Source organism: Rhizobium sp. RCC_161_2 (assembly GCF_041355235.1).
Taxonomy (GTDB): domain Bacteria; phylum Pseudomonadota; class Alphaproteobacteria; order Rhizobiales; family Rhizobiaceae; genus Rhizobium.
Genome location: NZ_JBFUPL010000005.1, coordinates 278,276 through 389,273, shown reverse-complemented (window position 1 = coordinate 389,273; position 110,998 = coordinate 278,276). Strand labels below are relative to the sequence as shown.

Annotated in this window: 110 protein-coding genes, 1 tRNA gene and 1 pseudogene (2 of these 112 cut by a window edge); 56 read left to right on the top strand and 56 right to left on the bottom strand. The window is 61.7% G+C overall.

Annotated features, from left to right (window positions below; translation table 11 throughout):
* The 6 genes in view from AB6803_RS16395 to deoA are tightly spaced (at most 10 nt apart) and all read left to right on the top strand, a layout consistent with a single transcriptional unit that may run on beyond the window.
* A protein-coding gene (locus AB6803_RS16395; RefSeq protein ID WP_371109867.1) for an ABC transporter permease crosses the window boundary here: on the top strand, window positions 1–139 show its 3' portion. Its footprint begins 965 nt before the window's first position; the window shows 139 of its 1,104 coding nt (coding positions 966–1,104); its start codon lies beyond the left edge, outside the window; the stop codon is at window positions 137–139.
* Window positions 140–149: 10 nt separating this feature from the next.
* Window positions 150–1,121, top strand: coding sequence for an ABC transporter permease (locus tag AB6803_RS16390; protein ID WP_371109866.1), 972 nt, complete (start codon window positions 150–152; stop codon window positions 1,119–1,121).
* A 3-nt stretch (window positions 1,122–1,124) separates the two neighbouring features.
* Window positions 1,125–1,517, top strand: a complete 393-nt coding sequence (locus tag AB6803_RS16385; RefSeq protein WP_371109865.1) for a cytidine deaminase — start codon at window positions 1,125–1,127, stop codon at window positions 1,515–1,517.
* Window positions 1,514–2,314: a purine-nucleoside phosphorylase gene (locus AB6803_RS16380; protein ID WP_371109864.1), complete on the top strand. Its 801-nt coding sequence runs from the start codon at window positions 1,514–1,516 to the stop codon at window positions 2,312–2,314. The genes AB6803_RS16385 and AB6803_RS16380 overlap by 4 nt, the downstream gene beginning before the upstream one ends.
* A 2-nt stretch (window positions 2,315–2,316) precedes the next feature.
* On the top strand, window positions 2,317–3,090 hold the full coding sequence (gene deoC / locus AB6803_RS16375; RefSeq protein WP_371109863.1) for a deoxyribose-phosphate aldolase: 774 nt from the start codon (window positions 2,317–2,319) through the stop codon (window positions 3,088–3,090).
* 4 nt (window positions 3,091–3,094) lie between these two features.
* Entirely contained in the window at window positions 3,095–4,402 is a 1,308-nt protein-coding gene (gene deoA / locus AB6803_RS16370) for a thymidine phosphorylase (RefSeq protein ID WP_371109862.1), read from the top strand.
* A gap of 5 nt (window positions 4,403–4,407) precedes the next feature.
* On the opposite strand, the gene AB6803_RS16365 is transcribed toward deoA, so the two are convergent.
* The 9 genes from AB6803_RS16365 to AB6803_RS16325 all read right to left on the bottom strand — a co-directional run bounded on the left by AB6803_RS16365 (window position 4,408) and on the right by AB6803_RS16325 (window position 10,602).
* Window positions 4,408–4,935: a TIGR02281 family clan AA aspartic protease gene (locus AB6803_RS16365; RefSeq protein ID WP_371109861.1), complete on the bottom strand. Its 528-nt coding sequence runs from the start codon at window positions 4,933–4,935 to the stop codon at window positions 4,408–4,410.
* A 146-nt stretch (window positions 4,936–5,081) separates the two neighbouring features.
* Entirely contained in the window at window positions 5,082–5,711 is a 630-nt protein-coding gene (gene upp / locus AB6803_RS16360) for a uracil phosphoribosyltransferase (protein WP_371109860.1), read from the bottom strand.
* A 102-nt stretch (window positions 5,712–5,813) separates the two neighbouring features.
* The gene (locus AB6803_RS16355; protein WP_371109859.1) at window positions 5,814–6,119 is read right to left on the bottom strand and encodes a HigA family addiction module antitoxin; all 306 of its coding nucleotides are present in this window, start codon (window positions 6,117–6,119) and stop codon (window positions 5,814–5,816) included.
* Between the two features lie 8 nt (window positions 6,120–6,127).
* Window positions 6,128–6,424 (bottom strand): type II toxin-antitoxin system RelE/ParE family toxin, encoded by a 297-nt coding sequence (locus AB6803_RS16350; protein ID WP_371109858.1) that lies wholly within the window; start codon window positions 6,422–6,424, stop codon window positions 6,128–6,130.
* Between the two features lie 64 nt (window positions 6,425–6,488).
* The gene (locus AB6803_RS16345; RefSeq protein WP_371109857.1) at window positions 6,489–7,460 is read right to left on the bottom strand and encodes an adenosine deaminase; all 972 of its coding nucleotides are present in this window, start codon (window positions 7,458–7,460) and stop codon (window positions 6,489–6,491) included.
* Complete coding sequence (locus AB6803_RS16340) at window positions 7,457–8,677, bottom strand: phosphopentomutase (protein WP_371109856.1); 1,221 nt, start codon at window positions 8,675–8,677, stop codon at window positions 7,457–7,459. Before AB6803_RS16340 ends, AB6803_RS16345 begins: the two co-directional genes overlap by 4 nt.
* Window positions 8,678–8,812: 135 nt before the next feature.
* Window positions 8,813–9,406: a TadE/TadG family type IV pilus assembly protein gene (locus AB6803_RS16335; protein WP_371109855.1), complete on the bottom strand. Its 594-nt coding sequence runs from the start codon at window positions 9,404–9,406 to the stop codon at window positions 8,813–8,815.
* Window positions 9,406–10,023: a TadE/TadG family type IV pilus assembly protein gene (locus AB6803_RS16330; RefSeq protein WP_371109854.1), complete on the bottom strand. Its 618-nt coding sequence runs from the start codon at window positions 10,021–10,023 to the stop codon at window positions 9,406–9,408. Before AB6803_RS16330 ends, AB6803_RS16335 begins: the two co-directional genes overlap by 1 nt.
* A 159-nt stretch (window positions 10,024–10,182) precedes the next feature.
* Window positions 10,183–10,602, bottom strand: a complete 420-nt coding sequence (locus tag AB6803_RS16325; protein ID WP_371109853.1) for a pilus assembly protein N-terminal domain-containing protein — start codon at window positions 10,600–10,602, stop codon at window positions 10,183–10,185.
* A 404-nt stretch (window positions 10,603–11,006) separates the two neighbouring features.
* On the opposite strand from AB6803_RS16325, the gene AB6803_RS16320 reads away from it, so the two are divergent.
* The 10 genes from AB6803_RS16320 to AB6803_RS16275 all read left to right on the top strand — a co-directional run bounded on the left by AB6803_RS16320 (window position 11,007) and on the right by AB6803_RS16275 (window position 20,735).
* Window positions 11,007–11,189 (top strand): Flp family type IVb pilin, encoded by a 183-nt coding sequence (locus AB6803_RS16320; RefSeq protein WP_174156363.1) that lies wholly within the window; start codon window positions 11,007–11,009, stop codon window positions 11,187–11,189.
* Between the two features lie 91 nt (window positions 11,190–11,280).
* Window positions 11,281–11,793 (top strand): prepilin peptidase, encoded by a 513-nt coding sequence (locus tag AB6803_RS16315; RefSeq protein WP_371109852.1) that lies wholly within the window; start codon window positions 11,281–11,283, stop codon window positions 11,791–11,793.
* 165 nt (window positions 11,794–11,958) lie between these two features.
* Complete coding sequence (cpaB, locus tag AB6803_RS16310; RefSeq protein ID WP_371109851.1) at window positions 11,959–12,771, top strand: Flp pilus assembly protein CpaB; 813 nt, start codon at window positions 11,959–11,961, stop codon at window positions 12,769–12,771.
* 14 nt (window positions 12,772–12,785) lie between these two features.
* On the top strand, window positions 12,786–14,285 hold the full coding sequence (locus AB6803_RS16305; RefSeq protein ID WP_371109850.1) for a type II and III secretion system protein family protein: 1,500 nt from the start codon (window positions 12,786–12,788) through the stop codon (window positions 14,283–14,285).
* A gap of 53 nt (window positions 14,286–14,338) precedes the next feature.
* Window positions 14,339–15,058: a CpaD family pilus assembly protein gene (locus AB6803_RS16300; protein ID WP_371109849.1), complete on the top strand. Its 720-nt coding sequence runs from the start codon at window positions 14,339–14,341 to the stop codon at window positions 15,056–15,058.
* Between the two features lie 34 nt (window positions 15,059–15,092).
* Window positions 15,093–16,364 carry a CpaE family protein gene (locus tag AB6803_RS16295; protein ID WP_371109848.1) on the top strand — a complete coding sequence of 424 codons (1,272 nt, stop codon included), beginning with the start codon at window positions 15,093–15,095 and terminating at the stop codon, window positions 16,362–16,364.
* A gap of 82 nt (window positions 16,365–16,446) precedes the next feature.
* Window positions 16,447–17,928 (top strand): CpaF family protein, encoded by a 1,482-nt coding sequence (locus AB6803_RS16290; protein WP_371109847.1) that lies wholly within the window; start codon window positions 16,447–16,449, stop codon window positions 17,926–17,928.
* Window positions 17,929–17,938: 10 nt separating this feature from the next.
* On the top strand, window positions 17,939–18,946 hold the full coding sequence (locus AB6803_RS16285) for a type II secretion system F family protein (RefSeq protein ID WP_371109846.1): 1,008 nt from the start codon (window positions 17,939–17,941) through the stop codon (window positions 18,944–18,946).
* 20 nt (window positions 18,947–18,966) lie between these two features.
* Window positions 18,967–19,947: a type II secretion system F family protein gene (locus AB6803_RS16280; protein WP_371109845.1), complete on the top strand. Its 981-nt coding sequence runs from the start codon at window positions 18,967–18,969 to the stop codon at window positions 19,945–19,947.
* 143 nt (window positions 19,948–20,090) lie between these two features.
* A complete protein-coding gene (locus AB6803_RS16275) occupies window positions 20,091–20,735 on the top strand; it encodes a LysE family translocator (protein ID WP_007701806.1) in 645 nt (214 codons plus the stop codon).
* 4 nt (window positions 20,736–20,739) lie between these two features.
* On the opposite strand, the gene AB6803_RS16270 is transcribed toward AB6803_RS16275, so the two are convergent.
* Window positions 20,740–21,567 carry a tetratricopeptide repeat protein gene (locus AB6803_RS16270; protein WP_371109844.1) on the bottom strand — a complete coding sequence of 276 codons (828 nt, stop codon included), beginning with the start codon at window positions 21,565–21,567 and terminating at the stop codon, window positions 20,740–20,742.
* Window positions 21,568–21,714: 147 nt separating this feature from the next.
* On the opposite strand from AB6803_RS16270, the gene AB6803_RS16265 reads away from it, so the two are divergent.
* The 4 genes from AB6803_RS16265 to AB6803_RS16250 all read left to right on the top strand — a co-directional run bounded on the left by AB6803_RS16265 (window position 21,715) and on the right by AB6803_RS16250 (window position 24,954).
* A complete protein-coding gene (locus tag AB6803_RS16265) occupies window positions 21,715–23,106 on the top strand; it encodes a M17 family metallopeptidase (protein WP_371109843.1) in 1,392 nt (463 codons plus the stop codon).
* 314 nt (window positions 23,107–23,420) lie between these two features.
* Window positions 23,421–23,771 carry a helix-turn-helix domain-containing protein gene (locus tag AB6803_RS16260; RefSeq protein WP_007701799.1) on the top strand — a complete coding sequence of 117 codons (351 nt, stop codon included), beginning with the start codon at window positions 23,421–23,423 and terminating at the stop codon, window positions 23,769–23,771.
* An 11-nt stretch (window positions 23,772–23,782) separates the two neighbouring features.
* Window positions 23,783–24,637, top strand: a complete 855-nt coding sequence (locus tag AB6803_RS16255; protein ID WP_371109842.1) for a C40 family peptidase — start codon at window positions 23,783–23,785, stop codon at window positions 24,635–24,637.
* Between the two features lie 77 nt (window positions 24,638–24,714).
* Window positions 24,715–24,954 (top strand): hypothetical protein, encoded by a 240-nt coding sequence (locus tag AB6803_RS16250; RefSeq protein WP_371109841.1) that lies wholly within the window; start codon window positions 24,715–24,717, stop codon window positions 24,952–24,954.
* 174 nt (window positions 24,955–25,128) lie between these two features.
* Here the strand turns inward: AB6803_RS16250 and AB6803_RS16245 are convergent, their stop codons facing one another.
* From AB6803_RS16245 to AB6803_RS16210, 8 genes are all read right to left on the bottom strand, one after another.
* On the bottom strand, window positions 25,129–26,523 hold the full coding sequence (locus tag AB6803_RS16245) for an amidase (protein WP_371109840.1): 1,395 nt from the start codon (window positions 26,521–26,523) through the stop codon (window positions 25,129–25,131).
* Between the two features lie 25 nt (window positions 26,524–26,548).
* The gene (locus tag AB6803_RS16240; RefSeq protein ID WP_371109839.1) at window positions 26,549–27,406 is read right to left on the bottom strand and encodes an ABC transporter permease; all 858 of its coding nucleotides are present in this window, start codon (window positions 27,404–27,406) and stop codon (window positions 26,549–26,551) included.
* Window positions 27,403–28,356, bottom strand: coding sequence for an ABC transporter permease (locus tag AB6803_RS16235; RefSeq protein ID WP_371109838.1), 954 nt, complete (start codon window positions 28,354–28,356; stop codon window positions 27,403–27,405). Before AB6803_RS16235 ends, AB6803_RS16240 begins: the two co-directional genes overlap by 4 nt.
* A gap of 89 nt (window positions 28,357–28,445) precedes the next feature.
* Window positions 28,446–29,975, bottom strand: coding sequence for an ABC transporter substrate-binding protein (locus AB6803_RS16230; protein ID WP_371109837.1), 1,530 nt, complete (start codon window positions 29,973–29,975; stop codon window positions 28,446–28,448).
* 167 nt (window positions 29,976–30,142) lie between these two features.
* Window positions 30,143–31,060 (bottom strand): LysR family transcriptional regulator, encoded by a 918-nt coding sequence (locus tag AB6803_RS16225; RefSeq protein WP_371109836.1) that lies wholly within the window; start codon window positions 31,058–31,060, stop codon window positions 30,143–30,145.
* A gap of 14 nt (window positions 31,061–31,074) precedes the next feature.
* Complete coding sequence (locus AB6803_RS16220; RefSeq protein ID WP_371109835.1) at window positions 31,075–32,073, bottom strand: P1 family peptidase; 999 nt, start codon at window positions 32,071–32,073, stop codon at window positions 31,075–31,077.
* 323 nt (window positions 32,074–32,396) lie between these two features.
* Window positions 32,397–32,591: a hypothetical protein gene (locus tag AB6803_RS16215; protein ID WP_371109834.1), complete on the bottom strand. Its 195-nt coding sequence runs from the start codon at window positions 32,589–32,591 to the stop codon at window positions 32,397–32,399.
* 513 nt (window positions 32,592–33,104) lie between these two features.
* A complete protein-coding gene (locus AB6803_RS16210) occupies window positions 33,105–36,029 on the bottom strand; it encodes an aminotransferase (RefSeq protein ID WP_371109833.1) in 2,925 nt (974 codons plus the stop codon).
* A gap of 361 nt (window positions 36,030–36,390) precedes the next feature.
* Between AB6803_RS16210 and AB6803_RS16205 the strand changes: the two genes are divergently transcribed.
* Complete coding sequence (locus AB6803_RS16205; protein WP_371109832.1) at window positions 36,391–36,948, top strand: cytochrome b; 558 nt, start codon at window positions 36,391–36,393, stop codon at window positions 36,946–36,948.
* Between the two features lie 31 nt (window positions 36,949–36,979).
* On the opposite strand, the gene purU is transcribed toward AB6803_RS16205, so the two are convergent.
* The 3 genes from purU to AB6803_RS16190 all read right to left on the bottom strand — a co-directional run bounded on the left by purU (window position 36,980) and on the right by AB6803_RS16190 (window position 40,432).
* Complete coding sequence (gene purU / locus AB6803_RS16200) at window positions 36,980–37,864, bottom strand: formyltetrahydrofolate deformylase (protein WP_371109831.1); 885 nt, start codon at window positions 37,862–37,864, stop codon at window positions 36,980–36,982.
* Between the two features lie 166 nt (window positions 37,865–38,030).
* Window positions 38,031–39,266, bottom strand: a complete 1,236-nt coding sequence (locus AB6803_RS16195; RefSeq protein ID WP_371109830.1) for a hypothetical protein — start codon at window positions 39,264–39,266, stop codon at window positions 38,031–38,033.
* 86 nt (window positions 39,267–39,352) lie between these two features.
* On the bottom strand, window positions 39,353–40,432 hold the full coding sequence (locus AB6803_RS16190; RefSeq protein ID WP_371109829.1) for a glycoside hydrolase family 5 protein: 1,080 nt from the start codon (window positions 40,430–40,432) through the stop codon (window positions 39,353–39,355).
* A 209-nt stretch (window positions 40,433–40,641) separates the two neighbouring features.
* Between AB6803_RS16190 and AB6803_RS16185 the strand changes: the two genes are divergently transcribed.
* Window positions 40,642–42,312 carry a GNVR domain-containing protein gene (locus tag AB6803_RS16185; RefSeq protein WP_371109828.1) on the top strand — a complete coding sequence of 557 codons (1,671 nt, stop codon included), beginning with the start codon at window positions 40,642–40,644 and terminating at the stop codon, window positions 42,310–42,312.
* A gap of 217 nt (window positions 42,313–42,529) precedes the next feature.
* On the top strand, window positions 42,530–44,518 hold the full coding sequence (locus tag AB6803_RS16180; RefSeq protein WP_371109827.1) for a polysaccharide biosynthesis protein: 1,989 nt from the start codon (window positions 42,530–42,532) through the stop codon (window positions 44,516–44,518).
* 16 nt (window positions 44,519–44,534) lie between these two features.
* On the opposite strand, the pseudogene AB6803_RS16175 reads toward AB6803_RS16180, so the two are convergent.
* The 3 genes and pseudogenes from AB6803_RS16175 to AB6803_RS16165 all read right to left on the bottom strand — a co-directional run.
* Window positions 44,535–44,720, bottom strand: a pseudogene (locus AB6803_RS16175) (transposase); the annotation flags it as partial.
* The gene (locus AB6803_RS16170) at window positions 44,717–45,154 is read right to left on the bottom strand and encodes a VOC family protein (RefSeq protein WP_371109826.1); all 438 of its coding nucleotides are present in this window, start codon (window positions 45,152–45,154) and stop codon (window positions 44,717–44,719) included. The gene AB6803_RS16170 and the pseudogene AB6803_RS16175, both read right to left, overlap by 4 nt.
* A gap of 219 nt (window positions 45,155–45,373) precedes the next feature.
* Window positions 45,374–46,204 carry a glycosyltransferase family 25 protein gene (locus tag AB6803_RS16165; RefSeq protein WP_371109825.1) on the bottom strand — a complete coding sequence of 277 codons (831 nt, stop codon included), beginning with the start codon at window positions 46,202–46,204 and terminating at the stop codon, window positions 45,374–45,376.
* 291 nt (window positions 46,205–46,495) lie between these two features.
* On the opposite strand from AB6803_RS16165, the gene AB6803_RS16160 reads away from it, so the two are divergent.
* From AB6803_RS16160 to AB6803_RS16135, 6 genes are all read left to right on the top strand, one after another.
* Window positions 46,496–46,828: a hypothetical protein gene (locus AB6803_RS16160; RefSeq protein ID WP_371109824.1), complete on the top strand. Its 333-nt coding sequence runs from the start codon at window positions 46,496–46,498 to the stop codon at window positions 46,826–46,828.
* 193 nt (window positions 46,829–47,021) lie between these two features.
* Window positions 47,022–48,182, top strand: a complete 1,161-nt coding sequence (locus tag AB6803_RS16155) for a Gfo/Idh/MocA family protein (RefSeq protein ID WP_371109823.1) — start codon at window positions 47,022–47,024, stop codon at window positions 48,180–48,182.
* A 13-nt stretch (window positions 48,183–48,195) separates the two neighbouring features.
* Window positions 48,196–49,080 carry a carbohydrate ABC transporter permease gene (locus AB6803_RS16150; RefSeq protein WP_371109822.1) on the top strand — a complete coding sequence of 295 codons (885 nt, stop codon included), beginning with the start codon at window positions 48,196–48,198 and terminating at the stop codon, window positions 49,078–49,080.
* Window positions 49,077–49,934 (top strand): carbohydrate ABC transporter permease, encoded by an 858-nt coding sequence (locus tag AB6803_RS16145; protein WP_371109821.1) that lies wholly within the window; start codon window positions 49,077–49,079, stop codon window positions 49,932–49,934. Before AB6803_RS16150 ends, AB6803_RS16145 begins: the two co-directional genes overlap by 4 nt.
* Window positions 49,935–49,971: 37 nt before the next feature.
* Window positions 49,972–51,201, top strand: coding sequence for an ABC transporter substrate-binding protein (locus tag AB6803_RS16140; protein ID WP_012650801.1), 1,230 nt, complete (start codon window positions 49,972–49,974; stop codon window positions 51,199–51,201).
* Between the two features lie 85 nt (window positions 51,202–51,286).
* Window positions 51,287–52,423 (top strand): ABC transporter ATP-binding protein, encoded by a 1,137-nt coding sequence (locus AB6803_RS16135; protein WP_371109820.1) that lies wholly within the window; start codon window positions 51,287–51,289, stop codon window positions 52,421–52,423.
* A 197-nt stretch (window positions 52,424–52,620) separates the two neighbouring features.
* Here AB6803_RS16135 and AB6803_RS16130 read toward each other — a convergent pair whose 3' ends face one another.
* From AB6803_RS16130 to AB6803_RS16120, 3 genes are read right to left on the bottom strand one after another with little or no spacing between them, the layout of a single operon-like run.
* Window positions 52,621–53,724, bottom strand: coding sequence for a D-TA family PLP-dependent enzyme (locus AB6803_RS16130; RefSeq protein ID WP_371109819.1), 1,104 nt, complete (start codon window positions 53,722–53,724; stop codon window positions 52,621–52,623).
* Between the two features lies 1 nt (window position 53,725).
* Window positions 53,726–55,201: a M81 family metallopeptidase gene (locus AB6803_RS16125; RefSeq protein ID WP_371109818.1), complete on the bottom strand. Its 1,476-nt coding sequence runs from the start codon at window positions 55,199–55,201 to the stop codon at window positions 53,726–53,728.
* 11 nt (window positions 55,202–55,212) lie between these two features.
* Window positions 55,213–55,698: a hypothetical protein gene (locus AB6803_RS16120; RefSeq protein WP_371109817.1), complete on the bottom strand. Its 486-nt coding sequence runs from the start codon at window positions 55,696–55,698 to the stop codon at window positions 55,213–55,215.
* A gap of 111 nt (window positions 55,699–55,809) precedes the next feature.
* Between AB6803_RS16120 and AB6803_RS16115 the strand changes: the two genes are divergently transcribed.
* The 5 genes from AB6803_RS16115 (at window position 55,810) to AB6803_RS16095 (ending at window position 60,285) form a co-directional block, all read left to right on the top strand.
* The gene (locus AB6803_RS16115; RefSeq protein ID WP_371109816.1) at window positions 55,810–56,199 is read left to right on the top strand and encodes a RidA family protein; all 390 of its coding nucleotides are present in this window, start codon (window positions 55,810–55,812) and stop codon (window positions 56,197–56,199) included.
* Between the two features lie 26 nt (window positions 56,200–56,225).
* Window positions 56,226–57,089 (top strand): MurR/RpiR family transcriptional regulator, encoded by an 864-nt coding sequence (locus tag AB6803_RS16110; RefSeq protein WP_007692643.1) that lies wholly within the window; start codon window positions 56,226–56,228, stop codon window positions 57,087–57,089.
* Between the two features lie 24 nt (window positions 57,090–57,113).
* Window positions 57,114–57,890 carry an SDR family oxidoreductase gene (locus AB6803_RS16105; protein ID WP_371109815.1) on the top strand — a complete coding sequence of 259 codons (777 nt, stop codon included), beginning with the start codon at window positions 57,114–57,116 and terminating at the stop codon, window positions 57,888–57,890.
* Between the two features lie 27 nt (window positions 57,891–57,917).
* A complete protein-coding gene (locus AB6803_RS16100; RefSeq protein WP_371109814.1) occupies window positions 57,918–59,837 on the top strand; it encodes a beta-N-acetylhexosaminidase in 1,920 nt (639 codons plus the stop codon).
* A 133-nt stretch (window positions 59,838–59,970) separates the two neighbouring features.
* Entirely contained in the window at window positions 59,971–60,285 is a 315-nt protein-coding gene (locus AB6803_RS16095) for a hypothetical protein (protein WP_371109813.1), read from the top strand.
* 68 nt (window positions 60,286–60,353) lie between these two features.
* Here the strand turns inward: AB6803_RS16095 and AB6803_RS16090 are convergent, their stop codons facing one another.
* The 3 genes from AB6803_RS16090 to AB6803_RS16080 form a co-directional block, all read right to left on the bottom strand.
* Window positions 60,354–61,214, bottom strand: coding sequence for a WcbI family polysaccharide biosynthesis putative acetyltransferase (locus AB6803_RS16090; RefSeq protein WP_371109812.1), 861 nt, complete (start codon window positions 61,212–61,214; stop codon window positions 60,354–60,356).
* Window positions 61,215–61,668: 454 nt separating this feature from the next.
* Window positions 61,669–61,755, bottom strand: a tRNA-Leu gene (locus AB6803_RS16085).
* 92 nt (window positions 61,756–61,847) lie between these two features.
* Window positions 61,848–63,269, bottom strand: coding sequence for a phosphomannomutase (locus AB6803_RS16080; protein ID WP_371109958.1), 1,422 nt, complete (start codon window positions 63,267–63,269; stop codon window positions 61,848–61,850).
* A gap of 194 nt (window positions 63,270–63,463) precedes the next feature.
* On the opposite strand from AB6803_RS16080, the gene AB6803_RS16075 reads away from it, so the two are divergent.
* Both AB6803_RS16075 and AB6803_RS16070 read left to right on the top strand, forming a co-directional pair.
* Window positions 63,464–63,892, top strand: coding sequence for a hypothetical protein (locus AB6803_RS16075; RefSeq protein ID WP_371109811.1), 429 nt, complete (start codon window positions 63,464–63,466; stop codon window positions 63,890–63,892).
* Window positions 63,893–64,048: 156 nt separating this feature from the next.
* Window positions 64,049–64,189 (top strand): hypothetical protein, encoded by a 141-nt coding sequence (locus AB6803_RS16070; RefSeq protein ID WP_007692629.1) that lies wholly within the window; start codon window positions 64,049–64,051, stop codon window positions 64,187–64,189.
* Window positions 64,190–64,238: 49 nt separating this feature from the next.
* On the opposite strand, the gene AB6803_RS16065 is transcribed toward AB6803_RS16070, so the two are convergent.
* Complete coding sequence (locus AB6803_RS16065) at window positions 64,239–64,532, bottom strand: SelT/SelW/SelH family protein (RefSeq protein WP_371109810.1); 294 nt, start codon at window positions 64,530–64,532, stop codon at window positions 64,239–64,241.
* Window positions 64,533–64,656: 124 nt separating this feature from the next.
* Here AB6803_RS16065 and AB6803_RS16060 point away from each other — a divergent pair, with 124 nt between their 5' ends.
* Entirely contained in the window at window positions 64,657–65,385 is a 729-nt protein-coding gene (locus AB6803_RS16060; protein ID WP_371109809.1) for a type 1 glutamine amidotransferase, read from the top strand.
* A 51-nt stretch (window positions 65,386–65,436) separates the two neighbouring features.
* On the opposite strand, the gene AB6803_RS16055 is transcribed toward AB6803_RS16060, so the two are convergent.
* Window positions 65,437–65,736 carry a CcdB family protein gene (locus AB6803_RS16055; RefSeq protein WP_371109808.1) on the bottom strand — a complete coding sequence of 100 codons (300 nt, stop codon included), beginning with the start codon at window positions 65,734–65,736 and terminating at the stop codon, window positions 65,437–65,439.
* Entirely contained in the window at window positions 65,736–65,969 is a 234-nt protein-coding gene (locus AB6803_RS16050) for a type II toxin-antitoxin system CcdA family antitoxin (RefSeq protein WP_371109807.1), read from the bottom strand. Before AB6803_RS16050 ends, AB6803_RS16055 begins: the two co-directional genes overlap by 1 nt.
* 139 nt (window positions 65,970–66,108) lie before the next feature.
* On the opposite strand from AB6803_RS16050, the gene AB6803_RS16045 reads away from it, so the two are divergent.
* Window positions 66,109–66,564 (top strand): GFA family protein, encoded by a 456-nt coding sequence (locus AB6803_RS16045; RefSeq protein WP_371109806.1) that lies wholly within the window; start codon window positions 66,109–66,111, stop codon window positions 66,562–66,564.
* A gap of 8 nt (window positions 66,565–66,572) precedes the next feature.
* Here AB6803_RS16045 and lepA read toward each other — a convergent pair whose 3' ends face one another.
* Window positions 66,573–68,405: a translation elongation factor 4 gene (gene lepA / locus AB6803_RS16040; RefSeq protein ID WP_174049965.1), complete on the bottom strand. Its 1,833-nt coding sequence runs from the start codon at window positions 68,403–68,405 to the stop codon at window positions 66,573–66,575.
* A gap of 174 nt (window positions 68,406–68,579) precedes the next feature.
* On the opposite strand from lepA, the gene AB6803_RS16035 reads away from it, so the two are divergent.
* Window positions 68,580–69,149, top strand: coding sequence for a helix-turn-helix domain-containing protein (locus tag AB6803_RS16035; protein ID WP_371109805.1), 570 nt, complete (start codon window positions 68,580–68,582; stop codon window positions 69,147–69,149).
* Between the two features lie 15 nt (window positions 69,150–69,164).
* Entirely contained in the window at window positions 69,165–69,686 is a 522-nt protein-coding gene (locus AB6803_RS16030; RefSeq protein ID WP_371109804.1) for a GNAT family N-acetyltransferase, read from the top strand.
* A gap of 3 nt (window positions 69,687–69,689) precedes the next feature.
* Here AB6803_RS16030 and AB6803_RS16025 read toward each other — a convergent pair whose 3' ends face one another.
* Complete coding sequence (locus tag AB6803_RS16025) at window positions 69,690–70,295, bottom strand: HAD family hydrolase (protein WP_371109803.1); 606 nt, start codon at window positions 70,293–70,295, stop codon at window positions 69,690–69,692.
* A 151-nt stretch (window positions 70,296–70,446) separates the two neighbouring features.
* On the opposite strand from AB6803_RS16025, the gene AB6803_RS16020 reads away from it, so the two are divergent.
* Window positions 70,447–71,472 (top strand): histone deacetylase family protein, encoded by a 1,026-nt coding sequence (locus tag AB6803_RS16020; RefSeq protein ID WP_371109802.1) that lies wholly within the window; start codon window positions 70,447–70,449, stop codon window positions 71,470–71,472.
* A gap of 112 nt (window positions 71,473–71,584) precedes the next feature.
* A complete protein-coding gene (locus AB6803_RS16015; protein ID WP_371109801.1) occupies window positions 71,585–72,499 on the top strand; it encodes a DMT family transporter in 915 nt (304 codons plus the stop codon).
* Window positions 72,500–72,502: 3 nt separating this feature from the next.
* Here the strand turns inward: AB6803_RS16015 and AB6803_RS16010 are convergent, their stop codons facing one another.
* The gene (locus tag AB6803_RS16010) at window positions 72,503–72,967 is read right to left on the bottom strand and encodes a group III truncated hemoglobin (protein ID WP_371109800.1); all 465 of its coding nucleotides are present in this window, start codon (window positions 72,965–72,967) and stop codon (window positions 72,503–72,505) included.
* A gap of 251 nt (window positions 72,968–73,218) precedes the next feature.
* Here AB6803_RS16010 and mbfA point away from each other — a divergent pair, with 251 nt between their 5' ends.
* Window positions 73,219–74,202, top strand: coding sequence for an iron exporter MbfA (mbfA, locus tag AB6803_RS16005; protein WP_371109799.1), 984 nt, complete (start codon window positions 73,219–73,221; stop codon window positions 74,200–74,202).
* Window positions 74,203–74,284: 82 nt separating this feature from the next.
* On the opposite strand, the gene AB6803_RS16000 is transcribed toward mbfA, so the two are convergent.
* Together AB6803_RS16000 and AB6803_RS15995 are read right to left on the bottom strand one after the other, a co-directional pair.
* A complete protein-coding gene (locus tag AB6803_RS16000; RefSeq protein WP_371109798.1) occupies window positions 74,285–74,884 on the bottom strand; it encodes a transglutaminase-like cysteine peptidase in 600 nt (199 codons plus the stop codon).
* A gap of 236 nt (window positions 74,885–75,120) precedes the next feature.
* Window positions 75,121–75,933 carry an alpha/beta hydrolase gene (locus AB6803_RS15995; protein ID WP_371109797.1) on the bottom strand — a complete coding sequence of 271 codons (813 nt, stop codon included), beginning with the start codon at window positions 75,931–75,933 and terminating at the stop codon, window positions 75,121–75,123.
* A gap of 278 nt (window positions 75,934–76,211) precedes the next feature.
* Here AB6803_RS15995 and infC point away from each other — a divergent pair, with 278 nt between their 5' ends.
* From infC to pheT, 5 genes are all read left to right on the top strand, one after another.
* Entirely contained in the window at window positions 76,212–76,748 is a 537-nt protein-coding gene (gene infC / locus AB6803_RS15990; protein ID WP_174005636.1) for a translation initiation factor IF-3, read from the top strand.
* Window positions 76,749–77,067: 319 nt separating this feature from the next.
* Window positions 77,068–77,271 (top strand): 50S ribosomal protein L35, encoded by a 204-nt coding sequence (gene rpmI / locus AB6803_RS15985; RefSeq protein WP_003544621.1) that lies wholly within the window; start codon window positions 77,068–77,070, stop codon window positions 77,269–77,271.
* Window positions 77,272–77,308: 37 nt separating this feature from the next.
* Window positions 77,309–77,713 carry a 50S ribosomal protein L20 gene (gene rplT / locus AB6803_RS15980; RefSeq protein WP_007692608.1) on the top strand — a complete coding sequence of 135 codons (405 nt, stop codon included), beginning with the start codon at window positions 77,309–77,311 and terminating at the stop codon, window positions 77,711–77,713.
* Between the two features lie 329 nt (window positions 77,714–78,042).
* Window positions 78,043–79,125 (top strand): phenylalanine--tRNA ligase subunit alpha, encoded by a 1,083-nt coding sequence (pheS, locus tag AB6803_RS15975; protein ID WP_007692600.1) that lies wholly within the window; start codon window positions 78,043–78,045, stop codon window positions 79,123–79,125.
* Between the two features lie 15 nt (window positions 79,126–79,140).
* Window positions 79,141–81,564 carry a phenylalanine--tRNA ligase subunit beta gene (gene pheT / locus AB6803_RS15970; RefSeq protein WP_371109796.1) on the top strand — a complete coding sequence of 808 codons (2,424 nt, stop codon included), beginning with the start codon at window positions 79,141–79,143 and terminating at the stop codon, window positions 81,562–81,564.
* 38 nt (window positions 81,565–81,602) lie between these two features.
* On the opposite strand, the gene AB6803_RS15965 is transcribed toward pheT, so the two are convergent.
* The 4 genes from AB6803_RS15965 to AB6803_RS15950 form a co-directional block, all read right to left on the bottom strand.
* Window positions 81,603–81,962: a nuclear transport factor 2 family protein gene (locus AB6803_RS15965; protein ID WP_371109795.1), complete on the bottom strand. Its 360-nt coding sequence runs from the start codon at window positions 81,960–81,962 to the stop codon at window positions 81,603–81,605.
* A gap of 93 nt (window positions 81,963–82,055) precedes the next feature.
* Window positions 82,056–84,143, bottom strand: coding sequence for a penicillin-binding protein 1C (gene pbpC, locus AB6803_RS15960; protein WP_371109794.1), 2,088 nt, complete (start codon window positions 84,141–84,143; stop codon window positions 82,056–82,058).
* Between the two features lie 9 nt (window positions 84,144–84,152).
* Window positions 84,153–89,669 (bottom strand): MG2 domain-containing protein, encoded by a 5,517-nt coding sequence (locus tag AB6803_RS15955; protein ID WP_371109793.1) that lies wholly within the window; start codon window positions 89,667–89,669, stop codon window positions 84,153–84,155.
* Window positions 89,670–89,951: 282 nt separating this feature from the next.
* Complete coding sequence (locus tag AB6803_RS15950) at window positions 89,952–90,947, bottom strand: aldo/keto reductase (RefSeq protein ID WP_371109792.1); 996 nt, start codon at window positions 90,945–90,947, stop codon at window positions 89,952–89,954.
* A 137-nt stretch (window positions 90,948–91,084) separates the two neighbouring features.
* Between AB6803_RS15950 and AB6803_RS15945 the strand changes: the two genes are divergently transcribed.
* On the top strand, window positions 91,085–91,975 hold the full coding sequence (locus AB6803_RS15945) for a LysR family transcriptional regulator (RefSeq protein WP_371109791.1): 891 nt from the start codon (window positions 91,085–91,087) through the stop codon (window positions 91,973–91,975).
* 48 nt (window positions 91,976–92,023) lie between these two features.
* Here the strand turns inward: AB6803_RS15945 and AB6803_RS15940 are convergent, their stop codons facing one another.
* Complete coding sequence (locus AB6803_RS15940; protein ID WP_371109790.1) at window positions 92,024–92,518, bottom strand: ferritin-like domain-containing protein; 495 nt, start codon at window positions 92,516–92,518, stop codon at window positions 92,024–92,026.
* Between the two features lie 148 nt (window positions 92,519–92,666).
* Here AB6803_RS15940 and AB6803_RS15935 point away from each other — a divergent pair, with 148 nt between their 5' ends.
* The gene (locus AB6803_RS15935; RefSeq protein ID WP_371109789.1) at window positions 92,667–93,284 is read left to right on the top strand and encodes a hypothetical protein; all 618 of its coding nucleotides are present in this window, start codon (window positions 92,667–92,669) and stop codon (window positions 93,282–93,284) included.
* On the opposite strand, the gene AB6803_RS15930 is transcribed toward AB6803_RS15935, so the two are convergent.
* The 4 genes from AB6803_RS15930 to AB6803_RS15915 form a co-directional block, all read right to left on the bottom strand.
* Entirely contained in the window at window positions 93,274–93,717 is a 444-nt protein-coding gene (locus AB6803_RS15930; protein ID WP_371109788.1) for an N-acetyltransferase family protein, read from the bottom strand. The genes AB6803_RS15935 and AB6803_RS15930 overlap by 11 nt on opposite strands.
* 14 nt (window positions 93,718–93,731) lie before the next feature.
* Window positions 93,732–94,682: an aldo/keto reductase gene (locus AB6803_RS15925; protein ID WP_371109787.1), complete on the bottom strand. Its 951-nt coding sequence runs from the start codon at window positions 94,680–94,682 to the stop codon at window positions 93,732–93,734.
* A gap of 108 nt (window positions 94,683–94,790) precedes the next feature.
* Window positions 94,791–95,789, bottom strand: a complete 999-nt coding sequence (locus AB6803_RS15920; protein ID WP_371109786.1) for a GlxA family transcriptional regulator — start codon at window positions 95,787–95,789, stop codon at window positions 94,791–94,793.
* Complete coding sequence (locus tag AB6803_RS15915; RefSeq protein WP_371109785.1) at window positions 95,786–96,352, bottom strand: isochorismatase family protein; 567 nt, start codon at window positions 96,350–96,352, stop codon at window positions 95,786–95,788. The genes AB6803_RS15920 and AB6803_RS15915 overlap by 4 nt, the downstream gene beginning before the upstream one ends.
* A gap of 316 nt (window positions 96,353–96,668) precedes the next feature.
* Between AB6803_RS15915 and AB6803_RS15910 the strand changes: the two genes are divergently transcribed.
* Window positions 96,669–97,655 (top strand): Gfo/Idh/MocA family protein, encoded by a 987-nt coding sequence (locus tag AB6803_RS15910; RefSeq protein ID WP_371109784.1) that lies wholly within the window; start codon window positions 96,669–96,671, stop codon window positions 97,653–97,655.
* A 9-nt stretch (window positions 97,656–97,664) separates the two neighbouring features.
* On the opposite strand, the gene AB6803_RS15905 is transcribed toward AB6803_RS15910, so the two are convergent.
* Both AB6803_RS15905 and AB6803_RS15900 read right to left on the bottom strand, forming a co-directional pair.
* Window positions 97,665–98,051 (bottom strand): GtrA family protein, encoded by a 387-nt coding sequence (locus AB6803_RS15905; protein WP_371109783.1) that lies wholly within the window; start codon window positions 98,049–98,051, stop codon window positions 97,665–97,667.
* Complete coding sequence (locus AB6803_RS15900) at window positions 98,048–99,061, bottom strand: glycosyltransferase (protein ID WP_371109782.1); 1,014 nt, start codon at window positions 99,059–99,061, stop codon at window positions 98,048–98,050. The genes AB6803_RS15905 and AB6803_RS15900 overlap by 4 nt, the downstream gene beginning before the upstream one ends.
* Window positions 99,062–99,292: 231 nt before the next feature.
* On the opposite strand from AB6803_RS15900, the gene AB6803_RS15895 reads away from it, so the two are divergent.
* Window positions 99,293–101,119 carry a hypothetical protein gene (locus AB6803_RS15895; RefSeq protein ID WP_371109781.1) on the top strand — a complete coding sequence of 609 codons (1,827 nt, stop codon included), beginning with the start codon at window positions 99,293–99,295 and terminating at the stop codon, window positions 101,117–101,119.
* A 9-nt stretch (window positions 101,120–101,128) separates the two neighbouring features.
* Here the strand turns inward: AB6803_RS15895 and AB6803_RS15890 are convergent, their stop codons facing one another.
* On the bottom strand, window positions 101,129–101,359 hold the full coding sequence (locus AB6803_RS15890) for a homogentisate export protein (RefSeq protein WP_371109780.1): 231 nt from the start codon (window positions 101,357–101,359) through the stop codon (window positions 101,129–101,131).
* A gap of 187 nt (window positions 101,360–101,546) precedes the next feature.
* On the opposite strand from AB6803_RS15890, the gene xseA reads away from it, so the two are divergent.
* Together xseA and AB6803_RS15880 are read left to right on the top strand one after the other, a co-directional pair.
* Window positions 101,547–103,163, top strand: coding sequence for an exodeoxyribonuclease VII large subunit (gene xseA, locus AB6803_RS15885; RefSeq protein WP_371109779.1), 1,617 nt, complete (start codon window positions 101,547–101,549; stop codon window positions 103,161–103,163).
* Complete coding sequence (locus tag AB6803_RS15880) at window positions 103,163–103,753, top strand: NAD(P)H-dependent oxidoreductase (RefSeq protein WP_371109778.1); 591 nt, start codon at window positions 103,163–103,165, stop codon at window positions 103,751–103,753. The genes xseA and AB6803_RS15880 overlap by 1 nt, the downstream gene beginning before the upstream one ends.
* 1 nt (window position 103,754) lies before the next feature.
* On the opposite strand, the gene AB6803_RS15875 is transcribed toward AB6803_RS15880, so the two are convergent.
* The 6 genes from AB6803_RS15875 to AB6803_RS15850 form a co-directional block, all read right to left on the bottom strand.
* Window positions 103,755–105,005 (bottom strand): aminopeptidase, encoded by a 1,251-nt coding sequence (locus AB6803_RS15875; protein WP_371109777.1) that lies wholly within the window; start codon window positions 105,003–105,005, stop codon window positions 103,755–103,757.
* 94 nt (window positions 105,006–105,099) lie between these two features.
* The gene (gene ybaK / locus AB6803_RS15870; protein ID WP_371109776.1) at window positions 105,100–105,573 is read right to left on the bottom strand and encodes a Cys-tRNA(Pro) deacylase; all 474 of its coding nucleotides are present in this window, start codon (window positions 105,571–105,573) and stop codon (window positions 105,100–105,102) included.
* 10 nt (window positions 105,574–105,583) lie between these two features.
* Window positions 105,584–105,940 carry an ArsC family reductase gene (locus AB6803_RS15865; protein WP_371109775.1) on the bottom strand — a complete coding sequence of 119 codons (357 nt, stop codon included), beginning with the start codon at window positions 105,938–105,940 and terminating at the stop codon, window positions 105,584–105,586.
* Between the two features lie 24 nt (window positions 105,941–105,964).
* Window positions 105,965–107,026, bottom strand: a complete 1,062-nt coding sequence (locus AB6803_RS15860; RefSeq protein ID WP_371109774.1) for a succinylglutamate desuccinylase/aspartoacylase family protein — start codon at window positions 107,024–107,026, stop codon at window positions 105,965–105,967.
* Window positions 107,027–107,138: 112 nt separating this feature from the next.
* Window positions 107,139–108,320: an MFS transporter gene (locus AB6803_RS15855; protein WP_371109773.1), complete on the bottom strand. Its 1,182-nt coding sequence runs from the start codon at window positions 108,318–108,320 to the stop codon at window positions 107,139–107,141.
* A gap of 191 nt (window positions 108,321–108,511) precedes the next feature.
* On the bottom strand, window positions 108,512–109,486 hold the full coding sequence (locus AB6803_RS15850; protein WP_371109772.1) for a quinone oxidoreductase: 975 nt from the start codon (window positions 109,484–109,486) through the stop codon (window positions 108,512–108,514).
* A gap of 93 nt (window positions 109,487–109,579) precedes the next feature.
* Between AB6803_RS15850 and AB6803_RS15845 the strand changes: the two genes are divergently transcribed.
* Window positions 109,580–110,458, top strand: a complete 879-nt coding sequence (locus AB6803_RS15845) for a LysR family transcriptional regulator (protein ID WP_371109771.1) — start codon at window positions 109,580–109,582, stop codon at window positions 110,456–110,458.
* Window positions 110,459–110,546: 88 nt separating this feature from the next.
* A protein-coding gene (locus AB6803_RS15840; RefSeq protein WP_371109770.1) for a SulP family inorganic anion transporter crosses the window boundary here: on the top strand, window positions 110,547–110,998 show its 5' end (the start). The gene runs 1,207 nt beyond the window's last position; only the first 452 of its 1,659 coding nucleotides appear in the window; it begins with the start codon at window positions 110,547–110,549; its stop codon lies off the right edge, out of view.

The following is a 110,998-nucleotide window of genomic DNA, read 5'->3' as shown; positions in this document are numbered from 1 at the left end:
GCTGTCCTTCGACATGCCCAACATCACGCGCGACATGATCGTGGTGATCCAGGGTCTCGTCATCCTGTTCGCCGGCGCCCTTGAATATATGTTCCGCCCCGCGTTGGTGCGCATCTATCAAAAATTCGCCAGGACGTGAGGATCGGACGATGGAATATTATGACCTCCTCATCAGCATATTTGGCTCGACCATCCGCCTGTCGATTCCGCTGATCTTCACCGCACTCGCCGGGCTGTTCTCCGAGCGCGCCGGCATTTTCGACATCGGCCTCGAAGGCAAGATGCTGGCTTCCGCCTTTGCCGCTGCCTGCGTCGCCTCCATTACCGGTTCGGCCTGGGCCGGGCTTGGTGCCGGCATTGCCATATCGGTCGTCTTCGGCCTGCTGCACGGCTTCGCCTCGATCACCAATCGCGGCAACCAGATCGTCTCCGGCGTCGCCATCAACTTCCTGACGGCAGGCCTTACCATCGTGCTCGGACAGGCCTGGTTCGGCCAGGGCGGCCGCACGCCGACGTTGCCGGGCTCGGCGCGTTTCGCCTCGATCACGCTGCCCGGCGTCGACGCCGTCCGCGGCGTGCCGTTCATCGGGCCGCTCTATGCCAATGTCATTTCCGGCAACAATATCCTCACTTATCTCGCCTTCCTCGCCGTGCCGATTTCCTGGTGGATCCTCTATCGCACCCGGTTCGGCCTGCGGCTGCGCGCTGTCGGTGAAAATCCGGGCGCGGTCGATACGGCCGGCATCTCGGTCGAATGGTTGCGCTATCGCTCGCTGATCGTTGCCGGCATTCTCTGCGGCTTCTCCGGCACCTATCTCGCCATTGCCCAGTCGGCCGCCTTTATCAACAATATGTCGGCGGGCAAGGGCTATATCGCGCTGGCGGCGCTGATCTTCGCCAAGTGGAAGCCGGTGCCGGTCATGTTCACCTGCCTGCTGTTCGGCTTCCTCGATGCCTTCGCTAATTTCATGCAGGGCAAGGCGGTTCCGGGCATCGGCGAGGTGCCGGTGCAGATTTTCCAGGCGCTGCCCTATATCCTCACCTGCATCCTGCTCGCAGGCTTCATCGGCGTCGCCAAGCCGCCTAAGGCCGGTGGCGTGCCCTATACCAAGGAGCACTAGTTCATGTCGCACGATCTGTTCGAGGCCGCCCGCGGGGCGATGGCCTTTGCTCATGCCCCCTATTCGAAATTCCCCGTCGGCGCGGCGATCCGCGCCGAAGACGGCAAGATCTATGCCGGTGCCAATATCGAGAACCTGTCTTTCCCGCAGGGCTGGTGCGCCGAGCCGACCGCGATCAGCCACATGATCATGGGCGGCGCCAAGAAGATCGTCGAAATGGCCGTCATCGCCGAGAAGCTGCCGCTCTGCCCGCCGTGCGGCGGTTGCCGGCAGAAGATCGCCGAATTTGCCAGCAGGGAAACGCGCATCTATCTTTGCGACGAAACCGGCGTTAGGAAGACGATGACCATGGACGAGATGTTGCCCTTCAGCTTCGAAACCGAGTTACTGGGATGACCGCCGCCGTCGATATACTGGCCGCAAAGCTCGGCGATCTCCAGCCACGCTACGGCATTGTCCTCGGTTCCGGCCTGGGTTCGCTCGTCGATCAGGTGCAGGACGCCGTGCGTGTTCCCTATGCGGAGATTCCGGGCTTTCCCGTCAGCGCCGTTTCCGGCCATGCCGGCACGCTGGTTGCGGGCCGTCTCGGCAACGTCCCTGTCATCATGCTGTCCGGCCGCGTGCATTACTATGAAAAGGGCGATGCCAACGCCATGCGCGTGCCGATCGAGACGCTCAGGGGTCTCGGCATTGACACGCTGATCCTGACCAACTCGGCCGGTTCGCTGCGTGAGGAAATGCCGCCGGGATCGGTGATGCAGATCACCGACCACATCAATTATTCCGGCATGAACCCGCTGATCGGCGAGGAAAGCGACAAGCGTTTCGTCGGCATGACCAGCGCCTATGATGCCGATCTCATCATGCGGATGCGCAAGGCGGCGGAAAAGGCCGAGATCAAGCTCTCGCACGGCGTCTATATGTGGTTCTCCGGCCCGAGTTTCGAGACGCCGGCGGAAATCCGCATGGCGCGCATCCTCGGTGCCGATGCCGTTGGCATGTCGACGGTGCCGGAGGTCATTCTGGCGCGTCTTTTCGGTCTAAGGGTTGCCGCGGCCTCCGTCATTACTAACTATGGTGCTGGCATGACCGGCGCCGAGCTGACGCATGAGGAGACCAAGGACATGGCTCCGGTTGGCGGCGCCCGTCTCGCGGCCATCCTGACAGAAATGATTGCGGACGGAGGAAACTGACAATGACGAGCCATTCCCTGAGAGAAACGGCGGCCGTTGCGCTTTCCCTTCTCGATCTCACCAACCTCAAGGATGATTGCACTCCGGCCCAGATCGAGACGCTCTGCGAGCGGGCGCAATCGCCCTTTGGCAACACGGCCGCGATCTGCATCTGGCCGCGTTTCGTCGCCCAGGCGCGCGGCATCCTCGGCACCGACCATGCGGTGAAGATCGCGACCGTGGTGAATTTCCCGGCCGGCGACATGGAAGTGGCCGACGTCGCCGCCGAGGCGCGCGAGGCGATCGCCGATGGTGCCGACGAAATCGATCTCGTCATTCCCTATCAGGCGCTGCTTGCCGGCAACGAGCAGGCCGTCACCGACATGGTCGAGGCCGTCAAGGCGGAATGCACCGGACCGGTCATCCTGAAGACCATCCTCGAAACCGGCGAACTCAAGGACGTGGCGCTGATCCAGCGCGCTTCCGAACTGGCGATCGAGGCCGGTTCCGATTTCATCAAGACCTCCACCGGCAAGGTCGCGGTCAACGCGACGCTTGAAGCGGCCGACATCATGCTGCGGGCGATCCGTGACAGCGGCCGCAAGGTCGGCTTCAAGCCGGCCGGCGGTATCGGCTCCGTTGCCGACGCGGCGCTCTATCTGAGCCTTGCCGAGACCATCATGGCGCCGGACTGGGCCATGCCCTCGACCTTCCGTTTCGGTGCCTCGAGCCTGCTCGACGATATCCTCGGCGTGCTGGCCGGCGGACAATCTAAGACAGCCTCGGCAGGCTATTGAAGCCATGATCCCGCAGGAGATCATCCGGCTGAAGCGAAACGGCGGCGTTCTTTCAGCCGCCGATATCGACAGTTTCATCGGAGCTCTGGCGCGTGGCGAACTGGCGGAAAGCCAGATCGGCGCCTTTGCCATGGCCGTCTGGTTTCGCGGCATGACACGCGAGGAGACCGTGGCGCTGACGCTGGCCATGGCTCGCTCTGGCGACACGCTCTTCTGGTCCGGAATCGGCAGGCCGATCGCCGACAAGCATTCGACCGGCGGCGTCGGCGACAATGTCTCGCTGATGCTGGCTCCGATCGCTGCTGCCTGCGGTCTTGCCGTGCCGATGATCTCCGGCCGCGGCCTTGGCCATACCGGCGGCACGCTCGACAAATTGGAATCGATCCCCGGCTACGGCATCACCCCGGACGCCGCGCGCTTCCGCAAGGTGGTGGACGAGGTGGGCTGCGCCATCATCGGCCAGACCGGAGCCCTGGCGCCCGCCGACGGCAAGCTCTATGCCGTGCGCGATGTCACCGCCACCGTCGATTCCGTGCCGCTGATCACCGCCTCCATCCTGTCGAAGAAGCTGGCCGCCGGGCTGGAAACGCTGGTGCTGGATGTCAAGATCGGCAGCGGCGCCTTCATGACCTCAGCGGAAGAGGCCGAAACGCTGGCCCGATCCCTGGTCGAGGTGGCGAACGGGGCGGGGGTGAAGACCTCGGCGCTGATCACCGACATGAACCAGCCGCTGGCCGATGCCGCCGGCAATGTCGTCGAGCTTCGCAATTGCCTGGATTTCCTGAAGGGCGGCAAGGCGGGCACGCGGCTGGAGACAGTCGTATTGGCCTTCGCGGCCGAAATGCTGACGCAGGCGGGGGTCGAAAAGACACTTGCCGAGGCCGAAGCCAGCGCCCGCAATGCGCTCGCCTCCGGCAAGGCCGCCGAGCTGTTCGGCCGAATGGTTCATAGCCTTGGTGGTCCTGCGGATCTTCTGGAGAATCCGGCTAAATATTTGGTCGCGGCACCGATACAAAAACCGGTTCTTGCCGCTTCGGGCGGCTGGCTTACTACCTGCGATGCCCGCGCCATCGGAGTGGGTGTCATCGATCTCGGCGGTGGCCGCCGTCGTCCGCAGGACAAGATCGACCATCGTGTCGGCTTCAGCGATATCCTGCCGCTCGGAACGAAGGTGAGCAAAGGCGATCGTATTGCTACCGTTCACGCGGCTGACGATGCGAGCGCCGAAAAAGCCGCAGCCGATCTCGCCGCAAACTATCGCATCGCGGATGACGCTCCCATTTTGCCGCCGGTGATCGTCTCGCGGATCTGACGGGGTTACTGCGTTAGCCGCAACGAGCCATTTTCGACGCCGTAGGAATTGAGCTTTTTCAGGAAGCTCATACCAATCAGCGTGGTGCTCAATGCGCCATCCTTCGAGACGACAGCCTCGACACCACGGACCTTGATCGTGCCGATCTCAAGACGGTCGAGCTTGACGAGCGCCACCTTGGACGGGCCGTTGGCGGTCTGCGTGGTGTAGCGATAATCGAGGTCGCTGCCGCTGATGCCAAGGCGGCGCGCCGTGCTCTCGTTGATCGTTACATAGGTCGCGCCCGTATCGATCATGCCCTGCACCGGCCGGCCATTGATCTTGAAGTCGCCCTGGTAATGACCGCCTAGGCCGGCGGGCAGCAGGACGCTGCCATGCGGCAGGCTCACCATCGAGATCTGTTGTCCGGAAGAAGGGGTGCTGACGGTAGGCACCGGGCTTTCTTCTGTGGCGATCTGGGTATTCAGCAGCGACGGGACCTGTGTCGCCGCCACGGCGATGATACCGGCAAAGACAAGGACGCGAACGAGCATCGGCGAAGATCCTTCCCATGGACTCGTGCTGTCGAGCCCATCGATCCCCATCGTTTAAATCAGCTTTGCTGACAGGCCGCTAAACAGATCAATAAAAAGCCCGGCAGTTGACACTGCCGGGCGAAAAACAAAGAGAGAAGCAGGATTTACTTCGTGCCGTACATGCGGTCGCCGGCATCGCCGAGGCCGGGAACGATATAGCCCTTTTCATTCAGATGGCTGTCGATCGCCGCGGTGAAGACCGGTACGTCTGGATGCGCCGCACGGAAATTGGCGATGCCTTCGGGGGCGGCGAGCAGGCAGAGGAAGCGGATATTGTGGGCGCCGCGTTCCTTCAGTTTTTCGATGGCCGCGATCGAGGAATTGCCGGTCGCGAGCATCGGGTCGACGACGATGATCAGGCGCTCGGCAATATCCTCCGGTGCCTTGAAGTAATATTCGACCGGCTGCAGCGTCTCATGATCGCGGTAGACGCCGATATGCGAAACGCGGGCGGAGGGAACCAGATCCAGCATGCCTTCGAGCAGGCCGTTGCCGGCGCGCAGGATCGAGGCGAAAACCAGCTTCTTGCCTTCGAGGATCGGCGATTCCATCGGCTGCAGCGGCGTTTCGATGGTCTCCATCGTCATTTCCAGATCGCGCGTCACCTCGTAACAAAGCAGCGTCGAAATCTCGCGCAGCAGCCGGCGAAAGCTCCCCGTCGACGTCTCCTTCTTGCGCATGATTGTGAGCTTGTGTTGCACAAGCGGGTGATCGATGACAGTGACGCCGTCCATGGTTTCAGCCTTCCAGTAATTCCGTGATGTGAGATGTTTCTTTCACGGAAATTGTCTTTGGTGCAAGGAAATAGGGCCATTGGGCCTATTTCATCCCCAAACTCATGCCGCTGACAGCGGGCGGGCGCGTTCGATCCGTTCTCGTTCGTGGGGAGAATGCATCACGTCCCAGAGGTCGTTGCGCCGTTGCACGTTCAGCCAGAACTCCGGGCTGTTGCCAAATACGCGGGCAAGGATAAGGGCCGTCGCCGCCGTCACGGTGCGGCGATCGTTGCACAACTCGTTCACATGCTTTCTCTGCACACCCATGGCCTCGGCCAGTGCGCTTTGTGTGAGGCCGAAGGGCTCCATGAACTCCTCGACCAGTATATCGCCGACGCTTGCCGGCTTGCGCTTTGTCATCAGCATGGTTCACCTCACCGATAGCTATGGTCGTCGAGATAGATATCCGTCGCTTCACTATGGCCACCATCCCATCTGAAGATAAGCCGCCACTGCTCGTTGACGCGGATAGAGCAAAAGCCTTCGAGATTGCCCCGCAATTTCTCGAAATGATTGCTAGGTGGGATCCGCAAATCCTGATCCGTCGTCGCATCGTCGATCATTTGGAGTTTGCGGAACAGCCGGCTATCCAGATCGGCTGGTATTTTCTTTGAGTGTACATCTTCGACAAAAAAATCACGCAGCCAATCATCGCGAAAGCTTACGATCATTTATGACTCCAACTTGAGGCAATGTACCGCTCTATGGGGCAAATTTCAATCCCGACCCTTTTAGTTAAACCAATTTTCCCAGCAACGCCGCCCGTGTCGCCTCGTCAACGAAGGCCGCCTCGATCGCCGTGCGGGTCATCGCATTGATCTCCTCGTCGCTGAAGCCGAACGCTGACGATGCCAGCTCGTATTCGCGCTTCAGCGAGGTGTGGAAGAAGGGCGGGTCGTCGGAACTGATGGTGACGCGCACGCCGGCGTCGCGCAGCTTGCGCAGCGGGTGCGACGGGAAGTCCGGGAAGACATTGAGGGCGATGTTGGAGCCGGGGCAGACCTCCAGCACGGTGCCGAGATCGGCGAGGCGCTTGACCAGATCGGCATCCTCGATGGCGCGCACGCCGTGGCCGATCCGCGCGGGGCGGACCAGTTCGACGGCATCGGCAACGCTGAAGGCGCCGCAGACTTCGCCGGCATGGATAGTGATGCCGAGGCCGGCCTCGCGGGCGATGTCGAAGGCGTGGGCATAATCCGCGACGCGGCCCATGCGCTCCTCGCCGGCCATGTTGAAACCCGTGATCAGCGGATTGTCGCTCCTGGCCGCATATTCGGCCGCCTTCGCTACCCGCTCCGGCCCGAAATGACGCTCGCCGGTGACGATTAGCCGGGCCTCGATGCCGCTCTTTTCCTTGGCGGCGCGGATACCGGCTGAGACGCCTTCCATATAGGCGTCAGCGCCAAGCCCGATGCGGTCGCCATGATCGGGCGAGACGATCAGTTCGCTATAAATCGTGCCGATGCCGGCAAGCTCCTCGAGATAGGTCTCGGTTAGCAGCGCATAGTCTTCCTCGGTGCGATAGACTTCGGAGACCTTATCGTAGCAGACGAGGAATTCAGCGAAATCCTTCCAGAGATAGACGCCGTCGCGCAGGAAGGCGCTGGTATCGACATTGTATTTCCGTGCTTGCGCCAGCGTCAGCGCCGGGGGAGCCGCACCTTCCAGATGGCAGTGCAGCTCGACCTTCTTCAAATGCGATGTCACAGAAAATTCCTCCCATGCGGCCCCGCCGCAATTCCCAGATGATGTGCAACGGTTTCGCCGATATCGGCATAGGTCTGGCGGATGCCGATCGAGCGCGGGCGAATACCGAGTTCGTAAGCGATGATAGGCACCCGCTCGCGGGTATGATCGGTGCCGCGCCAGGTCGGGTCGCAGCCGTGATCGGCGGTGAGGATGAGGAGGTCGCCGGGCTTCAGCTTCCTGTGCACTTCCGGCAGCCGGGCGTCGAAGGCTTCGAGCGCCGCCGCATAGCCGGCCACATCGCGGCGGTGGCCATAGACCATGTCGAAATCGACGAAATTGGTGAAGACGAGATCGCCGTCGGCGGCCTCGTCCATCGTCTTCAGCGTCGCGTCCATCAGCTTCATGTTGCCGTTGGCCTTGATGATCCTGGAGATGCCCTGATGGGCGAAGATATCGCCGATCTTGCCGACAGCATGCACCTTGCGTTCGGCCGCGACCAGCCGGTCGAGCAGGGTCGGCTCCGGCGGGAGCACGGAGAAATCGCGACGGTTGCCGGTGCGCTCGAAACTCGCCGGCGTCTCGCCGATGAAGGGGCGGGCGATGACGCGGCCGATATTATAGGGGTCAAGCAGGGTGCGGGCGATCTGGCAAAGGGAGATCAGCCGATCCAGGCCGAAATGCTGCTCATGCGCGGCGATCTGGAAGACGGAATCCGACGAAGTATAGCAGATTGGCTTGCCGCTGCGGATATGTTCCTCGCCATATCTCGCGATGATATCGGTTCCCGAGGCATGGCAATTGCCGAGAATGCCGGGGAGATCGGCCGCCTTGCAGATCGCCTCCACCAGTTCCGGCGGAAAGGCGTCACCGTCAGTCGGGAAATAACCCCAGTCGAAGGTGACCGGCGTGCCGGCGATCTCCCAATGGCCGGATGGTGTGTCCTTGCCGCGCGAGACTTCGTTGGCGCAGCCATAGGCGCCATAAAGCTTCTCCGGCACCGGCATGCCTAGAGGATAGCGACCCGTCGCCGCCTTGGCGATTTCCAGCAGCCCGAGGCCCGACATGATCGGCAGCGACAGTGGGCCGGAGCGCAGGCCCTCGCGGTCGGCCGCACCCGCCGCGCAGAATTCGGCGATGTGACCGAGCGTATCGGCGCCCTCGTCACCATAGGCCGCAGCATCCGGGCTGCCGCCGACGCCAAAGGAGTCCAGAACGAAGAGAAATGCGCGTGCCATGGGTCACCCGATAAGATTGCTCGGCGCGCGACATTTCATGTCAGGCGCATTGGACGTCACCCATATAACGGAGGCGTGAACTTGGCAATTTTCTCGCTGATGAGGACTGTTGCGCCCAAGCGAAAGCAGTTCTGCTCAGCAATCGCTACAGGCGATGGCACTTCCCGAACGCGGGCGATAAAAATAGGAGCGGCCGATGGTGATCTGGTTGCTGCCGGCGGGCAGGAAATCCGAGCCGAAGCTGAGGATCTGATAGGGAATGGCGAGTTCTGTGCGGATCAGAAAAGAGCTCGGCAGATTGAGGTCGCCGGGCACGCTGACGGCGCTGCCGGCCGTATAGGGCTTGCTGCCGTCTTGCGCCCAGGACCAGGCGACGGTGGCGCTGCTAGCTGCGTCGATCTGGATTCCGGTGACCTTCAGCGTCAGGCCGGTGGTGGCATAGGGCGTGAAAATGGCGCCGGCGACGGAGGGCATGGTGGCAAGCTGCGTCTTGGTGACGCTCGTTTGCTGGGTCAGGATATCGGCAATGGATCCGGCCGCCCGGCTTGTGCGTTTTTCGACGCTGAGGCCGACGGTGATTTCGAACGCACCGAGATAGAGCATCAGCAGCACCGGAAAGAGAATGGCGAATTCGATGGCGCCGATGCCGCGCTCGTCACGGGTAAAGCGCCGCAGGCGCGTGCAAAGCCTTGCCGCCAGCACCTCTCCTGGAATAGCCCGCCACCTCATCAATAGTTCTCGTTCTGGAAGGCACCCGTCGCGACGATGAGATAGGTGCTCGGCATCGAGCCGTCGGATGGATGGATGTTGGTGAGATAGGGCCGGAGCAGATCGACAATGATTTGCCAGCGGTAATAGGCGCGCACCATGTTGATGGTCCCGCTACCGCCGGGAGCGAATGAAAAGCCCGTGGTATTGAGGTCGGAATAGGGGTCGGACGAGACACGCGGGATCGCCGTCGGCATGGCGGCGAAGGTCTGATAGGTTTCAACGTCGAGGTAAAGGTTCGTGGGTGTCGCCAGTTCAGCCGCCGAGCAGGCGATGAGCACAGAGATCTCGTTGCAAAAGGCCTGGCGAAACTGCTGCCCGGTCGTGTTGGCCGCGGTGATCTGTCCGGTCCTGATCTGGCGCGATAGCGTATCGACGGCGTTGGAAACCACCTGTTCGGCGATGAAGGCGACAAAGGTTTCCAGGATCGCGAAGATGATCATGAAATAGGGGATGGCCAGCAGCGCGAATTCGATGGCGGCGGCGCCGTCACGGGCGCGCCCGAACGCGTGCAGGCCCCTCTTCGCACGCCGCGGTGCAAAGGCCTTGTCTCCAAGAAGAGCGTCATCTGGCGTCATAACGGAATCCGCGGCGATTTGAATCGTGGCGAGACTAGGGCGGCTTCCTTGACAATCCGTTTCTCTTCTCCCTCCATATTTAGAGGAAGCGCACATTATTCAGAAAAGTCTTGGCTTATACAGTATAATTGAATGAAATATGGACGCGAGATGCCGGCCTTACTGGCTGGTGGCGGCCGCAGCATTGTTGTTTTGCTGGGCATGCTGCTCGCAGTTGGGCGTGCAGGACAGCACCGAACGGTCGGTCTGGCGGAAGACGCGCACCGTATTGCCCTCGTCGATCGAGACCAGGATGCGCTCGTCGACGATAGCGTTGCCGTCGGCATCGAGCAGGACGATGTTCGTGGTGCCGAAACTACGGCCGGTGAGCACGATCGTCTTCGGATCCGCCACGGTCGCGTCGGCAACCTGCGCATTGCCGACGATGACCTTGCTGACCGGACGATCGAGCTTCAGCACGCGCGCGTGATCCATATAGACACGCAGCATGCCGTCATCGGCGGCGCGCGAAGGCTGCGGCATCAGGCCTGCCATGGCGGCGACGCCGGCAAGAAATGCGGTTTTGCCGCGGATTGGCATGGTCTGGCCTCATGAAATTGATGGCGGAAGCAATTCCCAGATAGAATGAGAAAGAAGGGTAAATGAACGATTAAGAGTGCAGTTATTGATGCTATTACGGGGCAGGCATGGCCGTTTTGACGTTCATTTCGGGATTCTCGTGTCACGCATGCAATATTCCGGCACATGAAGTATATAAAGCTAATATATTAATCTCTAAACTTTGCGTTGTGTCTGAAGATTTTCTTTAAAAATGCCCGGAAAGACCTGAATTTATATTAACTAGTCTATTTTTGCTTCGGAATTGGCGATCTGTTAACCCACTTCCTTAAAGCGATGGAAACGGCCAACCGCTACGGTTCAACCCATCCGATCAACGGCACAGTTGGCGGACGTGCTGTCAACAAAGTAAGTGGAGTTAAATTATGACCAAGCTTTTTTCGCGTTTCCTGAAAGACGAATCCGGCGCGACCGCCATTGAATACGGCCTCATCGCTGCCCTGATCTCTGTCGCCATCATCACCGGTGCTACGACGCTGGGCACCACGCTTAACACGACTTTTGCTAATCTTTCGACTAAGATGACCAACGCTTCTGCTAAGTATTAATCGCTTAGTAATATAGTGATGTAAGATGTTCGGAAACCGCTCCGTATAGTGAGCGGTTTTTGACATTTGTAGGTTGAGCCGGGGATATCCAATGCTTGAAGCCGCAACATTGCTGATCTTTCCGCTCTGCCTGTCGGTCGCGGCTATCTCCGACCTTTTGACCATGACGATCCCGAACCGGGTGTCGCTCATTCTGCTCGGCGCCTTTGTTGTGCTTGCGCCGCTCATCGGCTTGACGCTGCCCGAGATCGGCACGCATGCCGCCGGTGCAGCCATCGTTTTCTGTGCCTGCTTCGCGCTCTTCGCCTTGAATGTCATGGGCGGCGGCGATGCAAAGCTGCTGGCGGCATCGGCGATCTGGTTCGGCTTCGATCCGTCGCTTCTCACCTTCCTCGTCTATGTCGCCTTCCTCGGCGGCGCGGTGACGATCGTCATCCTGATGATACGCTCGCAGTCGAATGCCATCATGGCCATGGGCCTGCCGCTGCCGAACTCGCTGCTGATCGCCAAGAAGATCCCCTATGGCATTGCCATCGCCATTGGCGGCTTTCTCGCCTTCCCTTCGTCGCCGCTGGTGGTTGCGGCCACATCGCATATTCTCTAAATTAGAAAATACTAAGTATTCGATTGGTGTGGCGTGTCTTTATATATTGTATTGCTTAAATAGTTATAGTGAAACAATAGTAGATGTAAGACACCATTAACCATAATTACACCAATTACTGAGCATTCTGCGGGGCGAAGAATCGTATTCCCCAAGGAATGATCAATGAAACCCGCTCGCATCATGATACTCGCAGTGGCAGTCGTCGCGGCAGGGCTTGCCGGACTGCTGGCGATGCATCTGGCCGGCTCGCGCAATATCGTGCAGCAGGTCGAGACGGTGGTGGAGAAGGAGGCTACGGTCAATGTACTGGTTGCCGACGCCAATCTTCCCGTGGGATCGCGCCTCAATGACAAATCGATCCATTGGATGGCCTGGCCGCAGAGCGGTGTGGTCAAGGGTCTCATCACCCAAGCCGATCGTCCAGATGCGCTGAAGGACTTGAACGGCGCGGTCGTCCGCCTGCCGATCTTCGAGGGTGAGCCGATCCGCGAGGAAAAGGTCGCCGACGCCAGCAGCCGCATTCTGTCCTCGCTGCTACCCTCCGGCAAGCGTGCCGTCGCCACAGAAATCTCGGTCGCCACGGGCGCAGGCGGTTTCATTCTCCCCAATGACCGCGTCGATGTGATCATGGTGCGCAAGGGCGACACCCAGAAATTCGTGACCGAGACCGTGCTCAGCAATGTCCGCATCCTGGCCGTCGATCAGCAGATCGAGGAAAAACAGGACGGCAGCAAGGCCGTGGTCGGCACCACCGCAACGCTGGAGCTGACGCCGGACCAGACAAAGGTGCTTGCGGTCGCTCAGCAGATGGCCGACCGGCTGACGCTGGCGCTGCGCTCGGTTGCCGACGCGCAACAGCCGGATACGACGGCGGCCGATTATCTGCTGACCGGCGACAATGGCGGCGCCGTTGTGCAGGTCATCAAGTCGGGCGCCATCATTGCCAACGGCACAGCCGCGGCCAAGACACAATGAGAAGGGGCGGCACCATGTTGAAAATCAGCCAGATAACCGGCTTTCCCCTCCTGGCGGCGCTCTCCTTCTCGGTCGCCTTTGCCGGTCTTCCTTTTGCCGAAGCGCCTGTCTTTCTGCGGACTGCGGTTGCTAGGGCTGACGGTGCCGACAGCATCGTCACCATTTCCGGCCTGAACACCAAGCGCACGTTGAAGCTCGGGCTCAACAAGGCGCTGGTGGTGGACCTGCCGGCGGATGCCCATGATATTCTCGTGTCCGATCCCAAGATGGCGGATGCGGTCACGCGCACCTCGCGTCGCATCTATCTCTTCGGCAAGACGGTCGGCCAGACAAATATTTTCGTCTTCGGCGCCAACGGTCAGGAGATCGTCAGCCTCGACCTGCAGATCGAGCGCGATATTTCCGGTCTGCAGGCCAATCTCAAGCGCTTCATCCCGGACTCCGACATCAATGTCGAGATCGTCTCCGACAATATCGTCCTGACTGGCTCGGTACGCACACCACAGGATTCGTCCCGCGCCCAGCAACTGGCCGGGGCATTCCTCAAGGGCGGTGAGGCGACCACCCGCACCGAAACCGCCAGCGGGACGGGTGGCGACAGTTCGGTCGCTCTCTTCGCCGAAGGGCGGCAGACCTCGCAGATCGTCAATCTTCTGCAGATCGAGGGCGAGGATCAGGTGACGCTGAAGGTCACCGTCGCCGAGGTCAAGCGCAGCGTGCTGAAACAGATCGGCTTCGACAATCTCGTCAGCAATTCCTCTGGCCTCACCGTCGCGCAGCTCGGCAATATCAGTGGCGATTCAACCTCCGCCACGGGCAATGGCGGCCTCAGCGCCTTGTTCAAGACCGCGCTCGGCAAATACAATATCAGCAGCTATCTCAACGCCATGGAGCAGGCCGGTGCCGTCCGCACCCTTGCCGAACCGACGCTGACGGCGATCTCGGGCCAGGCAGCGACCTTCAATTCCGGTGGCCAGACGCTCTATTCCGTCATCGACAAGGACGGAAACGTAACGATCACGCCATATACCTATGGTATCAGCCTTGCCTTCACGCCTGTTGTCCTTTCCGCCGGCCGCATCAGCCTGCATGTCCAGACCCAGGTCTCCGAACCGACCGGCACCACGGGTGCCGCGACCTACAATCGGCGCGCGGCCGACACCTCTGTCGAATTGCCATCGGGCGGCTCGATCGCTCTTGCCGGCCTCTTGAGCGACAACGTGCAGCAGTCCACTACCGGAACGCCCGGCGCTTCGAAGATCCCGATCCTCGGCGCACTGTTCCGCCAGAAGACCTTTCAGCGCGACGAGAGCGAGCTGGTGATCATTGCAACGCCCTATCTCGTGCGGCCGGTAGCGCGCAACCAGATCGCGCGTCCGGACGACAATTTCTCGCCGCCGGGCGATGCCGGCGTCTTTTTCATGAACCGTGTCAACAAGATCTACGGCCGCAAGGATGCGCCGCCGGTCGCCGACGCCGATTTCCACGGCACGGTCGGCTTCATCTACAAATGAGGGGAACGATCGTGACGCGCCCCTTTTCAACCGGATCAACGAGAGACCAAAAGATGGCCAGCCTCGATCGTAATGCGCCCCGCACCGGCAGGCCGCGGTTTGCCGCGCTGGCCATGATCGTCCCAGTCTTGATCGCAACAGCCGCTGTCAGCGGCTGCGCCGGCTCCAGGGATGGCATGACCACCAGCGCTATCACCGACGATTATCGTCAGCGCCATCCGATCGTGCTGACGGATAAGGAACACCGCGTCGACATTCCCGTTTCCGTCAGCGATCGCCGTTTGACCTCCGGCATGCGCGATACCGTGCGCGGTTTCGTTCAGGATTATCGCGCGCATGCCACCGGCACGGTGGAAATCATGACCCCGCGGGAATCGGCGAATTCGCCAGCTGCTTCCGCCCTCCGCCGGCAGATCCGCCAGGAACTGGTGGCAAGCGGCATCCCGTCGGCGCGCATCGTCGACAATTATTATCCGGCTGGCGGTCCCGGCGATGCTGCCCCGATCCGCCTCCGCTTCATGGCGACGACGGCGGTCACCAATGCCTGCGGTCAATGGCCGGCGGATCTCGCCGACAATGCCTTCGACAATCAGAATTATTACAATTTCGGCTGTGCCACCCAGAACAACCTCGCCGCACAGGTTGCCAATCCGACTGATCTCATCGCGCCGCGGGCCATGACGCCGATCGATGCCGACCAGCGCAGCAAGGTGATCGACGCTTATCGCAGCGGCTCAAGCGCAACCAGCGCCGCGTCAGTCAGCAGTTTCTGATCATGAGAGCCAGCCGCCGCAACAGGACAAAGTCATGAGCGCCATCGAATACGACATCAGGCCGACCGCGGCGGACGCCGAAGATGCGCCGCGCACGGGCGATATCGAGAATATGCGGCCCCTGCCGCGCATTTCCGTGCATGCCTTCTGCGAGAGCGAGCAGTTGCACCAGGTGATGGATCGATGCGCCAACGACCGGCGCATGTCCAAGGTCAATCTCAGGATCACCGGCGGCAGCACGGCGGCGGCGGCCAACATGTTCGCCTCGACACCGACGCCCAATCTGATCATCCTGGAAACCCGCGCCAATCCGCAGAATCTCCTGGCCGAGCTCGCGCCGCTCGCCGCCGTTTGCGATCCGACCACCAAGGTGGTGATCGTTGGCCATCACAATGATATCAGCCTCTATCGCGAGCTCATCCGCAACGGCATTTCCGAATATATCGTCCAGCCCGTGACCATGACCGACATCATGGCGGCGATGGCGGCGATTTTTGTCGATCCCGATGCCGAGCCGATTGGCCGCAGCGTCGCTTTCATCGGCGCCAAGGGTGGGGTAGGGGCCTCCACCATCGCGCATAATTGCGCCTTCGGCATCTCCACCCTGTTCTCGGTCGAGACGATTCTCGCCGATCTCGATCTGCCCTATGGCACCGCCAACATCGATTTCGACCAGGACCCGGCCCAGGGCATCGCCGAGGCTGTCTATGCGCCGGAGCGGCTCGACGAGGTCTTCCTCGATCGCCTGCTGACCAAGTGCTCGCAGCACCTGTCTCTGCTCGCGGCGCCCTCCATGCTCGATCGCGCCTATGATTTCGAAGGCCAGGCCTTTCAGCCGGTGCTCGACGTCCTGCAGCGCAGCGCGCCCGTGACCGTCCTCGACATGCCGCATCTGTGGACCGAATGGACGCGCTCCGTGCTCTCCTCCGTCGACGAGGTCGTGATCTGCGCCGTGCCGGACCTTGCCAATCTGCGCAATGCCAAGAACATGCTGGATGCGCTGCGCAAGCTGCGTCCGAACGACAAGGCGCCGCATCTCATCCTCAATCAGGTCGGCATGCCCAAGCGCCCGGAAATCGGCCCCTCGGAATTCTGCGAGCCGCTGGAAACCGACCCGATCGCCATCATTCCCTTCGACATCAACCTGTTCGGCAACGCGGCCAATAGTGGCCGGATGATTTCGGAAACCGATCCGAAGTCGCCGATCGCAGAAACCTTCTCGCAGATATCGCACATCGTTACCGGGCGCGTCGCGCTCAAGAAGGCAAAGAAGGGCGGCCTGCTCGGCCTCCTGAAACGGAAGTAACTGTTTGATTTCGCATGATCGGATTGGAAAGGCGGCTCGCATTTTTCAGGATCATGCGTCAGCGTAGAATTGGATCGACGGCATGTTTGGCAGACGCGGAAATGAAGGTCCTGCAAAGAGCGGCGGCATAGCCCCTCCGCCGGCGCCGGCGCGCGCTCCATCCGCCGAGCCGCCCGCGACATCGACCATACTGGTCGAGCCGGCGCGCGAGGCCTCGCCGCAGCGCCAGCAGGTGCCGCCGCCCTCGATGCAGACGCCGACACGTCGCCGGCCGGTGCGCACCGAGGAGTATTACGACACCAAGTCGCAGGTCTTTGCCGCACTGATCGACACGATCGACCTGTCGCAGCTCTCCAAGCTCGATGCCGAGGCCGCGCGCGAGGAAATCCGCGATATCGTCAACGACATCATCACGATCAAGAATTTCGCGATGTCGATTTCCGAGCAGGAGGAACTGCTCGAGGATATCTGCAATGACGTGCTCGGCTACGGCCCGCTGGAGCCGCTGCTTGCCCGCGACGACATCGCCGACATCATGGTCAACGGCGCCGGCCAGACCTTCATCGAAGTCGGCGGAAAGACCATCGAATCGGAGATCCGTTTCCGCGACAATGCCCAGCTTCTGTCCATCTGCCAGCGCATCGTCAGCCAGGTCGGCCGCCGCGTCGATGAATCGAGCCCGATCTGCGATGCCCGCCTGCCGGACGGATCGCGCGTCAACGTCATCGCGCCGCCGCTGTCGATCGATGGTCCGGTGCTCACTATTCGTAAATTCAAGAAAGACAAGCTGACGCTCGACCAGCTTGTCCGCTTCGGCGCCATCACGCCGGAGGGCGCGACGCTTCTGCAGATCATCGGCCGCGTTCGCTGCAATATCGTTATTTCCGGTGGGACCGGCTCGGGCAAGACGACGCTGCTGAATTGTCTCACCAACTACATCGACCGCCATGAGCGCGTCATTACCTGCGAAGACACGGCCGAACTGCAGCTGCAGCAGCCGCACGTGGTCCGTCTCGAAACCCGCCCGCCGAACATCGAGGGCGAGGGCGAGATCACCATGCGCGACCTCGTCAAGAACTGCCTGCGCATGCGTCCCGAACGCATCATCGTCGGCGAAGTGCGCGGACCGGAGGTCTTCGACCTGTTGCAGGCGATGAACACCGGCCACGACGGCTCCATGGGCACGCTCCACGCCAACACGCCGCGCGAATGCCTCAGCCGTATCGAATCGATGATCGCCATGGGCGGCTACAGCCTGCCGGCAAAGACGGTCCGCGAGATCATCTCCACCTCCGTCGACGTGATCGTCCAGGCTGCGCGCCTGCGTGACGGTTCGCGCCGCATCACCCAGATCACCGAGGTGGTCGGCATGGAAGGCGATGTGATCATCACCCAGGACCTGATGCGCTACGAGATGGAAGGCGAGGATGCCAACGGCCGCATCATTGGCCGGCACATGTCGACCGGCGTCGGCAAACCGCATTTCTGGGACCGTGCCCGCTATTACAACGAGGAGAAACGCTTGGCGGCGGCCCTCGACGAGATGGAAAACAACTCGAAATAGGACTTTCCCGATGTTCGGTGTCGATCCGGTGGTGCTTTTGATTGTCGTGCTCGCAGCCGTTTCGGCGGCGGCGGTCTGCTACGGCGTCCTTTACTCCCGGATCGAGGCGCAGAAGAAGACGGACAGCCGCGTTAGCCGGGTCAAGGCGGCCGAGGGCGATCGCACCAAGGTCAAGGCGGCGCGCGACCGCGTGCAGGAAATGTCGAAGCGGCGCAAATCGGTGCAGGACACGCTCAAGGATCTGGAGAAGCGCCAAGTCGAGAACACGAAGAAGAAGCAGTCGCTGAAGGCACGCCTCGTACAGGCCGGCCTGTCGCTGACACCGGCGCGGTTCTATCTCTTCAGCGTCCTGTTCGGCCTTTTCGTCATGGTCGTCGCCTTCCTTTTCGGCGCCCCGCTTCCCGTTATCGCCGGCCTGCCCTTCGCCGCCGCCTTCGGCCTGCCGCGCTGGGTGGTCGGCTTCCTCATCAAGCGCCGGCAGAACAAGTTCCTCGAGGAATTTCCGAACGCGCTCGATCTCATCACCCGCTCGATCCGATCCGGCCTGCCGCTCAACGACGCGGTACGCCTTGTGGCAAGCGAAGCGCGCGAGCCGGTCAAGACCGAGTTTCGCAGGGTCGTCGAAACGCAGCAGGTCGGCCTCAGCATGACCGATGCCTGTGCGCGCATGAACAATCACATGCCGCTGCAGGAGGTGAACTTTTTCTCGATCGTCATCGCCATCCAGGCGCAGGCGGGCGGCAATCTCTCCGAGGCGCTGGGCAACCTCGCCAAGGTGCTGCGCGAGCGCAAGAAAATGAAGGCGAAGGTGGTCGCGCTGTCGATGGAAGCCAAGGCCTCGGCCGTCATCATCGGCGCGCTGCCCTTCATCGTCATGCTGCTCGTCTACCTGACCTCGCCGCAATACATGATGATCCTCTTCACCGATCCGCGCGGCCACCTGATCATGGGAGCAGCCGGTATCTGGATGTCGATCGGCGTCTATATCATGCGCCAAATGGTCAATTTCGATATCTGAGCGGAAGGAAAACAAAGCCCATGACCTCCGATATCGCCGCCAGATTGACCGACCCCAGCACGATCCTCGCAGTTTTCGTGGCGATCGCCGTTTTCGCCACCTTCTATACGATCGCCGTGCCCTTCCTCGAGCGCGGCGATCTCAACAAGCGCATGAAGGCGGTCTCCACCGAGCGCGAGCAGATCCGGGCCCGCGAACGTGCCCGGCTGAACACGGACGGCGGCAAGGCGTCTCTGCGCAGCCAGAATAACAAGAACGTCCGCCAGATCGTCGAGCGCTTCAATCTCCGTAACGCGTTGGTGGATACCAACACCGTCAATCGCCTGCGCGCCGCCGGCCTGCGCTCGGAAAACGCGCTGAACATGTTCCTGGTGGCGCGCTTCCTGCTGCCCTTTCTGTTCCTGGCCGTCGCCGTCTTCCTCGTTTTCGGCCTCGGCTATTTCGCGGCCAAACCCTTTGCATTCCGCCTTCTCGGCGTCATCGGCACCGCCTATCTTGGCTTTTATTCACCGAATATCTACATTTCCAACCGCGTAACCAAGCGGCAGAAATCCATCAAGCGTGCCTGGCCGGACGCGCTCGACCTGATGCTGATCTGCGTGGAATCGGGCATTTCCATCGAGGCCGGCATGCGTCGCGTATCCGAGGAAATGGCGGAGCAATCTCCGGCACTTGCCGAGGAAATGGTGTTGACCACGGCGGAGCTCTCATTCCTGCAGGATCGCCGCACAGCCTTCGACAATCTCGCCGCCCGCACCCAGATCGAAATCGTCAAGTCGGTGACGCAAGCCCTCATCCAGGCGGAGCGCTATGGCACGCCCGTCTCGCAGGCGCTGCGCGTGCTGGCGCAGGAAGGCCGCGACGAGCGCATGAACGAGGCGGAAAAGAAGGCGGCCGCCTTGCCGCCGAAACTGACCGTGCCGATGATCGTCTTCTTCCTGCCCGTTCTCATGGCCGTCATCCTCGGCCCGGCGATCATCCAGGTGATGGATAAGTTCTGACGAGGGAACTTGCTGACGACATCGAGAGCGTTTAACTTTCGATTCCGCGCAACTGGCAAGGTAAGATGGACGACCATCGAGGAGCATGGGAAAGACAGCGCCGCTTGCCTGGGCAAATTTCTAACTGAAACGGGAGTTGCAGCATGTCGTCCTTCGCCATCTTTTTCACCGTCATCGCAGCCGTCCTTATCGGCGCGGTCAGTCCCGGACCGAGTTTCGTCCTTGTGTCTCGCATTGCCGTTTCCCGCTCGCGTCAGGCGGGGCTGGCCGCTGCCTTCGGCATGGGAACAGGCAGTGTCATCTTCGCGACCCTGGCCCTGTTCGGCCTGAGCGCGCTGCTGATGCAGGTCGAATGGCTGTATCTTGCCCTGAAGATCGCCGGCGGCCTCTATCTGATCTATATCGGCATCCGCATCTGGCGCGGCGCAGCGCAGGATCTCGCCCTTGACGCGCCGGCATCGCCGGCCGGAGCGAGCGTCGCGCGCAATTACTGGTTCGCGCTCGGCACGCAGCTCAGCAATCCGAAGACCGCGATCTTTTATGGCAGTATCTTTGCCGCACTTCTCCCGGCGCAGCCCGCTCTCTGGATGCTGCTCGCGCTGCCGCCGGCGGTCTTCGCGATCGAGGCGGGTTGGTACACGGTAGTGACGCTGGCCTTTTCGTCGAACCGCCCGCGCACGCTTTATTTGGGATCAAAGCTCTGGATCGACAGGGTAGCGGGCGCCGTCATTGGCGCTCTCGGTGCCCGGCTGGTAAGCGAGGGTCTGCCGCGGCACATCTGGCGCTGAGGGCCTAGTTGACCGCCTTCTTGGCGCTGTCGCTGGCCGCGAGTTTCTGCCAGGAATTCTGCTGCGTCAGCATCCCGCGCAGATAGGCCACATTGGCGTCGGCCTGCTGTTGCGTGAGCTCCTGACGGGCGATCTGCTCGGCCTCGGGGAAGCGACCCTGCAGGCCGACGACGAGGGCGAGGTTCTGGCGCACGCGGCTATCAGCCGCCGGCTGGCCGGCGGCGGAGCGAAGATAGCTCTCGGCGGTCTTCAGGTCACCGGTCAGCACATAGGACATTCCGAGATTGGAAAGGATGGACGGCTCGTTCGGGGCAAGCACGAGGGCGTCGCGATATTTGCCGCGGGCTTCGTTCGAGCGGCCGAGCTGGTCGAGGATCGCGCCTTCGGCCGAAACCAGCCGCCAGTCCGGCCGGTCCGGCAGCTGCGCGCGGTCGATGGTCGCCAATGCCTCTTGCAGCTGGCCGGCTGCCGCCTGGGCCTTGCCGTAGGCGGCCAACACGCCGCGGTCGCTCGGATGGGTGATCGCCACCTGCTGCATGACGGCGAGCGCCTGTTCGTTGCGGCCGCTCATGCGCAGCACATTGGCGTAGTTGACGCCGGTGTCGCGATCCTTCGGATTGGCGTCGTAGGCTTTGCCGAGGGTAAGTGTCGCCTGGGCGAGGTCCGCGCCGCTCATCTCGTCGACCGGCTTCGACACCGTCGAGATCGAACCGGTCGTCATCTTGTCCTTGCCCGTCGTCGAGCAGCCCGCCAGCGCCAGCGCCAGAAGAGCTGCCGATGCGCCACGGAAAAGGAAAGTCTTGAGCAAAGACGTGGTTGAGGCGGCGGACATGTCCCTATCCCTGAATGTCAGAGTCCTGCGTCTGGCCTCAAATCGGAACAGGGAAAGGTTTGACGCAATGTTCGCTCAAGCAATAATCTGTTAACCCTAACAGACAGTTAACCGATGATTCCCTGAAATGACCGCCAAAGGATAGTCATGGCCCCCTATCAGTACATCGAGCGCGCGACGCCGTTCAATTCGAAGGGTGGCGCGACGCTGCCGATCTTTGCCGTTACCCCGGCACATATCGAGACCGGCACCATCGATCCGATCGCGCTCGATTGGGCACACAAGGCCGGCTACAGGGCGGAAAGCGGCTCGTTGTTGCTGATCCCGACAGCCGATGGCCAGCTCGGCGGCGCATTGTTCGGGCTGGGCTCCAACCCCTCGGAACAGCCTTTCCTCACCGGCAAGCTGGCGCGCAGCCTGCCGGCCGGCGAGTGGCATATCGAGACCGCGCCGCTGACGGCGAACCGGCTCTCGCTTGGCTTTGGCCTCGGCAGCTACCGCTTCGACCGCTACAAGTCGGAAAAGGCGGCCGGACCGACGCTGATGATCCCGCGCGACGCCGATGCCGCCGATATCAAGCGGCAGCTCGCCGGCGTCTTCCTCGCTCGCGACCTCATCAACACGCCGACAAACGACATGGGGCCGGAACAGCTCGAAGCCGCCTTCCGGGCGCTTGCCGAGCACTACAAGGCGGAAATGTCCGTCATCATCGGCGACGATCTCCTGAAGGAGAATTTCCCGCTGGTGCACACCGTCGGCCGCGCCAGCGCCGATGCGCCGCGCCTCCTCGAACTGCGCTGGGGCAAGAAGGGTCATCGCCGCATCACGCTGGTCGGCAAGGGCGTCTGCTTCGATACAGGCGGCCTCGACATCAAGCCGGCCTCCTCGATGTTGCTGATGAAGAAGGACATGGGCGGTGCGGCCAACGTCATGGGCTTGGCGCTGATGATCATGGACGCCAAGCTGAAGGTCGATCTGCGCGTCATCGTTCCCGTCGTCGAAAACTCCATTTCCGCCAATGCCTTCCGCCCCGGCGACATCTACCGGAGCCGCAAGGGCCTGACGGTGCAGATCGACAATACCGACGCCGAGGGCCGGCTTATCCTCGCCGACGCACTCGCCTATGCCGATGAAGACGCGCCGGATCTGATGATCGATATGGCGACCTTGACGGGTGCTGCCCGCGTCGCGCTCGGCCCCGACCTGCCGCCCTTTTTCACCGACGACAACGATCTCGCCCGCGACCTCACCGAGGCAAGCCTTGAGACCGACGATCCGCTCTGGCGCCTGCCGCTCTACAATGGCTACGACAAGGATATCCGCGCCAAATTCGCCGATATCACCAACGCCCCCTCCGGCGGCATGGCCGGCTCGATCACGGCAGCGCTGTTTCTGCGGCGCTTCGTGACCAAGACCCCGAGCTGGGTGCATTTCGACATCTACGGCTGGGCCCAGAACGAGCGCCCCCATTCGCCGGGCGGCGGCGAGGCGCAGGCGATCCGGGCGCTGTATCATCACATCCGGCAGAGCGTGCGGTAGGGTCTGGCCCACCACCCTCATCCGCCCTCGTGGTTCGAGGCTACGGTCCTGCGGACCTTCGCACCTCACCATGAGGGCTGCTCTTCTCGCCTGGTCACGAGATTCGCTCCACCTCATGGTGAGGTGCGCTGTTACCGTAGCGTTAGCGTAGGTGACAGGGCCTCGAACCACGAGGTGGCCACCGCAGCCATCTTCCTCCCACCCCCTCGACAAGCTCAGGAGCGGGGCGAAGGGTTGGAATAAATCACCCCCTTGAATCCGCCACGATCTTGGCGGAAACTGAAACGGTAGCGTAACGATCTCCGGGGTTGCCTTTGCCGCTTGAACTCTCTGCCTCGCAGGCTCTCGGCCTCTGGCATGGCGTGGCGCTCGAACAAGTGCGCCGCGAGGATCATGATTTGACCCTGCGGCAGACAACAATCCTCCTGCAGATCTATCTCGTGCCGCCGCCGCATACCGTGCGCGGGCTTGCTGCGACGCTCGGCGTCACCAAGCCGGTCATTACCCGCGCGCTCGATACCATGGGCGAGATGGGGCTGGTCGACCGTGTGCGCGACGACCGCGATCGTCGCAATGTCATCATCAAGCGCACGGTAACGGGCGCGCTCTATCTCGAAAAGCTCGGTGATCTCGTCATCGCGCAAGGCCGCAAACTATCAGTCTAGGAACCATCGTCATGACGCTCGACCGCCGCCTTAATGCCTTTCGGCCCGATCTCGCCGAAGCCTCCCTTCGGGGCAAGGTCGAGGCCGAGCGCTTCGTCGAGGGCGTGAGCGCGCAGGTGGTCGTCCCCGTCGTTGCCCTTCGTCCTCAGCCGGATCTGGCACGCGGCATCGATACGGAGCTGTTGCTCGGCGAAGAGGTTACGGTTTTCGAGCGCAAGGACGGTTGGGCCTGGGTCAAGGCTGTTTCGGACGGCTATGTCGGCTATCTGCCCGAAGATACGGTCAAGGAGGGGCTGGCGGCACCGACCCATATTGTCGTTCCGCAGCGGACTTTCCTTTATCCGGAGCCGGAATTACGCAAGCCCTATACCGGCGTGCTCTCCATGGGCAGCCGCATTCGTGTCACCGGCACAGCGGAGGCGCGCGGCAATCATTACGTTGTGCTGGAAGACGGGACCGCCATTTTCGCCAAGCATGTGCAGCCGATCGGCTACAATGACGGCGGCGACTATGTCGATATCGCCGCGAAATTCATGGAAACGCCCTATCTCTGGGGCGGCCGCTCCGGCCTTGGCGTCGACTGCTCCAGCTTGATCCAGCTTGCGCTCCTGATGACGGGCCGCGCCGCGCCGCGCGATTCCGACATGCAGGCGGCCGGGCTTGGCGAGCCGATCGCCCGCGAAGAACTGCGTCGTGGCGACTTCGTCTTCTGGAAAGGCCATGCGGCGGTGATGGAAGATGCGGAAACCATGATCCATGCCAACGGCCACACCATGACCGTCGCGCGTGAGAATTTCGCCGCCGCCGTGGAGCGCATCGGCTGGCTCTATGAGCAGCCGACCGGCTACCGACGCTTCAGCGATTGAGCGCTGATCGGAACCGTCGCGGGTCTGGACCGTTATTCTCTCGATTGAGCATCGTTTTGTTCGAGAGGAGAAGCATCATGCCGATTACCGCGATGGAACAGGTGATCAGGGACATTCTCGGCGACAGCCATCTCAGGCGCAGCCGCAAGATCGACCGGCTGCTCGAGCTGCAGAGCGAAGCGCGCGGCATTCAGCGCGCTGGCAGTGAAAGCATGATGAGCGCCGACGACGGTCTGCAGGATGATCTGCGCGTCATCGAGAAGGCGCTTCAGGATCTCGGCGCCGATGTCGAGGAAAAGGGTGCGGCGACGCTGTAGTGGTGGTGGAATCCTCACCCTCGCCCCGCCGGGGAGAGGGTCGCGCGGTACGCGCGGGGTGAGGGGGCGTTACTGGGAAGAGGGATACTCGTCAGCCGCAAAGGTCGGCTCCGAGTATGCCGGGCTACCCCCTCATCCGCCCTTCGGGCACCTTCTCCCCGAGGGGAGAAGGGGTTATGCGACTGGCGCTTTCGGCCAGTTCGTCACGCCGCCCGACCAGGTCTCAAAGGCTTTCGAGAGTTTCAGCACCAGCATGTCGCCAAAACGTGGGCCGACGATCTGCAGGCCGATCGGCATGCCGGAGCGGGAGAAGCCGCAATTGATCGAGGAGGCCGGCTGTTCCGACATGTTCCAGGGAACGGTGAAGCCGATATGCTCGAAGGGCAGGGCCGGATCGTTGGTCGGCGAGGCCCATTCGGCTGGATAGGAGACGATCGGATTGGTCGGCGACAGCACCGCGTCAACCTGAGTGAAGAGCTTGCCGCAGCTCTTGCGCATTTCGATCGTCTGGTTGAAGCCACGCACGGCGTCGACGCCGCTGACATCGGCGCCGCCCTTTGCCCAGGAGTGGATATAGGGCAGGATCATTTCGCGGCGTTCTTCGCTCAGATTGACGATATCGCCCCAAAAACGCGCCCGCCAGAAGACATCCAGCCCGTCGAGCATCTGCCGCGTCAGCACCGGCGCGACGTCGATGACGGTGGCGCCGGCCTCTTCGAAATGCTTGGCAGCGGCAATAACAGCATTGCGCACCTCGTCATCGACAGGCAGACCGCAGCCGGCGTCGAGCATCAGGCCGATCTTCAAGCCGCGCGCATCGATATCGAGATCCATCCAGTTGAAATCGTTTGGCGGCAGACTGGTGCCGTCGCGCCAGTCGGCACGCGACAGCGTCGCCATGGAGTAGGCGGCGTCCTCGACCGTGCGGGTCATCGGGCCGGCGCAGCGGCCGACATAATAGGGATCGACGGGGATGCGGCCATGGCTCGGTTTGAAGCCGAAAATGCCGGTCCAGCCGGCGGGCAGCCGCACCGAGCCGCCGATATCCGTACCGATATGCAGCGGGCCATAGCCGGCCGCGGCCGCTGCCGAAGCACCAGCGCTGGAGCCGCCGGGGTTCTGCGTCGGGTCCCAGGGGTTACGGCTGAGCTTGTGGAAGCTGGAGAGACCGGAGGAGAGCATGCCGTAATCGGGACAAGTGGTCTTGGCGAAGATCACCGCGCCATCCTCGCGCATCCGCGCGGCAATCGGCGCATCCTCGACGGCGGGAGCGAGTTCGACGGCGGCCGTGCCGAGCGGCACCGGCTGGCCCTTGGTGGCGATCAGTTCTTTGAGCGTCACCGGAATACCGTCGAGCGGCCCGAGCGCCGCACCCTTCGCCCAGCGTTCGGTGGAGGCGGCCGCCTGCTTGCGCGCGTCTTCCGGGTCATAGGCGTAGAGAGCGGCGATGGTCGGCTCCCAGGCCGCGATATGCGTTTCCAGCGCTAGCCAGTATTCGCTCGGCGAAAGGCTCTTTGCGGAAAACTTCTCAAGGAGCTGGCGGATGGAAAGGTCGGTCGTTTCGGTCATGGTCGATACTCTTTGTGGTCTGAAATCAGCGGCGGGCTTCGCGCGGATCGAGAAGATCCCGCAGGCCGTCACCGAGCATGTTGAAGCCGAGGACGGAAAGCGCGATGGCGAGACCCGGCAGGATGGCGAGCCAAGGCGCCAGTCCGAGATAGGTCTGCGCATCCGCCAGCATCCGTCCCCAGGTCGGGGCCGGCGGCGGCACGCCGAGGCCGAGGAAGCTCAAGCCCGCCTCGGTCAGGATCGCCAGGCCAAGCTGGATCGTCGCCTGCACGATGATGCCGCTCAGGATATTCGGCAGCACATGCCGCATGGTGATCGAGAAGGGCGTGTTGCCGATGGCGCGCGCCGCCAGCACATAGTCGCGGCTCCAGGCCTGCAACGCCGAACTCAGCGCCACGCGGGCAAAGACGGGAACCATGAAGGTGGCGATGGCGATGATGGCGGTCAGGCGTCCGGTACCGAGAAACGCCCCGAGAATCATCGCCGACAGGATCGGCGGCAGCGCGAAGATGACATCGCAAGCGCGCATGACCAACGCCTCGAACAGACCGCGCTGCGCGGCGGCGGCAACACCGATCATCGTGCCGATCGTGCCGCCGATCGCCACCGCCGACACCGAGATCGACAGCGAATTCCAGCAGCCGGCCATCAGCATCGACAGCACGTCGCGGCCGAGCTGATCGGTGCCGAGAAGGCCGAAGCCGAGCGGCGGCTGCAGCTTGTGAATGATCTGCATCTTCGCCGGCGGTAATGGCGTCCAGAAGAGCGATAGAACGGCGACGCCGACAAGTGCGAGGATGATGATTGCGCCGACGATCAGATTGGCGCGGCGCAGCGCGCGAAAACGGGAACGGCGAGGGGAGGCGGTTTCGGCCATGGTCATCGTGCCGCTCCGCTGCGAAGTCTCGGGTCGATGATCAGATAGGAGAGATCGACCAGGAAATTGACGACGATGACAAGCCCGGCGAAGAACAGCACGACATCCTGAAGGACGATGACGTCGCGCTGGCTGAGCGCCTGATAGGCGAGCCGTCCGAGGCCGGGCAGGTTAAAGACATTCTCGATCAGCACCGCGCCGGCGACGAGGAAGGTGAATTGCAGGCCGAGAATGGTCATTACCGGCATCAGCGCATTGGGCACGACATGCCCCCAGAGCACCGCACTGCGAGACAAGCCCTTGGCAACAGCCGTGCGGGCAAAATCCTCATGCAGCGTGTCGAGCACCGCCGAGCGGGTGACACGGGTCAGCACGCCCGCCTGCGGCAGGGCCAGCGCTACCGCCGGCATGATCAGTGCCTTCAACGCCGGCCACAGGCCATTGCCCCAGCCGGAAAAGCCGACGGCCGGCATCCAGCCGAGCGAGGTCGCGAACAACAGGATCAGCAACAGCCCCACCCAGAAGCCGGGCACGGCGATGCTCATCTGCGAGAACAGCGTGGCGATGATGTCGAAGACGCCGCCGCGCTTGGCGGCGGCGGCAACGCCGAGCGGCACCGAGATCAGGATGGAGAGAAGGATAGCGAGGATGGCGAGCGGCAGCGTCACGGCAAGCCGCTCGAGGATGAGGCCGGCAACCGGTACGCCATAGGTATAGGACATGCCGAGATTGCCGGTCAGCGCGCCGCCAAGCCACTGGCCGTAGCGGAGGATCAGCGACTGGTCGAGGCCCATCTCGTGTCTGAGTGCCGCCAGCGTCTCCGGCGTTGCCGATGTGCCGAGCGTGATGGCGGCGGGATCGCCCGGCAGCAGGGCCATCACCGCGAAAAGCAGCAGCGAAACGGCGATCAGGGTCAGGAAAAGGCCCATGATCCGGCGGGTGAGAAGTACGATCATTGCATGTCCATGGCCGGGTCACGCCCGGCATCGAGGCTTCCTGCGACAGGCGGACGCGCCGCCGGTCACAAGCTTGGAGCCGATACCGCTCAGTCTTCCCAGGAAACGTTGGTCAGGACGTTCGAGGGAATTGGCTCGTTCTCCCAGAGCCCTTTCAGCTTCTTGTCCCAGACCCCGAGTTTCGGCATGACGAAGAGGAAGAGTGCCGGCACGTCCTCGGCGAGGATTGTCTGTGCCTGGCCATAGAGCTTGTCCTGCTCGGCCGGATCGGCAGTCAGCTGGACCTTCTTCATCAACTCGTTGAAATCAGGGTTCTTATAATTGAAATAATAGGGGTCGCGCGCATAGATGTCGATGTCGCGCGGCTCGGCGTGGGCGACGATGGTCATGTCGTAGTCGCGGCCGGTAAAGACGTCCTGCACCCATTTCGCCGGGAATTCCGTCGGCTCGATATTCATGGTCACGCCGATATCGGCAAACATTGCCTGCATCACCTGCGCGCTTCTGGGCGCATAGGCCATTTGCGGCGTCTTGATGGTAAAGGTGAAGCCATTCGGATAGCCGGCTTCGGCCAGCAGCGCCTTGGCCTTGGCCGGATCAAAGGGCAGCGTGCCGGTCAGATCCTGATAACCCGGATCGTTCGGCGTGTAATGGCTGCCGATCGCTGTGCCGAAGCCCGACCAGGCGCCGTCGATGACCGTCTTGCGATCGAGCGCCATCATCAGGGCCTGACGCACCCGCTTGTCGTCGAAGGGCTTGCGCGTGTTGTTCATGCCGGCGACGACCTTGAGCTCGGTATTGCCGACCTTGGTCATCAGCCTGGGGTCGCCGTCGAAGGAGCTCATCAGCTCGGGCGCGCCGAATTCCGGAAAGGCATCGAGGTCGCCGGCCTTGAGGGCCGCCGCTTCCGCCTGCGGGTCGGGAATGAAGCGGAAGGTCACCTTCTCCAGCTTCACATCGACGGATTTGTTCCAGTAGTCCGGGTTCTTGGCAAGTTCGACATGGTCGCCCTTGGCCCAGGACGTGAATTTGAACGGTCCGGTGCCGACGGGGGTCGTCTTGTCGTTGGCGGAAGATTTCGGCCCGACCATGACGGAAGAGGGCCAGCCGAGCCAGTAGAGCAGGCTGCCGGTCTGCGAGGAAAGATGCAGCACCAGCGTTTCGGGATCCGGCGTGTCGATCGAGGCGATGGTGGCGAAAAAGCGCTTCTGCGGATTGACGGATTTGGCGTCGCGGGCACGGTCGAGCGTGAATTTCGCCGCCGCCGAATCGAAGGCCTGGCCATCGTGGAATTTGACGCCGGTCTGCAGCTTGAACGTATAGGTCAACCCATCGGGAGAAATCTCCCAGCTCTTGGCAAGCTGCGGTATGACCTTGCCGCTCTCGTCGATGGCGACCAGCCCTTCGAAGATGTTCTGCCAGGTCACCTGACCAATCGCGACGGGGGCGGCGATCGTCGGATCGAGGCCGGTGGGTTCGACCGTCATGCCGATGTTCAGCGTCGTCTTGGCCGCTTCGGCCGAGGTCATCCCCATCAGCAGCAGCCCCGCCGAGATTGCGGCGCCACAGGCAAGACGGCGAGCAAAATCGCCCAGGCTCGGACGTAAAAACGTGGTCATATCAGTTCCCTTGGCTCTAGCTCGCAATACCGGCTTTTCCCTCCGGCATACGGCCCTTTTTCAAAATAGTGTCATCTCGCAGGCGCACACACAATTCTAAAAATGTGTGCTCAGTGTAGCTGATATGGCTACACTGATTTTGCCTGGTTGAAATCCTTCGCCTGCGATCAATCGTACTTCCCCTTGTCGACGACCTGTTCGCGCATAAAGCGCTCGATGAAATCGAGAAACTTGCCGGCGGCGAAGGAGAGTTGGCGGTCCGGCGCGACGCAGAGATCGATCGGCGTCCTGATCCCCTTGCCGCCGGCGACCGGCAGCGCCACCAGCTGGCCGGCCTGGATTTCCCGCTGCACGGTCAGCGCCGGCAGCATGGTGATGGCCGCCCCTCGCAGCACCAGTTCCTTCTGCATTTCCAGCGAGCTGCTCTCGAACACCGGATCGAGCACCAGCCCTTCGCGCTCGAACAGCCCATCGAAGGCCTGCCGCGCGCCGAAGGATCGGTCGGGCACGGCGAGCGAATGCCCTGCAAGTTCGGCAAGGGAGACCTCTTTGCGTGTCGCCAGCGGATGGCTCGTCGCGGCGATGACGTCATAGGTGATTTCGGAGCGCAGCCGTACCTTGGTTCCCGACAGCGGCGGCGCGAACAATGTCACGGCGATATCGGCCTCGGCGCCGTTGACGGCTTCGATGGCGCTGCGGGCGCTGGTGATATTCACCTCGAAGCGCAGCTTCGGATAGCGCAGGCTGAATTCGGCAAGCGCCGGCGCCAGCAGGTTGGCGACGGTGGCGCCGCTGGCATAGACGCTGACGCGGCCGCGCTGCAGTCCCTTCAGGTCTTCGATCAGCTGATGCACATGGTCGAGTTCACGCAGCGTCCGGCCGGCGCGCACCGCCAGCAGCTCGCCGGCGGCGGTCAGCTTGACGCCGCGAGCGCTGCGTTCGACCAGCGGCGTGCCGAAATGATATTCGAGATTTTCGATCTGCCGGCTGATCGCCGTCGGCGCGACGTTCAGGTTTTCCGCCGCCTGGCGCATGGAGTTGGTGCGTACCAGCTCGTCGAAATAGATTAGCGCCCGGATCTGCATGGATGGATCTCCGGCTAGGCCGTTCGGTTGGGAAAGCGATCCCGCCAGGCCGGCTGCGCGCCCTCGACCGGCAGCGCCGTTGCCTCGTATACGCCGCGTGCAATCGCGCGGGCCATGACGATGGTGGCGAGATGGCAAAGCTCCATGAAGCTCGGCATGTCGTCTCTTGGATGCCTGGCGGTGGAGGCGGCGAAAACCGTGTCGCCGTCGAGCGGCAGATGCGCCGGCAGAAGCGCGCGGGCAAGGCCGTCATGGCCGCAGATCGACAGGCGATGGGCTTCCGCCTTGGTCAATTGTGCGTCTGTGACGATGGCGCCGATGGTGGTTGCCGTGACATTTCCGCCTTTCAGCCGCAGGCGCGTGTCGATGGTCCCGGGCATGCCGAGCCCGCCGAATTCGCCCTTCTCTTCGAAGGGCGCTGCCCAGAAATGCGGGCTGTCGCCGATAGTGGCGGTACCGAGAGCATTGACGGCAACAATGGCGGCGATCCTGTGTCCCCTGCTGCTGATGGCGCTGGCCGAGCCGAGCCCGCCCTTGATCGTCGCCGTCGTCCCGCCTGTGCCCGCACCGACGGTGCCGAGCGCGAAGGCGCCCTTTTGCGCGGCTTTGAAGGCGGCGTAGCCCATGTCGCGATAGGGCGAATAGAGGCCCCAATCCTTGTTGCCGCCATTGATAAGATCGAAGAGGATCGCCTGCGGCACCAGGGGAATGAGCGCCGTTCCGATCTGCAGGCCGCGCCCAATCTCACGCAGGCCCGCCTGCACGCCGCCGGCCGCATCGAGCCCGAAGGCCGAACCGCCCGACAGCACCAGCCCGTCAACCGTGCTGATGGTCATCGCCGGATCGAGCAAGGCCGTGTCCCGCCCGCCGGGCGCACCGCCAAGCACGGAGCCGGAGGCGACCGCCGGCTCGTCGAAGATGATGGCGGTGACGCCGGAGCCAAGCGCAAGATCGGTGGAATGACCGACGGCAACACCGTCGATGTCGGTCAGGAGATTGAGGAGGTCAGCCAATGAAAAATCCTTCGCCTTTCGAAGCGCGAGGTTGTCATGGCGATAGGATCGCAAAGAGGGGGAAAAGACAAGATGGGTTTGTGGCGCGCGCGCTGTAGGGGCCGACCCTCGTGGTTCGAGACGGCCCTGTGGGCCTCCTCACCATGAGGGCGGAATGGACCTCTGTCGAGATGTAACAAAATCCGATTGCGGAAACGCAAGCAGTATAGGGTCGGCCATTGAGACGAAAAGACTAGCCCTCACCCTGAGGTGGGAGTCCTGAGCTTGTCGAAGGGCGAGGGCGGGTGATGTGGTAATGCAAAAGTGGCGGCTAAGCCGGTCCATCAAACGTGGATCGGCTTAGCCTGTTGGCGTGAGAGGAGATCGCGGATGGCGAGCTTGACCTCGTCCGTGCTTCTGAAACGCTGTTCGTCCAGATCGTGGACATGGTATTTCACGGCGATGAACTTCAGCCGGTCTTCATCCGGAATAACGATGCCGACGGGAACGCCGGCATATTCGATGACTTGCTTCTTCATAAAAAATACTCCCTCCGCGCCCTAGCGGCGCAGACATGGCGAATTGACTGTTTGAATCCGATTAGGGGACGAACGTCACATTCGACAGCACGGGCGGGAGAGCACGCCCGAACGGTCATGGCCAAGCACGGACCACCCAAGGATCGAGGCGGTGAATTTGATATTCAGCATGTCACTTTCCTTAGTTGGTGTTGTACTTGTTCTGGCTCCGCTTAAGGGAGCCGGTGATCCGGTGTGCTATTATCTACAACCTTAGCAGAGAATAGCGATTCCATCTCCAGAAACATATTCCGAAAGATGTCAAAATATCGACGATCGGTAAAATATAATTCCGTACCTGGCTAATTACGAGGATGGTTGTATCAACCTCCGCGCAACCTCCCGTAGCGGAACGGCATCGCCGATCACCGATGGACAGATAGGAATTACCGCGAGATTCGACAATCCCCAAAAGGCACTAAAATTCGCTTGCCGCCAAATTACCCTAATGGTTAATGCCATCGCCGGGAGAGATTAGACGGTGTCTTCCAGAGCCTTTTCCAAGGCTTTGACGAAGAAATCGGTGCTCTCGACCGAAAGGCAAAGTGGCGGTTTGATCTTCAACACATTCAGGTGATCGCCGGTCGGCTGCATGATGACGCCGAGATCGAGCAGCCTGTCGCAGATGGCGGCCGTTTCTTCTGTCGCGGGCGTCAGCGTCTCGCGATTGCGCACGAATTCGACACCGAGATAAAGACCGGTGCCGTGCACCGCGCCGATCAACGGAAAGTGTTCCATCAGCGCGATCAATCCTGCCTTCAGATGATCGCCGACGACGCGGGCATTTTCCTGCAGGCCCTCGTCCCTGATGATGTCGAGCACGGTGAGGCCGACGACCGAGCTTACCGGGCTGCCGCCGGCCGAGGAGAAGAAATAGCCTTCCTTTTCCAGCGATGCGGCGATCTCCTTCTGGGTAATGACTGCGCCGAGCGGATGGCCATTGCCCATGCCCTTGGCGATGGTAATGATATCCGGCACGACACCCTGTTGCTCGAAGCCCCAGAAATGATGGCCGAGCCGGCCGTAGCCCACCTGTACCTCGTCGGCGATGCAGAGGCCGCCGCGCTCGCGCACAGCGGCATAGACATCGGTGAGGTAGCCATGCGGCAGCGCGATGCCACCGGCATTGCCATAGACCGGTTCGGCGATGAAGCCGGCAAGACCCTCGCCCTTCTCGTCGATTGCCTCCAGTACCGTCGTGACGCTGGCCACGTAGTCAGCGCCCGAATCAGGTCCCCGGAACGGGCCGCGATAGCTATTGGGTGAAACGGCGGGGTGCACCCAGTCCGGCCGTGTCGTCAGCGCCTGCGGATTATCGGCGACGGAGGTGGAGACGGCGTCGCTTGCCAGCGTCCAGCCGTGATAGGCCTCCAGCAGGCAGAGCATGTTTTTCTTGCCCGTATGCGCCCAGGCGAGCCGGACGGCGAGGTCGTTGGCCTCGGAGCCGCTGTTGACGAGGAAGACGGTATCCAGACCCTCCGGCGCCAGCGCCGCCAGTCGTTCGGAGAACTCAGCGACGGCGGCATAGTGGAAGCGGGAGTTGGTGTTGAGCCGCGACCATTGCTGCTCGACGGCCGCGGTCAGGCGCGGATGCGCATGGCCGAGCATGGTGACGTTATTGACCATGTCGAGATAGGCGCGGCCTTCCACGTCGAACAGGAATTCGCGCCAGCCGCGTTCGATCTGCGGTGGGGTCTCGTAATAATGCTTCTGTGGCCTGGCGAAATGCGCCTCGCGCCGGGTAAGCAGGGCGCCGTCTTCTCGCGGTGCTTCGCAAGTTGGGCTTAGAAGGACTGCGGGCGAGGGGCAGACGGCCGACCAACCGTCGGCCTGATGTGCCACGGCAAAGAGTGGCGGCACCCGCGATGCGGAGCGGCAGAGCTGCACGCGCAGACCACCAACCGTCGAACCCTCGCCGGCGATGGTGCCGATGGTCGCACCCCGCTCGATCTCCGCGCCCTCTTCCAGCGTGCAATCGATGCCGTCGAGATGCAGGCTGACTGCGTCGCTCACCAGAACGAGATGCTGGCCGTCCCACTGAATGCGTCCGGCAAAGGGGGCCGCGACCGTCGTTCCGGCGGGCAGGCAGACATCGCTGTGCAGCGCGAAATTCTGCGGCGGCGTCATGCTCAGCAGCTCGCCGCGCGACAGGCGGAATTCGCCATAGCGCGTCGCGGCCGTGCCGGAGGCGACAGCCTCCTTGGCGAGCAGCCGCCAGTCCATGTCGGGCTTCCGCCAATTGCCATCGGAAAAATGCGGGCTGGTCGTGGAAAGATCGACGGCGGCGATGGTGTCCGGCGCGATATCCGGCAGCAGCGCCGACCAGCCATCGGTGGCGATCTGGGCGATGTCGAGACCGGCGGCGCGCAGGATCGCCGCTTCCATCACCTCCGGATCGGCGCCGGTGGCGACGTCGAAGATCTCGCGCTCGTGCTCGAGATTGCCGCGCACATAGTCGTTCTCGGGGTCGATGGCGAGCTGCTGCTCGCCACTGGCGGCAAGGATAACGGCGCGGGCGACGATCAGCGGCCACAGCGCCTTCAGCTCGGCTTCCTCGAGCGGATAGACCGCGTGATAGGCCTTGATGGCGGGAATGACGACGAAGGGATCGCCTTCGGCATGGTGCAGCAGCGAGGCGCAGGTGACGGCGAGGTCGCCCACCAGCCAGCCCTGAATGATGTCGCCGAAATCGATCACGCCGTCCGGGATCGGCTGGCCATGCGTATCCGGATGGCAGACGACATTGTCGTCGGTGACGTCATGATGGACGGGCTGGACGCGAAGCTCAGCTGCGAGCGGCTGGATGCGCTTGACAGCGGCGACCATCGTCTTGGCGATGCGGTCGCGCGTGTCGTGATCTGTTATGTCGGATAGGAGCTGCACGGCGACCGGGCCGGCGCGCCGCAGGTCCCATTGCAGGTTGCGGTGGAGACCGGGATGGTCGAAATCGGCGAGATCGCGGGCAAGCCGCGCCGAGAGGGTTCCGAGCGCTGAGACCGAGGCAAGCGGCAAATGCTTGCGCCGCGTCAACGATTGGCCGGGAAGATAGTTGAGCAAGCGAACGAGGTAATCCTGGTCGCGAATGGTGACAGCCAGAATGTCCCAGCCGTTCAGCGATGGCACGATATTGGGGACGCGCGGCGCATCCGGTTTGGCGTGGAGATGGCGGATGGCGGCATTCTGTGCCTCGAGCTCCACCATGTCATATTCCGTGCGGCAGACCTTCAGAACATAATTGCTCGTGCCGGTGTCGATGCGGTAATTGCGGTCCTGCTGGCTGCCGAGTTCGGTGAGCGTTCCGGACAGGCCGTAATGCGTCTGCAGAAGTTCGGCCGCTTCCTCCGGCGTGATGTCCGGTCTCGGCAGTTGCATACGATTGACGAGCGCGGCGTCGGTCATGGCTCCCCCGGATGGTTCGTTTCAATCGACACTAAACCATTCCATTCTAAAGAAAATCATCGAAAACAGATAGGGTGATCGAACGATAGGATAGAAGATAGGCCACCGATCGCGTCTGCCTAGATGCAGACATCGCTCAACCTCGATGGGATAGCTGCACCGGGCAGCGTCTTGCTGGACGGTCTCTATCACCTCGCGTCAGGCGTTCTTGCTCGGCGCGAGGGTCAACCGCATCCGGATTTGACAGCCGCCACGGGCCTGTCCGCTCGCAAGAAGGTGATTGGGCAAGCCCTCAAATCAGCCATATTCCGGCCGATCACGCCATAAACATCGAATCCCAGGACCACCGGAGAATCACTATATGTCCGCTATTACCGAGGCCCCGTCCGATGCGCCAACACTCCGATACCGGCCGTCGCAGCGAATTCTGCACTGGATCATGGCCATCGTGATCATCTCAGCGCTCGGCATCGGCCTTTATTGCTCCTATCTTGAGCCGGGCTCGGCGCTCCGCCGTGGCCTTCTCGATGTGCATAAATCGCTCGGCATGACGGCGCTGGTATTGATCGTCATCCGCCTGCCACTCAGGCTTTCCCTGGGCGAGCCTGCGTATCGCCAGCCGCTCGGCACCCTCAACCACTATGCGGCGTGGGGTGTGCATATCCTGCTTTACGGGCTAATGATCCTGATGCCGCTCGCCGGCTACACGACCTCGGCAGCCAGCGGTCGCGACCTGCCGTGGTTCGGGCTTTTCGAGTGGCCCAACCTCCTGCCGTTCGACAAGCCGCTGGCAAGAGCCGCCGCCGAGATCCATGAATATGGGGCCTATTGTCTCTACGCGATCGTCAGCCTGCATATCCTGGCAGCCCTCTGGCACCATTTCTTCCAAAAGGACGAGGTGCTGCGTCGGATGCTGTAGTCGGGAAAGGCTCTCCGTCGAGAGCCCTCCCTCACCCCATCCTCTCGGATGCATAGCTTCCCGGGCTTGCCGGGAAGACGATGGTGCGGTTGCCGTTGAGGAAGGTGCGGTAGTGGATATGGGCATGGATGGCGCGCGCCAGCACCTGGCTCTCCACATCCCGGCCGATCGAGACGTAATCGTCCGCCGACTGCGCATGCGTGATACGCGCCGTGTCCTGCTCGATGATCGGACCTTCGTCCAGATCGGCAGTGACGTAATGCGCCGTCGCCCCGATCAGCTTCACACCGCGCTCATAGGCCTGCTTGTAGGGGTTGGCTCCCTTGAAGGACGGCAGGAAGGAATGGTGGATGTTGATGATCCTTCCGGACATCTTTTGGCACATGGAATCCGAGAGGATCTGCATGTAGCGGGCGAGCACGATCAGTTCCGTGCCGGTCTGCTCCACCACTTCCATGATCCGGGCTTCCGCCTGCGGCTTGTTGGCCTTGGTCACCGGAATATGGTGGAAGGGGATATCGTGGTTGACCACCACCTTCTGGTATTCGAAATGGTTGGAGACGACGCCGACGATATCGATCGGCAGTGCGCCGATCTTCCAGCGATAGAGCAGGTCGTTCAAACAATGGCCGAAGCGCGACACCATCAGCAGCACCTTCATGCGCTTCCTGGCATCGTGGATCTCGGCCTCCATCTCGAACTTCTTCGCGATCGGCTTGAAACCCTCGACCAGCGCCTCCTGTCCGACCCCTTGTTCGGAGATGAAGCTCACCCGCATGAAGAACTTGCCGGTATCGAGATCGTCGAACTGGCTGGAATCGACGATGTTGCAGCCCTGGTCGGCCAGATAATTGGCGATCGCCGCAACGATCCCGCGCGTCGATTGACAGGAAACCATCAATACATAGCTCGTCATGTCTCTTCTCTCTCCTGCCGGGGGTGCCCGCCTGCTTTGGTGCCGTCTGCTTAAATGAAATCGAAGGTATGGGGAATATGTCCCCCAACCATGTTTCGAGGGCTACTTTAGGCAAGATGATGGGAAAAACCGTTCCCGTTGCGTCTTCGAGCGGCGCATCCCCGCCTTAGCCGTTGGTGGCGAGCGAGAGCGTTTGCGGCTGCTTTGCCTGCGTGCCCTCGTTGAACTTCAGGAAGCCGACCAGCAGCCAGACCAGCCCGGCCGTCTTCATCGAGAAGATGGCCGTGGAACCGATCATCAGGTTCAGGAACAGGAAGAGGGAAAGGGCATGGCCGAGGCGCCGCTGATTGATGGTCTGGCCGCCGGGATAGAGTGAGGCGTAGAGCCAGAACAAGATCAGGCCGAAGATGGTGGCGCCATATATGATGTAGACATAGCCGCTGTCGTAGAAGATGCCGACCTGATCGAGCTGCAGGCCGATGGTGCTCTGCAGGTCCATGCCGAGGAAGGCTCTCACCGTACCGTTGATGCGGCCGACAAAATTATCGCCGGTAACGCCTGGCTTGAGGGCGTTGATGACGAAGCCGACGAGAATGATCAAGGGCATCGTCATCAGGTCGAGCATCTTCGGAAGCCAGGGATAGATGAAATAACCGGCGATGCTGATGAGGCTGAAGATCAGCATCGTACGTGTGTCGTTCGTCAGCAGAATCAGAATGACGGTCGATAGGAACAGCAGCCTGTCGGACAGTCGCAGCCGGCCGGAAAAGCTGATCAGATAGAGGACCATCACACCGCAGAAATTGGCAAGCGAGACCTGCTCCAGGAAGATGGACGATGAGCGATGGTCTATCAGCCCGAAGGAAAACCGCCCCTCGAACCCCAAGGCGCCACGGAACAGTCCGATATCGCTGTAGGTGGCCGGCGGTACGCCGCGCGTATTCTGAAAATATTCGGCGGGATGAAAGAGCGCGACATATTCCTTCACCGACACGATTTCGCAGATGAGCACGGCGAGCACGGCGATGCAGGAAATCCTGAACGCCAGCTTCACCGTGCGCTCGTTGCAAAGCCTGCCCATGATGGAGAACACGAAGATGATCATCACATTGCGAAGATGATCGACATAGGGCTGCTTGTTGATGGCGATGACGAAGACCGTCAGCACGATCGTCAGAAGCAGATAGAGGAGCGGCGCCATATCCTCCTCATAAATCCCCTTCTTCAATATATAGGCGAAGCTTGCCACCTGCAGGAGCACTTCGCTCATCACCACAGCATTTGGCGTCAGCGGCGTGATGTTGTGATTGATGAAGGCGAGGATGCAATTATACAGGACCGCGAGCAGCGAAATGGCGAGAATGACATAGTTTATGGGCTGCTTTTCGCCTGAGCTTTGCATGGAATATCCGGGGTCGTGGCGTCTCTGGCCGTGGGCACCATATCAGGCCGGTGATTCGCGGCAAAGCGCCGGGTGCCCACCGCCCGTCAGTTTGCAGGCTTGATAAGGGCGCATGTCGGGGCCAGTGAGGCCTTCTTGTTCAGTCCATCCGCCAGAACTTTCATCTGCGGCTTATCACTGCCGTTATGCGGCTGGACATTCAGCGGCTCGTCCGGCGCCCACCAGTCGCCGGCCGCCCAGTAGCTCCAGCCGAGCCAGACGTCGCTGTTGGTGTTCATGATGCCGAGGACCTGTTTGAGGCCCGCAAGGCAGCCATCATTGCCGGCCACGCCGAATTCGCCGAGAAAGCCGCGCTTGCCGTTCTTGCGCAGCCAGTCGGTGACGTCGTTCATACCTTTGCTGGCATTGTCGGTGCCGTCGCAGGCCGGATGCGTACCGGAGCTGTCCGCATCGAGATATTGATGGAATTCGAAGGCGTAGAAATCGAGCGGATCCTTGACGCCGAGCATGACCGTGCCGTTTGCGCCACCGCCAAGGACGTCGGTGGACCAGCTATGCGCGCCGGTCCAGTTCGTGCCGGGCACGAGGATGAGGTTGCGGGCGCCGACGGTGCGGATGCTGCGGATGGCGGTATTGGCCGCCTCCAGCCAATCGGGCGCCTTGATATCGTGCGGCTCGTTCATCAGGCCGAAGGAGACGCCCTTGCGATTGGCGAACTCGACGGCGAGCCGCGCCCAGAAGTCGCCGAAGGCGAGATCGGTCGTCGGCATCTGCGGGAGCTGGATCTTGTCGTAGTAGCCGTAATTGTGCGGATCGAGGATGACGGCCATGCCATGCTTTTGAATGAGATCGACGGCATCCTTGAGGCTTTGTAACTCCTTTCCGTCGAGCGGCTGGTTCAATACGGGCTGCAGCCGCTCCCAGCGAAAGGGCAGGCGCACCACGTTCATCCCCTTGCCCGCGAAATAGCGCACGGTGTCTTCGGAAGGGTAGATGTAATTGGTGCCGAGCACGCCGCCACGCTCGCCATATTCGGCGCCGGAGAGATTGATGCCGCGATAGCAGAGCTGCGACGCGGCAAGGCTGGTGCTGGCCTCCGCGAGGACGGCGAGCATGACCATGGCCGCGAGCGATCGGCGCAGCAGTCTCGTTATCGATCCGGCCATTGCAAGCTCCCGTTCTTCTCGTCGCCTGGAGGCCTGCTTCATAGGCCTGTCCGGTTGAATATTGATGAAGAGGGGCACTTTTCCGGACCTTGCCGACATTTGCCGGGGGACTTCCTGGTGGTGTCCTTAATGGTCCGTTAGCCAAACATTTCTAAACTCCCGGCATCTGCTGCGCGGGATCCGTACAAGCGGGTCCCTGGAAGTTTGGTATGAGCTCATTGGAACGAAACAAGCGATCGAGCCACTTTCCGAGTTGGCGCAGCAACGAGCCGTCCGAAGGGCAGGGCGAAGGCTTGCGCTTGCGCGGCCCGGTGCTGCGGCCGCGGGATTTCGTCCATGAGGTCCAGCCCGTTGCCGCTGAGCCGCCGGCCGATGCCGTAAAGCCGGCAATCCCGGCGCATCCGGAACCGCCGCATGCGATCGAGCCCAGGCCGGAAGCCGCTTTGCCGCCGGAATCTCAGCCGCTCGTGGCTGCCGCGATCCCGGCTGCCGAGCCGATTGTCGTTGCGCCGCAGGCGGCTCCATCAGCGCCCGTTGCCGACACACCGCTTCTCGACCTGCGCTCCGCCGTCCGTTCGATCTGGGCGAAAAAGCGTCTCGTCCTGGCGCTCGCCGTGGCCGGAGCCGTGCTAGGGGCGGCCGCCATTCCGATGTTGCCGCAGAAATTCACGGCTGAAACCAGCCTCTATTTCGACCCGCGTCAAACCGGCGGCGGTGATTCGTCCCAGTCTCCGCCGATAGCGCCGGAACTGATCCTGACGATGATCGACAGCCAGACGCAGATCCTGTCCTCCGGTAAGGTGTTGGGCCGGGTCGTCGACGCGCTGAAGCTCGATCAGGATCCGCAATTCAATGGCGGGGCGAGCGGCGACGCGGCGAAATACATGGCGGTAACCGTCTTGGCGAAGGCCGTGCAGATTGCCCGCGAGGCCAGCACCTACGTCGTGTCGCTGAAGGTGACGACGCGCGATCCGCAAAAGTCGGCCGGGATCGCCAACCAGCTTGTTACATCCTTCATCGAGGAGGAAGGCAAGGCGGCGGCGAGCAGCTATCAAACCAGCAATACCGCGCTGGATGGCAGGCTCGAGGATCTGCGCGAGCAGGTGCGCGCTGCCGAAAAGGCGGCCGAGGCCTATCGTGCCGACAATGATATGGTCGCCGTTGCAGGCAACCTGATGTCCGACAAGCGCCTGACCGCGCTCAACGACATGCTGGTGGTGGCGCAACAAAAAACGATCGAGGCGAAGGCGCGCGCCGATGCCGCTGACAGGCTGAGCTTTACGGACGTCGTGTCCAACGGCCCTTCCGCCACGGCGACGGCCGCCTCCACGCCGCTCAGCAGCCTGCGCCAGCAATATGCGGTGCTTGCCGCCAATGTCGGCAGCCTGCAAAGCCAGCTCGGCGCCCGTCACCCACGCCTGCTTGCCGCCAAATCCTCGCTCGATAGTCTCGCGACAGAGATCCGCAGCGAATTGCAGCGGCAGACGACCTCGGCACGAGCCGATTACGATCAGGCGCAGAAGGCCGAGCAGGATATCGCCAAGGAGCTGGCGGTGCAAAAGGCATCGCAGGTAAATACCTCAGGCAAGCTGGTCGGTCTCAACGAACTCGAACGCAAGGCCGCAGCCGCTCGCGATGCGTACCAGGCGCTGTTGAAGCGATCCGGTCAGACCAGCGACGCCCGGGATCTGTCACAGAGCAATATCCGGGTTATTTCCGAAGCCGAGCCGCCGCTGACGGCGGACGGGCCGAGCCGGAAGGTCATGATGGTGGCGGGGTTGATCGCCGGTGCCTTGTTCGGCATGGGGCTCGGCATGGCCTTTGCTATCCTCGCCGGCCTGTTCCGGCATCCGGTCATTCGCGGATATCTCGGGAAGTAACGTTCGTTGCCATCTTTTTGCGACAAGTGCCTGTTTCAAGATCAGAGATGCAATTGCGCGCCGGCTGTTCTAAAAGTGAATGGACGCAGAGAATGATTGCATTTTTCTAATGGAAGCATAAAGACAATCATACTGTGTCGTGCAATGCGTGATGGTGCAATTTATGCGAGAGAAGCGGTATGCTGGTCCGTCGACCGGCGCCAGGGGAAATTGACCGATGGTGCCCGCGGATAAGCTTGTCCTGCCGTTCCTGGCGCTGCCGCGTTCGACGAAGCGTGCGCTGGCGCTGCTTGTTGACGCCAGCCTCTGTGTGCTGACCGTCTGGTTTGCCTATTGTCTTCGCCTGGACGACTGGGTGATTCTCGAGGGCGTCGAATGGCTGCCCGCCATCGTTTCGCTGCTCGTCGCCATCCCGATCTTCATCGTCCTTGGCCTCTATCGCGCTATTTTCCGTTACGCCGGCATGTCGGCGTTCATGACCGTGGTTAAGGCGGTGGCGATCTATGCGCTCGCCTTCATGACCATTTTCACGGCGATCAGCGTGCCCGGCGTGCCGCGTACCGTCGGCATTCTACAGCCGCTCCTGCTGCTGATTGCCATCGGCCTGTCGCGCATGTGGACGCGCTACTGGCTCGGCAATGCCTATCAGCGGCTCCTGAACCGCAACCAGCTCGGCAAGGTGCTGATCTACGGCGCCGGCGCCTCCGGCCGCCAGCTTTCCGGCGCCCTTGCCAACAGCGCCGAACTGAATGTCGTCGGCTATCTCGATGACGACCGGAATCTGCATGGCAGCATCATGGGCGGCCTGCCGATCTACGATCCGACCGATCTGCCGGCGCTGGTGGTCTCCGGTGATATCAAGGGCGTGCTGCTTGCGCTGCCGAACGCGTCGCGGCAGCGCCGCAATGAAATTCTGGAAAGCATGCGCAAAGCGCGTGTCACCGTGCGCACCATGCCAGATCTGACGGCGCTCGCCCAGGGGCGCGTCGCCGTCTCCGATCTTCGTGAACTCGACATCGAAGACTTGCTTGGCCGCAACGTGATCGCGCCCGATCGTGCTCTCATCGACAAGAACATCCACGGCAAGGTCGTCATGGTGACCGGCGCGGGCGGCTCGATCGGCAGCGAACTTTGTCGTCAGATCCTGAAGAATGGCCCCTCCTGCCTGCTGCTCGTGGACCAGAACGAATTCGGGCTCTATGCCATTCATGGTGAGCTGGAAAAGGCGGCGGCCACGCTTGGAAATGGCGATATTCGCATCATTCCTTTCCTGGCGTCCATTCGCGATGACCGGCGGCTGAGGCAGATCATGGAGGCCTGGCGGCCGAAGACCGTCTATCATGCCGCCGCCTACAAGCATGTGCCGCTTGTTGAATACAATCCCGTCGAGGGCATTCGCAACAATGTGCTGGGAACGCTGACCACCGCCGAGGTGGCGCGCGACTGCGGCGTTGAGGACTTCGTGCTGATCAGCACCGACAAGGCCGTGCGCCCGACCAATGTCATGGGCGCCAGCAAGCGGCTGGCCGAGATGGTGCTGCAGGCGATGGATGCGGATCGCAAGCCCGGCGCCGCCGGCACCAATTTCGCCATGGTCCGTTTCGGCAACGTGCTCGGTTCGTCCGGCTCCGTCGTGCCGCTCTTCCGCCAGCAGATCCGCGACGGTGGCCCGATTACGCTGACGCATCCCGATATCACCCGCTATTTCATGACCATCCCCGAGGCATCGCAGCTTGTCATCCAGGCCGGCGCCATGTCCGGCGGCGGCGACGTCTTCCTGCTCGACATGGGCGAGCCGGTGCGCATCGCCGACCTCGCGCGTCGCATGGTGGAATTGTCCGGCCTGACGGTCAGGGACGAGGACGAGCCGGACGGCGATATCGAACTGGAGATCACCGGCCTGAGGCCGGGCGAAAAGCTCTACGAAGAGTTGCTGATCGGCGACAATCCGCAGGCGACGAGCCATCCGCGCATCATGCGGGCCAAGGAGGATTTCCTGCCCTGGCCGGAACTGTCGAAGAAGCTGGCTGCTCTTCAGGCGGCGCTTGACGAAAACGACGTGCCGATGGCGAGGGGCCTGTTGCAGAAACTCGTGTCCGGCTACGCCCCGAGCGGCGAAGTGGTCGACCTCGTCTTCCGCGAGCGGGAGATGGATCTGCCCCTCGACGAGCCGAATTTCGACCACATTGCGCGATTGTCGCCTTAGGGCCCGTTTGAGAACGTCAGTGGCTGATACCTCGGAGCAGAAGACTGCCTATGGCGACATGGAGATGGCTTCCGAGACGTCGATGCGGGTCTCATAGTCGCGGACAAGGCGCCGCCATCGTGTCATCCAGCCAAAAGGTCCGCTCGACGACCCAGCGTCCCGGCAGAACATTGACCCCAGGCTGGCCTTTGATGCGCCTCAGCTGAGTTCTTGCGCGAGTCCGATGAGCAGCCCTTCAGGCCCACGGATGTAACAGAGCCGATACGCGTCTTTATATTGGACGACTTCGCCGACGAGCTGCGCGCCGCGCGTACGGAGCCTTTCAAGCGTCTCGTCGATGTCATCAACGGCGAACATCACGCGGAGGTAGCCCAGGGCATTGACCGGGGCGTTCCGGTGATCTGCGACGACGGGCGGTGAGAGGAAGCGGGAGAGCTCGAGCCGACTGTGGCCGTCCGGTGTGCGCATCATGGCAATCTCGACACGCTGATCGCCCAGTCCAGTGACACGTCCGGCCCATTCTCCTTCGACCGTGGCCCGCCCTTCGAGCTCGAGGCCGAGTTCGCGAAAGAACTCAATCGCCCCTCCGAGGTCTTCGACGACGATACCTATGTTGTCCATCCGCTTGAGCGCCATGCTTCCAATCTCCAAGGTGTCGCCTGGTCCAACAACGGACGCTTGAGGTGTCCCCGACACCGGCGGCCATCGAGGCCCGATTCGCTGCTGTCCACATCAGAAGCCTGAATCATGGATCGCCTCAAACCGGCCCCGTTTTCAAACGCTCCATCCTGTTGTGTTGACGCAATTCCGCACGGAAAACCGCCGGACACTTTTCCTCGAATGCGCTAGGTCTCGTTATTCCCCCGGAGCCGCTTGGGGCTTGGCCTTGATCGCATAGTGCCAACGATGAAGCTGATCGCAGGCGCGGAACCAGTAGGCTGTTGCCCGTAGCAGGAAATGCCGCTTCACGGCGCGGTAATGCACGCGCTTGCCGATCGTCGTATCAGAGCGATGCGGGCTGAAATCCGCGACGTTTTCGAGAGTGGAGAAGGTTTCGACCCCGGTTGACCAGCCGCGCTCAAGGGCGACGTCATAGGGCAGAAGCATCGGTTTCAGCGTGACCAGCAGCTTTTTCGCCGCGGCGCGGTTGACGATGTAACAAGCAGCCGACCCTTGCGGCCCATGCATGCAGCGGCCGACTGTGTCATTTTCCGTGGTTTCCGATAGCGGCTTGAAACCGACCAGCCGATGGTTGACGAGCTTCACCAGCCGTGCGCCGCAAACGCTGTCCATGGCCGACAGCGCGCGTGGGACCAGCCTTTCATTGAGCTCGACATCATCTTCCATGATGATGGCCCTCTTGTCACCGCTGTCGATGAACTGCTGAAGGGCAAGCAGATGACTGCGGTAGCAACCATATTCACCGGCCAACGGCTTGCGACCGTTGTGATAGACGAATTGCTGCGGCTGGAAATCGAGGCGGTCGCCTTCCAGAATCTTGGCTCCGTCTATCGCGGCAACCCGCACGACATTCAGGTCATATCGAGCTGCCTGCCCGCGTAATCTCTCCCAACGCTCATGCGAGCGATCGAGATTGATGACATAAATGCGGACCTGCTGAGCCAAACTGTCTGCGCCGAGCGCTTGCGCATGTTCGATGATCCGATTGGCCTGATCGAGAATCATCTTTACTCCCACAAATAGAAATCCCGGCGATAATAAACTATAGCGACAGTGCTGATATTATATAACAAGGTTCTCACCTTTCTCAAACTCGGATTGTACGGCAATTTCACATGCTGAGGTAAAAGCATTCTCATCGCCGTAACGTATCGTGAATAACCCGTTGTTCACGTATATGTTCCCGAGGCCGATTTTCCCGACCCGCCCGTTGGCGTGTTGCGCGCGCGACATTATATTCAAGCGACCTACGCGGCCGTCGTCGCGTTTGCGCATGCGGAAGGATTGTAGGACGTCATGTGGACCATATCGAAAATCGTCATTGCTGCCTTGCTCCTTGCAAGCGCCATGCCGGCTATGAGTTTCGCTGACAATCCGCTGCTTCCCAAGCCCTACGTCCGCCCCGTCTATCCCTACAGGAATCTGCCCGGGGTGACCGCGCCGAAAATGGCCGAGGACGAAAAATTCCAATGCCGCACGACCACCGTGCACGTTCGCGATTTCCACGATGGCATTTTCTGGCGGGGCCTGCCGCGTCTCGGTTACGTCTGCGAGCAGAATGGTGTCATATCCGAGAGCACCAGCAAGCCTAACTATCAATACTGGCAGTACAATGGCCCGGACAGATGATCCGTCATCGTGCCGAAATAATCGGCAGAAGCATCAAATCTGACGCAAGCGGTCGCCTATCGCCTGCGCAGCTTTTTGCGTGACTCTGAAAATAAATTTCATCTTTTTGACTATTTTACCGAAGCTCGTTGACGAATGCGAAAATTTGTCTCAAGCTGACGAAAATAAATTACGTCGTGGGAACGATACGAGTATGCGAGTGGGAATTATCGGGCTCGGATTCCGTCTGGGATATCTGGGCTATGTTTTCAAAGCGATCGACGAGAATTTCGAAATCGCGGGTTATGTTGATCCGGAGCCGGCGGGCCTGCCCGGCTTGATCGAACAGGGCATTTCGGCCGGCAAGGCCTATGCCACTCCCCAGGAGCTGATCGCCAACGAAAAGCTCGATTTGCTGATGATCGGCTCGCCGAACCATATGCATCTCGATCACATTCGCATCGGCCTTGAAGCCGGTTTGAAAATTTTTTCCGAGAAGCCTGTGGTCACCACCATCGAACACAGCATCGAGCTCGCCCGGCTGATGGCGAAATTCGGTCATGAGCAGCTCACCGTCGGTCTCGTGCTGCGTTATGCGCCGATGTATCGTGACCTGCTGGCCGCGCAGGCCGAAGGAAAGCTCGGCAATATCGTGTCGATCGAGGCGTCCGAGCATATCGAGCCCTATCATGGCGCCTTCTTCATGCGCGACTGGCGCCGTTACGAGCATTATTCCGGCAGTTTCATGCTGGAGAAGTGCTGCCACGACCTCGATCTCTATAATGGTGTGATCGGAGCGCGGCCGGAGCGTGTCGCTAGTTTCGGCGGACGAAAGAGCTTCATCCCGGAAAACGATCCCGCCAAGGAGGGGATCAATGACCTGGAGATGTTCCATCGCAAGCCGAGTGGCTGGATGGGGTCGGACAAGGTCTTCGACAGCGACGGCGACATCATCGATTACCAGGTGGCGATCGTCGAATATGCCAATGGTGTCGGCATGAATTTCCATACCAATATCAACGTGCCCGACCAATTCCGCCGCTTTGCCATCATGGGCTCGCGCGGCATGGCCGAGGGCGATTTCATTCGTGGCTATTTCAACGTCCATGAAATGCTCACCGGCAACAAGGTGATCGAGAAGACATACGCGACACGGACGACGCTTTCCCAGCATTACGGCGCCGACGAACAGATGGCCGCCGACATCATGGCGCATGTGAGATCCGGTCTGCACCTGCCGGTTTCGACCCTGAACGCGCTGGAAGCTGGAATTCTGGCGCTGTCCATGGACGAGGCGCGCATGAAAAAGACGGTCGTGGACCTGCGTCCGATCTGGGACAGGTTCGACGAAGCGCTGCATTCTCGAGCTGCATAGAGAGGGGCGCAAGATGGGTGTTCAACGCAGCACGGTCATCTTCGCCTGGCTTCTGCTCCTTCCGGCTGTCCTCTACGTCCTCGTCATCGTCGCCTATCCGCTGGTCGACACCGTCATCCTGTCCTTCACCGATGCTTCGCTTAAGAAGGTGACGAACTGGGTCGGCTTTGAAAATTATGCGAAGATTTTCAACGACACCTTCGCCTCGGTCATCGTCCGGACCTTCATCTGGACCTTCTTCTCCGTGTCGATCAAGATGATCATCGGCACTTGTGGCGCAATGCTTTTGAACGCGGCGGTCCCCGGCCGGGCGCTGTTCCGGGTATTGACCATGCCGCCCTGGGTCGTGCCGATGGCGATCGGCATCTTCATGTGGGGTTGGATGTACAACGGCCAGTTCGGGATGATTTCCGGCCTGTTGCAGCGCTTTGGCCTCGTCGACAGCCCGGTAGCCTTTCTTGCCTACGGCAGCACGGCGTTTTGGGCAACGATCATCACGGACGTCTGGATCGGCGTGCCGATGGTGACGCTGTATATGCTGGCGGCCATGCAGGCGATCCCGCAAGATCTCCATGAAGCCGCCTGGACGGATGGTGCCGGCCGTTTCTATCGCCTCCGCCGCATCACACTGCCGCTGATGGTGCCCTCGATGGTCACCATGTCGATGCTGTCGCTGATATCGACCTTCAATTCCTTCGACATCATCTGGATCTTGACGCGCGGCGGCCCGAATGGCGAGACGACGACGATGATCATCGACACCTATCGCACGGCGATCGGGTCGTACAAATATGGCGAAGGCTCGGCCCGCGCGGTGCTGATCTGCATCTTCCTGTCGCTCTTCTGCCTTGCCTATTTCCGCCTGACCAGCCGCTTTTCAGCAGGAGCCAAGCGATGAGCCAGCGGATGATGATCAATCGCTACAGATGGTATGAGCTTGTCGGCATCTATGCCGGCATCCTGCTGTTCCTGACCTTCGTTCTCGCCCCCTTCGTCGAGGGCTTTCTGGTGTCGCTGAAGCCGCTCAGCCAGCTTTTTTCGTCACCTTACCGCTTCATTCCTGAAAACGGGTCGTTCGAGGCCTATCGGACGATGTGGACCAGCGTGCCGGGCTTCGGCTGGTATATTTTCAATTCCTTCCTGATATCGGGCACGATCACCATTATCGTGCTGGTACTTGCGGTGCCGGCGGCCTATGCCTTCGCCCGCTTCGAGTTCAGGGGGGCCGGCCTGCTGCTTGGTGCTTTTCTTGCCGTCAAGATGTTCTCGGGCGCCGTCCTTCTGATCCCGCTGTTCCGGCTCATGCGTTCCTTCGGTGTGCTCAACACCTATTTCGCCATGATCGTACCGGGCGTGGCCTTCATCATCCCGACCGGAATCTGGCTGCTGCACACCTATATGCGGCGCATTCCCCGGGAGCTCGACGAGGCCGCCTATGTCGACGGTGCGAGCCAGCTTTATACGCTACGCCGCGTCATCCTGCCGATCGCCATGCCGGGCATCGTCGTGGTGGCGATTTCCTCCTTCATCGAGGCCTATGCGCAGCAATTCATCTATGCGCTAACCTTCAATTCGAAGACCGAATACATGCCGCTGCCGGTTGGGTTGTTCGCCTATTTCGGCCGGCAGGAGGTCGTCTGGAACGAACTCATGGCTGCAAGCTTTGTCGGCATCGCGCCGGCGCTGGTCGTGATCTTCTTCCTGCAACGCTATCTCGTCAGCGGGCTGACCGCCGGCGCGGTAAAGCAATAAGCTAGACAACAACCACTAGAAAAAGGGGAGCTTAAACGTGACAATCCATATCAAAACAGGGCTGTTCGCCCTTGCTTTGCTCGGCTCCACTGCGCTTGGCGCTGTGACAGTTCAGGCCGCCGACAAGGAGATCAGCTGGATCTATTGCGGCGACAGCATCGATCCGATCCATGTGAAATATATCAAGCAGTGGGAAGACAAGAATCCGGGCTGGGCGGTCAAGCCGGAAGTCGTCGGCTGGGAGCAGTGCCAGGACAAGGCGACGACGCTGGCCGCAGCCGGCACGCCTGTCGCCATGGCCTATGTCGGTTCGCGCACGCTCAAGCAGTTTGCGGAGAACGATCTTATCGTCCCGGTCCCGATGACGGATGCGGAGCAGAAGACCTACTATCCGGGTATTGTCGGCACCGTGACCTTCGATGGACAACAGTGGGGCGTGCCGATCGCCTTTTCCACCAAGGCGCTCTACTGGAACAAGGACATCTTCAAACAGGCAGGTCTTGACCCGGAAAAGCCGCCGACCACCTGGGCCGAGGAAATCGCCGACGCCAAGGTGATCAAGGAGAAGACCGGTATCCCCGGCTACGGCCTGTCGGCCAAGACCTTCGACAACACCATGCACCAGTTCCTTCACTGGGTTTACAGCAACAACGGCAAGGTGATCGACGGCGACAAGATCGTGCTCGACAGCCCGGAAGTGCTGGCCGCCCTGCAGGCCTATAAGGACATCACGCCTTACTCCGTCGAGGGGGCGACTGCTTACGAGCAGAACGAAATGCGCGCCATCTTCCTGGACGGTAAGGTGGGCATGCTCCAGGCGGGCTCGGGCGCTGCCTATCGCCTGAAGGAAACGAAGATCAACTGGGGCGTAGCACCCTTGCCGCTTGGCCCAGCGGCCAAGGGCCATGGGACGTTGCTCATCACCGACAGCCTTGCCGTCTTCAAGGGCTCGGGCGTCGAGGACAAGGCGATCGAATTCGCCAAGTTCATCACCTCTCCCGGTCCGCAGGGCGAGTATGAGCTACAGGGTGGCGCCGGCCTCACGCCGCTACGTCCATCTCCGCAGGTCGACGAGTTCGAGAAGAAGGACCCCTTCTGGAAGCCGTTCATCGACGGCATCAGCTATGGCGGTCCAGAGCCCTTGTTCAAGGACTATAAGGGCTTCCAGAACGTGATGATCGAGATGGTCCAGTCGGTTGTCACCGGTAAGGCCGAGCCGGCGGCCGCCTTGAAGAAGGCGGCGGCTGATCTCGAGCAGTATAAGTAAACCTTGCAGATCGTCGGGCCGCGCGCATCGCGCGCGGCCTTTCGAGCCCTGCCCGCCCTATGGCGGCGCCGTGCGGAGACAGAGTTTGGGACAGCTTCACCTTAATCAGGTCAAGAAATTTTACGGCCATTTCGAAGTCATCAAGGGCGTCGAGCTCGATGTGACCGATGGCGAGTTCATTGTCTTTGTTGGCCCGTCCGGCTGCGGCAAGTCGACCCTGCTGCGCATGATCGCCGGCCTCGACGACGTCACCAGCGGCGACATCATGATCAACGGCCAGCGCGTCAACGACCTGCCGCCGGTCAAGCGCGGCATTGCCATGGTGTTTCAGTCCTATGCGCTTTATCCGCATATGACGGTGTTCGAGAACATCGCCTTTCCGCTGCGCGTCGAAAAGATGCCGGAAGACAAGCTGAAGGCCCGCGTCGAGCACGCCGCCCGCATCCTGCATCTCGACCAGCGCCTGCAGCAGAAGCCCGGCATGCTGTCGGGCGGCCAGCGCCAGCGCGTTGCCATCGGCCGGGCGATCGTCCGCGAGCCGAAGATTTTCCTGTTCGACGAGCCTTTGTCGAACCTCGATGCGGCGCTGCGCGCCGACATGCGTATCGAACTTGCCAAGCTGCACCGTCAATTGCAGGCGACGATGATCTACGTGACCCACGATCAGGTCGAGGCGATGACCATGGCCGACCGCATCGTCGTCCTCAATGCCGGCGAAATCGCCCAGACCGGCGAGCCGCTGGAGCTATATCATAAGCCGGCAAACAAATTCGTCGCCGGCTTCATCGGCAATCCCAAGATGAACTTCCTGCCCGTCATCTGCAAAGGTGTCAGCGAAGCGGGCGTCGAGGTCGATTACAAGGGTCAGACGGCGCTGCTGCCGGTTGCGCCGCGCGACGGCGTGATCGGCAAGGAGCTGACGCTCGGCATCCGGCCGGAGCACATACAGCTTGGCGACGGCGATATATCCCTGACGATCATGCCGTCTGTGATCGAACGTCTCGGCGCGCAGACGGTCGCCTATGCGGCGCTGGAAGCGGATAGCGGCGAGAATTTCTGCGCCACGCTGTCCGGCAGCATCGCCATCCGCCCGGAGGTGCCGCTCAAGACCGGCATCCGCGCCGTCGATTGCCATCTTTTCGATGAGGACGGCGTGGCTTTCGAACGTCGCGTCGAATTGACCGATATCGATATGGGGCTGTTGAGTCCGGTCGCCTCTTGACGAGAGAGCGGTAAGTCAGGGGCCATCCTCGTGGTTCGAGGCCCCGCCGCCATCGCCAACGCTCTGGCGACCGGGCACCTCACCATGAGGATGGAGCCGGCTGTCCTGTTCGGCGCAAAAGATCAGCCCTCACCCTGAGGGCGGGAGCGCAAGCGACCCTCGAAGGGCGAGGGCGGGTGAGACGCGCCCGGAAAACCTTACCAGACCAGCCCACGCGCCGCGACGTCCTCGACGCGGGTGACGATGCCGTCGCGGTGGAAGACCATGCTGTCGAACAGGTTGGACACCACGCAGGTGTGGTTGGGAATGATGCGGACCTTGTCGCCGATCTCGGGGCGCGGGCCGGTGCATTTCGAAAGGTCGATCACGCCATGCTCTTCCGACAGGCCGGTGATGACAGCCTCGGGATAGCCGACGACGACGCCGTGGTCTGAAAAACCGAGGAGATCGGAGGTCAGTGCCTTCGAGCCGGCATCGATGACGGCGCGGTCCGGCGTCGGGCGCGAGACGACGGTCGCGAGGATATGCATGGCGCAATCCTCCTCGCGGCAATGGCCGGCGCGCACCATGGAGCGGTCGTTGTAGATATAGGTGCCGGCGCGGTGCTCGGTGGCAGCAGGCACCAGATGCGCGTCGAAAAGGCTCGGCGAGCCGCCATTGCTGACGATGGCGCATTCGATGCCGTCGCGCTTCAGCAGCGAGATGGTCTCGGCCAGAAAGGCCTGGGTGTCAGCCGCGCTGTTCGGCTTCGGATAGTTCATCAGCCCGCCGAAGACGAGGCCGGGCTTGCCGGCAATATGTCTGGCGAGAGTTGCGGCTGCCTCCGGCGACTGCACGCCGCAGCGCCCTCCGCCCGTATCGCATTCCACCAGCACGCTCAGCGGCTTGCGCGTCGCGAACCATGCCGAAAGTCCGTCGACGGTGTATTGGCTGTCGGCCACCACTTTCAGCTCGGCGATGCGATCGTTGAGCGCCGATAGGCGGGCAAGCTTTTCAGGCCCGATGATATTGTAGGTGATGAGGATATCCTCGAAGCCGGCATCGGCGAAGACTTCGGCCTCGGTGATCTTCTGGCAGTTGATCCCCTTGGCGCCCGCCGCCACCTGGGCGTTCGCCAGCGCCGGGATCTTGTGGGTCTTGATATGCGGCCGGAAGTTCAGCCCATGCGCGTCCATGTAGGACTGTACACGAGCGATATTGCCCGCCATGCGGTCCTCGTCGATGATCGGGCGCGGCGTCGAAATGTCCTCGATACGATCGCCCGGCTTGGGGCTGATTTCCGAGACGATGTCATGTGCCATGTCAGGCAACTCCCTCTTTTGCCGCGTGCGGATCGGCAATCATCGGCCAGATATCCTTTGGCGCGCGACGATAGGGCGTGCGCGCCGGATTGTTCGGATAGGGCGTTCCGGCCGAGCAGTAAAGGATTTCCGAAGCGATCTTCGAAAAGGAGGCGTAGAAATGGTTGGTCGACTTGATCACCAGGATCTTCTTCTGCGTGGGGTCGATGCCCATCACCGAGAAAAGCGTGGGATCGAAGCTCTGCGCCCGCGTCGAATTGAGGATGATGTCGATGCCGTCGAGTTCGATATGGGCCGCGTCGCCGAAGGGCGCGAAGCTTTCGCCGAAGCGCATTTCGGCATTGGCGACAAGGCGTACGATCTTGACGATGCCGTCGATCGGATGGCCGGTGCCCGGCGCCGATTTCGCGCCGAAGCGCAATGGTATCTCAGCGCCTTCGCCGGCGGCCATGCAGATCTGCACCGCCATCGGATCCCAGATCGTGCCGATCGCCGTGTCACGGGCACCCCGGTCGAGCAGTTCCTGAAGGATAACGGTGGCGTCGCCCGCCGTGCCGCCACCGGGATTGTCCCAGAGATCGGCGATGACGACCGGCCACGAAGTCGCGGCCATAGCCTCTGCCACCGCCTGCTTCTCGTCGATCTGCGGCATAATGAAGGTGCCGCGTTTCGAAAAGAGTTCGAGGCCGAGATCGCGGGCGAGAGCAGAGCCCTTATCCGGCTTATTATCGGTGACGACCAGCAGCTTCGTACCCATTTCCGGGACATCGCCGGCCATGAAGCCGTGAATGACGGAGATCGACAGGATATCCTTGTCGGCCTCTTCCATGGCGATGATCTTGTCGACGAAGGAGCGCATCGGCTCGCGCGAGGTCGGGAAGACATCGATCATTCGGCAATCGAAGACGGACATGACCGGCTTCACGCGGCCCTCCAGCGTATCGACGGCGATGCGCCAGAGATCCTCGGCGCGATCGACGAAGTCCGTATGGGGGAATTCCTTGAAATAGACGAGGAAATCCACCGCCGCGAGGCGCTTCTTCGTCAGATGACTATGCGGGTCGAGTTCGGCGCAGACAAGAATATCCGGCCCGACGATCTCACGGACGCGCGTGAGGAAATCACCCTCGGTGTCCTCATAGCCATCGGCGACCATGGCGCCGTGCAGGCCGAGCACGACACCGTCGACCGGCAGGGCGGCGCGAAGCTGGTCGAGGATTTCGTCGCGCAGATCCTCGTAGGTCCGGCGGTTTACCAGGCCGGCCGGATCGGCCCAGGCGGCAGTGCCCTCGATCAGCTCCCAGCCCTTTTCGGCGGCAGCCCTGCGACCGACCGTGATCGGAGCGGAGCAGAGCGTCGGCGTTTCCGGATGCGTGCCCGGCGGCGCATAGAGGGAGGCCTCGAAGGCGCGCCGGTCGACACAGATCGGAGAAAATGTGTTCGTTTCGGTCGCGAGCACCGCAGTGAAAATGCGCAACGCTGTCGCCTCTATTCCATCGGATTCGGCAGGTAACCGGTGAAGCCCGAGATCTTCCAGCGGCCCTCATGCAGGCGGCAGTAATAGAGTGTCTGCCATTTCAGCACGTCGACGCCGCCATCGGCCTTCTTCAGGCTGCCGTCGAATTTCTTGCGCACCAGCGCCGTCTCGCCTTCGATCTCGATATCTTCGAGCGTCGTGGTGGTGAAAATGGCGGTGCGGGGGTCCTCGGCGAAGGACTGGCTCGCGAAGTCCTGCGCCTGGCGCAGCCATTCGTCGCGATAGGCTGATAACGTCGGAAAGGCGAGGCGCCATTTGTGCGGGCTGATCTCGCGGCGGCCGTCGATGCCGATAAAGCCCTCCTCGACGAAATCATGCGCCACCAGCGACCAGTCGGCGGCGAGAAAAGCGTCGATGTCGCGCGGCACAAGCATCTCCCAGATTGCATGGCGAGCGGTATCGTCGGTAGGGAAGGGATTTTGGAAAGGATCGCGCATTGGGCCAGCCGTATTTAAATTCTTTTCATAAATTACGATTTTCACTGGCCAAATTCCGCTTTCTATGGTCACTTGTCAACGTATCAAGAAAATAATTTGCAGGAATGGAAAATGTCCATCAAGCGTTATGGCTCCGGCCAGACGGGTGCCGGTGGTAAGCCGTTGCCCTTCGCGCGTGCTGTCGAGGCCAATGGCTGGTTGCATGTCTCCGGCCAGGTCGCCATGGAAAATGGCGAGATCATCGATGGCGGCATCGTCGCCCAGACCCACAAGACGATCGGCAATGTCATCGCCATTCTCCAGGAGGCCGGCTACGGCCTGGAGCATGTCGTCCGCGTCGGCGTCTGGCTGGACGATCCGCGCGATTTCTGGAGCTTCAACAAGATCTATCAGGATTATTTCGGCGCTCATCCGCCGGCGCGCGCCTGTGTGCAGGCGTCGATGATGGTGGATTGCAAGGTGGAGATCGATTGCGTCGCCTATAAGACACCGGACGCTTAGGACACACCACGACAGGGGAGGGGCCGATGGATATTTTCACGACCATGCAGGAGGAGAGGGCGCGGCTTTCGCAATCGGAAAACCGCATCGCCGATATCGTCCTCAACGACTTCGAATTCGCGGTCAACGCCTCCATCATCGAGCTCGCCGGCAAGGCGGATGTCTCGCCGCCGACCGTCACCCGCTTCTGCCGTCGGCTCGGCTGTGACAGCTTTTCCGATTTCAAGGTCCAGCTCGCCCGCACCGCCTATGTCGGCATGCGCTATATCCGGCCCGAGCCGAAGAGCATAGCACCGGCTGATGTCGCCCAGGACATCATTACCAAGGCGCAGAATGCTCTCTTCCTGCTGCATCGTGGACTGGATATTCCGGCCATCGAGCAGGCGGCGAACCGGCTGGCCGGCGCCGAGATGATCTATGCCTTCGGCTCCGGCGGCAATTCCTCGATGATCGCCAGCGAATTGCAGAACCGGCTTTTCCGCCTCGGCCTTCGCGTCACCGCCAGCTCCGATCACAGCATGCAACTGATGATGGCCGCCGCCGCCAAGCCGGCGGACGTGCTGATCGGCTCGTCCTTCTCGGGCCGCAATGCCGAACTGGTGCGCGCCTTCACGCTGGCGCGCGAGGCGAAGGTGCCGACGATCGCGCTGACGCAGAGCCAGAGCCCGGTGGCGCTTGCAGCCGACATCACCGTGCCCGTCGATCTGCCGGAAGGCGACAATATCTATCGGCCGACATCGACGCGCATTGCCTATCTCGCGGTCGTCGACATTCTCGCAAGCCTGGTCGCCTACCGCATCCAGCCGCAGGCGACAGTGACCTTACGCCGCATCAAGCAGCAGCTCGTTGCCCATCGGGACGGCGACGACCGCCAGCTCCTCGGCGACTAAACCCTATTAAAGAGGAAGAGCCACATGAGCAGATCCGTCGCCATCGTCACCGGAGCCGCCGGCGATATCGGCCGCGCTATCGCGAGGCGCCTGGCGGATGACCACGATATCGTCCTGCTTGCCGATATAGACCCCGCCGCCGCTGAAGCGGCCGCGCGCGAGCTTGGGCCGGTGGAACGCTTCGTTGCCGTGAAGGTCGACGTCACCAGTGAGGCCGATACCGCCGGTATGGCGAAGGTTGCGGCCGGGCTGGGCGTGGTCAGGACGCTGGTCAACAACGCGGGAGCGGCACGCGCGGTCAGCCTGCACGATACGACGCCGGAGATTTGGCGTGCTGATAATGCGCTTAATCTGGAGGCGGCCTTCCTCTGCTTCCGCGCCGTCGAGGACATGCTGAAGGCATCGAAGGGGTCGCTGATCAACATCGCCTCGGTCAACGGCATGGCTGTCTTCGGCCACCCCGCCTATAGCGCGGCCAAGGCCGGGCTTCTGCATTTCACCCGGCTCGTCGCGGTCGAATACGGCAAGTTCGGCATTCGCGCCAACGCCGTAGCCCCAGGCACGGTACGAACGCAGGCCTGGGAGGCGCGTGCCAGTGCCAATCCGAATGTCTTCGAGGAGGCGCGCCGCTGGTATCCGCTGCAGCGCGTCGTCGATCCCGCCGATGTCGCCAATGCCGTGGGTTTCCTGGCAAGTCCGCTCGCTGCGTCCATCACCGGCGTCTGCCTGCCGGTCGATTGCGGCCTGACGGCGGGGCAGGCGGAGCTTGCCCACACATTCTCACAGTCCGACCACTATTGAACGCTCGTTATTATAAAGGGAACAGACATGCAGCCGGCTTCCTATCATCTCGAACACACCTGGTCTCCCGAAGGCGGTCCGAACGGCCGCCTGACCTTCACGCTGATCAATCTGTCGGATGCGCCGCTTACGGGGTTTAGCATCGTCTATACGTCGCTGACGCGCGTCATCGATACCAAGGCGTGCGACAATGCCGTTTTCCTGCGCCGCAACGCCAATTTCCACGAATTCGCGCCGCCCGCTGGCCTGTCCGTTGCGCCCGGCGACAGCTGGACCTTCAGCGTCAGCGGTTTGCACCGCGTCGCGAAGCATTGCACTGATGGCGCCAAGTCCGCCTATCTGACGCTTGCCGATGGCAGCCATGTCGACGTCTCCATCACCGATCTCCTGCTCGAAGGCCGTGTCAGCGAGCCGCCGCCGGTGCTGCTGCCGGAGGGCAAGCTCGACCTGCCCTTCGCCATCCAGCCCTGGCCGGCCTCGATCGACGTCAAGCCGGGCGAAGACTTTCCGGTCGCGCTTTACCCCGCCAAGGGAACGGACGGCGCCAGCCTGAAGGCCGTCGCGGCGGCGCAGGCGCTCTTCCAGCGCCTGTTTCCCGTCAATCACACCCCGTTCAGCCTCATCGCCGTGCCACAGGGAAGGCCTCTGCGCTTCGTCGAACGGCCGGCCCTTGCCAAGGAAGCCTACGAGCTCTCTTTCTCGTCCAGCGAGATCGTCCTTGCCTATTCCGCCGATGCCGGCCGCCTCTATGGCCTGACGACGCTAGCGCAGCTTCTGGATGGTGCACGGCGCGAGCCGGGCAAATTCCGCTTTCCGGTCGCCGGCACGATCTCCGACCAGCCCCGCTATGGCTGGCGCGGCTGCCATCTCGACGTCTCCAGGCAATTCACGCCCAAGGATGATGTGAAGCGGCTGATCGATATCCTCGCCTGGCTGAAGCTCAACATCTTCCATTGGCATTTGACCGACGACGAAGCCTGGCGGCTGGAGATCAAGGCCTATCCGGGGCTGACATCAATCGGCGTACTGCGCGGCCCGGACGAACCCCTGTTGCCGCAGCTCGGCAATGGCGCCGAACCGGTCGGCGGCTTCTATACGCAGGATGATGTCAGGGAAATCGTCGCGCACGCGCTGGCGCTCGGCGTCGAGGTCGTGCCGGAAATCGACATTCCCGGCCATAGCACCGCCGCCCTTGCCGCTCTGCCGGATCTAACCGACGGACAGGAGGCGCCGGAAAGCTATCATTCCGTCCAGGGCTACCCCAACAATGCCCTCAACCCGGCCATCGAGCTGACCTATGAATTCCTCGGCAAGGTGTTCGACGAGATGGTCGAGCTGTTCCCCTCCGAATATCTCCATATCGGCGGCGACGAGGTGGCCAACGGTTCCTGGCTCGCTTCGCCGATGGCGCGCAAGCTGATGGAGCAGGAAGGCATCTCGGGCACCTTCGCGCTGCAATCCTATTTCCTGAAGCGGGTGAAGACGATGCTGACCGAGCGCGGCCGCAAGCTCTCCGGCTGGAACGAAGTCGCCCATGGCGGCGGCGTCGGCACGGAAGGCACGTTGCTGATGGCCTGGGAGAAGCCGGAGGTTGGCATCGAGCTGGCGCGCGAGGGTTATGATGTGGTGATGACGCCCGGCCAGGCCTATTATCTCGACATGGTGCAGGCGGAAGCTTGGCAGGAGCCGGGCGCGAGCTGGGCTGGCACCGTGCCGCCGGCGCATACCTATGCCTATGAGGCCGAGGGCGATTTTCCCGATGAGCTGAAGGATCGGTTGAAGGGCGTGCAGGCCTGCATCTGGCAGGAAAACTTCCTGTCGCGCGCCTATTTCAACCGCCTGGTCTTCCCGCGCCTCCCGGCCATCGCCGAAGCCGCCTGGACGCCCAGGGCGGGCAAGGACTGGCAGCGGTTCGCGGCCATCGTACCGCTCAGCCCGAGCCTGTAGCCCGGTTCTCGAAAGCATGGCGCTGCCTGCGACATTGTGGGCAGCGCACGATACTGTCACAAAAATGATATTGGATACGTAATAGTAGGGTGCTTCCAATAGCGAAGTCTATGACTGAAAAGAGGAAGCTCCCATGAAGAAGATTATGTTGGTTGCGGTATTCGGATTGTGCGCCTCGAGCGCGATGGCGATATCGCGCTATGACACCCCGTCCATGAGCTGCGCGGCCGTGCACGACAAGATCGCCCAAGAGGGTGAGGTGGTGTTGCAACATCCCTCCAGCACCGTCAGCAATCTGACGGTCTACGATCGCTATGTGTCGAACTCGGCGGCTTGCGTGAACCGGGGCATCCCGACGAAGGCATCCGTGCCGACCTCCGACGACCCGAGCTGCAAGGTACAGCTTTGCGCGCCGGCCACGGGCAAGGGGCATAATCGCAAGGGCTGATATCGGATTTTATCCTTGGGATCGCCGTTGAGGCGCTCCCAAGGAGGCAAGCGGGCGGACGGGTGTCGTTATCCGACCGCCTCGGCGATTACGGCCTTCACCTGCGCATATCGGCCCCGAACCGATTTCTCGATATGGAGCGTGCCGGCGGGAAAGCGCGAATAGCTGGCGAAGCTGAGATCGATGAATGTCTCTAGTGAGATGAGGCGGTATTCGTTATGCATCTTGAACAGATAAGATCCTCGCGCCCCGAATGTCTCGGCAATTTCCGGATAGACCGGATAGCATGGCCCCTTGAGAAGATTGTCCATCGGCACGATGCCGCCTTCGAACGTCTGAACGCCGAGGCGCTTCATGAAGGCGCGCGCAATATCATAGACGCAATGAATCTTCGGATGGTTCACCGAATACATGAAGGAATCGCCGCGAGACCAGTTCCGGAACGCGGATGAAATATCCAGCCCATGCTGCGCGAAATTGTTGATAAGATCCGTGCGCTCTTCTTCCCAGCGCGTCAGGAAGCCGCATCGTTCAAACACATCCCGCCGAAACAGTTTGCGGGTTGCTTCTGCGGACAATCCGGCCTCATAAGCGGCCAATACGATCATTGAGTGATACATACTCATCGGCCCATCGAGCGGACCGGCTTGCTCCGAAAAAGCATAACAGACATCGGGGTGATAAGCGTCGAACTCTATCGAGGGAATGATGTCGAGATTGCGCGCGGCCGTGAAATCGAAATCCATGGTCTGGAAATACGGATGGATGATCACCCTGAAATATTCGGGCAAGGTTGCCCTGTATTTTTCGATACCATGCTTGAACGCATAGACGTCAACCGCTTCGATATGGAACTTTGGATTGAGCAAATTCAGGGAACTTGCAAGTCCAAACGTCTGGCAATTCGAAAGCAGGAGCCATGTCTCCATCTAATCTGTCCTAAGCTTTTATTTTTGAATAAATTTCCTGCGCTGTGAGGCCGATTTCCTGCATCGGCGCGGCCAGCCTGAAGAGGAGGCGTATAGACGTTGTGCGCAACTATGTTTTTGCGACCTTGGCCTGTCTATATGAATAGCGTCATGGATGGGCAATTCGCGGCATGGGGCGTGCCTCAGACCTCAATGGACGTGCCAATATGCATGGCGATCCCGTGTCGGGCATGGAGCGGCACATGGAAGATGCGAAGGCTGACGGATCTGCTCGGAGAGACGGTCGGGCAAGCGGCCGACGCAATTTCGCGCAGGCGCCCGGAACCGCTGTCCTGGGCGGATATAGTGATGCTGTTCGGGGGATTGTCATCGAACTCCGTCTCGCCCCCGAAGGGGAATTTATGCGACAAAATTCGATGAAAGAACCAACGAAATCAACGTTGGAAAAATGGAATGGTGCCCAGAAGAGGACTCGAACCTCCACACCCTTTCGGGTACCAGCACCTGAAGCTGGCGCGTCTACCAATTCCGCCATCTGGGCGACGGACACGCATGTAAGGGGGTGGCTCTCCGGTGTCAACAGGGTTTTTGAAGTTTTCGTGTCAATCTGGAAAAAAGCGGTTGAAGCCCGGCCTATGCCCGGGCTTTCGCCCAGGCACGGATGAGGCCAAGTCCCTGTTCCAGCAGGGCCTTTGCTTGGTTTTCTCCCGCTGCTTCGACATAGCAGCGCATTTCCGGCGCATTTCCGGAGGGGCGGAAATGGATGATGCGGCCATCGGCAAGCGTCACCCGCAATCCGTCGATATCGCTCTTCGACGCCACACCGGCGACGGGCGCCAGGAAGCTTGCGAGATTCGCGTCGGAGGCGCGCAGATAGGCCATCAGCGCGGCGCTGGTTTCGACCGGAAAATTCTCCAGCCGGTCGGCGGCGGCGAAGGGCAGGCGGTAGCTGTTGGCAACCGACGAGAGCGGCCGTTTGGTGCTCGCGGCGGCGTAAAGCGTCGCCAGAATCGGCAGGAAGCTGTCGCGCGTTGGCAGGGCGCGTACGGGCTGGCCTTCGATGATGAAGCGGCTGGCCGTCAGCGTGCCGCCATTGGCCTCGAAGCCCATGACATTGGTCTTGCCGGCCGCCACGGCCTCGTCCATGCCGGCGATGACATAGGGTGAGCCGACGCGGGTGCGGGTGACCGAATAGGAACCCGCGGCCTCGATGCCGGAATTGGAGGTGACGGGCGTCACCACGACCTCCGCTCCAAGGAAATTCGCCGCGATCAGGCCGAGCAGGTCGCCGCGTAGCGGCTCGCCGGTTTCGTCCGCGACCAGTGGCCGGTCACCGTCGCCATCGGCCGAGACGATCGCATCCAGCCCATGTTCCGGCGCCCAGCCCTTCAGCAGCCGGACGGTATCCGGAGAGACCGCCTCGGTATCGACGGGGATAAAGCTTTCGGAGCGGCCGAGCGGCACGACGTGGGCGCCGTAGTGCGCGAGCACCAGGCCAAGCAGGTCGCGTGCCACCGTGCTGTGCTGATAGACGCCGACGGTCAGGCCGGAGAGGCTATCGGCCGGCAGCAGGCCGGTATTGCGCTCGAAGAACAGCTCCTCGGTCTCCGCCGTGCGATCTTCGCCGATGCCGGGTGTTTCATCCAGGCTTGCATCACCGATCGCCGCGGCCTCGGCACTGATCGCCAACTCGTCCTGCTTGTCGATTTCGCCGTCCGGGCGATAGAATTTGATGCCGTTGCGGTCGGCCGGAATATGCGAACCGGTGATCATCAGAGACGCGGCCTTGAGCCCCAGCCCGTAAAGCGCCAGCGCCGGTGTCGGCAGCGTGCCGCAATCGACCGGCGTGAAGCCGGCACGCTTCAGCGCGCCGATGCAGGTGGCCGAAATCGACGGGCTGGAATCGCGGAAGTCCCGGCCGACAAGAATGAGATCGCCGGGCTGTGCCTGGCCGCTTTTCAGCAGATGGCGGGCAAAGGCCGTAGCATAGAGAGCCGACGCCCGTCCCACGAGATCCACTGACAGGCCGCGAAGGCCGCTGGTGCCGAATTTCAAGCTGCTCACGTGCAATCTCCTCGTAATCTTTGCGCTTCTTATGAAACAAGCCGAGAAAAGGATCAACTGATCGATGAGGGCCAAATGCCTCCCATTGCGGCACTGGTTTTGTTTGGGGCGAGGACCCAAATACAAAGACGAGCCATTGAAGAGGCGACGTTGCGTCGCCCGGACCAGCAATACGGGGGCCTGTTATGACTGTTGTCGCCAAAATCGCATATGGCTGCGCTCTCGGCCTCGCTTTGTTGCTGCCCCTGGATGTCAGCCATGCGGCCTCGAAAAACCCGACGATCGTCATCCCGCCCCGCGCCAATGGATCCGTTCTTTGCGACTCTCGCGGCTGTTTCGGTTTCGGGCGGCAGCAATGGTATCGACGGCCCGGCCAGCCAATCCCCAATCCGCCTCCGGCCCTTGGCGGCAGGAATCGTTATGACAATCCCAGGATCGTCATCCCTCCGCGCAACAACTATGTCCCGCCGAAAACCAATTATGGCGCGCCGTTCGACAATCGCGCCCGGCATCGGATCTGGTGCAGCGACCGCTATCGGACCTACAATCCGGGGACGAACCTCTACACCACGCTCCACAATGGCTCCCAGGCCTGCCGCTCGCCCTATCGATGATCGAGCGCCGCCAGCCAGCGATTTCAACGCCGGTTCGCGTCTTTTGCCGAGATCTTGAGATGAAAGCGAAATAAATCGCTTGCTTTTGGCGCGACTTAGGCGGTCCGTAAGATGTCATCGCTTCCATGTGGTCGCGATCCAAACAAGGAGCCTGAAATGGCAAAGGGTCAAGTAAGAGGAAATCGCGAAACGCGAAAACCCAAGAAGGACAAGACAGCCGAAGCTCCAAAGCCGCAGCCGGGCTTTGCCGTCAAACAGGCTGGAACCCCCATGGGCTTCGGCAAGAAAGACAAATAACAAGACGGAGGCGCGCCTATCCGGGCTGCGCCTCCTCTGGAACGATCGGTCAGCTCTCCAGCGATGCACGGTCCGTATGACCGAGATCGCGATCGGGATCGATGACGTCGCGCACCCGCTGCTTCAGTTCCTTCGGTCCCGGAAAGCCGCCGTCGCGCTTGCGCTCCCACAGCAATTCTCCATCGATACGGATTTCGAAGACACCGCCGGTGCCGGGGATCAATGCGACTTCGCCGAGGCTGTCGGCGAAGGTCTGCAACAGCTCCTGCGCCATCCAGCCGGACCGCAGCAGCCAGTTGCATTGGGTGCAATAGAGAATGGTGATCCGCGGCTTGTCGCTCATCATCGGCTTCCTCGTTGTTTTCTGACATTTAGGCTCGGCTTTGACCGGCCGCAAGCGCCCCGCTCTTGCGCCGTCGATCGGCTCATGGTCATCTTTGTCTGGGCAACTTTCGGGAATCACGGGAATGCGGGTCGCAATCGTCGAGAATATGAAGAGCACGCCGCTTGGCGCCCTTGGCATGGCGCTGAAGGAGGCGGGGGCGGAGCTCGAATGGTTCCGCGCCTGGGACGGTGAGCCTCTTCCGAAGGACGTCACGGCGCATGACGCGCTCGTCGTGCTCGGCGGCGAGCAGAATGCCCGCGATGACGAAACCCACCCCTATCTGCCGGACCTGGCGCAACTGATGCGCCGCTTCACGGAAGCCGACAAGGCCGTGCTCGGCATCTGCCTCGGCAGCCAGATCCTGGCGCGCGCCTATGAGGCCGAAAACCTCATCGGTGCCGCCCGCGAATTCGGCTGGAAGACGGTCGGCGTCACCGAGGCGGGGAAGGCCGATCCGCTGCTATCGGGTGTCGGCGACGAATTCACCATCTTCGAATGGCATTCCGATACGTTCACGCTGCCCGCAGAGGCAGTGCGGCTTGCCACCAACGATATCGCCCGCAACCAGGCCTACCGCATCGGCCGTGCCACCTACGGCACGCAGTTCCATTTCGAGGCCAATGCCGCCGTAGTCGAAGGCTGGCGGAGAGATTTCAAGGAGACAATCGAGCGCATCGAACCCGGCTGGCTGGAGCGCTTTCCCGAGATCGCCGCACAGCATGCGGCGCCGGCCGAGACGGCCGGGCTGGCGATCGCGCGGGCGTGGGTGAGGACGATTCAGACGGATATGGGGCTTCGCGAAGCGTCGTAGCTTGGTTTTGCGATTGGGATCTTTTGAGACAAAGTTCGATCTGGTATCGGCTCAAAATCCTTGAAAAACCATATCGATCGCTGCCGTGAATTTGTCTCCCTGATCAGTTGCATCCAATACCATGTCCCCGATATCTGAAACCGGTATCGCTGACATAAGATGCATTGCCACGGAGTAGGACCGGTCTGCGAGGGTGATCAGAGGCGTAAGACGATTGATAGATCGTCCGGCAATTTCTGTTGGCACCAGCGGCGCGACAACGCGACTTTTCAGGTCATCAAGCAAACCCGCTTGAAGATCCATGACCAGACCGGCGCCGAACCGCAATTGATAAATATGAAATCGTGCCATTAGAACTGACGATACTTGGCCAGCGGCAAGCCGTGGTTCTCGATATAGGCATTCGCATCCGCTATCGCCTCGGCGTTTTCAGCGCGCCACCGGCGCTCGCGTTCGCTTCTGATCGCCCGCGAAAGACCGTCCTCGGCTGCGCGAGAAATATTGATACCCAGCTCGCGTGCTTCGGAAAGGATATCCTTATTGAGAGTAAGATTGGCGGATCGCCTTGTCGCGTGCGTTACCATGGGTCACTCCATAATATGCGCAGATCATATGCGCATTTCATCTCGATTTGAAGCCCGATGCACGATCCGACTAGCGATTATACGATACCGATGGCATTTTCAGAGAAACGCATCGAATGAAGCGGGAGGAGACCAACCTATGAGCAAGCCTGACCTACCATGGGAAGGCGGCTGCCGTTGCGGGCAGGTGCGGCTGAAGATCAGCGCCAAGCCTCTGCTCGCCATGGCCTGCCATTGCACCGGCTGTCAACGCATGTCATCCAGCGCCTATTCGCTGAGCATCGCCATTCCGAGCGAAGGTTTCGAAGTCACGCAAGGCGAGCCCGTCATTGGCGGCATGCGCGACGAAAAGCTGAAGCATTATTTCTGCCCAAGCTGCATGAGCTGGATGTTTACCCGCTTGGAGGGGCTCGACTGGTTCGTCAATCTGCGCCCGACCATGCTCGATAACGCCAGCTGGTTCACGCCATTCGTCGAGACCTGGACAAGCGAAAAGCTGCCCTGGGCTGCGACTCCGGCTAAGCATAGCTATGCGGCGCTGCCGGCGATGAAGGATTTCGAGGTGCTGACGAAGGAGTATATGGGGCAGGGGTGAGGCGAGCCTCACTCATCCCCCATCTTCAGCGCCGCAATAAACGCTTCCTGCGGGATTTCGACCTTGCCGAACTGCCGCATGCGCTTCTTGCCTTCCTTCTGCTTGTCCAGCAGCTTGCGCTTACGGGAGGCGTCGCCGCCGTAGCACTTGGCGGTCACGTCCTTGCGCAGCGCCTTGACCGTCTCGCGGGCGATGATGCGCCCGCCGATGGCGGCCTGGATCGGGATCTGGAACATGTGCTGCGGGATCAGGTCCTTCAGCTTTTCACACATCACGCGGCCACGCTTTTCCGCCGCCGAGCGGTGGACCAGCATGGACAGCGCGTCGACCGGCTCGGCATTGACGAGGATCGACATCTTGACGAGATCGCTGTCGCGGTAATCCGTGAGATTATAGTCGAAGGAGGCATAGCCCTTGGAGATCGACTTCAGCCGGTCGTAGAAATCGAAGACAACTTCGTTGAGCGGCAGGTCGTAGGTGATCATGGCACGGTTGCCGACATAGGTCAGCTCGGTCTGGACGCCGCGGCGGTCCTGGCAGAGCTTCAGGATCGAGCCGAGATATTCGTCCGGCGTCAGGATCGTCGCCTTGATCCATGGTTCGCGGAATTCGGCGATCTTGACGACATCCGGCATGTCTGCCGGGTTGTGCAGCTCGATCTCGGTGCCGTCGGTCATGGTCAGCTGATAGACGACCGACGGGGCGGTGGCGATCAGGTCGAGATTGAACTCGCGTTCCAGGCGCTCCTGGATGATTTCCAGATGCAGAAGGCCGAGGAAGCCGCAACGGAAGCCAAAGCCGAGGGCGGCGGAGGATTCCATTTCGAAGGAGAAGCTGGCGTCGTTGAGGCGCAGCTTGCCCATGGCCGAGCGCAGATCCTCGAAATCGGCGGCGTCGACCGGGAACAGGCCGCAGAAGACGACCGGCTGTGCCGGCTTGAAGCCCGGCAGAGCGGCGGCGGTCGGGCGCTTGTCCTCTGTGATGGTATCGCCGACGCGGGTGTCGGCCACTTCCTTGATCGAGGCGGTAATGAAGCCGATCTCGCCGGGGCCGAGGCTTTCGACGGTGAGCATTTTCGGCGTCAGCACGCCGACGCGCTCGACCTGGTACTTCACGTCCGTGCCCATCATGCGGATGGTCTGGCCCTTGGTCATGACGCCGTCGATGATGCGAACGAGAACCATGACGCCGAGATAGGTGTCGTACCAGCTGTCGACCAGCAGCGCCTTCAGCGGTGCCTTTTCGCCACCGGGGCTCTTCGGCGCCGGCAGCTTGTGGACGATGGCTTCGAGAACGTCGGGAATGCCGAGACCGGTCTTGGCCGAAATCAGCACGGCCTCGGAGGCGTCGATGCCGATGACCTCTTCGATCTGGTCCTTGATGCGGTCGGGTTCGGCGGCAGGCAGGTCGATCTTGTTGAGAACGGTGACGATCTCGTGGTTGTTGTCGATCGCCTGATAGACATTGGCGAGCGTCTGCGCTTCCACGCCCTGTGAGGCGTCGACCACCAGCAGCGAACCTTCGCAGGCCGACAGCGAACGCGAGACTTCGTAGGCGAAGTCGACGTGGCCGGGCGTGTCGATCAGGTTGAGGATATAGGTCTCGCCATTGTTGGCCTTATAGTGCAGGCGCACGGTCTGGGCCTTGATGGTGATGCCGCGCTCGCGCTCGATCTCCATATTGTCCAGCACCTGTTCGGACATCTCGCGCTCGGCAAGCCCGCCCGTCGTCTGGATCAGACGATCGGCCAGCGTCGATTTGCCGTGGTCGATATGGGCCACGATGGAGAAGTTGCGGATGTGCGAAAGCGGAGTGGTGGAATTGGTGCTCATGCGCGCCATATAGCAGCGCCGCCCCGCGCCGCAAAGCGGAAAAGCAGGGTTTTGTTAGGGATATCGGCGCGACCGCAGGCATTTGAGATCGCTGCCGTTATCAGCGGCATTATTCGGCTTGATTCCATCATCTGATCATGTATTTCTCTTATGCTGGAATTTGATGTGGATGATGAGCAGATAATGGATGACGAGCTGGAAATCACGATCGGTGCGCGCATCAAGCAGTTGCGCATTGCTCGTGGCCTGACGCTGGATGAGCTGGCAAACGCCTCTGCGGTCAGCCGGGCAATGATCTCGCGCATCGAGCGAGCGGAGGCGAGTCCAACCGCTTCGCTGCTTGCTCGGCTGTGCGCCGCACTCGGCCTATCGCTCTCGAGCTTTTTCGCCGAGGAGGAAGAGGACGTTTCGCCCCTGGCCAGGAGCGACGCCCAGCCCATCTGGCGCGATCCGGAAACGGGATATGTCCGCCGCGCGGTCTCGCCGGCCGGCACACAATCACCCGTCGATCTCGTCGAGGTCACCTTTCCCGCCGGTGCGCGCGTCAGCTTTCCGCCGAATGCCGCCAGCCGCGGCATGAGCCAGCATGTCTGGCTGTTCGAAGGCGAGATGGAGATGACCGTCGGCGAGACCGTGCATCACCTGATGCCCGGCGACTGCCTGTTCATGGGCATCGGCGATGGCCATGTGTTTTACAATCCGGGCGACAAGCCGGCGCGCTATTGCGTCGTCCTCGACCGCCCCCGAGCATAATCCAGGGATAGTTTCATGCCCGATATTCATCTTCTCTCCGCCGCCGAAGCCCGCGCCGCCTCCGCCGATCTCTGCGAGGTGCTTGCCGATTGCGTCAATGGCGGCGCTTCCGTCGGCTTCATGCAGCCCTATGGGCTTGACGATGCCGCGCCATATTGGCGGGGGGTGGCCGATAGTGTCGAGGCCGGCGCGACCCTGCTCCTCGTCGCCGTCATCGAGGGCAAGGTGGTCGGCACCGTGCAGATCGGCGCGGCGCAGATGCCGAACCAGCCGCATCGCGGCGATCTGAAGAAATTGCTGGTGCATCGGTCCGCTCGCGGCAAGGGCCTTGCCCGCCTGCTGATGGAGGCTGCGGAGCGCGAGGCGGCCAAGCGCGGCAAGACGCTGCTGGTGCTCGACACGGCAACCGGCAGCGACGCCGAAGCCATCTATCCCCGCCTCGGCTGGGAACGCGCTGGCGTCATCCCCGACTATGCCCTATGGCCACAGGGCGGGCTCTGCGACACGACCATCTTCTTCAAGCGGATCGCTGCATAAGTTTCAGAGCGAGAACGCGGCAAGGGCGTCTTCCAGTCTGGAGCCCGGTGCCCAATGCATCGCCTTCCAGCCGAATTGCCGCGCCGCCTCGATGTTGGCGGGATAATCGTCGATGAAGGCGATCTGGCTGGGCTCGATGCCGACCCGCTCGGTCGACAGCCGGAAGAATTCCGGCGCCGGCTTCTGGTATCCGAGCATCGCGGAATAGAAAATCCCGTCGACATAGGAGGAGAGCCCGAGCTTATCCATCAGGTAGGCGGCGCGCCGATGCTCCTGATTGGTCGCCAGATAAATCGGGATACCCGTTGCCCGCAGGGCGGCGAGATCGGCGAGCAGCGTCCGATCCAGCCGGGAATCATTCTCGAACCAATAGTCGATCAGTGTAGCGGCGCTAAGTCCGGGCGCGATTTTCGCCAGGACGCTGGCAAGCCGGGGTTCCAGGTCCTCACGGCCTGTGACGATATTGCCCCAGTGGGTCTGGAAGAATTCCTTCTGGATCAGCTCGCGACTAAGGCCGAGATCGCGTTCCAGATCGGTGAAAAGGTGCAGGCCATCGCTAGGCCTGCCATGAACCAGTACGCCGTCGACATCGACCATCAGGACTTTCATGTGGCGCGAATCTCCCAATTGACGCAAAGGCAGGTGGAAGGTGCTGTCGTTTGCTGCCGTGTTCAAGGGCGGGGGCTGCTCTTTTTTCCGGATTGCGATCCATGTAAGCCTTGGTGCTATCCAGTGAGTTTTGCAGGCGAGGGGGCCGATCATGCGTGTCATTTATTCGGAAGATCACAAGCTGAGGGACGCCAAGACCGAGCTGCATGACGGCCAACTGGTGACGCCCTTCGAAGCGCCGTTCCGCGCCGAATGGATTCTGGCCGCGGTGAAGGAAGCGGGCTTTACCGATGTCGTGGCGCCTGAGGCGCATGGGCTGGAGACGGCGCGCAAGGTGCACGATCCGGCCTATCTCGATTTTCTCGGCACGGTCTGGGATCGCTGGGTCGCGGCCGGCTACAAGGGCGAGGCGATCGCCAATTCCTTTCCGGTGCGACGCACCAGCCAGCGCGTGCCGGAAAACATCGTCGGCATGATCGGTCACTATGCAAATGCCGCCGATACCTCGATCAGCAAGGGTTCTTATGAAGCGGCGATTGCCTCGATGCGCTGCGCCCTCACAGGGGCCGATTGGCTACATGCCGGCTATCGCTTTGCCTTCGCGCTCTGCCGCCCGCCCGGCCATCATGCCGGTTTCGATCTCTTCGGCGGCTACTGCTTCATCAACAATGCCGCCGTCGCGGCGCAGCGCTTGCGCGATCAAGGCGCGAAGAAGGTGGCCGTCCTCGACGTCGATTTCCACCATGGCAACGGTACGCAGGACATCTTCTATCAGCGCGGCGATGTCTTTACCGCTTCGCTCCACGGCGACCCCATCCATGCCTTTCCCTATTTCCTCGGCCATGCCGACGAGGAGGGCGAAGGCGAAGGGCGCGGCGCCAACCGCAATTATCCGATGCCGCGCGGCACGCCCTGGGCTGTCTGGTCGGAAGCGCTTGCCGACGCGCTCGCCCGCATCAAGGCGTTCGGCGCGGAGGCGATCGTGTTGTCTCTTGGCGTCGACACCTTCGAACGCGACCCCATCTCCTTCTTCAAGCTGACATCCGATGATTTTACCCGCATCGGCCAGCTTGTCGCCGGCGCCGGCCTGCCGGTTCTCACCTGCATGGAGGGCGGCTATGGCGTGCCGGAGATTGGGCTGAATGTCGCCAATGTGCTGAAGGGCCTGGAAGCCTGAGGTTCCCGAAGGCTGAGGCGCTCTTATCAGGGCGGCTGATCCAACCGATGAAAAGTTTGAATTTGCGCCGCCACTGCTTGCCGTCTACAAGCCGCGCAGGACGGGAGGGACCATGGACCAGAAGATGATCGAGAGCGGCACCGATGGTGGCGCGGTGCTGACGCCACATCCGGATGTGCCGGCGTCCTCGGGTGGTATTGCCGCCGGCGTTCTTATGTGCCTGCTGTCGATGTCCTGCATCCAGTTCGGTGCGGCGCTGTCGTCCTCCGCCATAGCTACCTTCGGGCCGGCTGGGGCGACATGGCTTCGCTTGTCTTTCGCCGCGATCGCTCTGGCGATCATCGTCCGGCCGAAGGTCATGCGCTACAGCCGCGCACAATGGCTTGGCGCGCTGACACTCGGCACCGTGTCGGCGCTGATGACGCTCTCCTTCTTTTCGGCGATCGAGCGCATCCCCCTTGGCCTCGCCGTCGCTATCGATTTCCTCGGGCCGCTGCTGGTGGCGACCCTCGGCTTTGGCTTGAGCCGCCAGCTTGCCTGGCCGCTGATCGCCGCTATCGGCGTTCTCCTGCTCGCCTATGACGGCGAGGGGTGGGTCGGCAATCTCTCGGGCATATTGTTTGCCTGTGGCGCGGGCACCGGATGGGCCTGCTATATCCTGCTGACGAAGAAGGTCGGCAGCGTTTTTACCGGCTTCGAGGGTCTGTCGATGTCGCTCATCATCGCCGCCATCGTCGCGACACCCTTCGGCTTTGCCTCCGCCGTTCCGCATCTGACCGGCCACGGCCTCCTCGAAATGGCGGGTCTTGCGCTGCTCGTGCCGCTTCTGCCTTATGCGCTGGAAATGGTGGCCTTGCGGCGCATGCCGACATCCTCCTTCGGCATTCTCATGAGCCTGGAACCGGCGATCGGTGCTGTCGCAGGCTTCGTCATTCTGACGCAGCCGTTGACCCCGTCACAGATGTTCGGTACGGGGCTGGTCGTTGCCGCCAGCATTGGTGCGACTGTATTTGCAGCGAGAGCCTGAGGTTTACGGCTTCTTCGCCGGATCATCCACCGCCGGATTGTAAAACAGCGACAAGGTCAGGCTCTTGGCGATGCGCTCGGCCGTTGCCATGAACCATGCCTTGGCCTCGTCCGTCGGTGCGATATCGTCCAGCGTCTCCGAAAACAGCACCAGCCATTCCGGAAACAGATCGGGCGCGATGCCCTGGACGCCGAGATGGGCCTGCACAGGCTTGCCGCCATAGGCGCCGTTCTTGAAGGCGACGGAGGACCAGAAGCGTTTCATTTTGTCCATATGGTCCGGCCAGCGCCCGGCCAGCCGGCCGTCGAAGACCGGGCCGAGCCGGGAATGTGTTTGGATGCGGCCATAGAACGTCTCGACCAGCCGGTCGATGAAGGCGGCGTCGATGCCGATACGCGTCATCTCGGCCTCCGCCCTTTCGCGGATGCCGGCCAGATGGGCGGCGCGGCCTTGCAGGTCATTGTCCATGTCATGCTCCTGGCCCCGCCGCTCGCAAGTTTTTCAGCGGCACTGGGCTTGTGTCTGCTCCTATGTACGCCATTTCCCTGCGCAACCAAGTGTCTCATGCTGCCGTCGCAATAATCTGGCAAAGTCACCACGCCCGTTTCGCTGCCAGTTCGTCATAAAACGGTACCTCCTGCTTCGGGATCATGCCTTAGCTCTTGACCCATGCACTCAGCCAATTTAGAATTAGAATAATTCTAAAGATGGAGATTTTGATGTTGCTCGGTTTCTTCCGCTCGCCGAAGCGTTCCTTTGCCTCTTTGTCCGAACAGGAAATTCTCGCCGTCGCCATTGCCGCCGAAGAGGACGACGCGCGCATCTTTCTTGCCTATGCCGATATCCTTCGCGACCAGTATCCCGACTCCGCCAAGGTGTTCGAGGATATGGCCGAGGTCGAGGACACCCATCGCAAGACGCTGATCGACATGCACCGCCGGCGTTTCGGCGAGCGCATCCCGCTGATCCGGCGCGAGCATGTCAGCGGCTTCTATGATCGCAAGCCGGATTGGCTGCGCAAGAACCTGTCGCTCGATGCTATCCGCCAGGAGGCGGAGGCGATGGAGCAGCAAGCCTATAATTTCTATGTCGAGGCGGCCAAGCAGATCTCGGATGCTTCGACGCGTCAGCTTCTTGGCGATCTCGCGCTCGCCGAACAGGGGCACGAGGAAGTTGCGCGCATGCTGGGCGACAAGCACACGCCGGAAAGCGTGAAGGTTGAGGAGGATGCGCATGCACGCCGCCAGTTCGTGCTGACCTATGTACAGCCGGGCCTTGCCGGCCTGATGGATGGCTCCGTCTCGACGCTGGCGCCGATCTTCGCGGCGGCCTTTGCGACGCAAAACACCTGGCAGACCTTCCTTGTCGGCCTGTCGGCTTCTGTCGGCGCCGGTATTTCCATGGGTTTCACCGAAGCTGCCCATGACGACGGCAAGATTTCCGGCCGCGGTTCGCCGATCAAGCGCGGCCTTGCCTGCGGCATCATGACGGCGCTCGGCGGCCTCGGCCATGCGCTGCCCTATCTCATTCCGCACTTCTGGGTGGCAACCGCCATCGCCGCCATCGTCGTCTTCTTCGAGCTCTGGGCGATCGCCTTCATCCAGAACAAATATATGGAGACGCCGTTCCTGCGCGCCGCCTTCCAGGTCGTGGTCGGCGGTTCGTTGGTGCTGGCGGCGGGCATATTGATCGGAAATGCTTAAGGCCGGTCAGGAGAGTGATTGGAAAAGCGAAAGGCCGGCAGATGTGCCGGCCTTTTTTATATGGACTTGGTTTTCGCGGGTCTTACTTGACCGCGCCGACCAGAACGTCGTTGCCGTTTTCGATGGTGACCCAGCGGCCGGCATTGAAGCTCGCCTGGCGCTTCAGGTAGGAATAGGGGGTCTTGTACCAGACCTTTACCTCGTCATCGAGATTATCGAGAATGTAGTCGCCCTGCTTGGTGCGCAGCGTCAGCACGGCATGGCCTTCGCCATCGGGCTTGCGAACGACGGTCATTAAAAGGTTGGCGGCGGAAAAACCCTGCTGGATCAGAAGCTTGCGCTTCAGAAGCGCGAAGTCCTCGCAGTCGCCGGCCGTCTTCGGATATTCCCAATATTCTTCCTGGCCGTAAACTTCCATGTCGGTGGCAGGCGTGATGGTCTTGTTGACGCGCAGGTTCACCTGATTAACCAGCGCCCAGGTCGACGGGGTGAGGTCGACGGGGCCGGTGTTGCGGGTCGGACCGCACTCGTCGGTGTGGCGCTCGCAAAATTCATAGTGGCCGATAGGCTGGGAGGTGACGGCACCGATGGTCATCGATGCGGTCTTCTGCGGGGCCGGCATGGCCGACGACGACATGGCAACTATAGCCGCAAAGGCAACGAATACGCCCTTAATACGCACGCCCACTATCCTTGTATCGTCCCTGCATTTGTTAACAAATTGTTAATGTAGGGGGGTGCGTAAAGTCAATCGTTACTTAAGTGTTAACGCCGGAACCCGGCCATATGGTTAATTTCAGCACAATCAAAGGGATAGTTGCCACAATTGAATGCTTCTTGTGATTATCGAGATGCCGCGCGAATCCGGCCCGGCGAGCAGACTGCCCACCGGTTTTTGTCTTCTCTATCTATATGTTTTTATGGAAGATTATGCAGAGCCAGCGTCTCTGCCGCGACCAGCATGCGCTCGATATCCTGCTGCCGGGACAGGCGATGATCGCCGTCGCGCACAAGTGTTAACACGACATCGTCGGCCGGCAGATGCTCGACCAGTTTTAACGAATGCGCGAAGGGCACGTCCTCGTCCTGCATGCCTTGCAGGATATGGACCGGGCAACCGGTCTCGACGATGCCGGTCAGAACGCGATTGGCGCGGCCGTCCTCGATGAGGGCGCGCGTGAAGATATTCGGCTCGGAACTATACTCCGAAGGCTCCTCGAAAAAGCCGCGCTCGGCCAGGGATCTGCGCTCGGTGTCGGAGAGGTTTGGTTCGATAAGATCGATGGTGAAGTCCGGGGCGGGAGCGATCAGCACCAGGCCGTGGATGGCGGGCGCCTTCTTTTGCTTGCGCAGTTCCTGGATCAGTCGCAGAGCAATCCAGCCGCCCATGGACGAGCCGACGAGGACGATGCGCTTCGGCTTGGTATGGTCGATGACGGCGAGCGCCTCTTCCAGCCAGCGCGAGATCGTGCCGTCGGTAAACTTGCCGCCGGAGCGGCCATGGCCTGAATAGTCGAAGCGGATGCAGCCGAGCCCGAGCCGTTCGGCGAGCGCATCGAGTTCCAGCGCCTTGGTGCCGCTCATGTCGGAGCGATAGCCGGAGAGCCAGACGAAGGTGGCACCCTTCGCGCCCTTCCGGGCAGCGCGTTGCTGTATGGCGATCTGCCGCTGATCGTCGCCGGCGCCAACGGAAAGGAAGGTCGGCTCAAGGCTGGCTAGTGCTTCGGACATCAAGAAACTCCCGGAATTTTCCGCTCCTTAAAGCAGATTCGCGCGCATCTGGCCCCAAAAATTCTCTCGATCTTTGCAGGCATCCTGTGCTATTCGAGCTTATTACTGTGTCCTTTGCGCATCTTGAGACTGCGCGACGTAGTAATGACGCGCGGGAGGTGATTTTTTCCTGGCGCCATGCTATTGACTTCAACACAGCTTTTACGACATTTCCGTCAGTTGCGCCGACGGGAGCGAGAAGCTGCAGCTATCCGTAACAATTCGTGGAGAATACGACCATTCGCAGACCCTTTAAAACTGATGCGCCCGTGAAGGATGGGCCGCGTTCCAACAGGGAAATTCGCGTTTCCAAAGTTCAGCTTATTGCTGCTGACGGCCAGAATTTGGGCGTCGTCCCGACCGACGAGGCGTTGAGAATGGCAGAGGAGGCCGGCCTCGATCTCGTTGAGATTTCCCCCAATGCTGAAGCGCCTGTGTGCAAGATTCTCGATCTGGGCAAGCTGAAATACGCCAACCAGAAGAAGGCGGCCGAGGCACGCAAGAAGCAGAAGATTGTCGAAGTCAAAGAAATCAAGATGCGCCCGAACATCGACACCCATGACTATGAGGTGAAGATGAAGGCGATCGGTCGTTTCTTCGAAGAAGGCGACAAAGTGAAAGTGACCTTGAAGTTCCGTGGCCGCGAAATGGCTCACCAGGAACTCGGCATGAAGCTTCTCCAGCAGGTCAAGGAAGATACGGTTGAGATCGCCAAGGTCGAAGCCGAGCCCAAACTCGAAGGCCGGCAGATGATGATGGTGCTTGCGCCGAAGTAAGGCGCGGGCAGAGTTTAGAGGTCGGAGCCGTCCATTGGGCGGCTTTTTCCTTTTATGCCCTGGGGTTGATGCCTGTCATCGATCTGCAAAGATTCACGCGTCTCGCCCGTTGCACTCTAAGGCAACTGCGGTTATAAGCGCGCGTCCGAACTGACCGGCAGGGCATGCCGTGGCAGTTCAGAATGCTGGTGGGATGGTTCATCACCGTATCCACCGTTCAACAACAAACGCTCCGGCACCTTGTCGCAGCCCGGCCCAGCCGGATCTGTGGGAAGGGCTTTTTACAAAGCGGGCCAGGAAGCATCGAAGGAGTAGCAAAATGCCCAAGATGAAGACGAAGTCCTCTGCCAAGAAGCGGTTCAAGATCACCGCGACCGGCAAGGTCAAGGCAGCCGCTGCTGGCAAGCGCCACGGCATGATCAAGCGTAGCAACAAGTTCATTCGCGATGCCCGCGGCACCATGGTTCTCGCAGAACCGGATGGTCGTAAGGTTATCAAGAATTACTTGCCGAACGGTCTCTAAGACTATTCGTAACGCTATAGACTAAGGAGATCATGAAATGGCACGCGTAAAAAGAGGCGTAACCTCGCACGCCAAGCATAAGAAGGTTCTGAAGCAGGCTCGTGGATTCTACGGCCGCCGCAAGAACACCATCCGGACCGCCAAGGCCGCTGTCGATCGTTCCAAGCAGTACGCTTATCGCGACCGCAAGGTTAACAAGCGCAATTTCCGCGCCCTCTGGATCCAGCGTATCAACGCTGCCGTCCGCGAACACGGCCTGACCTACGGCCGCTTCATCGACGGCCTGACCAAGGCTGGCATCGAAGTCGACCGCAAGGTTCTGTCCGACATGGCAATCCATGAGACGGAAGCTTTCGGCGCGCTCGTCGCCGCCTCGAAGAAGGCTCTGGAATACCTCAAGGACGCCGGTACGAAGAACGAGTTCGAAGCAGCCGTTAACTAACGCCGCTTCGCACGTCTTTCGTAAATTCATTATGAAACCCGCGCTGGCGAAACCGGCGCGGGTTTTGTGTTTTGCAGCATACGCTTTTCCATCGTGTCAGGCGGTCCTGTCGGGCGGAACCCCGGAAAACGGATCGCGCATCGGGCGGCAAGTGCCAAGCTCAGCTTTCTTGGCGGCTTTTTGTCATTTGCCCGGTTGATTGGCCGCTTGCACATGGGTAGTGATCTGCAGCGCCTCATCGTTGCCACAAGCTTTATGATGCATGCGTTCATCCATTATTCCGCGGACTGAGCGGCGTTCCAAGCCCGCCGCCCGCAAGGCAGGACCAGATGACGGAACTCGTAACACTTGAAACCCAACTCATGGCCGAGGTGGCCGCGGCGACCGACGAGCAGTCGATCGAAGCCGTGAGGGTCGCCGCGCTCGGCAAAAAAGGCTCGGTTTCGGAACTGCTGAAGACGCTGGGCTCGATGTCGCCGGAAGAGCGGCAGACACGCGGTGCTGCGATCAACGCGCTGAAGAACTCCGTCACCGACGCCATCAACGCCCGCAAGGGCGCGTTGAAGGACGCCGCCATCGACGCGAAGCTGAAGGCCGAGACGGTGGACGTCAGCCTGCCGGTGCGCTCTTCTCCGGCCGAACGCGGCCGCATCCATCCGATCAGCCAGATCGTCGATGAGATCACCGCGATCTTCGGCGACATGGGCTTCTCGATTGCCGAGGGTCCTGATGTCGAGACCGATTATTATAACTTCACGGCGCTGAACTTCCCTGAGGGGCATCCGGCCCGCGAGATGCATGACACCTTCTTCTTCCAGCCGGACGAAAAGGGTGAGCGCAAGGTGCTGCGCACGCACACTTCGCCGGTGCAGATCCGCACCATGGAAGCGCAAAAGCCGCCGATCCGCATCATCATTCCCGGCAAGACCTATCGCCAGGACAGCGACGCCACGCATTCGCCGATGTTCCATCAGGTCGAGGGCCTGGTGATCGACAAGACGGCGAACGTCGCCAATATCCGCTGGGTGCTGGAAGAGTTCTGCAAGACCTTCTTCGAGGTCGACAATGTGACGATGCGGTTCCGCCCGTCCTTCTTCCCCTTCACCGAGCCTTCTTTCGAGGTCGATATCCAGTGCGACCGTTCCGGCCCGATCGTCAAGTTCGGCGAGGGCACCGACTGGATGGAAATCCTCGGCTGCGGCATGGTGCACCCGAACGTGCTGCGCCATGGCGGCCTCGATCCGGACGAGTATCAGGGCTTTGCCTGGGGCATGGGCCTCGACCGCATCGCCATGCTGAAATACGGCATGCCGGACCTGCGCGACTTCTTCAACGCCGACGTCCGCTGGATGAACCATTACGGCTTCCGCCCGCTCGACATGCCGACGCTGTTCGGCGGCCTGAGCGCGTAAGCAAGGATCGATGACATGAAATTCACACTCTCCTGGCTGAAAGAGCACCTGGAAACAGACGCCACGCTCGATGAGATCTGCGCCCGCCTGACGATGATCGGGCTGGAGGTTGAAGATGTCGACGACAAGGCGGCCTTCAAGCCCTTCGTCATCGCCAAGGTTCTGTCCGCCGAAAAGCATCCGCAGGCCGATCGCCTGAAGGTGCTGATGGTCGATATCGGTTCCGGCAAGCCGGTCCAGGTCGTCTGCGGCGCGCCGAATGCGCGCGCCGGCCTCGTCGGCGCGTTTGCCGCGCCCGGCACCTATGTCCCCGGCATCGACGTGACGTTGGCGGTCGGCAATATCCGTGGCGTCGAAAGCCACGGCATGATGTGCTCGGAAAAAGAGCTTGAGATTTCCGACAGCCATGACGGCATCATCGATCTACCGGAAAACGCACCTGTCGGCACCAGCTTCGCCGCCTATGCCGGCCTTGACGATCCGATGATCGAGATCAATCTGACGCCGAACCGTCCGGATTGCACCGGCGTCTATGGTATCGCCCGCGATCTCGCCGCCTCCGGTCTCGGTACCTTGAAGCCGCGCGCCGTTCCGTCCTTCGCTGTCGAAGGCGAGACGCCGACGGACGTGAAGATCGAGCTCGATGATATCAGGCTCTGCCCCGGCTTTGCGCTCCGCCTCGTGCGTGGCGTCAAGAACGGCCCGAGCCCGAAATGGATGCAGCAGCGGCTGCAGGCGATCGGCCTTCGCCCAATCAGCGCGCTGGTCGACATCACCAATTACATGACCTTCGATCAGGGCCGGCCGATGCACGTCTTTGACGCCGCCAAGGTCAAGGGCAATCTGGTCGTTCGCCGCGCCAGGGACGGCGAAACCGTACTGGCGCTCGATCAGCGTGAATACAAGCTCGGCCCGAATAATGTTGTCATCGCCGATGACAACGGCATTGAGTCGATCGGCGGCATCATGGGCGGCGAGCATTCCGGCTGCGACGAGAACACCGTCGACGTACTGATCGAATCCGCCCTCTGGGATCCGATGAACATCGCCAAGAGCGGTCGCGGCCTCGGCATCATCACCGATGCCCGCTACCGTTTCGAACGCGGCGTCGATCCGGAATATATGGTCCCCGGCCTCGAGCGCACCACCGAGCTGGTGCTCGCCTGCTGCGGCGGCACGGCCGCCAAGGCCAAGGTCGAAGGCTACAAGGGTTATGACGCCAAGATCGTCGACTTCCCTTTCTCCGAGGTCAAGCGCCTGACGGGCCTCGACGTCTCGACGGAAGAAAGCAAGTCGATCCTGACGAAGCTCGGCTTCTCGGTTTCGGGCTCCGGCGAGCGCGTCTCCGTCGGCGTTCCGCCCTGGCGCTCCGATGTCGACGGCAAGGCCGATCTCGTCGAAGAGATCATGCGTATCCACGGCGTCGACAACATCAAGCCGCAGCCGCTCGCCAGCCACAATGCCGTCAACGGCAAGATCCTCACAACATTGCAGATCCGCACCCGCACCGCCAAGCGCGCGCTCGCCTCGCGCGGCATGCTGGAAGCCGTCACCTGGTCCTTCATCTCCGAAGATCAGGCCAAGCTTTTTGGCGGTGGGTCGACCGCGCTGAAGCTCGCCAACCCGATCGCCGCCGACATGTCCGACATGCGCCCGTCGCTATTGCCGGGCCTGCTCTCGGCCGCGCAGCGCAATGCCGACAAGGGCTATGGCGACGTCGCGATCTTCGAAGTCTCCGGCACCTATGAGAACGACCGGCCGGAGGGCCAGCGCCGCGTTGCCGGCGGCATCCGTCGCGGCACGGCGACGCTCGCCGGTGCCGGCCGCATGTGGTCGAACGCCGCCAAGGGCGGCGGCAAGCCGGTCGATGTCTTCGACGCCAAGGCCGATGCACTGGCGGTGCTCGAAGCCTGCGGCCTGCCGATGGGCAATATCCAGATCGAGCATGGCGGTCCCGCCTGGTATCATCCGGGTCGCTCCGGCACGATCAAGATGGGTCCGAAGGTCGTGCTCGGCTATTTCGGCGAATTCCATCCGAAGACGCTGGAAGCGCTCGACGTTACCGGTGCTCTCGCCGGCTTCGAAGTCTACATCGACGCCATGCCGGAGCCGAAGAAGAAGGCGACGCGCACCAAGCCCGCGCTGGAGCTTTCGCCCTTCCAGGCCGTCAAGCGCGACTTCGCCTTCGTGGTCGACAAGTCGGTGGAAGCCGGCGCCATCATCCGCGCCGCCACCGGCGCCGACCGTAAGCTGATCACCGGCGTCAATGTCTTCGATATTTTCGAGGGCGCCTCGCTCGGCGAGCACAAGAAGTCGATCGCCATCGAAGTCCAGATCCAGCCGGCCGAGCGCACGCTCACCGACGAGGATTTCGAGGCACTGACGCAGAAGATCGTCGCCAATGTCACTAAGACGACTGGTGGCGTGCTGCGGGGGTAACGAACCTCACCTTCTCCCCTCGGGGAGAAGGTGAAATGCTACCGATGCAAATGATAGACCTTGTTGACGACACTCCAGCGCCCGTCGATTTTCACCAGTGACAGATAGTCCGAAAACCGCATCCCGGCGAATTCGTCTACTACCTTGACGCTTGCCGCATCGCCTTCGATGTCGATCAGTTCGATCTCCATCAGCGGTATTGTGCCTGGCGGGGCACTGCCTTCTTCCACGATGGCCGCGATGAACTCGTCGCGGCTCATCCATTCCACCGCGCCTTGATAATTGCCGATGATCGACGCGCGTGGATGCAGCGCCTTGCGCAGCGCCGGCTCATTTGCGAATGCCATGCCATCGACATAGAGGTGAACAACCGCGCGGATTGCCTGCTCTTCCGACATCTCGTCATTCCTCGCTTGAGTATCCGGTAAATTAGCACAGACGTTCCCGACTGGCAAAACAAGGGCGGCATGATCGCGCGGATGTGACGGGCGCTATTCCACGAAGACCCGCACGCTGGCGGCGCGACCGGCGGCGTCGATGACGGTCAGCGTTGAATAGCCGGCGCCGTCGGGCACCCATTGGTTGGTGCGGCGGCGCGAGAGGTCGGGCAGCGGCTTGCCGTTGGCGAGCCAGCGGAACGGCGCGCGTCCGCCCTGCAGCTTAAGCGCCAGCGGCATGATCGAACTGGCGCCGCCATTGGCGCCGAGATCGACGCGCGCTCCCTCCGGCGGATAGACGATCTGCGGGGCCGGCTCGCGGGTCGAGGCCGACAGCAGGCCGGCCGCGGTGACGGAAAAGCGCCGCTGACTGATCGGCAGTTGGGTCGCCGAAATACGCACGGCGCCCATGGGGGGTGAGGGGAAGGGCGTGATGGCCACACCCGATTTGGCGAAGGCCTCGAACAGGATGGGTGCCGCCGAAACGTAACCCGCCAATCCCGGCACCGCGCCATTGTCCGGCCGTCCGACCCAGACGCCGAGCACATGCGCACCGTCATAGCCGATCGACCAGGCATCGCGATTGCCGTAGCTGGTGCCCGTCTTGTAGGCGATGCCGAGCTGCTTGCTGCCGCGTGGTGCAATGATATCGGACAGTATGTCGGTGATGTTCCAGGCCGCCACCGGCTCCATCAGCGGCTGACCCTCGATCGGTCCCGGCTGGTCCTGAATGCCGTCACCGATCCGCATCGGCTTGCCGCGATTGGCGAGCCCCGCATAGAGCTGCACCAGATCCTTGAGCGTGATACCGGCGCCGCCAAGGCCGATGGCAAGGCCCGGTGCCTCGTTCGGCGGCAGCACCGGCTTCACATCGGCGCGGCGGAATCGCAGCAGCAGCCGCGTCGGCCCGACGGCGTTGAGCAGGCGGATGGCGGGGACGTTCAGCGATAGTTGCAGCGCCTCGCGCACGCTGACATCGCCCTGGTATGTCATGTCGAAATTGCGCGGACGGTAGCCATAGAAATCGGCGGGGCGGTCCTCGATGATGGTTTCCTGGGCGACGTATCCCTCTTCGAAGGCAAGGCCGTAGATGAAGGGTTTTAGCGTCGAGCCGGGAGAGCGCAGCACACGGGTCATGTCGATCCAGCCGGAGCGACTGGAATCGAAATAATTGGCCGAACCGACCTCGCCAACGATCTCGCCGCTCTGGACGTCGGCCATGACCATGGCGACCGAGACCTTCGGCCCAAGCCGCCGGGCGGCTTCATCGGCGACGGCTTCCAGGCCCTGCTGGATATCCCGGCGCAGCGTCGTATGATGCCGGATGATATCAGGCTGCTTGCGCAGAGCCATCTCGGCCAGATGCGCCGCATAGGCCGGCAATTGCCGCCGCTTGGCCGGAACGGGAACGAGAGCTGCCCGCTCCGCCTCGCCATTGCCGACGACATCGGCAACCGCCGCGCGGGCGAGCACACGCTTGCGGGCAGCTTCCGCACTGGCGAGATTGCGGTCGGGGCGGCGCCTTTCCGGCAGTTGCGGCAGGGCGACCAGCAGCGCTGCCTGGGCGATGCTCAGCTGCCGCGGCTCCTTGCCAAAATAGGCAAGGCTCGCGGCGCGCACGCCTTCCAGATTGCCGCCGTAGGGGGCATGCGTCAGGTAGAGGTCGAGGATCTGTTCCTTGGAGAGCCGCCGCTCGATCTGGATGGCGCGGGCGATCTGCAGCAGCTTGGCCGTCACCGATCGCTCGCTGCGAGGCTCGATCAGGCGTGCCACCTGCATCGACAGCGTCGAGCCGCCGGAGACGATGCGACCGTGAGTGACGAGCTGGAGGAAGGCACGGCCGAGCGCTATCGGGTCGATGCCGTGATGGTCATAGAAGCGCCGGTCCTCATAGGCGACCAGCATGCGCAGGAATTGCGGATCGACATCGCCGACATCGGTCTTCAGCCGCCAGCGTCCCTCCGGCGTCGCGAAGGCGCGCAGCAACTCGCCATTGGCATCGAGCACCTCCGACGAGACGATGCCGGCTCTGTCCAGCGGCGGCGGAAAGGCGCGGTCTGCGGCGACAAGGCCAAGAGCCAGCGCCGCCGCCGAGAGGGTCGCCGCACCAAGACCGATCGCAATTTTCCACCGCGCCTTCATGACCTCTTCTTACTGCTGTGCCGCCTGCACCTCCATGCGGCCCATCGCAGTGCGGGCCGAGAACTGCGGACGATACATGTCCTCTACGCTTGCGGCCGGATGGTCGTAGGTGCCGGGGGTAACGGCGCGCACGACATAGGCGAAGCTCAGGTCTCGGTCGCTGCCCGACGACTGGTCGAAGGCGGCGACGAAACGGTCGTTGCGGAATTCGACATGGGCCGGTTGCACATCGCTCAGCCAGTCGAAATTCGATAGCTGCGCGCTTCCGACGATGCTCGGATTGTCGATCTCGAAGCCGGCCGGCAAAAGATCGGTGACGAGGATGCGCGACGGCCAGTCGTTGGTTTCCGTGACGTGCAGCACGACGACATAGCGTTCGTTTTGCTGCGCCTGGGTGATGTTCGCCTCCTCGCCGTCGAGCGTGTAATATTTACGCTCGATTTTGAAACCGTTACCGCCCGCGGGCAGCGGCGAAACCGGAGCGGCAACCGTGGTCACGGCGGCGGCCAAAGGCTGGCGGGTGGTATTGGTGACCGTCAGCGGATGGCCGATCAGGGCGTCGCCCGTCATCGTCGCCATATAGGTGCCGGTATGGGCCGCGCCGTTGACATCGAGCGTCAGGCCGTCATCGCCGTTTTGTAGCGCGCGGGCGGCAAGCAGCATCCAGGTCTGTTCCTGGGTGCTGGTATAGGGCTTGGTCTGCCACTCCTTGGCAACGACCGTCGCCAGCTCCGGCACGATCGGCGGCACGGGGCGGCTTTCAGCTGCAAGTGCCAAAACCGCCGCGCCGTCACGCAGCGACGAGCCGTAATCCGAGCGGGCGAAGCTCACCTTCGTCACCGCCGCCTGCTGCGACATTTGCAGCGAGTCGACGAAGATGTTGCGCGAACGCTGGGCATCGCCATAGAGCGCGAGCGCTGCTGCCAGATGTGCCTTAGACAGCGGCGTCGGGAAGTCGTTCAGCATCGTATCGGCATAGTAGCGAAGATCGCTGATCGAAGCCTTCTTGTTGCGGGCGAGCACATAGAGCGCATAGGCGATCTCGTTGCCGTTATCCTTGACGTTGGTGTTGGCACTCAATGCGTTCTGCAGGTTCTCCAGCGCCTGCGCCATGGCCTGATCTGGCACGGTGTATTTCTGCTCGCGGGCGCGGGTCAGGAAGTCGGTGACGTAGGCATCCAGCCAGAGGTCGCCGGAGCCCGGACCCCAGAGGCCGAAACTGCCGGTGGAGGACTGGTAGGACATTTCGCGATAGATCGAGTCCTGGACGCGCTTGCGGATTTCGGTGTCGTCGGCAAGACCATTCTTGACGGCCAGATCGCTGAAATAAAGCAGCGGCATCGCGCTGCTGGCGGTCTGCTCGGCGCAGCCATAGGGATAGCGGCTGAGGCTCATCAGCAGGGCCGGCACGTCGAAGGCGCCGGAGCGGCTGACATTGACGCTGACCGAAGCGCCGGGCAGCACGCTGTCGGCGAGCAAATCTGCATTGACGGTCAGGCTCTTTCCGGGCGCCAGCGAGACGAGCCGCCGTTCGGTCACCGGCAATTGCGCCGGGCGGACGGGCAGATCGAGCGATTGATCGAGCGACAGTCCGGATGCGCCGGACAGGTTGATCGAAACCGTACCGGCCCCCGGCTGTTCGCCGGTCAAAGGCAGGGTGATGTCGTATTTACCGCCCGGCTGCAGATTGATCGTCTGCTGGGTGGCGCTTGCATCGACGGTGACGGTCGCGTTGCCGGTGACCGCCAGTCTGTAGTCCCCGGCGGGCGCATCGGTGTTGGCGATATCAAGCCGCAGATTGGCCTTGTCCCCCGGAGCGAGGAATCTCGGCAGGCTGGCGGTGACGACGACCGGATCGCGGATGATGACATCCTGCGTCGCATGCCCGACCCCGGCCTTCGACCAGGCAACCGCCATTAGCCGCGCCGTGCCGTTGAACTGCGGAATGTCGAAGCTGATATTGGCCTTGCCGTCGGCATCGAGCTTGACCGGGCCGGAGAAGAAGGCGACCAGCTTTTGTGTCGGTGGGCTCGCCGCCAGGCCTGCCTGTCCGCCGTCGCCGCCGGTGCGCAGCTTGCCGGTCGCACCCAGCGAGCCGTCGATCAGGCGGCCGTAAATGTCGCGGATTTCAAGCCCGAGCTGGCGCTGGCCATAATACCAGTCGTCCGGTGCCGGTGGCTCGTAGCGCGTCAGGTTGAGAATGCCGACATCGACAGCGGCAAGCGTCACATAGGCATCCTCATTGGCGCCGGCTCCCGCTACCTGAACGGCAATGTTCAGCGGTTGGCGCGGCAGCGTCTTTGGCGGTGCATCGAGCTTCACCTGCAGCTTGCGTTCGCCGGGATCGACTGCCGCCCATTTGATGCCGATGGCGCGCATCGGCATGCGGCTTTCCTGCGCTTCGCCGGGTCGGAAGAGGGTGGCGGTCAGATAGGTGCCGGCACCCCAATCGGCGGTGACGGGAATATCGACTTCGCCGCCGGTGGCACCGATATCGGCATTGGCAACCGAGATCAGCGTTTCGGAGCCGGCCGTCACCATCAACTGGCCGGCATAGCGCGAGGTTACTTTGAGCTTTGCCGTGTCGCCGACATGATAGCTGCTCTTGTCGAGCGCGACTTCCAGCGCGTCGGGCGTTTCGGTCGAGGTCGAGGCGACATACCAGCCGGCATTGAACTCGACGCTGGATTCCGGGCCGTTTGTATCGGCCGTCTCTACTTCCAGCCGGTAGCGGCCCCAAGTGACGGGCACGGAGATTTCCGCGCCGTCGGTGGTGGCGTTGATCGTGCCGGTTGCGACCTGCTTGGTCGAGGTGATGGGTTCGTATTTCCAGCTATTGCCGTCGCGATACCATTGATAGTCGCGCTCGACACTGAGCAGCTTCCAAGTCAGGCCCTGCATGGCCTGCTTCTGGCCGTTCTGGTCGATGGCAATGACATGGAAGGCGCCGAGGGAATTCTCGCCGAGATCGCCGTCGAATTCCGGCTTGATGCCGATGCGCGGCCCATCCGCCCTGACCGGCAGCGTCAGCGAGCGCTCGACGGCACGGCCGCCGGCTTCCTGCATCCGCACGGTGATGTCGGCATTGAGCAATTGCGTGGTCGAGGGCGTGTCGTTGATGGTGACGTCGAAGGTCGTCTTGCCGTCTTCATCCAGCGCTTGCAGGTCCTCGAGCGGCAGCTGCGTGCTTTCGGCCTTGTTGTCGCTGCTGCTGCTATCGCTGTCGTCGCTGGCATTCTGCCCGGCGCCCTCGTCGGCGAGGCCGAACTGATAGCCCTTGTAATCGTCGCTCTGGCGTGTCGGCTTCAGCGTCACTTCGCCTTCGAGGCTGAGGCCGGCGGCCGGCGCGCCATAGAGATAGCGCCCTTCGATATTGACTGGCGTCGGCTTGCCGACTTCGATCGCCTTGGCGTCGCTCTTCATGTCGAATTCGGTGCGATCCGGCACGAAGTCATCGACGAGGAAGGTCTGCGAGCCGATTGAGGAACCCTTCGGATCGGTATAAATGTTCATCGTCCAGCTGCCGCGCATCGCCGTTTGTTGCAGCGGCAGATCGACATTATAGCCGCCGAGCTTGCCGCCATCGGTGACAACGCGGCGATCCTCGACGCCGTCGGGGCGCAGGAAGACGAAAGTGAGCGGCAGGTTCTCGACCGCCACGGAGCTGATGTCACGCGCAAGCGCCGAGGCATGCACCGTCTCGCCGGCGCGGTAGATGCCACGTTCGGTCCAGGCGGTGAGATCAATCGCGCCCGGTGCCGTGCGGCCCGCGACGCCACGGTCGGAGAGATCGAAGCCGGCGCGGGTCATATCGAGGAAGACATAGTCCTGATCGCCGTTCTGAGCGGTGATGACGGCCGGCGTCATGCCGGCGGTGCCGCGCATCAGGCCGGCGCTGAAGGTAGCGCGGCCATTGGCATCGGTCTTGGCGGTGCCGAGGATTTCGTTGTTCTTGGCGAGGAGTTGCAGCTCGACGCCGGCGGTCGGCTTGGCGCTGCCGAGCGAGCGGGTGAAGACATTCAGCCCATCCGTGCCGGCATAGGTGGTGATGCCGATATCGGAAACCACGAACCATTGCGTCGCCTGCGAATCCCATTCTTGGACGCTGCTATTCGGCGCGACGGCGGTCAGCACATAGACGCCGGGCTTGCGCTTCGGCAGAGCTTCGTCGACCGGGAAGCTGGTGACGACATCCTTGTTCAGGTTCTGCTGGATCTCGATCGAACCCTGCCAGACCAATTCGCCGCTGCTGTCCTGGATGGTCTGGGCGCCGTAGCCGCTCATCTGCGTCAGGAATTGAGAATTGTTCAGCAACTGCGCGATGTTGCGGTCGCCGATGCGGTAGAGTTTCAGATTGGCGGTGGTGGTGTTGACCGAGACGATCGGGATGCCGCGGCGCGCGGTCGAGGGCAGCACGAAATTGTCGCCGGTGAAGCGGATCGAAGCCGAGCGGTCCTTGACGTAGATGTCGACATTGACCTGTGTGGCGAGATCCTCATCGACGGAGGAGGGCAGGCCGGGGCGCAGCGAAATCCTGTAGCGCTGGCCGAATTCGAGGCCTTCGACGCAAATCTGGTTGTCCTTGGCATCGACGCCCTTGGGGGCGGCGCCATTGACGGTGACGAAGGGGGTGTAATCGACGCCGCTCTTCACCAGTTTTTCGGAGAACTGTACGCAGGCGCGCGGCGAGGCGTTGTCGTTATCCAGCGTGTTGCCGGAGACGCGGAAACCCTGGCGGGCTTTCAGGTCGTCATAGGCGGCCTGGACCGCGGCGGAACTCGTGAGCGCGAGGCTTGCCTTATAGGCGCTGAGTGCCTGGCGGTAATTCTGCGCATTTTGCAAAGAGGTCGCGAGCACGGCGAGTGCATCGGCGCGGCTCGAGGTCGTGCGGGAGAGCTGATAGCCGTTGAGCGCGGCATAGGCTGCCTGAGTGGCGAGCGATGTGTCGTTGGTCGTCGTATTGGCGGCACGCGCCATTTCGACCCAGAGATCGCCATTGTCGGGCGTGAGCGACAAGGCACCCTGGAAAGCGTTCAACGCATTGTTGACATTGCCGGAGGTGATCTCGATGCGGCCGAGCGCGATCAGGCTTTCAACGCCTTGCCCCTTCAGGTCGGCGCCGAGCGTCAGCCGGCTTTTCGCATCGCGTGCGCTCTGGATGAAATTGTCGGAGAGGAAAGGAAGGGCGGGCGCTGCGCCGATATCCGGCTCACTGGCGGCGGCCGTCTCGACGATCTTGCCGGCTATGGCGCCAGGAACGGTATTGAGCTGGTTGAAATCAGTTTTCAGGAAGCACCATTTCACCTTGGGATTATAGGTGAAGGCCTTGCACGATTTGTCGCCGATACAGGACGTCGAGCATTGGTCGAGCGTCACGTTCTGCTCGGTGCGCAGGTCGAAACCGTAGTAGTCGCCGTCCTTGGTGGTAACCACCTGTCGCTTGGTGTCGGCAGCCCCGGCCGGCATCAAGGTGGTGAAAATAGAGAGAAGAAAAGCGGAAAGCCCGATAAACGCGCGCATAGACATAAGTCCTCTCCAACGCTACCGTTTTTGATTGGCCGCACTCTTCAAACTTCAAGGTGGTTTGTCAACCAAGCGTGGAGAAGTGAATGTGCAGTTTGCGACTATGACGATCTATCTGGTGCACGAAATGACACGGACAAGGTGCGGCGCTCTTAGGATATGCTTTCACGGATACGAATTCTATCCCACGCTCCGCCGCATCGGTGCAGCCACATAAAAAAAGACATCGGCCCGGATACCGATGTCCTTATTGCATGGTTGCATGTCGGATGCTTGACGACGATTTCAGATATTCGTCATCGCCAGCGAGGCCTCAGTATATCGTTTTCCGGCTACGTCTTCGAGCGGCATGATATCGCTCAGCGTCTGCACTTCGGCAACCGAAAGCGTGATGTCGGCGGCTGCCGCATTCTGTTCGAGATGGTGCAGCTTGCGGGCGCCGGGGATCGGCACGATATCGTCGCCCTGATGCAGGACCCAGGCGAGCGCCAGTTGCGCGGCCGTGACGCCCTTGTCCTTGGCGAGGGATTCGAGCTTGGCGACGAGGGCGGCGTTGGCGTCGAAATTCTCGCCCTGGAAACGCGGCAGGTTGCGGCGGAAATCGTCTGCTGCAAGGTCATCCACCTTGCTGATGGCACCGGTGAGGAATCCACGGCCAAGCGGGCTATAGGGTACGAAGCCGATGCCGAGTTCGCGGCAGACGGCAAGCACCTCCTCTTCCGGGTCACGGGACCACAGCGAATATTCGCTCTGTAAGGCAGCGATCGGGTGCACCGCATGGGCGCGGCGGATCGTGGCGGCGCCGGCTTCCGAAAGGCCGAGCGCGCGTACCTTGCCCTCTTTCACCAGGTCTGCCATGGCGCCAACCGTATCCTCGATCGGAACATTCGGATCGACGCGGTGCTGGTAGAAGAGATCGATGACATCGGTGCCGAGCCGCTTCAGCGATGCCTCGGCCACCTCCTTCACATGCTCCGGCCGGCTGTCGACGCCGATCATCGATGCCAGGCCCGACTTGGTCAGATCAAGCTTGAAGCCGAACTTGGTGGCGATGACGACGCGGTCGCGGACGGGTTTCAGTGCTCGGCCCAGTAGCACCTCGTTGGTAAAGGGGCCGTATGTCTCGGCGGTATCGAAGAAGGTAACGCCGAGATCGACGGCGTGATGCAGCGTCTTCACCGATTCATTCTCGTCAGAAGCACCATAGGCGAAGCTCATGCCCATGCAGCCGAGGCCAACGGCGGAAACGGTGAGATCCTTGCCAAGCTTGCGGGTTTTCATTGTCATATTCCTTTTGGGCTTTGTTGCGATCGGAAACGGCCGGGCTGGTCGTCCGCGGTCACAAGAGCAAGATAGATCGCTCGATAATGAACAAAAACCCATGCAAATTCTAACAGGCTGTTCTATAATTTAGATCAATGAACCGGACCCAGCTTTCTCAATTGGCGGTTTTCGCCGCTGTCGCCGCCCATCGCAGCTTCCGTGCCGCTGGCAAGGAGTTGTCGATCGCGCCGTCCGCCGTCAGTCATGCAGTCTCCAGCCTGGAGGAAAGTCTCGGTGTGCGGCTGCTCGCCCGCACCACCCGCAGCGTCCTGCCGACCGAGGAGGGCAAGGCGTTGTTGGAGCGGCTGGCGCCGGCGCTGGAGGAAATCGATATCGCGCTGGAGGATACGCTGGCCACCCGTGGCCGCCCGGCGGGCAATCTGCGCATCACAGCGCCACGCTTCGCCTCTGATCTCCTGATGGCGCCGCGGCTCGGCGATTTCCTCAACGCCTATCCCGACATCACGCTGGAGATCGCCAATGAGGACGGCTTCAGTGATATCGTCAGGGAAGGCTTCGACGCCGGCATTCGGCTGGAGGAGAGCGTGGAAGCGGATATGATCGCAGTGAAGGTATCACCCGACATCCGCACGGTCATCGCCGGATCGCCGGCCTACTTCGAGAAGCATCCGAAGCCCCTGCACCCGCGCGATCTCGCCCAGCATCGCTGCATCAAGCGGCGTTTCACCGATGGTTCGCTCTATCGCTGGGAATTCGAGAAGGACGGCCGTGAGCTGATCGTCGCGGTCGACGGCCCCTTGATCGTCGGTGAAGACCGGCTCGCGGTTCTGGCGGCACTCAATGGCGCGGGTCTCTCCTATTTCTTCGACATAAGGGTGGCGCAGGAACTGGTCGAGGGCCGCCTGATCCGCGTGCTGGAGGATTGGTGCCCGCCTTATCCCGGCTTCTGCATCTATTATCCGAGCCGCCGCCAGATGCGCCCGGCGCTCCGCGCCTTCATCGATTTCTTCAAATATACCGGATGAGACCGAAGGAAGCGGCCGGATGGTCCGGCCGCCTTTCGGATATTGCATTCAGGCGGCTGCCTTCTGATTGATGGCGCCGGTGGCAAGCTTGCTCAGGGCCTTGTCGGTGTTGGTCTCTTGCTGCAAGGTTTGATCGAGCAGGCCGACGGCCTCTTTGAGGCCGAGCGTCTGAGCCCAGGTTTTCAGCGAGCCGTAGCGGGCCATCTCATAATGTTCCACGGCCTGCGCCGAGGAGATGAGGCCGGCATCGAGGGCGGCCGTGCCCTTGAATTCCTCGATGATCTCTTCGCCCTCGGCAAGAATCCCCTGGATCGCTTCGCAGGTCTTGCCTTTGGCGCGTTTGCCCATCAGCTCGAAAATCTGCTCCAGTCGCTCGACTTGGCCCTCGGTTTCCTCGCGGTGCTTTTCAAAGCCCGCCTTCAATTCGGGGGATTGGGCTGCACGCGCCATCTTCGGCAACGCCTTCAAAATTTGCCGCTCGGCATAGTAGATGTCCTGTAGCGTGTCGTAGAAAAGGTCTTCCAGCGTCTTGTCCTTGGACATGGTTTCCATCCTTGCTTTTTTGGGAATGTCACTGGCTGTGACCCTTTAACAAGGGAATGGCGGCGCTATTGTTCCGAAAAAATCGGGTGGCGAAGTTTTGAAAAAGCCGGAATGTTGAAGCGACCATAGAGAATAGGGGGCGTTGCCGATGAAAAAGCCGGGATCGATGAAGGGCTTGGAGGAACTCGGCCGCGTCAGGCTATCGAAGAATTTCTTCTTCCGCGATTTCCTGCATTCGGAGATCGCCGATTTCTATCGCATTCCCAATATCCCCGAGGATCCCGATCTGGCGATCGAGACCGGCCGCAGGCTCTGCGAAGAGTTGCTGGAGCCGCTGGAAGCCACTTTCGGCCGCCTGCATATCCGCTCAGGCTATCGCGCACCCGATGTCAACGCCTTCGGCAACAGGAACGGGCTGAATTGCTCGACCAATCCTCACACCGCCGCCCATCATATCTGGGATATGCGCGATCTGGACGGCTGTATGGGCGCCGCCGTCTGCGTCGTCGTGCCGTGGCTGATCGATCATTGCCGCGAGGAGGGAGATTGGCAGAAGCTGGCCTGGTGGATCCACGATCACCTGCCCTATGCCTCGCTCTGCTTCTTCCCGAAATTATGGGCCTTCAATATCCAGTGGCACGAGCGGCCGATACGAACCATACAGAGCTATGTCAGCCCGCGCGGCATGCTGACCAAGAGGGGCATGGCGAATTGGGAAGGCGATCATTCGGCTCTCTACGAAGATCTGCCGAAGCTTAGAGCTTGATGCGGTAACGAATGAGCCCATCGCTCTTGATGTAGCGGTCATAGAGCTTGCGGGCCGTGGCGTTGTCTTCTTCGGTGTGCCAATAGAGCCGCGCCCAGCCATTCGCCTTGCAAAGCGATACGAGATCGTCGAGCAACGCCCGACCGACACCCTGGCCGCGCGTGCCTTCGTCGACGAACAGGTCTTCCAGATAGCATTCCGGCTCTCTGATCCACGTACTCTCATGCGTCAGGCAGAGCGCGAAACCCTTGACCTCGCCATCGATTTCGGCGACGCGCATGAAGATGGCGGACGCCGGATCGAAGACCCGGCGCCATGTCATGTCGGTGATATCGGGCGTGAGGTCGACGCGATAGAAGGTGAGATAGCCGGCCCAAAGCTTGCGCCAGCGGGTTTCGTCTTCAGGCTTGGCGTCGCGCACGACCACTGTCATCAATTTGTCCTTGTCTATTCGCCGGCCTTGTCGAGCAGGGCCATGGCCTCGTCGGAAAGCGTGAGCTTCGCCGAATTGATCAGCGCGTCAAGCTGGCTGAGGCTGGTGGCGCTGGCGATCGGGGCGGTGACGCCCCGCTTGCGCAGCAGCCAGGCGAGCGCGACTTCGGCTGGCTTCGAGCCGGTTTCGGCGGAAACCTTGTCGAGGGCTGCGAGAATGCGCAGGCCCTTGTCGTCGAGATAGGCGGCCACCCGGTTTTCGCGCGCACGCCCCTCGGTGTCGGCCTTGGTGCGGTATTTGCCGGTGAGGAAGCCGGCGGCGAGGCTGAAATAGGTGATGACGCCGATATCTTGCCCGACGCAGAGATCCGCCAGTGGGCCTTCGAAGCTGTCACGCGTATAGAGGTTATATTCCGGCTGCAGCACGTCGTAGCGCGGCAGGCCTGCCTTGGCGGCGGCGTCGAGCGATGCCTGAAGCTGCTCGGCGTTAAGGTTGGAGCAGCCGACATGGCGGATCTTGCCCTGTTCCTTCAGCTTGGCATAGGCGCTGAGCGATTCCTCGTGCGGCGTTTCCGGGTCCGGCCAGTGCGACAGATAGAGGTCGATATAGTCGGTCTGCAGCCGCTTCAGCGAAGCGTCGACCGCCTGGAGGATATAATCGGCCTTCAGGCCCTTCTTGTCCGGCCCCATGTCCGAGCCGACCTTGGTGATGATGATGGCCTTGTCGCGGGCGATGCCGCTCTGCTTCAGCCACTTGCCGATGATCTCCTCGGAATCGCCGCCCTTGTTGCCGGGAACCCAGCGGGAATAGACATCGGCGGTGTCGATCGTGTTGAAGCCGGCGCCGAAGAAGGCGTCGAGCAGGGCATAGGAGGTTTTCTCATCGGCCGTCCAGCCGAAGACATTACCGCCGAAGACGATCGGCGCGACGAAAAGATCGGTGCGTCCAAGCTTGCGCGTTTCCATAGGGGCTCTCCAGATGAGTTGAGCAAAAGACCGGCACGGAATAGGCCGGAGAGGGTGGGGACGAACCAAGCTATCGTCCCACCAATGGAAATGCCACTAACGTTTTCTTTATTCGGCTGCCGTTCGGCGGTAGTGGCTGGGCGACAGTTCGTTGTATTTCGACCAGACTCGCCGCATGTGCCGCGGCGAGGCGAAGCCGGATTTTTCCGCCACGCGCTCCATGTCCATCCGCGAATTGGTCAGCACGTCGCGGGCAAGCGTGACGCGCATCAGATTGACATAGGCGGTCACTGACAGGCCGGCATGCTCCTGGAACAGCCGGGATATATGCCGCGCGCTCATCGCGCCGATCCGGGCAAGTTCGGACAGCGACCAGCCATGGGCGGGGTCGGCCATGATTGCGTCCTGCACGCGATGGATGGCGGGATGGACATGGTTGCGGCCGCTGAGCCAAGGCGAAAGCTGCGGTTCGGCGCCGGTGCGGCGCATGTAGACGACCATGTGGCGGGCGATCGTCAGCGCCGTCATCGGCGAGGTGAGTTTCGAGGCGATGTGCAGCATCAGGTCTGTGCCGGTGGAGATGCCGGCGCTGGAATAGCGCTCGCGATCCTCGACATAGAGCCGGTTGTCGAGAACCCGCGCGGTCGGGGCATAGTGCCGGACCTCTTCGATGCAGGCCGCGTGTGTCGTGCAGGCATGGCCCTCGAGCAGGCCGGCGCGGGCGGCGAGCACGGCGCCGGAGCAGATGGTGACGAGCGTGATGCCGGGACGGATGGCCGTCTTCAGCCAGGCGGTCAGAATATCCAATTCCGGCTCGACGTCATCGGCATCCAGTGGTGCCGTGACGCTGCCGGAGACGACGACATAGGCTCCGTCGGGAATGCGATCCGGCAGCGGCGACAGTTCGGCAAGCACCAGTCCGACCGACGTCGTCTGCGTCGGTCGGGCGGCGATGAAGCGATAGTCGAATAGGACGTCCTCCTGTTCGACATTGGCGCGGCGCAGAACCTCCATCGGTCCGGCGACATCCATCAGCAGCGTATAGGGCGGCAGGACGACATAGACCGGAAGGATGCGGCGATGGAGGTGTCTGTCGCCTTGGTTCATGCGGCACTCCTGAGCGCCGTCGCGGCAAGGGCGTCTTCGACCGTCGCGATGCGGGCGAAGCGGCCGGCCAATACCAGTTCGGTGCGCTTCTTGATGTCATCGGCGCTGAAGACCGTGCCCGACGCATGCGTCATCGGGAAGGTCAATGTTGCCTCGGTGACGTAATCGACGGCGTAGCCGAGATCGGAGGCATGGCGGGTGGTGGTCTCGCAGCATTGCTCGGTGCGGATGCCAGAAACGATCAGCTTGCGGATGCCGTTCTCCACCAGCCAGACATCGAGGCCGGAGCCGACCAGCGCGGAATGGCGATGCTTGTGGAAGACGGCGTCGGCCTCGAGCGTGATCTCGTCGAGCGTGCGGACATAGCCGCTCTCTAGGCTGAAATGTTCGTCGCCATCGACATGGAAGATCTGCACGACGGGAATGCCCTTGGCCTTCGCCCCGTCGATCAGCGCCTGCAGGCGGCTGGTGAAAGCAGGCAGGTCGTCGGTTTGCCAATAGGGACGCTGGCGGAAAGATTCCTGGACATCGATAACCAGCAGGGCGGTGTCGGCATGGGACATTTTCGTATCTCCTATGTTTGAAGGATAACCGAAACTAGATCCCTACAGATAGCCGAGAAAGCCAAGTGCCGGACAAAAAAAGGACAAATCAGGCCATCCATGCCTTTGGACTTCTCTCATGTTTTTGGCACCACCCCACTCCTGGCCGTTGCGCCGCCGGTAAGGGCCGAATAAAGTCCATAACGGTTTCATCCGAGCGATGACGCCTCCCTCGTTTCGCTCCGCCCATCAATGTCATAGGATCCCAGCCGAAAACCGCGCCGCGTTTGACGCCCTGCGGACCGTCGCTTCGGGATCATGTTCCAGGAGGAAAATCATGTTGCGTTTCGGAATTTTGTCGACGGCGAAGATCGGCCGCGATCTGGTCGTGCCCGCCATTCAGGATGCGGAAAATTGCGTGGTGACGGCGGTTGCCAGCCGCGATCTCGACCGCGCAAGGCAGATGGCGGATCGTTTCTCCGTGCCGCATGCCTTCGGCTCTTATGAGGAGATGCTGGCTTCCGATAAGATCGATGCCGTCTACATTCCGCTGCCGACGTCGCAGCATGTCGAGTGGACGATCAAGGCGGCGGACGCCGGCAAGCATGTGCTCTGTGAAAAGCCGATCGCGCTGAAGGCCGAGGAGATCGACGGCCTGATCGCTGCCCGTGACCGCAACAAGGTATTGGTGAGCGAAGCCTATATGGTGACCTATGCGCCGGTCTGGCGGAAGGTGCGCTCGCTTTTGGCGGATGGCGCCATCGGCCGCCTGCGCCACATCCAGGGCGCCTTCACCTATTTCAACCGCGATGCCGGCAATATGCGTAACATCCCGGCGCTCGGTGGCGGCGGTCTGCCCGATATTGGCGTCTACCCGACGATATCAGCCCGCTTCGTCACCGGCCGCGAGCCCCTGCGCATCCAGGCGGTCACCGAGCGTGACCCGGAATTCGGCACGGACATCTATTCCAGCGTCAAGGCCGACTTCGGTGATTTCGACATGAGCTTCTATATCTCGACGCAGTTGGCCAACCGCCAGGTCATGGTCTTCCACGGCACGGAAGGCTTCATCGAGGTGAAGTCCCCCTTCAACGCCGACCGCTATGGCGCCGAAGAGCTGGAATTGACCAATCGCAGCCACACGGAATCGCAGATCTTCCGTTTCCCCGACAGCCGCCAGTACAGGCGCGAAGCAGAAGCCTTCGCCTCAGCCGCGCTCGGCAAGGAAGCCGAAGTCGTGTCGCTCGAAAGCTCCAAGCTCAATCAGAAGGTCATCGACGCCATCTATCGCGCCAGCGAAAAGGATGGATGGGAACCGGTCTAACCCGGAATTTTAGGGATTTTGGCGGTGGCGGAAGACGAAGCGCGAATAGCCGAAGAAGCTGAACGCCGTCGCCGCCGCTGACGCCAGGATCAATGCGATGATCGGCCGGAGCGTCGGCGCGGACATGAGCAAGGCGCTATAAAGCGCGTAGTTCAGCAGCGCCGAGGTCAGGCCGACCGATCCGTAACGGAAGCCCTCGGCGGCCAGCGACCGGTCGGAATGGCCGAAGGTGAAGTTGCGGTTGAGCACCCAGGTGGCGAGAAGCGCGCTCGGGATGGAGATCGCGCGTCCGCCGAACGGGCCGATCGCCGTGAACCGCAGCAGCAATAGCAGCACGCCGGCGTCGACGACAAAGCCGACGCTGCCGGCCATCAGGAAGCGAAACAGCTTCTTCATGCAGCCTTGGCCCTTTTTCTCCGGCTTGCCGGCTTCTCGTGTTCCGTCATGTAGACCGTTTGCTCGTCGCCAATCTGGCGAGATGCCGGCTTGGCCAGGCTCATATAGTGAATGCGAAGCTGTTCGGCACGGGCACGGGCGACTGAATCGAGGATCAGCCCAGCTGTGAAGAGCATGAAGGAAATCATCATCAGCGCCATGGAGAGCACCCAGGTCGGCATGCGCAGGACCAGGCCGGTTTCGAAATATTCGACGAAGACGGGGATCATGAAGCCGATGCTCATCTCCATCGAAATAGCGCCCAGAATGCCGAAGAAAGCGAAGGGCCGGGTTTCCTTCATGAGCATCGCAAACATCCAGAGGATTTTCCAGCCGTCGCGGAAGGTCGAAAGCTTGGAATGCGATCCTTCCGGCCTGCGGCCATAATCGAGTTCCAACTCGCTGACCGGCAGTTTCAGCCGCGAGGCATGCACCGACATTTCCGTCTCGATCTCGAAACCGCCGGACACGGCCGGGAAGCTCTTGACGAAGCGGCGCGAGAAGGCGCGATAGCCGGAGAAGATGTCGGTGAAATCAGGGCCGAAGATCGTGCGGTAAAGCCAGTTGAAGATGCGATTGCCGAAGGCATGGCCCTGGCGTCCGGCATCGTCGTGGACGCCACGGCGCGTGCCCACGACCATGTCGGAACCTTCGGTCAAAAGCGTGCGGATCAACTCCTCAGCATCTTCAGGCGCATAGGTGCCGTCGCCATCGGCCATGAGATAGATGTCGGCGTCGATATCGGCGAACATGCGGCGCACCACATGCCCCTTGCCCTGCCGGCGCTCGCGCACCACGGTCGCGCCCGCGAGCATGGCATGCAGCGCCGTGGTGTCGGTGGAATTGTTGTCGTAGACGTAGATGTCGGCCTGCGGCAGTGCCTTGCGAAAGCCGCGAACGACGTCGCCGATCGTGGCGGCTTCATTATAGCAGGGCAGAAGGACGGCGATATTCAGCTTCTCGTTCCACATGGTCTCTGGCCAGTTCCTACGCGTGACTTTCACTTGCGACCTATTGGAGGAGAACCTATCCCGTTGCGCGTTAATAAGACCCTAGGGCTGTGGGCGAAAAATGGCAGGTTGCGGCTTGCTGGAGAACATTATCGTGATATTTGCGGCCGCGTCGCCCCGCTTTACGCTTTCTTGATGGCCAGTGGTTAGCGTGGTGCCCCGGATGTCCTTCGAATACGGGGTTTTATCGAGATGGCGCAGACGTTGACAGTAACGCGCGGAGCGGCCGTTACGGCGCAAACGGAAGTACCGTCGCTCTGGTCGCGGCCGAGGCTCGTCGCGCTGATCTACACGCTCTTCACCATCGTCGTACTGCTGATCTTCAATCGCCATGCCACCGACTATGTCGGCCCCGACAATGACGATGTCATGCGCCTGGTCGAAGTCCGCGATTTCCTCGGTGGTCAGGGCTGGTTCGACATGATGCAGTACCGTCTCGGCCTCGATGGTGGGACGTTGATGCATTGGTCGCGCTTCATCGATCTGCCGATCGCCGGCCTGATTGCATTCTTCCGGCTGTTTCTTGCACCGGAAAGCGCCGAGGCGGCGGCGCTCACCGTCTGGCCGCTGATGCTAGTATTGCCGTTGATGGCCTTCATGGGGCTTGCCGGCCGCCGGATCGCCGGCGTCGAGGGCATGCATTTCTCGCTGATTCTGACGACGCTCTTCGTGCTGACGTCCCGCCGTTTCCTGCCGGGCTCCATCGATCATGACAATGTGCAGCTTGGCCTCGTTGCGCTCTCCGTCGCCATGCTGGCGGATGAGAGCTACCGCCCGCGCAATTTCGCCATTGCCGCCATTGCCCTTGCCATCGCGCTCGGCATCGGCGCCGAGACGACGCCTTTCGTCGCCGTCGCCTGCATGGCGGTCGCCGGCCTCTGGGCCTGGGATGGCGAGATCGTCGCGCCCGCTGCCCGAGCCTTCGCCCTCACGCTGATGATCGCCGTCAGCGCTGCCTTCTTCGCGCTGGTGCCGCCGCATCTCTATTCCGCGGTCACCTGCGACAACCTTTCGCTCGGCTTCTATGGCATCACCAGCGTCGGGGGCGCCGGCCTACTGCTGTCGGCGCTGTTTGCCAGCCGCCTGTCGCGGCCGTGGCGCCTGGTGGTGCTGGCGGCCAACGGCGCTGTCGTTTTCGCAGCGACCCTGGTGATCGCGCCGCAATGCCTGCACAATCCGCTCGCCGATCTCGACCCGATGCTGGTGCAGCTGTGGCTGAGCAAAGTCACCGAGGCGCAGTCGATTGTCGCGCTGGCGCAACGCGAACCGGAAACACTCGGCGCCTTCTACGCTACGGGTTTTCTGGCGATCATCCTCTGCATCGTTCGCATGCTGCGCGGCGAGCGCGCTCGTCTGCATGCTGTGCTGATGGCGCTCGTCGCCGTCAATTGGATCATCGCCCTGGTGCAGGTGCGCGGGGCGGAGTTTTCCAATCTGCTCGCCATTCCGCCGCTTGCAATCCTGCTGGCGGAGCTTCGCCGCATTTCCGCCGCCGACACGAAGAATGTCCGCGCCGCCTTGGTCTATATCGTCGCCACACTGCTTTCCGTACCGGCAGTCTGGGCCGTTGGCGGCGCGCTTGCCAAGAATGGGATCGCGAACAGTTTGGCTGCCAACGCGGACGAGACGGGAGACTGCATTTCGAGGCAGGCCTTTGCGCCGATCGCTGGCCTCGCCCCCGGCCTTGTTTCCGCGCCGTCCAACATGGGTTCACCCCTGCTGCGCTTCACGCCGCATCGCACGCTCTCCGGTCCCTATCATCGCGATCCAGACGGCATGCTGACCGAACTGCATATCGGCCTTGCCGAGCCGAAGGAGGCGGAAGCCTTCCTGCGCGGCGCGCATGTGACGTTGCTTGCCTTTTGCCCCGGGGACCCGCAGGTGCAGGAAGTTTCGGAGTTGAAGCCGGAGGGACTCTATGCCCAGCTCGGCAAGGGCCATGTGCCCGCCTACCTCGAGCCGATCCCGACGGCGGCGAAATCGGATGTACGGTTCTTCCGGTTCAAGCCGCAGGATTGAACGTGCCGCTCAGGCCCGGCGCTGGTGCTCCAGCACGTCGAGCGTGATGAGGTAACCGATAAAGCCGAGATTGTAGCCGCCGAGCGCGATGAACAATGTTGTCAGCGGCGGCGGAACCATCGAGATGGCGACGGCTGCCATGAAGGCGACGCTCACCAAGGCCGCGCCCAGGATCGAGACGATTGCCGAGCGCTGCAGGCCGGCGGCAATTCCAATGATCGTGGCGGCTACGAATATCATCGTTCCACCTCCTCTTTACCAAAAACAAGTTTGCACAGAATTGCACGGGGATGGCTAAGAAAGGCTTTGTAGACAGGGTTAACGTCTGATGAAGCGCTGCTGTTCCGTGCATCCTCTTGGATGCACAAAGGGCAAAGCAGCATTTTTTGAATCTCCGCATTTTCGGCAAGTTCGGATAAAAGACCGTATGAGCAGCTTCTTTGAGAATGATTCGCCGTCGAATCTTGCGGAATATTCCGTCTCGGAATTGTCGGGGTCGATCAAGCGCACCGTCGAGAGCGCCTTCGATCAGGTGCGCGTGCGCGGTGAAATCTCCGGCTATCGCGGGCCGCATTCCTCCGGCCACGCCTATTTTTCGCTGAAGGATGACCGCGCCCGTATCGACGCGGTGATCTGGAAAGGCACATTTTCCAAGCTGAAATTCCGACCCGAGGAGGGAATGGAGGTCATCGCCACCGGCAAGGTGACGACATTCCCCGGCTCCTCGAAATACCAGATCGTCATCGAAACGCTGGAACCCGCCGGCGCCGGCGCGCTGATGGCGCTGCTGGAAGAGCGCAAGCGTAAGCTCGGTGCCGAAGGCCTGTTCGATGCCGAACGCAAGCGCCGGCTTCCCTTCATGCCCAAGGTGATCGGCGTCGTCACCTCGCCAACCGGCGCGGTCATCCGCGATATCCTGCACCGTATTTCCGATCGTTTCCCCGTGCATGTACTGGTCTGGCCGGTGAAGGTGCAGGGGGAGGGCTCTGGCGACGAGGTCGCAAATGCCATCCGTGGCTTCAATGAATTTGCGCCGGGCGGCTCGTTGCCGCGTCCGGATGTGCTGATCGTCGCCCGTGGCGGCGGCAGCCTTGAGGATCTCTGGAGCTTCAACGACGAGGCGGTGGTGCGCGCTGCTGCCGCAAGCGAAATCCCTCTGATCTCCGCCGTCGGCCACGAGACCGACTGGACGTTGATCGACTATGCTGCCGATGTCCGCGCGCCGACGCCGACCGGGGCCGCTGAAATGGCGGTGCCGGTCAAGGCCGATCTGGAAGCGCAGCTCGCAAGCCTTGCCGCCCGCCTGCAGGGAGGCGTGAGCCGGCAGATGGATCAGCGTCGGCAGTCCGTGCGCGCCCTGCTACGCGCGCTTCCGTCGCTCGACCAGCTTCTGGCCTTGCCGCGTCGCCGCTTCGATGAGGCAGCCTCCGGCCTCGGTCGTGGGCTCGAGCTGAATACACTCAACAAGCGCCGCACCTTCGAGCGCGCCGCCTCGCATCTGCGGCCCGATGTCCTGTCGAACCGCATCGTGGAGCGGCGGCAGATGCTGAGCGAGCGGATGACCCGCGCCGAGCGCACCATCGAGCGGATGATCGACCGCGCCCGCGCCCGCATCGGCCGCGCCGACGCCGTCTTTGCGACGCTGCCCTCGCGGCTGGAGACGCAGACCGGCCGCGCCCGTGACCTGCTCGGCAATCTCTCCCGCCGCACCGATACGGCGATCCGCCATCAGCTCGTGCGGGCGCGCGGAGAATTGGTAGCGCAGGAGCGCGTGATGCAATCGCTGTCCTACAAGAACGTGCTGAAGCGCGGCTATGCCGTCGTGCGCGACGAGGCCGACCGGCCGGTTTCACTGGCCGCGTCCCTTGCCACTGGTGCGGTAATCTCGATCGAGTTCGCCGATGGCCGCGTTGGCGCGGTCACCGGAGACAACCCGGTCGCTCCGGCACCCACGGAGCCGCCAGCCAGCGCGCCACCGCAAAAGAAGCGCGTCGCGAAACCGGCTGGTTCCACTGATCCGTCGAACCAGGGAAGCCTGTTCTGATGCGTATCCTGCTGGTGCTTGCTCATCCGCTGGAGGATAGTTTTGCCGCGGCTGTGGCGAAAACGGCAAAGGAGACGCTCATTGCCGGCGGGCATCAGGTCGATCTGCTCGATCTCTATCGCGAAGGCTTCGACCCGCGCCTGTCCGAGGCCGAGCGGCGCGGTTATTTCGATCAGCCCTATGATACCTCTGGCGTCGCGGATATCGTCGCGAGGCTACAGGCGGCCGATGGGCTGATACTGGTCTTTCCGCAATGGTGGTTCAATTTTCCGGCCATCCTCAAGGGCTTCTTCGATCGCGCCTTCGCGCCGGGTATCGCCTTCAGCCACGATGCTGCCGGCGGCCGCATCGTGCCGAAACTTACCAATATCCGCTTGTTCTGGGCGCTGACGACCACCGGCTCGCCCTGGTGGGTCGTCCATCTCTATATGGGCAATCCGGTGCGCCGCCTGCTGAAGCGCGGCATTGCCGCCTTCTGCGCCAAGCGGCTGGATTTCCGCATGCTGACCCTGCACGACATGGACCGCGTCAGTGAAGCTGGGCGCTTGGCCCATCTCGCCCGCGTCAGGGCGGCGTTGGCCGCCCTCTAGCTTACGCCCACTCGCCCTTGCGCATGACCGGCACGCTGGAGCCATCCGGCTTGATGCCGTCGATGTCGACCTTGTCGGAGCCGATCATCCAGTCGATGTGGATCAGGCTGGAATTGCCGCCCTGCGCGGTGATCTGTTCCTGGCTGAGCGACGCTCCGTCGACGAAACACTTAGAGTAGCACTGGCCGAGCGCGATGTGGCAGGAGGCGTTTTCGTCGAACAGCGTGTTGTAGAACAGGATGCCGCTGGCCGAGATCGGCGAGGAATGCGGCACCAGCGCCACTTCGCCGAGCCGGCGTGCGCCCTCGTCGGTATCGAGCACCTTGTTCAGCACTTCCTCACCACGGGTTGCCTTGGCCTCGACAATGCGGCCGCCTTCGAAGCGCACCTGGATATTGTCGATCAGCGTGCCCTGGTGTGACAGCGGCTTGGTCGAGGAGACATGGCCCTCGACGCGTAGCGCATGCGGCGTGGTGAAGACTTCTTCCGTCGGGATGTTGGGGTTGCAGGTGATGCCGTTCTTGGCCGTCGAAGCGCCGCCATGCCATTCATGACCATCGGCAAGGCCGACCTTCAGGTCGGTGCCTGGGCCCTGGAAATGCAGCGTGGCGAAGCGCTGGCCGTTCATCCATGCCGACCGCTTGCGCAGATTGGCGTTGTGCTCCGCCCAGGCGGCCACCGGGTCTTCGACATCGACGCGCGAAGCCGAGAAGATCGCCTTGGCGAGCTTGGCGACGGCAATCGCCTCCGGATCGTCCGGGAAGACCAATTTGGCCCAGGAAGGGTTGGGGTAGGAGACGATGTTCCAGTTGATGTCGAAATTGGAGATCTTCTCCAGCGCCGGCTTGTAGGCGGCCGAATTGGCGCGATTGGCGCGCGCCACCTTGGCCGGATCCTGGCCGGAGAGCAGCATCGGATTGTCACCGGAAATGGCGAGCCGCGCGGTATTGTTGGCAAAGGCCTTGCCCATGCCTTCATAAAGCCAGCTCGCCGCGCGATCGAAGCTCTCATCATGGCCGTATTCGTAGCGGGCGAGCGTGGTTTCCTCGTCCGAGTAAAAGGTGGAGACGAGCCCCGCGCCGGCCTTGTAGGCCTCGCGCGTGATCAGCCGCACCAGCGGCATCGCCGCGACCGGAGCGGTGATGAGCAGATCCTGGCCAGCCTGTAGCTGCAACCCGACCTTCACGGCCACTTCGGCAAGCTTTTCCAGCTTGGCGGTATCGACGGGATGATGGTTGGAGGCTGACGTCATGGCAAAACCTGCGTGCTGGGAATCGGAAAACGGCCCTCAGACTTAGACCGATTTACGGCGAAAATGAAGGCGATTTGTCTGCTGAAGCGTTTGATCAGGCAATCAGTGGCGCGGGACTGGCCTTCAAAACCCTGAGCGCATCCTGCGGGCTGAGCCGCACCTGCAGTCCGCGCTGGCCGCCGTTGATATAGACATAGGCTTCGGTCATCGCCTGCGCCTCGATCGCCGTCGGCACGATCTTCTTCTGGCCGAAGGGGCTGATGCCGCCGACATGATAGCCCGTTAGCCGTTCGGCATCGGCGGGTTTCATCATATTCGCCGATTTGCCACCGAAAGCGGCGGCAAGCTTCTTCATGCTGACCTCGTGATCAGAAGGAACGACCACGCAAACCGGCTTGCCATCCACCTCCGCCATCAGCGTCTTCAACACTCGATGCGGCTCTTCGCCCAAAGCTTCCGCCGCCTGCATGCCGACGCGCTCGGCATTGGGATCGTAGTCATAGGCATGAACCGTGAAGGCGACCTTGGCCTGGGTCAGAACTTGCGTGGCGCGGGTGGTTTTGGACATGGCTCAGCTCTTATGCACCGACCTTGAATGCGCCTGCATAAATCTCCGGCTTGAAACCGATCAGCAGTTTTCCGTCCACTTCCAGCACCGGACGCTTGATCATCGAAGGCTGGGCCAGCATCAGGGTAATGGCCTTATCCCTGGTGAGGTCGGCGCGGTCTGCCTCGGGCAACGCCCTGAAAGTGGTGCCGGCGCGGTTGAGCACGATGTCCCAGCCCGCTTCCGCCGTCCAGCGCTCCAGATGGTCTCGGTCGATGCCGGCGGCCTTGTAGTCATGGAAATCATAGGCGATGCCGTGGCCCTCGAGCCAGGCTCGTGCCTTCTTCATCGTGTCGCAATTCTTGATGCCGTAGATGGTGATCGTCATATCCGTTCCGTCTCTTGCTCTATCTCAGTCTTCCAGCGTTCCGGGCTTGCGGGCGGCGCCGCTTGGCATGTCGCAGCCGATCTTCATCAGGTCGCCGCGGCGGCGGACGAGACGGTCGGAGACGCGGGTGACGATGAGGCCTGCCTGCGGAGCGTGAACGTCGATCGTCCCGTTCGGCATGCCGGGCGCGGTGATGATCGTTGCCAGCAGATCGCCTTCCTCGACGCGCTCGCCGATATTGCGATGGAAGAGCACGGTGCCGGCCTGTGGCGCGCGGATCATCTCGACATTGTCGAGCGGCACCGCCGGTCCGGTGAAAGCGGAAAGGGTGACGCCGTCGTCCCTGACCGCGCCACGGGCGGCAAGGAAGCGCCAGAGCCCTTCGGCATCGTTCTTCGCCATTTCCGGGTAGACATCGCGCGTGCCACGCAGCTCGACGGTGACCGAAAGCTTGCCCGGCAATTGCGCCTTCTTCTCGCCGGGCACCTCGTATTTCCACGCAAAGCTGACGGCTTCCTCGAAGGCCGAGCTTTCGCCGTCCGATAGCAGCACGGCGTCCATGTTGAGCGCCGCCGCAAGATCGGCGGCCTCCGGCCAGAAGGCATCGTCGATATAGGCATATTGCAGGGATTCGTCGTCGCAATGCAGGTCGATCACCAGATCGGCGCCGAGCGCCATGTGGATCAGCTGCCGCTTCAGCCGGTCGACGGCGGAATAACGCTCCAGATTTGCGGTCAGTAGATGCCGATCGCGCAGCGAGATCAGCGGGAAATCGCGGTTGAAATTGGTGCGCGAGCTGAGGTCGAAGCGGCCCTGCATCTCGCCGAAGTGCGATTGCGCCGCACCGATCGGGTTGGCGTGCGGCACGACGGTGATATCGCTCAGAAGCGCGCCGTCCGCTTCGGCCTGCCGCAGCCGTTCGCAAAGGAAATGGACAAGCGCCGTGCCCGGCAGCTCGCCGGCATGCAGTGCCGCCTGGATATAGATCTTCGGAGCATCCGGCTTGCTGCCTTTGAAATGCAGCACCGGCAGCCGCCATGCGATCCCCGTGGTATCGCCTTCGAGAACGATTTCGGTGATGTTCATGCGTCTGTCTCCCAGCTGTGATCGTCGCAGGTCCATACCAAGCCGTGGTCGTTTTGCGCAACGATTATCGGGCGGCGGGATTAAACGCTCCGACTTGGCGAAGCCTTTGGCTCTATACGTTGCTGGTCTTGCGCAGCCAGAAGCAGATCGCAAGGCTGAGCAGGACGGCGCCGCCGCCGAGGAGGAAGGGTGCCGTATAGCCGAAGTGATCGGCAAGCACGCCGGCAATCGGGCCGGTGCCTCCGAGCGCCACATCGAGGAACATCGAGTAGAGACCAAGCGCCACGCCGCGGTTCTGCGGCGGAATACGCGCCATCGCCTCGTTGCCGAGTGCCGGGAAAACCGGCGCGAAACCGGCGCCGGCAAGGGCTGCGCCGATGATCGCGACGGTGGGCGTCGGAGCAAGGGCAATCGTCAGCAGGCCGACAATCTCCAGCACCAGCGAAATACGCGCCAGCGGCAGGCCGCCGAAGCGAGCGACGGCTTGCGCCAATCCGAGGCGGATGCCCATGAAGGCGAGGCCAAAGGCACTCAATGCCAGCGAAGCCCCGTCCCAACCGCGATTGTGGAAAAACAGGGCGACGAAGGCCATGACGACGCCGAAGCCGCTGGAGGCCAGTGCCAGCGCCACGCCGTAAGGCAGGATACGGCCGAGCACCTGGCCGGTGCCGATGCCCTTTTCCTTGATGCCGGGCACCGGTGGCCGTGTCTGCGCCAGCATTACGCCGGCAATCGCCAGGCCGATCGTCACAGTACCTATGGCGAAGAAACCATATTGCCCCTCGAGCCAGGCGCCGAAAGGGGCGGCAAGCGCGATGCCGCCATAGGTGGCGATGCCGTTCCACGAGATGATGCGAACGGTTTCGCGCGATCCCATCAGGCCGATCGCCCAGGTGATCGCTGCCGTGCTGACCAGGCTTTCGCCGATACCGAGCGCCAGGCGTCCGGCAAGCAGCAGCGACAGGCTCGCCGCCGGAATGTCCGTGACGAGCGCGGATGCCAGCGTCAGGGCGCCGCAAAGCCCATAGGCGAAAAAGCCGAGGAAGACCGAACGGCGCGGCCCGTACTGGTCGCATAACCGTCCGACCTGCGCGCGGCTGACGATAGTCGCCACATATTGCGTGCTGATAGCGATGCCGGCCCAGACGACGCCAAAACCGAGCCCGCTATCGACATGGGTCGGCAGCACCGCAAGCGGCAAGCCGATGGCCAGATAGCCAAAGAAGGTCAGCGCGACGATGGAGATAAGGGTCAGCGCCGAGTTGGACTGGATGGTCTGGGAGGCAGTGTTCACGAGATATCGCCTGCGGACACCGGCGAGGCGATGTCCATGCTGTTAGCCACGACGGGTCGGGGTTCATACCGGATGAAAATGGCAGCGATGCCACTTCCAATGGGTATCAGGCAAAAGCAGGCCCGGTCAATGGAAGTGCTGCTATGCAGCAAAAGCCATTGACGGGATCAGGCGATTGTGTTCCCCGCGGTTTACATCGTCAAAACCACGCTTGCAGTCGTCCGCCCGGCCTCCAGATCGGCATGGGCGATGGCCGCATCCTTGAGCGTGTATTCCGCCCCGATCGGATTGACCAGGCCTGCCTGCAGCTCCGTCATGAGGATCTCCGCCCCTTGCCGGTAGAGATCCGGATCGTTGGCATAGACCAGCACGCTCGGGCGTGAAAGCGCGATGGCCCGGGGGGCGGTCAGCTCCTCGATCTGCACCGGCGGAATGGGGCCGGCAGGCTGGCCGAGGCTGGCAACCATGCCGAAGGGGCGGACGGTGGCAAGCGTCTGCGACAGCATGGCGCCGCCGATGCCGTCTATGGCAAAATGCACGCCGCGACGATCGGCGATGCGGCGGGTTTCCTCCACCCAATCCTCGGATGTGTGCAGGAGAACGGTATCGGCGCCGGCCTCGTAGGCAAATTCCGCCTTGGCTTCCGAGCCGACCGTGGCGATGACGTTTGCGCCGAGCCGCTTGGCCCAGCGGGTGACGATCTGCCCGACGCCGCCGGCTGCCGCATGCACCAGGAGCCATTCACCCGGCTGCACGGGATGAACCTTGTGGAGCAGCATCTGGGCGGTCAGCCCGCGCAGCATCGTGCTGCCGGCAAGCCGCTCACTGACGCCATCGGGTAGCTTTATCAGCCGCGAGGCGGGCAGGGTGCGCATCTCGGCATAACTGCCGAGCGGGTGGCCGACATAAGCGACGCGATCGCCGACCTTCAGGTCTTCGACGCCGGGGCCGATTGCGTCCACGACGCCCGCACCTTCGAAGCCGAGAATGGTCTGGCCGGGCGGCCGTGGGTAAAGGCCTGAGCGAATGTAGATGTCGACGAAATTGACGCCGGAGATGCTTTGGCGGATGCGGGCTTGGCCGGGACCGGGCTCGGTGATGGGGAGATCAACGAGCTGCATCGTCTCGGGGCCGCCGGGGCTGTTCATGGCAATGGCGAGGGGCATAGAGGTAGTCTCCTTTCAGACGCAGTTTTGATCACAAAGCTGCGCCTGAATAAATTCGGTATGAGCTCACCATATCTGTGCAATAATGCACAGATGATCGATTGGCAGGACCTGCTTCATTTTGCCTCTCTGGCGCGGACCGGCTCGCTGTCGGCCGCGGCGCGCGAGCTTGGCGTCGACCATGCCACCGTCGGCCGGCGCATCGCCGCGCTGGAGCGCACGCTTGACCTTCGCCTGATCGACCGCCGGCCGCGCACCTCGCCGCTGACGGCTGACGGCCGGGCGATTGCGGAGCTGGTGGTTGGCATGGAGGAGAATGTCGAGGCGATCAGGCGCTATTCGAAAAGCGCTGTCGCCGGCCTGTCCGCCGCCGTCAAGATCAGCGCGCCGCCATCCATTGCTGCCCATCTGATTGCCCCGAAAGCAGTCGGCTTCCGTGCCGAGCATCCCGACATCACGCTGACCATCGCCGGCGTGACGCGGCGCGCAGCGCTCGATCACGGCGAAGCAGACATCGCCGTGCGTATGACGCGCCCCGAGGAGAGTGACCTCCTGGTGCGGCGCATTGGCGTGATGCGTTTCGGGCTCTACGCGATACCCGAGATTGCCGAGACACCGGAGGAGGACTGGGTCTTCATCGGATATGACGCGGCGCTGGAGCATCTGACGCAGCAGACCTGGCTGCGCAGCCTGCTGGCCGGCCGCCCCATCGTCTTCCGCGCCGGCGATATTTTCGGCCAGTTGGGAGCCGCGCGCGCCGGTCTCGGCGTCGTGGCGCTTCCCGCTTTCCTGGGCGATGGCGAAGCGGCCCTCACGCGGTTATCGACGGCCATCCCTTCGCCAACGCGCGACCTCTGGCTCGTGACCTACCCCGATCTCCGCCGCTCGCCCGCGATCCGGGCAGTGATGGATTTCGTCACCGAGACGATTGGTCGGAGCTGTCCGCTTCGGGATGCGGACGCGGCCAATTAGGGCGATGGTTCGCGCCTTTTTTCCTGTTGCAGCTCATTAGCGAATCTCTACACATAATCGGATTGGCGGTTTCTATGGTCGGTGATCGATGACGAAGTTGAGTGGCTTGCCCGCAATCAACAAAGCCGATGTCATCGCAGGCATATCGGTTGCAGGCCTGATGCTGCCGGAGGCTGTTGCCTATGCCGGCATTGCCGGCCTGCCGCCGCATCGGGCCATTCTCGCTGGTATCGCCGGCTGTCTCGTCTACGCAATTTTCGGGCGCAGCCGCTTCGCGATCGTCTCGCCGACATCGTCCTCCGCCGCCATTCTGGCCGCCACGCTGGCGATCGTGCCGGGAGACGCCGCCGTCAAGGCCGGCCTTGCGACCGTCGCCGTCGCCCTTGCCGGCATTCTCTTCGTCATCGCCGCCGCTCTGCGTCTCGGCGGCATCACCGGCTTCATCTCGCGCCCGGTGCTGCGCGGCTTTGCACTGGGATTGGCGATTACCATCATTCTGCATCAGCTGCCGATTCTCGTCGGCGCCTCCGTGCAGGGCTC

What these genes read in the sequence shown, in the direction of transcription:
- AB6803_RS16390 (WP_371109866.1), top strand. Translation starts at nt 150, where the DNA reads ATGGAATATTATGACCTCCTCATCAGCATATTTGGCTCGACCATCCGC.
- AB6803_RS16385 (WP_371109865.1), top strand. Translation starts at nt 1,125, where the DNA reads ATGTCGCACGATCTGTTCGAGGCCGCCCGCGGGGCGATGGCCTTTGCT.
- AB6803_RS16380 (WP_371109864.1), top strand. Translation starts at nt 1,514, where the DNA reads ATGACCGCCGCCGTCGATATACTGGCCGCAAAGCTCGGCGATCTCCAG.
- deoC (WP_371109863.1), top strand. Translation starts at nt 2,317, where the DNA reads ATGACGAGCCATTCCCTGAGAGAAACGGCGGCCGTTGCGCTTTCCCTT.
- deoA (WP_371109862.1), top strand. Translation starts at nt 3,095, where the DNA reads ATGATCCCGCAGGAGATCATCCGGCTGAAGCGAAACGGCGGCGTTCTT.
- AB6803_RS16365 (WP_371109861.1), bottom strand. Translation starts at nt 4,935, where the DNA reads ATGCTCGTTCGCGTCCTTGTCTTTGCCGGTATCATCGCCGTGGCGGCG.
- upp (WP_371109860.1), bottom strand. Translation starts at nt 5,711, where the DNA reads ATGGACGGCGTCACTGTCATCGATCACCCGCTTGTGCAACACAAGCTC.
- AB6803_RS16355 (WP_371109859.1), bottom strand. Translation starts at nt 6,119, where the DNA reads ATGCTGATGACAAAGCGCAAGCCGGCAAGCGTCGGCGATATACTGGTC.
- AB6803_RS16350 (WP_371109858.1), bottom strand. Translation starts at nt 6,424, where the DNA reads ATGATCGTAAGCTTTCGCGATGATTGGCTGCGTGATTTTTTTGTCGAA.
- AB6803_RS16340 (WP_371109856.1), bottom strand. Translation starts at nt 8,677, where the DNA reads ATGGCACGCGCATTTCTCTTCGTTCTGGACTCCTTTGGCGTCGGCGGC.
- AB6803_RS16335 (WP_371109855.1), bottom strand. Translation starts at nt 9,406, where the DNA reads ATGAGGTGGCGGGCTATTCCAGGAGAGGTGCTGGCGGCAAGGCTTTGC.
- AB6803_RS16330 (WP_371109854.1), bottom strand. Translation starts at nt 10,023, where the DNA reads ATGACGCCAGATGACGCTCTTCTTGGAGACAAGGCCTTTGCACCGCGG.
- AB6803_RS16325 (WP_371109853.1), bottom strand. Translation starts at nt 10,602, where the DNA reads ATGCCAATCCGCGGCAAAACCGCATTTCTTGCCGGCGTCGCCGCCATG.
- AB6803_RS16320 (WP_174156363.1), top strand. Translation starts at nt 11,007, where the DNA reads ATGACCAAGCTTTTTTCGCGTTTCCTGAAAGACGAATCCGGCGCGACC.
- AB6803_RS16315 (WP_371109852.1), top strand. Translation starts at nt 11,281, where the DNA reads ATGCTTGAAGCCGCAACATTGCTGATCTTTCCGCTCTGCCTGTCGGTC.
- cpaB (WP_371109851.1), top strand. Translation starts at nt 11,959, where the DNA reads ATGAAACCCGCTCGCATCATGATACTCGCAGTGGCAGTCGTCGCGGCA.
- AB6803_RS16305 (WP_371109850.1), top strand. Translation starts at nt 12,786, where the DNA reads ATGTTGAAAATCAGCCAGATAACCGGCTTTCCCCTCCTGGCGGCGCTC.
- AB6803_RS16300 (WP_371109849.1), top strand. Translation starts at nt 14,339, where the DNA reads ATGGCCAGCCTCGATCGTAATGCGCCCCGCACCGGCAGGCCGCGGTTT.
- AB6803_RS16295 (WP_371109848.1), top strand. Translation starts at nt 15,093, where the DNA reads ATGAGCGCCATCGAATACGACATCAGGCCGACCGCGGCGGACGCCGAA.
- AB6803_RS16290 (WP_371109847.1), top strand. Translation starts at nt 16,447, where the DNA reads ATGTTTGGCAGACGCGGAAATGAAGGTCCTGCAAAGAGCGGCGGCATA.
- AB6803_RS16285 (WP_371109846.1), top strand. Translation starts at nt 17,939, where the DNA reads ATGTTCGGTGTCGATCCGGTGGTGCTTTTGATTGTCGTGCTCGCAGCC.
- AB6803_RS16280 (WP_371109845.1), top strand. Translation starts at nt 18,967, where the DNA reads ATGACCTCCGATATCGCCGCCAGATTGACCGACCCCAGCACGATCCTC.
- AB6803_RS16275 (WP_007701806.1), top strand. Translation starts at nt 20,091, where the DNA reads ATGTCGTCCTTCGCCATCTTTTTCACCGTCATCGCAGCCGTCCTTATC.
- AB6803_RS16270 (WP_371109844.1), bottom strand. Translation starts at nt 21,567, where the DNA reads ATGTCCGCCGCCTCAACCACGTCTTTGCTCAAGACTTTCCTTTTCCGT.
- AB6803_RS16265 (WP_371109843.1), top strand. Translation starts at nt 21,715, where the DNA reads ATGGCCCCCTATCAGTACATCGAGCGCGCGACGCCGTTCAATTCGAAG.
- AB6803_RS16255 (WP_371109842.1), top strand. Translation starts at nt 23,783, where the DNA reads ATGACGCTCGACCGCCGCCTTAATGCCTTTCGGCCCGATCTCGCCGAA.
- AB6803_RS16250 (WP_371109841.1), top strand. Translation starts at nt 24,715, where the DNA reads ATGCCGATTACCGCGATGGAACAGGTGATCAGGGACATTCTCGGCGAC.
- AB6803_RS16245 (WP_371109840.1), bottom strand. Translation starts at nt 26,523, where the DNA reads ATGACCGAAACGACCGACCTTTCCATCCGCCAGCTCCTTGAGAAGTTT.
- AB6803_RS16240 (WP_371109839.1), bottom strand. Translation starts at nt 27,406, where the DNA reads ATGACCATGGCCGAAACCGCCTCCCCTCGCCGTTCCCGTTTTCGCGCG.
- AB6803_RS16235 (WP_371109838.1), bottom strand. Translation starts at nt 28,356, where the DNA reads ATGATCGTACTTCTCACCCGCCGGATCATGGGCCTTTTCCTGACCCTG.
- AB6803_RS16230 (WP_371109837.1), bottom strand. Translation starts at nt 29,975, where the DNA reads ATGACCACGTTTTTACGTCCGAGCCTGGGCGATTTTGCTCGCCGTCTT.
- AB6803_RS16225 (WP_371109836.1), bottom strand. Translation starts at nt 31,060, where the DNA reads ATGCAGATCCGGGCGCTAATCTATTTCGACGAGCTGGTACGCACCAAC.
- AB6803_RS16215 (WP_371109834.1), bottom strand. Translation starts at nt 32,591, where the DNA reads ATGAAGAAGCAAGTCATCGAATATGCCGGCGTTCCCGTCGGCATCGTT.
- AB6803_RS16210 (WP_371109833.1), bottom strand. Translation starts at nt 36,029, where the DNA reads ATGACCGACGCCGCGCTCGTCAATCGTATGCAACTGCCGAGACCGGAC.
- AB6803_RS16205 (WP_371109832.1), top strand. Translation starts at nt 36,391, where the DNA reads ATGTCCGCTATTACCGAGGCCCCGTCCGATGCGCCAACACTCCGATAC.
- purU (WP_371109831.1), bottom strand. Translation starts at nt 37,864, where the DNA reads ATGACGAGCTATGTATTGATGGTTTCCTGTCAATCGACGCGCGGGATC.
- AB6803_RS16195 (WP_371109830.1), bottom strand. Translation starts at nt 39,266, where the DNA reads ATGCAAAGCTCAGGCGAAAAGCAGCCCATAAACTATGTCATTCTCGCC.
- AB6803_RS16190 (WP_371109829.1), bottom strand. Translation starts at nt 40,432, where the DNA reads ATGGCCGGATCGATAACGAGACTGCTGCGCCGATCGCTCGCGGCCATG.
- AB6803_RS16185 (WP_371109828.1), top strand. Translation starts at nt 40,642, where the DNA reads ATGAGCTCATTGGAACGAAACAAGCGATCGAGCCACTTTCCGAGTTGG.
- AB6803_RS16180 (WP_371109827.1), top strand. Translation starts at nt 42,530, where the DNA reads ATGGTGCCCGCGGATAAGCTTGTCCTGCCGTTCCTGGCGCTGCCGCGT.
- AB6803_RS16170 (WP_371109826.1), bottom strand. Translation starts at nt 45,154, where the DNA reads ATGGCGCTCAAGCGGATGGACAACATAGGTATCGTCGTCGAAGACCTC.
- AB6803_RS16165 (WP_371109825.1), bottom strand. Translation starts at nt 46,204, where the DNA reads ATGATTCTCGATCAGGCCAATCGGATCATCGAACATGCGCAAGCGCTC.
- AB6803_RS16160 (WP_371109824.1), top strand. Translation starts at nt 46,496, where the DNA reads ATGTGGACCATATCGAAAATCGTCATTGCTGCCTTGCTCCTTGCAAGC.
- AB6803_RS16155 (WP_371109823.1), top strand. Translation starts at nt 47,022, where the DNA reads ATGCGAGTGGGAATTATCGGGCTCGGATTCCGTCTGGGATATCTGGGC.
- AB6803_RS16150 (WP_371109822.1), top strand. Translation starts at nt 48,196, where the DNA reads ATGGGTGTTCAACGCAGCACGGTCATCTTCGCCTGGCTTCTGCTCCTT.
- AB6803_RS16145 (WP_371109821.1), top strand. Translation starts at nt 49,077, where the DNA reads ATGAGCCAGCGGATGATGATCAATCGCTACAGATGGTATGAGCTTGTC.
- AB6803_RS16130 (WP_371109819.1), bottom strand. Translation starts at nt 53,724, where the DNA reads ATGGCACATGACATCGTCTCGGAAATCAGCCCCAAGCCGGGCGATCGT.
- AB6803_RS16120 (WP_371109817.1), bottom strand. Translation starts at nt 55,698, where the DNA reads ATGCGCGATCCTTTCCAAAATCCCTTCCCTACCGACGATACCGCTCGC.
- AB6803_RS16115 (WP_371109816.1), top strand. Translation starts at nt 55,810, where the DNA reads ATGTCCATCAAGCGTTATGGCTCCGGCCAGACGGGTGCCGGTGGTAAG.
- AB6803_RS16110 (WP_007692643.1), top strand. Translation starts at nt 56,226, where the DNA reads ATGGATATTTTCACGACCATGCAGGAGGAGAGGGCGCGGCTTTCGCAA.
- AB6803_RS16105 (WP_371109815.1), top strand. Translation starts at nt 57,114, where the DNA reads ATGAGCAGATCCGTCGCCATCGTCACCGGAGCCGCCGGCGATATCGGC.
- AB6803_RS16100 (WP_371109814.1), top strand. Translation starts at nt 57,918, where the DNA reads ATGCAGCCGGCTTCCTATCATCTCGAACACACCTGGTCTCCCGAAGGC.
- AB6803_RS16095 (WP_371109813.1), top strand. Translation starts at nt 59,971, where the DNA reads ATGAAGAAGATTATGTTGGTTGCGGTATTCGGATTGTGCGCCTCGAGC.
- AB6803_RS16090 (WP_371109812.1), bottom strand. Translation starts at nt 61,214, where the DNA reads ATGGAGACATGGCTCCTGCTTTCGAATTGCCAGACGTTTGGACTTGCA.
- AB6803_RS16075 (WP_371109811.1), top strand. Translation starts at nt 63,464, where the DNA reads ATGACTGTTGTCGCCAAAATCGCATATGGCTGCGCTCTCGGCCTCGCT.
- AB6803_RS16070 (WP_007692629.1), top strand. Translation starts at nt 64,049, where the DNA reads ATGGCAAAGGGTCAAGTAAGAGGAAATCGCGAAACGCGAAAACCCAAG.
- AB6803_RS16065 (WP_371109810.1), bottom strand. Translation starts at nt 64,532, where the DNA reads ATGAGCGACAAGCCGCGGATCACCATTCTCTATTGCACCCAATGCAAC.
- AB6803_RS16060 (WP_371109809.1), top strand. Translation starts at nt 64,657, where the DNA reads ATGCGGGTCGCAATCGTCGAGAATATGAAGAGCACGCCGCTTGGCGCC.
- AB6803_RS16055 (WP_371109808.1), bottom strand. Translation starts at nt 65,736, where the DNA reads ATGGCACGATTTCATATTTATCAATTGCGGTTCGGCGCCGGTCTGGTC.
- AB6803_RS16050 (WP_371109807.1), bottom strand. Translation starts at nt 65,969, where the DNA reads ATGGTAACGCACGCGACAAGGCGATCCGCCAATCTTACTCTCAATAAG.
- AB6803_RS16045 (WP_371109806.1), top strand. Translation starts at nt 66,109, where the DNA reads ATGAGCAAGCCTGACCTACCATGGGAAGGCGGCTGCCGTTGCGGGCAG.
- lepA (WP_174049965.1), bottom strand. Translation starts at nt 68,405, where the DNA reads ATGGCGCGCATGAGCACCAATTCCACCACTCCGCTTTCGCACATCCGC.
- AB6803_RS16035 (WP_371109805.1), top strand. Translation starts at nt 68,580, where the DNA reads ATGGATGACGAGCTGGAAATCACGATCGGTGCGCGCATCAAGCAGTTG.
- AB6803_RS16030 (WP_371109804.1), top strand. Translation starts at nt 69,165, where the DNA reads ATGCCCGATATTCATCTTCTCTCCGCCGCCGAAGCCCGCGCCGCCTCC.
- AB6803_RS16025 (WP_371109803.1), bottom strand. Translation starts at nt 70,295, where the DNA reads ATGAAAGTCCTGATGGTCGATGTCGACGGCGTACTGGTTCATGGCAGG.
- AB6803_RS16020 (WP_371109802.1), top strand. Translation starts at nt 70,447, where the DNA reads ATGCGTGTCATTTATTCGGAAGATCACAAGCTGAGGGACGCCAAGACC.
- AB6803_RS16015 (WP_371109801.1), top strand. Translation starts at nt 71,585, where the DNA reads ATGGACCAGAAGATGATCGAGAGCGGCACCGATGGTGGCGCGGTGCTG.
- AB6803_RS16010 (WP_371109800.1), bottom strand. Translation starts at nt 72,967, where the DNA reads ATGGACAATGACCTGCAAGGCCGCGCCGCCCATCTGGCCGGCATCCGC.
- mbfA (WP_371109799.1), top strand. Translation starts at nt 73,219, where the DNA reads ATGTTGCTCGGTTTCTTCCGCTCGCCGAAGCGTTCCTTTGCCTCTTTG.
- AB6803_RS15995 (WP_371109797.1), bottom strand. Translation starts at nt 75,933, where the DNA reads ATGTCCGAAGCACTAGCCAGCCTTGAGCCGACCTTCCTTTCCGTTGGC.
- rpmI (WP_003544621.1), top strand. Translation starts at nt 77,068, where the DNA reads ATGCCCAAGATGAAGACGAAGTCCTCTGCCAAGAAGCGGTTCAAGATC.
- rplT (WP_007692608.1), top strand. Translation starts at nt 77,309, where the DNA reads ATGGCACGCGTAAAAAGAGGCGTAACCTCGCACGCCAAGCATAAGAAG.
- pheS (WP_007692600.1), top strand. Translation starts at nt 78,043, where the DNA reads ATGACGGAACTCGTAACACTTGAAACCCAACTCATGGCCGAGGTGGCC.
- pheT (WP_371109796.1), top strand. Translation starts at nt 79,141, where the DNA reads ATGAAATTCACACTCTCCTGGCTGAAAGAGCACCTGGAAACAGACGCC.
- AB6803_RS15965 (WP_371109795.1), bottom strand. Translation starts at nt 81,962, where the DNA reads ATGTCGGAAGAGCAGGCAATCCGCGCGGTTGTTCACCTCTATGTCGAT.
- pbpC (WP_371109794.1), bottom strand. Translation starts at nt 84,143, where the DNA reads ATGAAGGCGCGGTGGAAAATTGCGATCGGTCTTGGTGCGGCGACCCTC.
- AB6803_RS15955 (WP_371109793.1), bottom strand. Translation starts at nt 89,669, where the DNA reads ATGTCTATGCGCGCGTTTATCGGGCTTTCCGCTTTTCTTCTCTCTATT.
- AB6803_RS15950 (WP_371109792.1), bottom strand. Translation starts at nt 90,947, where the DNA reads ATGAAAACCCGCAAGCTTGGCAAGGATCTCACCGTTTCCGCCGTTGGC.
- AB6803_RS15945 (WP_371109791.1), top strand. Translation starts at nt 91,085, where the DNA reads ATGAACCGGACCCAGCTTTCTCAATTGGCGGTTTTCGCCGCTGTCGCC.
- AB6803_RS15940 (WP_371109790.1), bottom strand. Translation starts at nt 92,518, where the DNA reads ATGTCCAAGGACAAGACGCTGGAAGACCTTTTCTACGACACGCTACAG.
- AB6803_RS15935 (WP_371109789.1), top strand. Translation starts at nt 92,667, where the DNA reads ATGAAAAAGCCGGGATCGATGAAGGGCTTGGAGGAACTCGGCCGCGTC.
- AB6803_RS15930 (WP_371109788.1), bottom strand. Translation starts at nt 93,717, where the DNA reads ATGACAGTGGTCGTGCGCGACGCCAAGCCTGAAGACGAAACCCGCTGG.
- AB6803_RS15925 (WP_371109787.1), bottom strand. Translation starts at nt 94,682, where the DNA reads ATGGAAACGCGCAAGCTTGGACGCACCGATCTTTTCGTCGCGCCGATC.
- AB6803_RS15920 (WP_371109786.1), bottom strand. Translation starts at nt 95,789, where the DNA reads ATGAACCAAGGCGACAGACACCTCCATCGCCGCATCCTTCCGGTCTAT.
- AB6803_RS15915 (WP_371109785.1), bottom strand. Translation starts at nt 96,352, where the DNA reads ATGTCCCATGCCGACACCGCCCTGCTGGTTATCGATGTCCAGGAATCT.
- AB6803_RS15910 (WP_371109784.1), top strand. Translation starts at nt 96,669, where the DNA reads ATGTTGCGTTTCGGAATTTTGTCGACGGCGAAGATCGGCCGCGATCTG.
- AB6803_RS15905 (WP_371109783.1), bottom strand. Translation starts at nt 98,051, where the DNA reads ATGAAGAAGCTGTTTCGCTTCCTGATGGCCGGCAGCGTCGGCTTTGTC.
- AB6803_RS15900 (WP_371109782.1), bottom strand. Translation starts at nt 99,061, where the DNA reads ATGTGGAACGAGAAGCTGAATATCGCCGTCCTTCTGCCCTGCTATAAT.
- AB6803_RS15895 (WP_371109781.1), top strand. Translation starts at nt 99,293, where the DNA reads ATGGCGCAGACGTTGACAGTAACGCGCGGAGCGGCCGTTACGGCGCAA.
- AB6803_RS15890 (WP_371109780.1), bottom strand. Translation starts at nt 101,359, where the DNA reads ATGATATTCGTAGCCGCCACGATCATTGGAATTGCCGCCGGCCTGCAG.
- xseA (WP_371109779.1), top strand. Translation starts at nt 101,547, where the DNA reads ATGAGCAGCTTCTTTGAGAATGATTCGCCGTCGAATCTTGCGGAATAT.
- AB6803_RS15880 (WP_371109778.1), top strand. Translation starts at nt 103,163, where the DNA reads ATGCGTATCCTGCTGGTGCTTGCTCATCCGCTGGAGGATAGTTTTGCC.
- AB6803_RS15875 (WP_371109777.1), bottom strand. Translation starts at nt 105,005, where the DNA reads ATGACGTCAGCCTCCAACCATCATCCCGTCGATACCGCCAAGCTGGAA.
- ybaK (WP_371109776.1), bottom strand. Translation starts at nt 105,573, where the DNA reads ATGTCCAAAACCACCCGCGCCACGCAAGTTCTGACCCAGGCCAAGGTC.
- AB6803_RS15865 (WP_371109775.1), bottom strand. Translation starts at nt 105,940, where the DNA reads ATGACGATCACCATCTACGGCATCAAGAATTGCGACACGATGAAGAAG.
- AB6803_RS15860 (WP_371109774.1), bottom strand. Translation starts at nt 107,026, where the DNA reads ATGAACATCACCGAAATCGTTCTCGAAGGCGATACCACGGGGATCGCA.
- AB6803_RS15850 (WP_371109772.1), bottom strand. Translation starts at nt 109,486, where the DNA reads ATGCCCCTCGCCATTGCCATGAACAGCCCCGGCGGCCCCGAGACGATG.
- AB6803_RS15845 (WP_371109771.1), top strand. Translation starts at nt 109,580, where the DNA reads ATGATCGATTGGCAGGACCTGCTTCATTTTGCCTCTCTGGCGCGGACC.